Origin of the sequence: Thalassotalea hakodatensis, from assembly GCF_030295995.1 — a bacterium.
Classification (GTDB): Bacteria; Pseudomonadota; Gammaproteobacteria; order Enterobacterales; family Alteromonadaceae; genus Thalassotalea_C; species Thalassotalea_C hakodatensis.
Map to the genome: position 1 here is coordinate 3,287,275 of NZ_AP027365.1, position 115,343 is coordinate 3,402,617.

General features: G+C 38.1%; 109 protein-coding genes (2 of these 109 only partly in view). 26 read left to right on the forward strand and 83 right to left on the reverse strand.

The window, feature by feature from the left end; translation table 11 throughout:
* The 7 genes from rnc to rpoE all read right to left on the reverse strand — a co-directional run.
* Positions 1–699: the 5' portion of a ribonuclease III gene (gene rnc / locus QUE72_RS14575; protein ID WP_286269789.1), read on the reverse strand. The gene continues 18 nt to the left of window position 1, outside the view; the window shows 699 of its 717 coding nt (coding positions 1–699); its start codon is at positions 697–699; its stop codon lies beyond the left edge, outside the window.
* Positions 699–1,619, reverse strand: coding sequence for a signal peptidase I (lepB, locus tag QUE72_RS14580; protein WP_286269790.1), 921 nt, complete (start codon positions 1,617–1,619; stop codon positions 699–701). The genes rnc and lepB overlap by 1 nt, the downstream gene beginning before the upstream one ends.
* A gap of 9 nt (positions 1,620–1,628) precedes the next feature.
* Positions 1,629–3,419, reverse strand: a complete 1,791-nt coding sequence (lepA, locus tag QUE72_RS14585) for a translation elongation factor 4 (protein ID WP_074498835.1) — start codon at positions 3,417–3,419, stop codon at positions 1,629–1,631.
* A gap of 118 nt (positions 3,420–3,537) precedes the next feature.
* Positions 3,538–4,020 (reverse strand): SoxR reducing system RseC family protein, encoded by a 483-nt coding sequence (locus QUE72_RS14590; protein WP_286269791.1) that lies wholly within the window; start codon positions 4,018–4,020, stop codon positions 3,538–3,540.
* Positions 4,017–4,988, reverse strand: a complete 972-nt coding sequence (locus QUE72_RS14595; RefSeq protein WP_074498837.1) for a MucB/RseB C-terminal domain-containing protein — start codon at positions 4,986–4,988, stop codon at positions 4,017–4,019. The genes QUE72_RS14590 and QUE72_RS14595 overlap by 4 nt, the downstream gene beginning before the upstream one ends.
* The gene (locus QUE72_RS14600) at positions 4,985–5,584 is read right to left on the reverse strand and encodes a sigma-E factor negative regulatory protein (RefSeq protein ID WP_286269792.1); all 600 of its coding nucleotides are present in this window, start codon (positions 5,582–5,584) and stop codon (positions 4,985–4,987) included. Before QUE72_RS14600 ends, QUE72_RS14595 begins: the two co-directional genes overlap by 4 nt.
* Positions 5,585–5,609: 25 nt before the next feature.
* Positions 5,610–6,188, reverse strand: a complete 579-nt coding sequence (gene rpoE, locus QUE72_RS14605; protein WP_286269794.1) for an RNA polymerase sigma factor RpoE — start codon at positions 6,186–6,188, stop codon at positions 5,610–5,612.
* A 208-nt stretch (positions 6,189–6,396) separates the two neighbouring features.
* Between rpoE and nadB the strand changes: the two genes are divergently transcribed.
* Entirely contained in the window at positions 6,397–8,004 is a 1,608-nt protein-coding gene (gene nadB, locus QUE72_RS14610; RefSeq protein WP_286269795.1) for an L-aspartate oxidase, read from the forward strand.
* Positions 8,005–8,390: 386 nt separating this feature from the next.
* On the opposite strand, the gene QUE72_RS14615 is transcribed toward nadB, so the two are convergent.
* The gene (locus tag QUE72_RS14615; RefSeq protein WP_074498841.1) at positions 8,391–8,642 is read right to left on the reverse strand and encodes an FAD assembly factor SdhE; all 252 of its coding nucleotides are present in this window, start codon (positions 8,640–8,642) and stop codon (positions 8,391–8,393) included.
* Positions 8,643–8,856: 214 nt separating this feature from the next.
* Here QUE72_RS14615 and ygfZ point away from each other — a divergent pair, with 214 nt between their 5' ends.
* On the forward strand, positions 8,857–9,858 hold the full coding sequence (gene ygfZ / locus QUE72_RS14620) for a tRNA-modifying protein YgfZ (RefSeq protein ID WP_286269798.1): 1,002 nt from the start codon (positions 8,857–8,859) through the stop codon (positions 9,856–9,858).
* A gap of 20 nt (positions 9,859–9,878) precedes the next feature.
* On the forward strand, positions 9,879–10,367 hold the full coding sequence (locus QUE72_RS14625; protein WP_074498842.1) for an FKBP-type peptidyl-prolyl cis-trans isomerase: 489 nt from the start codon (positions 9,879–9,881) through the stop codon (positions 10,365–10,367).
* 91 nt (positions 10,368–10,458) lie between these two features.
* Here the strand turns inward: QUE72_RS14625 and QUE72_RS14630 are convergent, their stop codons facing one another.
* The 17 genes from QUE72_RS14630 to guaB form a co-directional block, all read right to left on the reverse strand.
* Complete coding sequence (locus tag QUE72_RS14630) at positions 10,459–10,659, reverse strand: DUF4177 domain-containing protein (RefSeq protein ID WP_074498843.1); 201 nt, start codon at positions 10,657–10,659, stop codon at positions 10,459–10,461.
* A 10-nt stretch (positions 10,660–10,669) separates the two neighbouring features.
* Positions 10,670–11,020 (reverse strand): RidA family protein, encoded by a 351-nt coding sequence (locus QUE72_RS14635; RefSeq protein ID WP_074498913.1) that lies wholly within the window; start codon positions 11,018–11,020, stop codon positions 10,670–10,672.
* A gap of 288 nt (positions 11,021–11,308) precedes the next feature.
* Positions 11,309–11,482 carry a hypothetical protein gene (locus QUE72_RS14640; protein WP_175573113.1) on the reverse strand — a complete coding sequence of 58 codons (174 nt, stop codon included), beginning with the start codon at positions 11,480–11,482 and terminating at the stop codon, positions 11,309–11,311.
* A gap of 130 nt (positions 11,483–11,612) precedes the next feature.
* Positions 11,613–12,116, reverse strand: a complete 504-nt coding sequence (locus QUE72_RS14645; protein ID WP_286269803.1) for a GNAT family N-acetyltransferase — start codon at positions 12,114–12,116, stop codon at positions 11,613–11,615.
* Between the two features lie 14 nt (positions 12,117–12,130).
* Positions 12,131–12,850, reverse strand: coding sequence for an SIMPL domain-containing protein (locus QUE72_RS14650; protein WP_286272990.1), 720 nt, complete (start codon positions 12,848–12,850; stop codon positions 12,131–12,133).
* A gap of 19 nt (positions 12,851–12,869) precedes the next feature.
* Positions 12,870–13,160 carry a hypothetical protein gene (locus QUE72_RS14655; RefSeq protein ID WP_074498845.1) on the reverse strand — a complete coding sequence of 97 codons (291 nt, stop codon included), beginning with the start codon at positions 13,158–13,160 and terminating at the stop codon, positions 12,870–12,872.
* A 13-nt stretch (positions 13,161–13,173) separates the two neighbouring features.
* Positions 13,174–13,638: an OsmC family protein gene (locus tag QUE72_RS14660; protein WP_286269805.1), complete on the reverse strand. Its 465-nt coding sequence runs from the start codon at positions 13,636–13,638 to the stop codon at positions 13,174–13,176.
* A 57-nt stretch (positions 13,639–13,695) separates the two neighbouring features.
* Complete coding sequence (locus QUE72_RS14665; protein WP_074498847.1) at positions 13,696–14,562, reverse strand: tetratricopeptide repeat protein; 867 nt, start codon at positions 14,560–14,562, stop codon at positions 13,696–13,698.
* Positions 14,563–14,713: 151 nt separating this feature from the next.
* Positions 14,714–15,307 (reverse strand): glutathione S-transferase family protein, encoded by a 594-nt coding sequence (locus tag QUE72_RS14670; protein WP_074498848.1) that lies wholly within the window; start codon positions 15,305–15,307, stop codon positions 14,714–14,716.
* Between the two features lie 29 nt (positions 15,308–15,336).
* Positions 15,337–16,845, reverse strand: a complete 1,509-nt coding sequence (locus QUE72_RS14675; RefSeq protein ID WP_286269806.1) for a serine hydrolase — start codon at positions 16,843–16,845, stop codon at positions 15,337–15,339.
* A 242-nt stretch (positions 16,846–17,087) separates the two neighbouring features.
* Complete coding sequence (locus tag QUE72_RS14680; protein ID WP_074498849.1) at positions 17,088–17,522, reverse strand: hypothetical protein; 435 nt, start codon at positions 17,520–17,522, stop codon at positions 17,088–17,090.
* Between the two features lie 248 nt (positions 17,523–17,770).
* Positions 17,771–18,277, reverse strand: coding sequence for a prepilin-type N-terminal cleavage/methylation domain-containing protein (locus QUE72_RS14685; RefSeq protein WP_286269807.1), 507 nt, complete (start codon positions 18,275–18,277; stop codon positions 17,771–17,773).
* A gap of 388 nt (positions 18,278–18,665) precedes the next feature.
* Positions 18,666–20,717, reverse strand: coding sequence for a TonB-dependent receptor (locus tag QUE72_RS14690; RefSeq protein WP_286269808.1), 2,052 nt, complete (start codon positions 20,715–20,717; stop codon positions 18,666–18,668).
* A gap of 127 nt (positions 20,718–20,844) precedes the next feature.
* Complete coding sequence (locus QUE72_RS14695) at positions 20,845–21,351, reverse strand: arsinothricin resistance N-acetyltransferase ArsN1 family B (protein ID WP_286269809.1); 507 nt, start codon at positions 21,349–21,351, stop codon at positions 20,845–20,847.
* Between the two features lie 342 nt (positions 21,352–21,693).
* Positions 21,694–22,080, reverse strand: a complete 387-nt coding sequence (locus tag QUE72_RS14700) for an energy transducer TonB (protein ID WP_286269811.1) — start codon at positions 22,078–22,080, stop codon at positions 21,694–21,696.
* 111 nt (positions 22,081–22,191) lie between these two features.
* Positions 22,192–23,769, reverse strand: a complete 1,578-nt coding sequence (guaA, locus tag QUE72_RS14705; RefSeq protein WP_286269812.1) for a glutamine-hydrolyzing GMP synthase — start codon at positions 23,767–23,769, stop codon at positions 22,192–22,194.
* A gap of 123 nt (positions 23,770–23,892) precedes the next feature.
* Positions 23,893–25,365, reverse strand: coding sequence for an IMP dehydrogenase (guaB, locus tag QUE72_RS14710; RefSeq protein WP_074498853.1), 1,473 nt, complete (start codon positions 25,363–25,365; stop codon positions 23,893–23,895).
* 152 nt (positions 25,366–25,517) lie between these two features.
* On the opposite strand from guaB, the gene xseA reads away from it, so the two are divergent.
* Positions 25,518–26,852 carry an exodeoxyribonuclease VII large subunit gene (gene xseA / locus QUE72_RS14715; protein ID WP_286269813.1) on the forward strand — a complete coding sequence of 445 codons (1,335 nt, stop codon included), beginning with the start codon at positions 25,518–25,520 and terminating at the stop codon, positions 26,850–26,852.
* Here xseA and QUE72_RS14720 read toward each other — a convergent pair.
* From QUE72_RS14720 to iscX, 12 genes are all read right to left on the reverse strand, one after another.
* Positions 26,849–27,532 carry a PilZ domain-containing protein gene (locus QUE72_RS14720; RefSeq protein WP_286269814.1) on the reverse strand — a complete coding sequence of 228 codons (684 nt, stop codon included), beginning with the start codon at positions 27,530–27,532 and terminating at the stop codon, positions 26,849–26,851. The two genes, xseA and QUE72_RS14720, sit on opposite strands and share 4 nt — an antisense overlap.
* A 104-nt stretch (positions 27,533–27,636) precedes the next feature.
* Entirely contained in the window at positions 27,637–29,079 is a 1,443-nt protein-coding gene (gene der, locus QUE72_RS14725) for a ribosome biogenesis GTPase Der (RefSeq protein ID WP_074498856.1), read from the reverse strand.
* Between the two features lie 86 nt (positions 29,080–29,165).
* A complete protein-coding gene (gene bamB, locus QUE72_RS14730; protein WP_286269815.1) occupies positions 29,166–30,368 on the reverse strand; it encodes an outer membrane protein assembly factor BamB in 1,203 nt (400 codons plus the stop codon).
* 41 nt (positions 30,369–30,409) lie between these two features.
* Positions 30,410–31,048, reverse strand: a complete 639-nt coding sequence (locus QUE72_RS14735; protein ID WP_286269816.1) for a YfgM family protein — start codon at positions 31,046–31,048, stop codon at positions 30,410–30,412.
* Positions 31,049–31,058: 10 nt separating this feature from the next.
* The gene (gene hisS / locus QUE72_RS14740) at positions 31,059–32,333 is read right to left on the reverse strand and encodes a histidine--tRNA ligase (protein ID WP_286269817.1); all 1,275 of its coding nucleotides are present in this window, start codon (positions 32,331–32,333) and stop codon (positions 31,059–31,061) included.
* A gap of 84 nt (positions 32,334–32,417) precedes the next feature.
* Complete coding sequence (ispG, locus tag QUE72_RS14745; RefSeq protein WP_074498860.1) at positions 32,418–33,539, reverse strand: flavodoxin-dependent (E)-4-hydroxy-3-methylbut-2-enyl-diphosphate synthase; 1,122 nt, start codon at positions 33,537–33,539, stop codon at positions 32,418–32,420.
* A gap of 11 nt (positions 33,540–33,550) precedes the next feature.
* Positions 33,551–34,591: a cytoskeleton protein RodZ gene (gene rodZ / locus QUE72_RS14750; RefSeq protein ID WP_286269819.1), complete on the reverse strand. Its 1,041-nt coding sequence runs from the start codon at positions 34,589–34,591 to the stop codon at positions 33,551–33,553.
* A gap of 19 nt (positions 34,592–34,610) precedes the next feature.
* The gene (gene pilW / locus QUE72_RS14755; RefSeq protein ID WP_286269820.1) at positions 34,611–35,837 is read right to left on the reverse strand and encodes a type IV pilus biogenesis/stability protein PilW; all 1,227 of its coding nucleotides are present in this window, start codon (positions 35,835–35,837) and stop codon (positions 34,611–34,613) included.
* Between the two features lie 26 nt (positions 35,838–35,863).
* Positions 35,864–37,033 carry a bifunctional tRNA (adenosine(37)-C2)-methyltransferase TrmG/ribosomal RNA large subunit methyltransferase RlmN gene (locus QUE72_RS14760; RefSeq protein WP_286269822.1) on the reverse strand — a complete coding sequence of 390 codons (1,170 nt, stop codon included), beginning with the start codon at positions 37,031–37,033 and terminating at the stop codon, positions 35,864–35,866.
* A 290-nt stretch (positions 37,034–37,323) separates the two neighbouring features.
* Positions 37,324–37,755: a nucleoside-diphosphate kinase gene (gene ndk, locus QUE72_RS14765; RefSeq protein WP_074498863.1), complete on the reverse strand. Its 432-nt coding sequence runs from the start codon at positions 37,753–37,755 to the stop codon at positions 37,324–37,326.
* Between the two features lie 269 nt (positions 37,756–38,024).
* Positions 38,025–39,716 (reverse strand): NAD-dependent malic enzyme, encoded by a 1,692-nt coding sequence (locus QUE72_RS14770; protein ID WP_074498864.1) that lies wholly within the window; start codon positions 39,714–39,716, stop codon positions 38,025–38,027.
* 233 nt (positions 39,717–39,949) lie between these two features.
* Positions 39,950–40,147 carry a Fe-S cluster assembly protein IscX gene (gene iscX, locus QUE72_RS14775; RefSeq protein ID WP_074498865.1) on the reverse strand — a complete coding sequence of 66 codons (198 nt, stop codon included), beginning with the start codon at positions 40,145–40,147 and terminating at the stop codon, positions 39,950–39,952.
* A gap of 304 nt (positions 40,148–40,451) precedes the next feature.
* On the opposite strand from iscX, the gene QUE72_RS14780 reads away from it, so the two are divergent.
* The 3 genes from QUE72_RS14780 to QUE72_RS14790 all read left to right on the forward strand — a co-directional run bounded on the left by QUE72_RS14780 (position 40,452) and on the right by QUE72_RS14790 (position 42,951).
* Positions 40,452–40,697: a DUF2164 domain-containing protein gene (locus QUE72_RS14780; RefSeq protein WP_074498866.1), complete on the forward strand. Its 246-nt coding sequence runs from the start codon at positions 40,452–40,454 to the stop codon at positions 40,695–40,697.
* Positions 40,698–40,783: 86 nt separating this feature from the next.
* Positions 40,784–41,989: an NnrS family protein gene (locus tag QUE72_RS14785; RefSeq protein WP_286269827.1), complete on the forward strand. Its 1,206-nt coding sequence runs from the start codon at positions 40,784–40,786 to the stop codon at positions 41,987–41,989.
* 5 nt (positions 41,990–41,994) lie between these two features.
* Positions 41,995–42,951, forward strand: coding sequence for a D-2-hydroxyacid dehydrogenase (locus QUE72_RS14790; RefSeq protein WP_286269828.1), 957 nt, complete (start codon positions 41,995–41,997; stop codon positions 42,949–42,951).
* A 20-nt stretch (positions 42,952–42,971) separates the two neighbouring features.
* Here QUE72_RS14790 and QUE72_RS14795 read toward each other — a convergent pair whose 3' ends face one another.
* Positions 42,972–44,309 carry an NAD(P)/FAD-dependent oxidoreductase gene (locus tag QUE72_RS14795; RefSeq protein WP_286269830.1) on the reverse strand — a complete coding sequence of 446 codons (1,338 nt, stop codon included), beginning with the start codon at positions 44,307–44,309 and terminating at the stop codon, positions 42,972–42,974.
* 81 nt (positions 44,310–44,390) lie between these two features.
* On the opposite strand from QUE72_RS14795, the gene QUE72_RS14800 reads away from it, so the two are divergent.
* Entirely contained in the window at positions 44,391–44,969 is a 579-nt protein-coding gene (locus QUE72_RS14800; protein ID WP_286269831.1) for a GNAT family N-acetyltransferase, read from the forward strand.
* On the opposite strand, the gene QUE72_RS14805 is transcribed toward QUE72_RS14800, so the two are convergent.
* The 9 genes from QUE72_RS14805 to QUE72_RS14845 form a co-directional block, all read right to left on the reverse strand.
* The gene (locus QUE72_RS14805; protein ID WP_286269833.1) at positions 44,957–46,480 is read right to left on the reverse strand and encodes an aminotransferase class V-fold PLP-dependent enzyme; all 1,524 of its coding nucleotides are present in this window, start codon (positions 46,478–46,480) and stop codon (positions 44,957–44,959) included. The genes QUE72_RS14800 and QUE72_RS14805 overlap by 13 nt on opposite strands.
* A 259-nt stretch (positions 46,481–46,739) precedes the next feature.
* Entirely contained in the window at positions 46,740–48,032 is a 1,293-nt protein-coding gene (gene thrC / locus QUE72_RS14810) for a threonine synthase (RefSeq protein WP_074498871.1), read from the reverse strand.
* A gap of 38 nt (positions 48,033–48,070) precedes the next feature.
* Entirely contained in the window at positions 48,071–49,045 is a 975-nt protein-coding gene (gene thrB, locus QUE72_RS14815; protein ID WP_286269836.1) for a homoserine kinase, read from the reverse strand.
* Positions 49,045–51,501: a bifunctional aspartate kinase/homoserine dehydrogenase I gene (thrA, locus tag QUE72_RS14820; protein ID WP_286269838.1), complete on the reverse strand. Its 2,457-nt coding sequence runs from the start codon at positions 51,499–51,501 to the stop codon at positions 49,045–49,047. The genes thrB and thrA overlap by 1 nt, the downstream gene beginning before the upstream one ends.
* A gap of 263 nt (positions 51,502–51,764) precedes the next feature.
* Positions 51,765–52,721 carry a sensor domain-containing diguanylate cyclase gene (locus QUE72_RS14825; RefSeq protein ID WP_074498874.1) on the reverse strand — a complete coding sequence of 319 codons (957 nt, stop codon included), beginning with the start codon at positions 52,719–52,721 and terminating at the stop codon, positions 51,765–51,767.
* On the reverse strand, positions 52,721–53,329 hold the full coding sequence (locus tag QUE72_RS14830) for a chemotaxis protein (RefSeq protein WP_074498875.1): 609 nt from the start codon (positions 53,327–53,329) through the stop codon (positions 52,721–52,723). Before QUE72_RS14830 ends, QUE72_RS14825 begins: the two co-directional genes overlap by 1 nt.
* Positions 53,326–53,691: a response regulator gene (locus QUE72_RS14835; RefSeq protein WP_286269841.1), complete on the reverse strand. Its 366-nt coding sequence runs from the start codon at positions 53,689–53,691 to the stop codon at positions 53,326–53,328. Before QUE72_RS14835 ends, QUE72_RS14830 begins: the two co-directional genes overlap by 4 nt.
* 687 nt (positions 53,692–54,378) lie before the next feature.
* A complete protein-coding gene (locus tag QUE72_RS14840) occupies positions 54,379–55,110 on the reverse strand; it encodes a M48 family metallopeptidase (RefSeq protein WP_286269843.1) in 732 nt (243 codons plus the stop codon).
* A 26-nt stretch (positions 55,111–55,136) separates the two neighbouring features.
* Positions 55,137–55,463 (reverse strand): YebG family protein, encoded by a 327-nt coding sequence (locus tag QUE72_RS14845; protein WP_286269844.1) that lies wholly within the window; start codon positions 55,461–55,463, stop codon positions 55,137–55,139.
* Between the two features lie 492 nt (positions 55,464–55,955).
* Here QUE72_RS14845 and QUE72_RS14850 point away from each other — a divergent pair, with 492 nt between their 5' ends.
* Entirely contained in the window at positions 55,956–56,228 is a 273-nt protein-coding gene (locus QUE72_RS14850) for a DUF3718 domain-containing protein (RefSeq protein WP_074498879.1), read from the forward strand.
* Between the two features lie 82 nt (positions 56,229–56,310).
* On the opposite strand, the gene QUE72_RS14855 is transcribed toward QUE72_RS14850, so the two are convergent.
* Complete coding sequence (locus tag QUE72_RS14855; protein WP_286269846.1) at positions 56,311–57,912, reverse strand: isocitrate lyase; 1,602 nt, start codon at positions 57,910–57,912, stop codon at positions 56,311–56,313.
* 321 nt (positions 57,913–58,233) lie between these two features.
* Here QUE72_RS14855 and QUE72_RS14860 point away from each other — a divergent pair, with 321 nt between their 5' ends.
* The 6 genes from QUE72_RS14860 (at position 58,234) to QUE72_RS14885 (ending at position 64,806) form a co-directional block, all read left to right on the forward strand.
* A complete protein-coding gene (locus tag QUE72_RS14860) occupies positions 58,234–59,181 on the forward strand; it encodes a LysR family transcriptional regulator (protein WP_074498881.1) in 948 nt (315 codons plus the stop codon).
* A gap of 5 nt (positions 59,182–59,186) precedes the next feature.
* On the forward strand, positions 59,187–59,537 hold the full coding sequence (locus tag QUE72_RS14865) for a CidA/LrgA family protein (protein ID WP_074498882.1): 351 nt from the start codon (positions 59,187–59,189) through the stop codon (positions 59,535–59,537).
* Between the two features lies 1 nt (position 59,538).
* Positions 59,539–60,240: an LrgB family protein gene (locus QUE72_RS14870; protein WP_074498883.1), complete on the forward strand. Its 702-nt coding sequence runs from the start codon at positions 59,539–59,541 to the stop codon at positions 60,238–60,240.
* 352 nt (positions 60,241–60,592) lie between these two features.
* Positions 60,593–62,794, forward strand: a complete 2,202-nt coding sequence (locus QUE72_RS14875; RefSeq protein ID WP_286269850.1) for a malate synthase G — start codon at positions 60,593–60,595, stop codon at positions 62,792–62,794.
* Between the two features lie 169 nt (positions 62,795–62,963).
* Positions 62,964–63,359: a hypothetical protein gene (locus QUE72_RS14880; protein WP_074498885.1), complete on the forward strand. Its 396-nt coding sequence runs from the start codon at positions 62,964–62,966 to the stop codon at positions 63,357–63,359.
* 352 nt (positions 63,360–63,711) lie between these two features.
* A complete protein-coding gene (locus QUE72_RS14885) occupies positions 63,712–64,806 on the forward strand; it encodes a serine hydrolase domain-containing protein (RefSeq protein ID WP_286269852.1) in 1,095 nt (364 codons plus the stop codon).
* A 46-nt stretch (positions 64,807–64,852) separates the two neighbouring features.
* Here the strand turns inward: QUE72_RS14885 and QUE72_RS14890 are convergent, their stop codons facing one another.
* The 3 genes from QUE72_RS14890 to QUE72_RS14900 are packed head-to-tail and all read right to left on the reverse strand — an operon-like array spanning position 64,853 to position 67,055.
* Positions 64,853–65,800, reverse strand: a complete 948-nt coding sequence (locus QUE72_RS14890) for a hypothetical protein (protein ID WP_286269853.1) — start codon at positions 65,798–65,800, stop codon at positions 64,853–64,855.
* A 3-nt stretch (positions 65,801–65,803) separates the two neighbouring features.
* Complete coding sequence (locus QUE72_RS14895) at positions 65,804–66,514, reverse strand: hypothetical protein (RefSeq protein WP_286269854.1); 711 nt, start codon at positions 66,512–66,514, stop codon at positions 65,804–65,806.
* Positions 66,507–67,055: an RNA polymerase sigma factor gene (locus QUE72_RS14900; protein ID WP_286269855.1), complete on the reverse strand. Its 549-nt coding sequence runs from the start codon at positions 67,053–67,055 to the stop codon at positions 66,507–66,509. Before QUE72_RS14900 ends, QUE72_RS14895 begins: the two co-directional genes overlap by 8 nt.
* Before the next feature lie 265 nt (positions 67,056–67,320).
* Between QUE72_RS14900 and QUE72_RS14905 the strand changes: the two genes are divergently transcribed.
* The gene (locus tag QUE72_RS14905; RefSeq protein WP_286269856.1) at positions 67,321–67,605 is read left to right on the forward strand and encodes a peptidylprolyl isomerase; all 285 of its coding nucleotides are present in this window, start codon (positions 67,321–67,323) and stop codon (positions 67,603–67,605) included.
* A 63-nt stretch (positions 67,606–67,668) separates the two neighbouring features.
* Here the strand turns inward: QUE72_RS14905 and QUE72_RS14910 are convergent, their stop codons facing one another.
* The 6 genes from QUE72_RS14910 to QUE72_RS14935 form a co-directional block, all read right to left on the reverse strand.
* A complete protein-coding gene (locus tag QUE72_RS14910) occupies positions 67,669–68,964 on the reverse strand; it encodes an inorganic phosphate transporter (protein ID WP_286269857.1) in 1,296 nt (431 codons plus the stop codon).
* Between the two features lie 8 nt (positions 68,965–68,972).
* The gene (locus tag QUE72_RS14915; RefSeq protein ID WP_074498892.1) at positions 68,973–69,653 is read right to left on the reverse strand and encodes a TIGR00153 family protein; all 681 of its coding nucleotides are present in this window, start codon (positions 69,651–69,653) and stop codon (positions 68,973–68,975) included.
* 220 nt (positions 69,654–69,873) lie between these two features.
* Positions 69,874–70,575 (reverse strand): phosphate signaling complex protein PhoU, encoded by a 702-nt coding sequence (phoU, locus tag QUE72_RS14920; protein ID WP_074498893.1) that lies wholly within the window; start codon positions 70,573–70,575, stop codon positions 69,874–69,876.
* A gap of 26 nt (positions 70,576–70,601) precedes the next feature.
* A complete protein-coding gene (gene pstB, locus QUE72_RS14925) occupies positions 70,602–71,426 on the reverse strand; it encodes a phosphate ABC transporter ATP-binding protein PstB (protein WP_074498894.1) in 825 nt (274 codons plus the stop codon).
* Between the two features lie 73 nt (positions 71,427–71,499).
* Positions 71,500–73,134, reverse strand: coding sequence for a phosphate ABC transporter permease PstA (gene pstA, locus QUE72_RS14930; RefSeq protein ID WP_074498895.1), 1,635 nt, complete (start codon positions 73,132–73,134; stop codon positions 71,500–71,502).
* Between the two features lie 14 nt (positions 73,135–73,148).
* A complete protein-coding gene (locus QUE72_RS14935; RefSeq protein ID WP_286269859.1) occupies positions 73,149–75,383 on the reverse strand; it encodes an ABC transporter permease subunit in 2,235 nt (744 codons plus the stop codon).
* A 192-nt stretch (positions 75,384–75,575) separates the two neighbouring features.
* Here QUE72_RS14935 and QUE72_RS14940 point away from each other — a divergent pair, with 192 nt between their 5' ends.
* On the forward strand, positions 75,576–76,016 hold the full coding sequence (locus tag QUE72_RS14940; protein WP_074498921.1) for a CBS domain-containing protein: 441 nt from the start codon (positions 75,576–75,578) through the stop codon (positions 76,014–76,016).
* A gap of 9 nt (positions 76,017–76,025) precedes the next feature.
* Here QUE72_RS14940 and QUE72_RS14945 read toward each other — a convergent pair whose 3' ends face one another.
* Positions 76,026–77,588, reverse strand: coding sequence for a protein adenylyltransferase SelO (locus QUE72_RS14945; protein WP_286269862.1), 1,563 nt, complete (start codon positions 77,586–77,588; stop codon positions 76,026–76,028).
* An 83-nt stretch (positions 77,589–77,671) separates the two neighbouring features.
* A complete protein-coding gene (locus tag QUE72_RS14950; protein ID WP_286269863.1) occupies positions 77,672–78,763 on the reverse strand; it encodes a GGDEF domain-containing protein in 1,092 nt (363 codons plus the stop codon).
* A gap of 184 nt (positions 78,764–78,947) precedes the next feature.
* On the opposite strand from QUE72_RS14950, the gene ettA reads away from it, so the two are divergent.
* The 5 genes from ettA (at position 78,948) to QUE72_RS14975 (ending at position 85,414) form a co-directional block, all read left to right on the forward strand.
* Positions 78,948–80,630, forward strand: a complete 1,683-nt coding sequence (ettA, locus tag QUE72_RS14955; RefSeq protein WP_286269864.1) for an energy-dependent translational throttle protein EttA — start codon at positions 78,948–78,950, stop codon at positions 80,628–80,630.
* A 77-nt stretch (positions 80,631–80,707) separates the two neighbouring features.
* Positions 80,708–81,100, forward strand: coding sequence for a PilZ domain-containing protein (locus QUE72_RS14960; RefSeq protein WP_286269866.1), 393 nt, complete (start codon positions 80,708–80,710; stop codon positions 81,098–81,100).
* Positions 81,101–81,125: 25 nt separating this feature from the next.
* Positions 81,126–81,623: a glycine cleavage system protein R gene (locus QUE72_RS14965; RefSeq protein ID WP_254849570.1), complete on the forward strand. Its 498-nt coding sequence runs from the start codon at positions 81,126–81,128 to the stop codon at positions 81,621–81,623.
* Between the two features lie 133 nt (positions 81,624–81,756).
* Entirely contained in the window at positions 81,757–83,889 is a 2,133-nt protein-coding gene (gene ppk1, locus QUE72_RS14970) for a polyphosphate kinase 1 (protein WP_286269869.1), read from the forward strand.
* Between the two features lie 7 nt (positions 83,890–83,896).
* Positions 83,897–85,414: a Ppx/GppA phosphatase family protein gene (locus QUE72_RS14975; protein ID WP_286269870.1), complete on the forward strand. Its 1,518-nt coding sequence runs from the start codon at positions 83,897–83,899 to the stop codon at positions 85,412–85,414.
* Between the two features lie 177 nt (positions 85,415–85,591).
* Here the strand turns inward: QUE72_RS14975 and QUE72_RS14980 are convergent, their stop codons facing one another.
* From QUE72_RS14980 to QUE72_RS14995, 4 genes are all read right to left on the reverse strand, one after another.
* The gene (locus QUE72_RS14980) at positions 85,592–86,554 is read right to left on the reverse strand and encodes a PstS family phosphate ABC transporter substrate-binding protein (RefSeq protein WP_074498901.1); all 963 of its coding nucleotides are present in this window, start codon (positions 86,552–86,554) and stop codon (positions 85,592–85,594) included.
* A gap of 203 nt (positions 86,555–86,757) precedes the next feature.
* Positions 86,758–88,062, reverse strand: coding sequence for a phosphate regulon sensor histidine kinase PhoR (gene phoR / locus QUE72_RS14985; protein WP_286269873.1), 1,305 nt, complete (start codon positions 88,060–88,062; stop codon positions 86,758–86,760).
* A 9-nt stretch (positions 88,063–88,071) separates the two neighbouring features.
* Positions 88,072–88,773, reverse strand: a complete 702-nt coding sequence (gene phoB, locus QUE72_RS14990) for a phosphate regulon transcriptional regulator PhoB (protein ID WP_074498903.1) — start codon at positions 88,771–88,773, stop codon at positions 88,072–88,074.
* 273 nt (positions 88,774–89,046) lie between these two features.
* Positions 89,047–89,973, reverse strand: a complete 927-nt coding sequence (locus QUE72_RS14995; protein WP_286269874.1) for a porin — start codon at positions 89,971–89,973, stop codon at positions 89,047–89,049.
* Between the two features lie 300 nt (positions 89,974–90,273).
* On the opposite strand from QUE72_RS14995, the gene QUE72_RS15000 reads away from it, so the two are divergent.
* Both QUE72_RS15000 and rdgC read left to right on the forward strand, forming a co-directional pair.
* A complete protein-coding gene (locus tag QUE72_RS15000; RefSeq protein ID WP_286269876.1) occupies positions 90,274–92,004 on the forward strand; it encodes a sensor histidine kinase in 1,731 nt (576 codons plus the stop codon).
* A 130-nt stretch (positions 92,005–92,134) separates the two neighbouring features.
* Complete coding sequence (gene rdgC, locus QUE72_RS15005; RefSeq protein WP_074498906.1) at positions 92,135–93,055, forward strand: recombination-associated protein RdgC; 921 nt, start codon at positions 92,135–92,137, stop codon at positions 93,053–93,055.
* A 42-nt stretch (positions 93,056–93,097) separates the two neighbouring features.
* Here rdgC and QUE72_RS15010 read toward each other — a convergent pair whose 3' ends face one another.
* The 10 genes from QUE72_RS15010 to rppH form a co-directional block, all read right to left on the reverse strand.
* Positions 93,098–93,940, reverse strand: coding sequence for an HDOD domain-containing protein (locus tag QUE72_RS15010; RefSeq protein ID WP_074498907.1), 843 nt, complete (start codon positions 93,938–93,940; stop codon positions 93,098–93,100).
* Between the two features lie 1,722 nt (positions 93,941–95,662).
* Positions 95,663–95,839, reverse strand: a complete 177-nt coding sequence (locus QUE72_RS15015) for a hypothetical protein (protein WP_286269880.1) — start codon at positions 95,837–95,839, stop codon at positions 95,663–95,665.
* A gap of 497 nt (positions 95,840–96,336) precedes the next feature.
* Positions 96,337–96,705 carry a hypothetical protein gene (locus QUE72_RS15020; protein ID WP_286269881.1) on the reverse strand — a complete coding sequence of 123 codons (369 nt, stop codon included), beginning with the start codon at positions 96,703–96,705 and terminating at the stop codon, positions 96,337–96,339.
* A 78-nt stretch (positions 96,706–96,783) separates the two neighbouring features.
* A protein-coding gene (locus tag QUE72_RS15025) for an IS3 family transposase (protein WP_286272943.1) occupies positions 96,784–97,892 on the reverse strand; the annotation gives its coding sequence in 2 pieces (ribosomal slippage) (positions 96,784–97,643 and positions 97,643–97,892; 1,110 coding nt in all).
* 373 nt (positions 97,893–98,265) lie between these two features.
* Positions 98,266–99,000, reverse strand: a complete 735-nt coding sequence (locus tag QUE72_RS15030) for a CPBP family intramembrane glutamic endopeptidase (protein WP_286269883.1) — start codon at positions 98,998–99,000, stop codon at positions 98,266–98,268.
* A gap of 413 nt (positions 99,001–99,413) precedes the next feature.
* Positions 99,414–99,662, reverse strand: a complete 249-nt coding sequence (locus QUE72_RS15035; protein WP_286269885.1) for a hypothetical protein — start codon at positions 99,660–99,662, stop codon at positions 99,414–99,416.
* Between the two features lie 348 nt (positions 99,663–100,010).
* Complete coding sequence (locus QUE72_RS15040) at positions 100,011–100,862, reverse strand: thymidylate synthase (RefSeq protein ID WP_074498517.1); 852 nt, start codon at positions 100,860–100,862, stop codon at positions 100,011–100,013.
* Positions 100,863–100,918: 56 nt separating this feature from the next.
* Entirely contained in the window at positions 100,919–101,713 is a 795-nt protein-coding gene (locus tag QUE72_RS15045; protein ID WP_074498516.1) for a sulfite exporter TauE/SafE family protein, read from the reverse strand.
* A gap of 57 nt (positions 101,714–101,770) precedes the next feature.
* On the reverse strand, positions 101,771–104,047 hold the full coding sequence (gene ptsP, locus QUE72_RS15050; RefSeq protein ID WP_286269886.1) for a phosphoenolpyruvate--protein phosphotransferase: 2,277 nt from the start codon (positions 104,045–104,047) through the stop codon (positions 101,771–101,773).
* A gap of 162 nt (positions 104,048–104,209) precedes the next feature.
* Complete coding sequence (gene rppH, locus QUE72_RS15055) at positions 104,210–104,707, reverse strand: RNA pyrophosphohydrolase (RefSeq protein ID WP_074498522.1); 498 nt, start codon at positions 104,705–104,707, stop codon at positions 104,210–104,212.
* Between the two features lie 156 nt (positions 104,708–104,863).
* On the opposite strand from rppH, the gene mutH reads away from it, so the two are divergent.
* Together mutH and QUE72_RS15065 are read left to right on the forward strand one after the other, a co-directional pair.
* Positions 104,864–105,541 carry a DNA mismatch repair endonuclease MutH gene (gene mutH / locus QUE72_RS15060; protein ID WP_074498521.1) on the forward strand — a complete coding sequence of 226 codons (678 nt, stop codon included), beginning with the start codon at positions 104,864–104,866 and terminating at the stop codon, positions 105,539–105,541.
* 22 nt (positions 105,542–105,563) lie between these two features.
* Positions 105,564–106,985, forward strand: coding sequence for a GGDEF domain-containing protein (locus tag QUE72_RS15065; RefSeq protein ID WP_286269888.1), 1,422 nt, complete (start codon positions 105,564–105,566; stop codon positions 106,983–106,985).
* Here QUE72_RS15065 and QUE72_RS15070 read toward each other — a convergent pair.
* The 10 genes from QUE72_RS15070 to QUE72_RS15115 form a co-directional block, all read right to left on the reverse strand.
* Positions 106,978–107,856 (reverse strand): D-hexose-6-phosphate mutarotase, encoded by an 879-nt coding sequence (locus QUE72_RS15070; protein WP_286269889.1) that lies wholly within the window; start codon positions 107,854–107,856, stop codon positions 106,978–106,980. The genes QUE72_RS15065 and QUE72_RS15070 overlap by 8 nt on opposite strands.
* A 152-nt stretch (positions 107,857–108,008) precedes the next feature.
* Positions 108,009–109,238, reverse strand: a complete 1,230-nt coding sequence (locus QUE72_RS15075; protein WP_286269890.1) for an amidohydrolase family protein — start codon at positions 109,236–109,238, stop codon at positions 108,009–108,011.
* 11 nt (positions 109,239–109,249) lie between these two features.
* A complete protein-coding gene (locus QUE72_RS15080) occupies positions 109,250–110,632 on the reverse strand; it encodes an amidohydrolase (protein WP_286269891.1) in 1,383 nt (460 codons plus the stop codon).
* A gap of 222 nt (positions 110,633–110,854) precedes the next feature.
* Complete coding sequence (gene msrQ, locus QUE72_RS15085) at positions 110,855–111,436, reverse strand: protein-methionine-sulfoxide reductase heme-binding subunit MsrQ (protein ID WP_286269892.1); 582 nt, start codon at positions 111,434–111,436, stop codon at positions 110,855–110,857.
* Between the two features lie 8 nt (positions 111,437–111,444).
* Positions 111,445–112,452, reverse strand: a complete 1,008-nt coding sequence (gene msrP / locus QUE72_RS15090) for a protein-methionine-sulfoxide reductase catalytic subunit MsrP (RefSeq protein WP_286269893.1) — start codon at positions 112,450–112,452, stop codon at positions 111,445–111,447.
* 110 nt (positions 112,453–112,562) lie between these two features.
* Positions 112,563–113,111, reverse strand: coding sequence for a DUF2058 domain-containing protein (locus QUE72_RS15095; RefSeq protein WP_286269894.1), 549 nt, complete (start codon positions 113,109–113,111; stop codon positions 112,563–112,565).
* A gap of 36 nt (positions 113,112–113,147) precedes the next feature.
* On the reverse strand, positions 113,148–113,774 hold the full coding sequence (locus QUE72_RS15100) for a nucleotidyltransferase family protein (RefSeq protein WP_074498507.1): 627 nt from the start codon (positions 113,772–113,774) through the stop codon (positions 113,148–113,150).
* Complete coding sequence (locus QUE72_RS15105; RefSeq protein WP_074498506.1) at positions 113,756–114,757, reverse strand: XdhC family protein; 1,002 nt, start codon at positions 114,755–114,757, stop codon at positions 113,756–113,758. The genes QUE72_RS15100 and QUE72_RS15105 overlap by 19 nt, the downstream gene beginning before the upstream one ends.
* Positions 114,758–114,768: 11 nt before the next feature.
* Positions 114,769–115,251 (reverse strand): iron-sulfur cluster assembly scaffold protein, encoded by a 483-nt coding sequence (locus tag QUE72_RS15110; RefSeq protein ID WP_175573105.1) that lies wholly within the window; start codon positions 115,249–115,251, stop codon positions 114,769–114,771.
* A 16-nt stretch (positions 115,252–115,267) separates the two neighbouring features.
* Positions 115,268–115,343, reverse strand: partial view of an aminotransferase class V-fold PLP-dependent enzyme gene (locus QUE72_RS15115; RefSeq protein ID WP_074498504.1) — the end only. 1,175 nt of this gene lie beyond the right edge of the window; 76 of the gene's 1,251 nt are visible here — the last part of the coding sequence; the start codon falls outside the window, past its right edge — the gene reads right to left on this strand; it ends in the stop codon at positions 115,268–115,270.

Here is a 115,343-nt window from a genome sequence, read left to right on the forward strand (position 1 = left end):
AGAATTTTCTTTGGCAGATAAGATCAAGCCAAGCACTTTTTCAGCGGCTGCTTGCTCCGCTTTGCGTCTACTTGTGCCCTTGGTGATCACAGGTTCAGAAATTTCTCGTGTTGAACAGCGTACTGTAAATTCTTGGTTATGAGATTGACCTGTTGTATTAATAACCTCATATTGTGGCAAGGCAATTTTTCGACCTTGTAAGTACTCTTGTAAGCGCGTTTTAGGATCTTTTTGTGAATGGCCCGGCTGTATATCATTGAGTCTTTGTTCAAACCAAGAAAGCACTAATTGCTTACAAATATCAATATTTGAATCTAAAAAGACCGCTCCTATGATGGCCTCAACTGCATCTTCTAAAATAGATTCACGTCGATGGCCGCCACTTTTCAATTCTCCAGGGCCTAAAATGAGATGTTGGCCAAGTTCAAAGTTTCGGCCAATTTCCGCTAAGGTTACACCACGTACTAAACTTGAACGCATGCGTGTTAAGTCACCTTCATTTTCTTTCGGAAACTTTTCATATAACGCTTGCGCGATAGTAAAACCCAAGATTGAATCACCTAAAAACTCTAAGCGTTCATTATGCTGCCCTTTAGCACTACGATGTGTTAGCGCACGTAATAACAAGGCTGGATCATTAAAATGATAGCCTAAGCGTTTTTCTAACCGCGCCATTGCTTGTGGCGTATTTTTTACCATTAATTAATGCTACCTAAACGAGAAAAGCGAATACCTGTAGGTATCCAAGTGGGTAAAATATCATCTACCGTGCGCTCGAAGTCAAAGCTCATCCATATAAAGACCGCTTCACCCACTAAGTTTTCTTCTGGCACAAACCCCCAAAAACGACCGTCAAGGCTATTATCTCTGTTATCACCCATCACAAAATAATGACCTTCGGGTACCACAAACTCATCGCGCTGCGTACCGTTTTGTTTATGGTAATGCTCTGTTCTAGGTGCAATTAAATTATTGACTAAAATATCGTGTTTTTTCGTGGGTAATTCAGCGGTATATCGCGTCAATTCAATGTCGCCATCACTATAGTCACCATTACTAACAAATGTGTGTGGGATCTGGGTAAACTCTTCACATGCAGAGTTTTCATCGGTACATGCTGTTTTAATATATAACGACTTATTTCGATAAATAATGCGATCACCCGGTAAGCCAATAACTCGCTTAATGTAATCTATACGTGTATCAACAGGATATTTAAACACAACAACATCACCACGTGATGGTTCGCTGATTTCAATAAATTTATTGCGTAATACCGGATCACGTAACCCGTATGTATGCTTGTTAACTAAAATAAAATCGCCGTCGAGTAAGGTTGGCATCATAGAGCCTGACGGAATTTGAAAGGGCTCATATAAAAAAGAGCGCAACACTAAGACAAAAGCAATGACCGGAAATATTTGTACTGGCGTATCAATAAAAAATGGTGCTTCTAGAATTTTTTCTGCTATGTCTGAATCTAGTTCACCATCACATTGCTTTTGAGCTATGGCTAACTGTACACGTCGTTGTGGTGCCCAGTAAAATTTATCGGCTAGCCATACAACACCTGTAATTACTGTCAATATGACCAATAAAATCGAAAAATATACCGCCATAATTTACCTTTAGTTTTCCAGTTTTAGGACTGCTAAGAACGCTTCTTGAGGTACTTCTACATTACCTACTTGTTTCATGCGTTTCTTACCTTCTTTTTGCTTCTGTAATAATTTTTTCTTACGAGAAATATCGCCACCGTAACATTTTGCCGTTACGTTTTTACGCAATTGCTTTACGGTAGTACGCGCAATAATGTTATTGCCGATTGCCGCTTGAATAGCAATATCAAACATTTGACGATGAATGAGTTCACGCAATTTATCAACAAGCATTCGACCTCGAGCTACTGAATTTGAACGGTGAGTAATCATCGCTAATGCGTCAACACGATCACCATTGATCATTACGTCAGCTCTTACCATATCAGACGCTTGAAAATGGATAAAATGATAATCTAGTGATGCATAGCCTCGACTTGTTGATTTTAACTTATCAAAAAAGTCCATGACCACTTCTGCCATCGGTAACTCATAAGTAACCGCAACTTGCTTACCGTGATAAATAATATCTTTTTGTACACCACGTTTTTCAATACATAACGTAATCACATTACCCAAGTGCTCTTGTGGTACTAAAATATTGGCTACAACAATAGGCTCACGAATTTCAGCAATATCGTTTACCGGAGGTAAATCACTCGGGTTATCGATAGACAACACTTCGCCTTTAGTCGTTTCAACTTCATAATTTACTGTAGGTGCGGTCGTTATTAAGTCTAAATCATATTCACGTGCTAAGCGTTCTTGAATAATTTCCATGTGCAGCATACCAAGAAAGCCGACACGAAAACCAAAACCTAATGCAGAAGAATTCTCTGGTTCGAAAAACAATGATGCATCATTTAAGCTCAGTTTATTTAATGCATCTCTGAAGCTTTCATAGTCATCAGAGCTTATTGGAAAAATACCCGCGTATACTTGCGGTTGAGCTTTTTTAAAGCCGGCAAGCGGTGCTTCAGCTTCTTTCTTAGCAATAGTAATAGTATCGCCAACCGGTGCACCGTGAATTTCTTTAATACCGGCAATGATAAAACCTACTTCACCGGTTCTTAATATGCCTGTCTCTGTTTGTTTCGGCGTAAAAATACCCACTTTATCGATAATGTGTGTTTGTCCGGTAGACATCACTAACATTTTATCGCCTTTTTTCACTTCTCCATTCATTACACGAACAAGTGATACAACACCTTGGTAATTATCAAACCATGAATCAATAATAAGTGCTTGCAAATTCGCGTCTGGTTCACCTTTAGGTGCTGGAATATTTGCGACAATACATTCAAGTACATCTTCAATACCAATACCGGTTTTAGCCGAACAAGCTACTGCTCCTGTCGCATCAATACCAATAATGTCTTCTATTTCTTCACTAACCCGATCTGGATCCGCTTGAGGTAAATCAATTTTATTAAGAATTGGCAATACTTCAAGATCCATTTCTATCGCGGTATAACAATTTGCAACAGTTTGTGCTTCAACACCTTGGCCAGCATCTACAACAAGTAATGCGCCTTCACAAGACGCTAACGAGCGTGAAACTTCATAAGAAAAGTCAACATGTCCTGGCGTATCAATAAAGTTTAGCTGATACGTTTCACCATCTTTCGCTTTATAATCTAATGTCACACTCTGTGCTTTGATTGTGATACCACGCTCACGCTCAAGATCCATTGAATCTAGCACTTGTGATTCCATCTCGCGCGCAGTCAAACCTCCACAATGTTGGATTAAACGATCAGACAACGTAGATTTACCGTGGTCAATATGAGCAATAATGGAAAAATTTCGGATATGTTTCATAGAAGAAAATTAATATACAGCTTTCACAAAATAATAGTGGCGAGATTTTATCTAATTTAGCGCGTGGGGGCTATCTTTTGTTGGGATATTGAAGAAAAAATCGTATTTTAATGAATTATTAACTGAGATTAATACGTTGAGAAGAACTTTCGTTGCGTTGAATTACTCTTAATAATTTTGCATGCCAGCGCTCATCTGATGCAGTACGTTGTTGCTTAATTTGCGCACATTTAAAACCAATGTATCCGCCTAAAAAACCGGCAAATAGCGCAAATAGCTCATGCGTTAGATTCATTAAAGCAAAAAAATATTGCCCTATTATACTGCCGATAAACAAGCCAATTAATGGCCACAAATACACCTGCCAAGCGGCCGACAATAATACTTGTTCTGATAGGCCGATGAGTACATTATCACCAATACTTACTGGGGTGGTTGCATTTATTTGATAGCTTACTTGCTTTTGACCAAAAGCCTTCGCTACTTGGCCACTGCCACATGATTCAAGTTGTTGGCAGCCGCTACACGTAGACTTAACCGTTGTTTGCACAATAGCTTTTTCACCATTTACTTCAATAACTTGTGCATGTTCTTCTATCAAGGAGCTACTCCAGATATGAGTCTGACAGAATCAGCAATACGTTTCGCGGTTTGCGTTGGCACTTTACCGACAACGCTCACTTCAAGGCCTTTCACTACTTGACTTAATACAACTGTTGCTCCGTCCATTACGTAATCAGTAGCACGTTGCTGCTCTTTGCTCGGGGTTACATAGATCGACACTTCAGCCAAACCATCACTAAACAATTGAAATTCAACAGGTTCTTTTGTTGAAACAATGCGATGTCTATTAGCATTGATACGCTCAAAACCTTGCGGTAACCAGTCAACTTTCCAAGCAAGTTTTTGTTGCTGGTAGCCTTCTGGAATATCAACCACATCAGGTAGTTCAGTACTATTTAATTGTATTAAGCTCTCTGCAGGCTGTTCAGTAATATCTAGGTGGGTAAACTGCACCTGTTCAAGCTGTTGGCCTTTTCGAGTGATCACAGCCAACTTTAATAATAAACTTGTATGTTGATCTAGCCATAACCAATAAGCGTATTTACTGTTGTCTTTCGGTACAATACGAATAACCTGAGCACCACGCCCAAGCACCCTACTTTTACCTACAGAAACAAAATTATAATGTGCTTGAAGCGCGGCTAAATCATTACTTAACACATTAGGAATTGGCCCAGTAATTTGTCTGGTTTTAACTGAATACGGTGGTAGTTCTGGTTCAATATAACTGACAATATCGCCTTTTCTCAAAACGTCGCGTCTAGGGCCATTAAGTAAAGATAAAATCTCTAGTTCAATACCTTGTTCACTTATGCCATGAAACCAATGGTACGGTTCTGCGTGATTATTTTTTACCACAACAAAAGAGGTACCAAAATTTAATGTTTTTAGTGAATGTGATAATTGTTTAAGCCATGATTCGGCGGAGGTAGGTTCTTGCGTCTCTTGCGCTTTCACTGGTGATATCATCAACACCAGTGAAATAAGGAAAGTCGTTAATTTCATTTAACCGATTTATCAGCCTCTTGCGGTTGCTGCTTATCTTTAGAAGAAGGAATAACTGCGCTAAATTTCATTTGTTGTTTATGGTCTTGTAAAAGCGCATGAAAACGTCGTTGTTGTTCAACAATCGCTTGTTGTTGATCAGCACGAGTATTTTGTTGAAAGTTTAAACTTACTGGCTGTGCCACACCACCAACCGCTAAACCAGTTTGAACTACTTGGTAAGGCGTGGCGGTATCCTTGTCAGCCACATTAGTTTGCACTCCAAACACCATCAAACCTGCGGCTGACGCTGCAATTGCAACTTGTCCGAATGGTTTCACCATGCTCACAACTTTTGCTTTAACGACACTTGGTAAGCTAGGTTTTTTCAACGGAGCTAACACTGTTGGCTCTTCTGCAATGGCATTTGATATAGCATCAGAAAGATCGATATCTATAGATTGTGCTACATCGTCACGCAACACATCACCAATTAAATGATAACGCTGCCAAGTTTCAGACATATCATTGTCTTTTAGCACATCGTCTAAAACCGCATCTTCATGATGAAAATTATCGACTAGCGAAGATACTGTTTCAAATTTGCTTTCACTCATAGAAAAACCTTAAACCTTTTCGTTATTAGCGCTGAAGTAATGGACGAATTTTTTTATCTACAGCCTCTCGAGCTCTAAATATTCTAGAACGTACTGTACCAACAGGACACTCCATAATTGTCGCAATTTCTTCGTAACTTAACCCTTCTAATTCACGTAAATTAATTGCTGTACGCAAATCATCTGGTAATTGTTCAATGGTACTAAACACCATCTTTTTAATTTCGTTGGTTAGCAGTAATTTTTCGGGTGATGCATTTTCACGTAAAGCATCACCTGAATCATATATCTCTGCATCTTCAATTTCAACATCTGTGCCTGGAGGCTTACGACCACTCGACACCATATGGTTTTTTGCACAATTTACAGCAATTCGATATAGCCAAGTATAAAATGCACTGTCACCCCTAAAATTAGGCAATGCACGATACGCTTTAATAAACGCTTCTTGAACAATATCGGGGACGTCACTATGATTTCTTACATAGCGTGACACCAAGTTTGCTACTTTGTTCTGATACTTCGTTACTAGCAGGTTGTAGGCATTTTTGTCGCCACGTTGTACCCGCTCAACCAATTCTTGGTCGACGTTCAGTTCGCTCATTCGAGCCAATTCTCCTACAAACAACTTAATTAAAAAAACATTTGGCTCATAACAAACGCATAAAGTGAGACTAAGGAAACATTAAAAAGTTCTAAAAAGTTTTAATTTATTTAAAAAAAGATAAAGATCTCTATTTAATATGCTGTTATCAACGCCTATTACAAGATAAAATCCCTGCCATTATACAACACCTTAGTTCACCACGTACATGAATCATCAACATAACTGTGACGTTTTAATTATTGGTAGTGGCGCTGCCGGACTTACCCTTGCCTTACATTTAGCTCAAAATGCTGACGTGGTTATTTTAAGTAAAGGTAAAATGTATGAAGGTTCAACCTTTTATGCCCAAGGCGGCATTGCAGCCGTATTCGATGAAAATGACAGCATTGAGTCACATGTCGCAGACACATTAATTGCAGGTGCAGGGTTATGTGATGGACGCACCGTACAGTATACCGCTGAAAATGCTAGAGCATGTTTAGAGTGGTTAATTGAACAAGGCGTCGCGTTTGATCAAGAAGACAATGCAAACGGTGATGTGAAATATCACTTAACGCGAGAAGGCGGACACAGCCATCGCCGTATACTTCATGCAGCTGATGCAACGGGTCAAGCGGTACAAACTACGTTAATTGAACGTGTAAAGCGACATAATCGTATTCGTATTTTTGAACGCTATAACGCAATTGATTTAGTACGAGATCACAAACAATCAAATAAGCCATGCATAGGCGCCTATGTTTGGAATCGTAATGCCGAAAAAGTAGAAGGTATTTATGCAAAAAAAGTCATTTTAGCGACCGGTGGTGCATCAAAAGTATACCAATATACTTCTAACCCTGATATTGCCAGTGGCGATGGTATCGCTATGGCATGGCGAGCAGGATGCCGAGTGGCTAATATGGAATTTAATCAATTTCATCCTACCTGTTTATTCCACCCTGAAGCAGGTAATTTTTTGATCACTGAAGCGTTACGCGGTGAAGGGGCAATATTAAGACGCCCTGATGGTAGCAGATTTATGCCTAGTTTTGACGAACGTGCAGAATTAGCGCCGCGTGACATTGTGGCGCGTGCTATCGATTTTGAAATGAAACGCTTAGGTGCTGATTGTATGTATCTAGATATCAGCCATAAATCACCTGAATTTATTAAGCAGCATTTTCCAACCATATACGAAAAAACCATGTCATTGGGTATCGACATGACAAATAGCCCAATCCCAATAGTACCTGCGGCACATTACACCTGTGGTGGTGTGATGATAAATCAACAAGGGCAAACTGATGTTAACAACCTTTATGCGATTGGCGAAGTAGCCTATACCGGTTTACATGGTGCTAATAGAATGGCGAGTAACTCGTTACTTGAATGTTTAGTGTTTGCGCGAGCGGCTGCAAAAGATATAGAGCAAACATTAGATCACAAACAGGGTTATCATGCTTTACCCCCTTGGGATGAAAGTCGCGTTATCGACTCAGATGAAGAAGTCGTTATACAGCATAACTGGCATGAATTAAGGTTATTTATGTGGGATTACGTAGGTATAGTGCGCACCACAAAACGCCTCGAACGCGCATTACATCGTGTTGAGTTATTACAAAAAGAAATTGACGAATATTATCGTCACTTTCGCGTGAGTAATAATTTACTTGAATTACGAAATTTAGTTCAAGTTGCGGAACTCATCATTAAATGTGCAATGACGAGAAAAGAAAGTAGAGGGTTACATTACACCCTTGATTATCCAGAAATGTTACCAAAAGCACAGGTTACCGAGTTACGTCCTGTAAATTATTCTTTTGAAACCTAAGGATGTGTCGGCAAAGGCGCGCATAATCTTGCTTGCTGACACTGTCTTTGAAAATAAATAATTTCGTTGGTTGTTTTCGAACATCATCTACGGGTGCTAAATACAACCAACAGCCTAACCAGCCAATTCGACTTCCTTGTACGATTGGCTGTGCCCTTTGCTGGTTAACAGCAGCAAGCCCTAAACTATCCAAGTTAACGACATAATTTGTCGAGATGTTTTTACGTACACTCAAACTGCCGAAATACAATAAACCACTCATTAGTAAAGCATATTGACAGCTTATTGAATAAGGTATCAATATTACAATGACCAACAATAGAAAAAATAAGCTAATAGCTACATTGCTCAGACGGCTGAGTATTAAAGAGTGTTTAATTCGTATTCTATACTTTGACTCTATTAAGTATAAATTGCACCATTTCGTTGAATTGTGGGTCTTCACATTCCTCGTGTCCCATAAACCACGCAAACAACTCTGGATCTTGGCAAGTTAATAAGCGTTCAAAAATCCGTTTTTTATCTTCTGTAAGTGCATCATAGGCTTCATCTACAAAAGGCATAAACAATACATCTAACTCTAGCATACCTCTACGACATGCCCATTTAAGTCTAGCTTTATTTACAGGTTCTGACATTTTTTTTACCTTAATACGACATTAGCCACATTATAGCAAATTCACTTTACCAACTTCTACTTATGTTAAGCGAATTATATCGTTAGTTTTCTTTCATTTGATGAGTTGGGCTTACTCTTAAACAACACCTAATGTTCAGATAAAATACCTAACGTAAAAAAGATAGATTTACCGTGAATTTATTGGCTTGTCTCTTATACAAATGCCCTTATTTATGTCATCATTAGACTATCAAATTCATTACATCATGACAGATCACATAACGCATATGAAACCAAGTTTATCTGCTTTACCTGACGTTTTTACTTTACCGTTACGTAGCGTTGCCGCTATCAGCATATCAGGCGAAGAACAAATTAAATATTTACAAGGCCAAGTTACCTGCGATGTAGAATCATTAGTGGAAAATAAGTTGTTACATGGCGCTCACTGTACCGCGAAAGGTAAAGTACTCTCATGTTTTCGCTTATTTTCACACCAACAAGCGTTATTATTGCTACAACCAATCAGTACGTTAACGCAATCGTTAACCGAGCTACAAAAATTTAGTGTATTCGCTAAAGTCGATATTGAACAAGCGCATGTCAGTTTTGCGGCAGTTTGTGGCACACAAGCAGCTAATCACTTAAATAAATCATTCTCTCAGGTGCCTGACATTAATTGTCCTGCAATAACGGAGCACAATATTACCCTGCTTTATATTGATGGGGATATTCCACGTTACGTGCTTGTTGGTGAAAAAGAAACCGTTAACAACAGCATTGACTCTCTTTCGATACCAACGCTTTCACAAGATGTATGGTCTTTATTAGAAATCAGCCAAGGCGTACCTAACTTGGTTGAATCTGAACAAGAATATGTGCCACAAATGCTGAACATGCAAGCCATTCATGGTATTAGTTTTACCAAAGGTTGTTATTTAGGCCAAGAAACTGTTGCTCGAATGCAATATCTAGGTAGGAATAAAAAAGCAATGTTCGCGTTAACCGGTAATTGTGATGAACTTTCAACGCCATTAGTTGTTGAAAAGCAATTAGGCGAAAACTGGCGTAAAGCTGGAGACGTTATCAGTTATTATCTTGCTGATAACGGTGAACTATACGTCCAAGCAGTTCTAGCAAGTGATACTGAAGACTCTACTAATCACAGACTTAAATCTCCTCAATCGTGCCAACTCTCAATAATGGCTCTGCCATACACGCTTGAAAATCAATAACCTCAAATCTAGGAATTATTATGAAAATAGCCCCTAACAAAGTCGTCATGTTACATTACGCCGTTTCTGACAGCGAAGATACGCTTATTGACAGCTCTTACGATCACCAACCTTTAGCGGTTATCCACGGCACAGGTTATTTGATCCCAGGCCTGGAAGAAGCACTGACAGATCATCAAGCCGGTGATAAATTTGAAGTAGAGGTTACAGCAGAAAATGCCTACGGCGAACGTCACGATGGCTTTGTACAAACGGTGCCTAAATCGCTTTTCCAAGGAATTGAAGATTTAGATGTTGGTAGCCAATTGCGTGCCACTACAGACGAAGGCGAACAAACAGTTATTGTTGTTGATGTACAAGATGAAGAAATTACTGTGGATGGTAATCACCCACTTGCAGGTATTGATTTAAAATTTGATGTTGAAATTATCGAAGTACGAGATGCTACAGCTGAAGAACTTGAACATGGTCATGTTCATGCAGAAGGCAGTTGTGATCATGAGCATTAAGCCATGCACTATCGCATAATTAACATTTAAATTATGCGTGATTAAAATAACAAGCCCAATTAATTATTGGGCTTAGTCAATTACTTATCACTTATGTAGTTAATCGTTTAAAAACAGCAACTGCGGCGATATCAGTGCCAAATACTGATGAATTCGTATCAAGGCTAACCAGTTCCCAACCCATTTCACCGTAAGCATTTAACTTATCGTCAAGCAATGACAAATCTAATCTGCCAGAAATAAATTGTTTCTTATCGAATCTCAACGTTTTATATTGCCATGTTGCTGCCATTTATCACTCCTTAATTACATTCCGCTGCAATCACCGATATTTCAACTAATAAAACATCTCGTGCCATTGGTGCTTGCACACATGCTCTAGCGGGCGCATGACCTGCTGGTACCCAAGCATCCCAAACCTCATTCATTGCAGCAAAATCGTCCATCGTTTTTAAATATATTGTTGCCGAAAGCATATGCTCTTTTGAGCTGCCAGCTTGTGCTAATAACGCTTCTACTTTTTCCAGCATCGTCGTTGTTTGACCGGCAATATTATCACTTGCATCTTTACATACTTGGCCGCACAGATAAATAGTACCGTTATGCTTAACTATCCGGCTCATACGGGCGCCCGTTTCCATTCTTTCAATCATATTTATGTAGTTTGTTAACGAAAAGTGCATGCATCATAATCGTTGTTAGGTTTTGAGCAAATAAAAAAATGCGATGACATATAATTGATCTTCCCTTAGTAATGGGATGGACGTTGTTTACATTTTCGATAAAATGACTCAATGGTAGCGGAAGATGACACGAGGATTACTAATCATGCCAAGTACCAAAGTTTAAAGCCACTCACATCAAAGTAATGCTGGTGTAAAACTTAGCGAGCGCCTGAACATTTACTCGATTGAACGTAAAATCACTTCCAATTGAAAAGGTTATTCTTGTTGAGAATCAACGGATGGCTTATTTTTAGCGATAGTCACAGCCCCTAAAATAGCAAACATTATGGCAACACCATAGAAAGACAACTGATCGCCTAATAACCCTGCAAATAAAAATAAAACGCCACTTAAGATAAATAAATAACCACTTTTACTTTTTTTAGACATACCCTATCCCTCTGTAGTTTTGATGTGCTTTTGTTATTATTTATTTCTATAACTACAACATAGCACTATAACCAGCCAACACTCAATAAAATGTAGATTATTTGCACACAAATGTAGTCTTATAAGCAGCTTAACGTTCTTTGCCACTTTTTAATAATGACCATAACTCTTCATCAAAGAACTGACCCTTTTTGTAAGAAACATGTTTACGCATTCCTTCACAAGTAAAGTTATTCTTAGCTAACACTCGACTAGATGCTTTGTTCAATGACACCACAGAAACCTGTAGTCGTTGAATATCGGTTGTCGTAAATAGCCATTGGTTAAAATCTTGAACGGTAGTTGTTGCAATGCCCTTTCCCCAGAATTTTTGAGCAACCCAGTAACCTAACTCTGCACTGCGGTAATATTCAAAGTCTCCCCGTTGTGCTGAAATACAACCGACAAACTCACCTTGATATTCAATAGCTTTAATAAGATTTGACTGTTGACTGTGGGAAATCCACCACTGTGCATCTTGCTCAGTATAGGGTTGTGGAATTGCACTGGTAATATATTGTGTAACATGTGAATTATTTAAATAGTTAACCAATAAGTCACTATCATTTTGTCTAAAAGATCGTAAGGTGATCATTAATTATTAAACCATTAGTCCGATAAGTAATATTCAAGAGTAGATACAACGCGTATTCTTTTAATATGAGGGTTGTTTGTATCTCTACTGCTAATACTAAACTGCCCTTGTGAAGCGCGTTTAATTTTTCCTAATTGACTGTTAGAGTCTAACGCGAACTTTTCTGCCACTTCCCGTGCATTTCTAGTTGCTTCTTCAATCATGTCTGGCTTTATGTCATTTAAACGCGTAAATAAGTATTCTGTACGAGATTGGTAATTCCCCCCCGTGAACACAATTCCTTGTTTACCGAGCTCTGACAAGGCGCTTTGTAATTGCCGTACTGATTCTATATTAGTTGAGTAAACCGTCACCGTTTGTATCGCAGTATAGCGAAAAGTCGCCACAGAATTATTTCCATATTGTTGTGCTGATTTATCTGTAATAGCAGGTGCTGATAAACTCATTTCATTGGCATTGATACCACGTTTAGTTATGAACGTTTTTATTTTTTCGGCATTTTGCTCTATGTCACGATATAAATGTTCAAGGTTATTATTAGCAACGGCAAATTGAATTGGCCAAATAACAACATCTGCACTCAACTCACGTTCTGCTAAACCTTTTACCTTTACGCTGCGTTCATATTGTTTATACGTAATTGCAGCAGATGAAAGAAAGTAACCTAAAGTAATTAATCCTATACAAATAAAAACGCCAAGTATAAATGCACCGTTACTATTTTTTTGCAAAATAAATTCCTTATTAACTATCTTAATCACTGAGCTTTACATCACCAGCAATAAACTGCAAACCTTGAATATCAGGTGCTTTACATCGTTGGGCATTCGGTAACTTAGCTATTTTTTGAAAACTGGCCGTTAAATAAAGCATGGTATGACAGTGTAGGTCTGTCGATTCATATCGATAAAATGCGGCCATTGGTATGATACTATTAGCTAATTGATATGTTTTTTCTAATTGATTTTTAAAACGTTCAAGTAGCAAGTCTGCAATATTTGCATCACCTAAATCAACAACATACCAGCTATCAATACTTGTCATTATATTTCCGATATTAACGAGGAATTTCAACAACTATTTCAGTTTTCACGGAGTTTGCGATAAAACACTGTTCATGAGCCAGGTGATGTAACTTTTCGATAACCTCAGATGAAGGCATGCGTGCACCAGTAAAAACAACATCAGGTACTAACGTAACTCGAGTCATCATCATTTTACCGGCACTTTCTGCCATTTCACCATATGCATTATCTTGATAACTAGCAACCACATAGCGTTTTTTCGCTGCCATCGCGAGAAAAAATAGCATATGGCAGCTCGATAATGACGCAACGAAAGCTTCCTCTGGATCAACATTCTCAGCGACAGAATACGGAAGCGGCACAATATGTGGCGAGGAAGAAGCAGGTACACTCACCCCTCCTTCAAATGACCAAGTATGGCCACGACTATATTTATTATCGATATAAGCTTCATCTGCCTGTTTTTGCCAACTCACCACAGCGCGATATTTCGCCATTTACTTCTCCTAAACATCACGGCTCTTCGCTATTTATAGCGAACTAGCACATAACTACTATAGCTCTGCTAAAGCGATAAACGCTTCGTCATCTTTTAAACTTTCAAAGTACATTTCCCCCATTAATTCTTCTCTTAAAGGTGGAGATAAATCAATGGCTTGTTTAATGTCTTCTATTGCTTCATTTTTTTGTTCTAGTTTCGCTTTTGCACAGGCTCGCTGCCAATAGGCAAAGGCATATTCACTGTCAATCTCTAACGCTTGATTCACCAACGATATAGCCCAAGAATCATCGTTCATATCAAGTAATATGTCAGCTTTGTAGGTTAATGCTTCTACGTCGTGGGGGCTTAGCTCAAGTATTTGATCATAAATATTCATCTTCTCTTGATCACTTTTCTCTAAACCCGCTCGCATCCAAAGTGAATGCACTAAGTTACTATCTGATAACTCTTTTTGTGCAGTAACAATTTGATTAGAACGTTCTTTAATCGTATCTTCCAAAGCGTTGAGACGTTTCTCATATTCTAAAGTCAACTTTTCTATTCTTTTCGTTGTACTTGATTCCATGTGTACTTTGATATCGTTAATCGACTTCCACCCTAATAACACTAAGATAGATGCGGCCGCAGTAATGATATAAAAAATGTTGTTTGTAGTATCAGCGGTATAACGCAGTGCTCGATCAGATGACTCTAGCTTTGCATTGGCAACTTTATCGATCATTTCAGCTTTTAATGCTTGTTGTTCTTGGCGCAATGATTTGAGTTCATCAAGCATGTACCGCTCAATAAACGGGCTATAAAGGGGTTGTTCTAGCTCATTGACTTTTTTATCAATGGTCTCAGCTTGTTGAGCGAACACTGTGCTAGTCAGTAGAAAGCTCAAGATGAATAACTGAACTAAAATAGGGTGTAAGCGCATTGGTATTTATTAGCTCCGTTCAGGTAAATATCAAGATAACAAGGTTTAAACAGTCATATCTTTCAGTTTAACAACGCTTATTCGCGACTAAACATGGTTTGATAGCCAACATATCAAGGTAATAAATACGTTATTTAACCGTTGGCTTTTATTACATCGCAATATAATTAGGTAAAGACTGAATTCGTTTAAGCCACTGTATGATAGCGGGATATCTGTAGAGATCAAATCCTCCTTCATCAGCAACGTGCGTATAGCCATATAGTGCGATGTCAGCAGTGGTGATTTTATCCCCCGTTATAAATGAGCTTTGCAATAATTGTTGTTCCATTACGGCAAGCGCTTTATGTCCACCTTCTTGTTTAGCAAGATACTCTGCTTTACGGTCTGCTGGTAAACCTAGGTATTTTGCAATAAACCTTGCCACTGCAATATAAGGCTCATGACTGTATTGTTCAAAGAACTGCCATTGTTGGATTTTCGCATATTGATAAGGATCTGATGAAAGTAGTTCACTTCCCGCCGCTAGAAAATTGATGATTGCATTTGATTCAGCAATAAAGCGCCCATCGTCGAGCGCTAATAGTGGTATTTTACCCGTAGGGTTTTTATTGAGAAAAGCGGTGGTGTGAGATTCGCCGCTAAGAATATCAACATGAACCCATTGATGCTCAATCGCAAGCAGTGATAACAGCAACTTCACTTTATAGCAATTACCTGATTGACTGTCTCCGTATACTTTCACTGCTGGCTCCTTTGTGCTTTTAATATTTATTACAAAACTGATATTTTTTCGATCATCTGTTTAGCATTGTCATTACTTGCATCAAATGACAGTGAGGTTTGATAAAATTCAATAGCTTTGTCGTGTTGTTCATTAAGGTAGTACGCCTCAGCAAGGCTGTCATAGGCGTTTGCAGATGTTGGGTGTATACGGGTATTAAAGGTAAATATGTTAATAGCGTCACCTAATCGTTTCGAGCTAATTAATAAGTAACCTAATGAATTCAGATGACGTTCACTGATGCTTTCACCCTGCTGCTTACGTAACTCTTGCTGCTGTTCTAGCGCCTTAATACCACCTTTTTTATATTGTTGAAAAAGTGCATACATTGGGTGTTGCTGTGCAGGTGCAACCGGTTTATTGTAGAGAATATTTAGGATACCTTCCGTCATTGCTGTCATCGGGGCGCCACCGGCATTATTTAATATGATCACTAAATATTTATCTTCAATCACCCGCGTAATAAAAGCATTAAACCCATTAATACCACCGCCGTGTTTTACAATAGACTTTGCTTTGCCGAATTTTTCTGCTGGCAGGTGCTCAATCATCCAACCATAGCCATAATTCCGATCACTTGTATCTTCATACATCTTCTTTTGTAACGGTGTACTTACTACCGTCCCCTCATGAAGGGCATTATCCCACTTTAATAAATCACGCGTTGTTGAATACATTGAACCGGCAGCATAAGGGATCGACATATCAAGATAATCGGCATGCTGATAACCTTCTAATAGCTTTTCATAACCTTGCGCTTTATTGGTTAAAATTTCTTGTCCATTATCGTAGCCAGTATCATGCATTTTTAATGGCAGTAAAATGTGCTTATCTAACGACTCTGCAAAAGTCTCTCCTGTTACGACTTCTATGATGGCGCCTAAAATAAAGTAGCCTGAATTACTATATTGAAACTTACTGCCTGGTTCGAATGCTAAATCATCACTGCAATGCTGCTGAATAAAACTTTCAACCTGATAAGAGTTTCTACTGACTTTATTTCTAAAGTTCTCTTTACTGGTATAGCTTGGAATACCAGAAGTATGATTAAGTAATTGATGTATCGTAACTTTGTCAGCAATATCTTTTCGGTAATACGTTAAGTATTGGCTGATAGGCGCGTGTAAATCAACGGAACCTTTTTCAACTAACTGCATAATCAGTGTTGCAGTAAACTGCTTTGTTAAAGAGCCAATACGAAATTTTGTGTTGGGATCGTTTTTTATCCCCCATTCAAAATTTGCTTTACCAAAACCTTTTTCAAAAATAATCTTGCCATTTTTGGCGACTAGCACACTGCCATTTAGTTCACGCAATGCATGATAATCACTCATTAAAGCGTTTATTCTCACCGCTTTTTTCTTTAAAGAATCAACGGCTGTTGGCTGAGAAGAGCTTTCATTTAACAACGCAGATGTTTTAACCGGTTGAGCGTTGATAATACTTAATGGTAGAAAAGAAAACAGTACGACTAAGCGCACAAACGTTAATTTTTTCATCGTTCACATGATCCTTGTTCAATTATTGTTATCGTTATTTATCACAGTATATTCCGTGGCTATTAATCGTTACAGAAACGAGAAATACGAACAATATCGTAATATTAAACCATATCTTTTGAGCAAGTAACTGTCAAACATTAACCCATTTAACATTAAGCTTAAAAGCAATGTATACATCTCATGAACATTCGCAAAAAACTGTGCGACGAACTGAAAATGACTTTCGCCATCAACTCACCCTAGGCGGTACAAAATGCACTATCAACAACGTTTATCGTTGCAATATCTGCAACTCTCACTTTGACACATCTCGCATCGATAAGATGTTCTTTTTGAATAAGGGTAAAACTTCCGCGTTCGGCGTTAAATAGAGAGTACTCAAAGGCTTCATCACTTCCTTCAGTAATAGCGGTAAACAAACCACCAATTAATGCGCCAGCAATTCCGGCAGCAATCATGTCTTCGCTATTACCATCTGATTCATCCAGTATCCCTACACCAGCACCAACTAATACACCTGTTCCAACATTAGAAGATAATGTTACCGGTGTAACATCAACCACTGAGGCATAAAATTCTTGAATGAGTTTTTGTTGCTCCGCTCGATCAACACCTGGTGTTGCACAACCAGACATCATCACAAAAAGCATGCTTAAAAATATATATTTATACATAAATAATCTTCATCATAGTTAAAAGAAATTCAATTATAAGCACGGCTTTATGATGAGTCTGTGTTAAGAAAGTACACGTTTAGTAAAAAAGTGTAAGTAACATTGCCTTTGTTGTAAAATAGCAAAGGATTAGATCTGTTGATCTTTCGTGATTAAACATTTTGTACAATACGTGAGCAATGTCGCATGGTTATTTTATGTAAATTGCGAACAACAATTATAAAACAAACGCTAAAGTTCAACAGATCCTAATTATTAATCACAATATCACCGGTATTTGAATTGTAATTTACGGTAAAATTGGGCATTTTAGTGTAAATATACGTACAGGAATTACCACCATTATACGTTGCTTCAAAATCACTAGAGTCGTTTCCTGCAACTAGTGCATCTTGAGAATCTAATACTGCTCTCCACACATCCAAACAATCATTTTCACTGTTTAATGTTAAACTTACGCCCCGCGTATCAGCGGGGTAACCGGCACTGTTGACACTTAAGTCGCCACCAGCTAATGGATCAGAAATAGTGATAAAATCTTGCACTGCTTGGTTATTACCACGGATCAACCAAGCTATATGTACTTGGTTCACACCACTTTTGAAAGAAGCAGCCATACTGGTAAAAACTGCTTCATCAGCATCTTTTGACAAATCAACAAATTTTGGTGCAGCAGTCGCTGCTAACACACCTAAAATAACGATTACCACCACTAACTCTATTAAAGTAAAGCCTTTATTATTTTTATTAATCACTGCTATTCACTATTTATTATTATTGTTAACGCCATTACATTAAGTGATAACTAAAAAGTCCGCAATATTAAGCGCTCTTATTTCTCTATTTATTTGTAAAGACATCTATAAAGAACTGTAAATAGGGGGTGATAACCATTAATTCTTATCTTCCTGTTAAATTCAAGATTATCAATTAATCGATGTATTTAATTTACTAATAGCATTACTGTAATTCATAGCACTTCATGTTTATAAGAGAACCAATCTATTATGGTGCATCGAATGACATGCTTTCACATCTGTATTATCCTGAAAAGTCATTTTGTATCTTTCAGGATAATCCTATTAATTTTAATAATGAGCCTGTATAGATATAATTCAACTTACCAAACACTACCTCTTGTCGCTAGAACGTCATTTTCAGACCTATAGAAGGAAACATCCCCATACCTTCTTCACCTTCAATGTTGTAATCCGTTAGTGTTTCGTTGCCATCGGGCGCATAATAGTAACCAGAGAAGTTATCACTATTTGTCGCATTAAGCAGTGCAAATGTCCATTGTGCTTCGTGTCCCCAATAACGTGTTTTATAATTCGCTTGTAAATCTAAGCGATGATAAGTCGGTAGTGTTTCACTGTTTAAATCACCGTAAGTAGGTAAAAAATGTGTGGGATAGTCTGGGTTTTCTCTAAGCCCAATAATTGGCGTATATTTTTGGCCACTACGAACCGTTAACCTGACACCAAAATCCCAACGCTCATTGTATTGATAGTTGGCGACAACGTTAGCTAGCAAAGGGGTGTCTAAATAATATTCGGTTGTGCGATTGGTAAAGTCATCCGTTCTATCACTTTTAGACCAACTGATTGAAGCCCAACCATACCAATCATCGGCTAACTCTCTTTTTAGTACCCATTCAATCCCCTTAGCACTACCCGACATGTCATTGCTATAGTGTAGCTCAACATTGGCATCATCTTCATCGAGAGATCTGGGTAAGTCTTTAAGATCCTTATAATAGAGTTCGATCGAGCTTTGCCAAAGATCATTCACTTGATATTCAACGCTGAGGGCATAATGTTGAGCTTTAGGTGAGTCTAAAGCAGGATTACCTATCTTTTTTAATACTGTTTCAATATCAGGAAAACGACTATACGAACCTTGCTTTAACCCAATCGTTATTGCATCGGACGCAAACCAGTTAAGCGCTAAGCGATGATGTAAAAATGATTGCTCTGTGTAATCATTCCGTTCAGCTCTGAGCCCTACCTCCAATTGCCAAGCATGATTGATATACCACTTATCATTAACGTAAAACGCGGTAGTATTATTAGTTAGTTTATCTTCATCTTGAATTCTCTCACCTTTTTTACTCTCACAGTCTTGATCATGATCAGTGCAGTAATAGGGGATCGCATCAAAACGATAATTAAACACCTTGTGTTGTAGATCACTGCCAAGTATTAACGTATGATTTTTAAACCATTCAAGTTGATACTGAAACCTTAAATCATACTGTTCTTTATCAATATCAATAAACTGGCCTTCGCCATAAAATTCTTCAATTTTTTCCTGATTATGACCAAAAACTAATTGCATAATTTTACCGCCATCACCAAAGTACTGCCAAGAGATGCCTTGGCTATCAAAACGCGTTTTCAGCTTTAAATCACCAATAGAATCTGGATCAACCCGACCTTGTTCAGATGCAGCAGAAATATTAATACCACCAACGTCACTGGCACCATTGACAGTAAAAGTCACCTTGTGGTCACTGCCAACTAACCATTGATATTTACCTTGATAATCGTCACTGACTGGTGCTTTAAAGATAGTATAGCCATCTTCTTCGTCACCCTCGGGTAAGAATAAATGCATTAAACTGCGGCGATAAGAAAAATAAAAGGCTTGATCTTCCGTTACGCCACCTTCAACCATGACCCCTGTTTTTAAAAAACTTAGATCAACAATCGTTTCAATATCTTGCTGTTTAGGATCACGTAATTGCACATCAAAAACACCACCCGTCGCATTACCGTATTGGCTATTAAATGCTGCGGGGTGCAGTTTAAAGTCGCGAACGACATTTTCATTAAAAATGCTATCGCCAAATAAATGAAAAATATACCCCGCAGGTAAGTCATCAATATAAAATGCATTATCATCGGGCGAAGACCCTCTTACGGCAGGCTCACCACCGTCGTCACCGCCCGCATAGACAACCCCTGGTAAGCTATACACTGAATTAAGCGGGTCATGCGCTATTCCTGCTATCGCTAATAGTTTTTCAGTCTCCGCACTGAGTTGTGTATTAGGTTGATTTCTCCTGCCTTTAACTTCTATTTTTTCGATAGCGTCATTAGTGACTTGCTGACTTAGTTCCTCAGCAATGGATAACAAGGGTAATTGCAAGCAAATACCTACGGTGAAAAGGTTAATAGGTAATTTTTTGTCCATGGTAGTTTGGTCATAAAGTGAAATATGCCAAGAAGTTTACGCAGTGTGAGTGTTTTATTCTTGCGGTGAACTGTTGTTGCTTTGTCAATAAATGTGAGTTTTTGTTATGCCCTATTTTTAACCTGACTTAATGCATCTCATCTTCATGATTTAGTAGTCGTTGCCAATAACCTACGTCTATCCATTGATCAAACTTACGGCCAACCTGTTTAAAATGCGCTACTTTTTCCATCCCTAATTTTTCATGCAAAGCAACACTCGCTTTATTAGGTAATGCAATACCGCAGATAACTGCATGCAAATTTTTACCCGCTAATTGCGACAATAAACTTTGATATAATTTTGTTCCCCATCCTTTACTAACAACAGAAGGAGATAGATAGACAGTTGCTTCCACTGAGTACTGGTATGCACAACGCCCCTTCCATTTGCTCGCGTACGCATACCCAATCACTTGCTCATTCTCAATAGCAACGAACCAAGGAAGCTCCGCTTTAGCGCAATCTCGCATGCGGCAAATCATATCCTCAGCACTTACCGGCTCAGTTTCAAAGGTAACCATAGTATGTTTTATATAATGATTATAAATAGATGCTATTGCATCTGCATGCTTAGGAAGCGCTTGAATAATCATAAATAATACCAATTCGCATAAAGATTAAGTCAGTTCAGAGCGACGTCAGAGGTGGGAGAATAAGCGAAACGTGTGCAGGTATAGTTCTTCTACACCAAACACGTTTTGCGCAATTATCGCGCCTCTAACACGCTCCCAAATGGCGAGTTTAAACGCTTCATAGCCTGTGTTGTTGATTTTAACAAGGACGCTACAAGGATGTAGCTTATTAGAGAACGCAGGAGCACGTTCTCCTGAATAACCATTCTCTGCAATCAACGCCGTGCCTCTAAAGCGTTTAATTCTCGCTGAATGACCGAATATTTATGCGAATTGGTATAAATAGCATACTCAGCTTAACATTTACTCGGATTTATGAACAACGCCATCACGAAATGAGAACTGATATTGTACATTTTCTTGTACTTGCGGTTCGCCATTTTTAACTAAAGGCTTATATTTGGTACGTGACATTGCTTTTTTAGCCTGTTCGGCAAAACCTTTTCCTTTAGGGAATTCATGAACAACTGATACATCCTTTACACTGCCATAAGTAGTAACAGCAAATGTTAATAATACACAACCTTCAACACCTGATTTCAATGCCTTTTCTGGGTATTTGGGCATTTGAGGTATCCACATTGGTTCCACTTCTAACGTGAAATTTTCGCACCCCTCTGGATAATCAGAAAACGCAAAAACAGATAAGCTAAATAGTGTTAATGATAAGCAAAGTATTAGATTTTTCATTATTTAATTTCCCTTTCACAAAATGACGCTAAACATACCGCTGAACACTATTTAAACAAAAAACCAGTGAACTATCACTGGTTTTTTCTACAACTTAAACGTTACTAAGTGTTATTCCCACTCAATCGTGGCTGGTGGTTTTCCTGAAATATCGTAAACGACACGTGATATACCATCAATTTCATTAATAATGCGGTTAGACACTAATCCTAAGAAGTCGTATGGTAAATGTGCCCAGTGTGCAGTCATAAAATCAATTGTTTCAACGGCGCGCAAACTTACCACCCAATCATATTTACGACCATCGCCCATAACACCAACTGAACGAACCGGTAAGAATACCGTAAATGCTTGGCTTACCTTGTTGTATAAATCATGTTTATGTAATTCTTCGATGAAAATGGCATCCGCACGACGAAGTAAATCAGCGTATTCTTTTTTCACTTCACCAAGTATACGTACACCTAAACCTGGGCCTGGGAACGGGTGACGATAAAGCATGTCGTAAGGTAGCCCTAATTCTAAACCAATTTTACGCACTTCATCTTTAAAAAGTTCTCGTAATGGCTCAACTAACCCTAATTCCATGTCTTCTGGTAAGCCCCCCACATTGTGGTGAGACTTGATCACATGCGCTTTACCGGTTTTTGACGCTGCAGATTCAATGACATCAGGATAAATAGTGCCTTGTGCTAACCACTTAGCATTCGCAAGTTTACTTGCTTCTTCATCGAAAACATCAATAAATACATTGCCAATAATTTTACGTTTAGCTTCAGGGTCTGCTTCACCTTTTAATCGGTTTAAAAATCGATCTTCAGCATTAATATGTAAAATGTTTAGCCCAAAGTGATCACCAAACATATCCATCACTTGTTGCCCTTCGTTCAGGCGAAGCAAGCCATTATCAACAAAAACACACGTTAGTTTATCACCAATAGCGCGGTGAATTAGCATCGCAACCACTGATGAATCAACGCCACCAGAAAGGCCGAGAATTACCTCGTCATCACCCACTTGTTCTTTAATTTTGTCTATTGCATCTTCAATAATTGAACTTGGCGTCCAAAGTTTTTCACAGCCACAAATATCAACAATGAAATGTTCTAAAATACGCATACCTTGCTTGGTATGGGTAACTTCAGGGTGAAATTGTACACCATAGAATTGCTTTTCTTCATTGGCCATCGCTGCAAATTTACAACTTGGTGTTTGCGCAAGCGTTTTAAAACCTGGTGGAATCGCCGAAACTTTATCTCCGTGACTCATCCACACATCTAATAATGCTTTGCCGTTATCTGCAATACGATCTTCAATATTGGTAAACAAGCGAGACTCTGCAATAACTTCCACTGCTGCATAGCCAAATTCTTTATGCTCTGAACCATGAACGCCACCACCTAACTGTTCAGCCATGGTTTGCATGCCATAACAGATACCAAATAGTGGCACTCCTGCGTTAAATACATATTCAGGTGCTCTTGGTGAGTCTAGTTCAGTAACAGATTCAGGGCCACCAGCTAAAATGATACCACTTGGATTAAACTCTTTGATTTGTTCTTCAGTTACATCCCACGCCCATAACTCACAATACACACCGATTTCACGTACACGTCGTGCGATTAATTGAGTATATTGCGAGCCAAAATCTAGAATAAGTATTCGTGAATCATGGATATCTTTGGTCATATCAAAACCTTTTATAAGTTTAAAAGTAACAGGCTGATTTAAAAAATCAGCCTGTAAAATAACTAACAACATTTAATGCATTAATGTTTTACTAAAACACTAAAGCGATTAAACGTATGCACATTAGCCCATTCTATAATTAGGCGCTTCTTTAGTGATGGCAACATCATGCACATGAGATTCACCCATGCCTGCAGCTGTTATTTTCATAAATTGAGGTTTAGTACGCATTTCTTCTATTGTAGCTGAACCTGTAAGCCCCATTGAAGAGCGTAAGCCCCCCATTTGCTGATGAATAATCGCTGAAACTGGGCCTTTATAAGCAACCCGACCTTCAATACCTTCTGGTACTAATTTATCAGCTTCTCCATCAGATTTTTGAAAATAACGGTCACTTGATCCTTCTTTTTGCGACATAGCGCCTAAAGATCCCATACCGCGATAAGATTTGTAATAACGCCCTTGGTAAAGTTCTACCTCGCCTGGTGACTCTTCAGTACCAGCAAACATACTACCAACCATGACACAATGCGCACCTGCAACTAATGCTTTTGCAATATCACCCGAAAAGCGAATTCCGCCATCAGCAATCACAGGTACACCAGTTCCTTTAATAGCATCTACAGCATTGGATATTGCTGTTAATTGCGGTACACCTACACCGGTAACAATGCGTGTTGTACAAATTGAACCTGGGCCAATCCCTACTTTGACGGCATCAACTCCAGCATCAACTAACGCTTTTGCACCTTCGCCTGTTGCCACGTTACCAGCAACAATTTGTAAATCAGGGTATTTATCACGGGTTTCTTTTACGCGATCAAGTACGCCTTGAGAATGTCCATGTGAAGTATCAATCAATAACACATCAACACCCGCAGCAACTAATGCATCAATACGTTCATCAGTACCTGCACCAACGCCTACTGCAGCGCCAACACGCAAACGACCTAATGCGTCTTTACATGCATTCGGCTTACTTTCAGCTTTTTGATAATCTTTAACAGTAATAAGACCTGTTAATTTAAATGCATCATCAACCATTAAGGTTTTTTCAATGCGATGCTCATGCATTAAGCCTAAAATCTCTTCTCGCTTAGCACCTTCTTTTACCGTTACTAGCCGTTCTTTTTCAGTCATTAACGCCGATACTGGCTTTGATAGGTCCGTTTCAAAACGTAAGTCACGACCGGTTACAATACCAACAAGGTTATTAGCGTCATCCACAACAGGAAAACCAGAAAAGCCAAGTTCATCAGCTAACATCATCACAGATTCAATAGAAGCAGTTGGGCTAACTGTAACAGGATCAGTTACTATCCCGCTTTCAAACTTTTTCACAGTAGAAACGTTTTTAGCTTGCTCAGCGATGGTCATATTTTTATGAATAAAACCTAGCCCCCCTTCTTGCGCTAACGTAATCGCTAGACGCGCTTCGGTCACTGTATCCATCGATGCAGAAACCATAGGTACATTTAATTCAATTTTTCGGGTTAATTTGGTTTTCAATTCGGCCGTATGAGGCAGTACCGTTGAGTGGGCAGGTACAAGTAGAACATCATCAAAAGTTAGTGCTTCTTGAGCAATTCGTAGCATCGCAACATCTCTCTAATTAAAGTGGCTAGGGAGGAAATATTGCGGCAGAATTTTAACCGTTTTCGCCTGTCAGGTAAACTTAATTTTTACTATTTTACAGAAAAACTTATAATGGCTGGCATAAATGATCCTTATCCTAATTTTGTTTCCTTATGAGCCAACAGTATATTTTAAAAATTAGCGAACTGACGAAGAAAGTAAAGTACCTTTTAGAAAGTGAAATGAGTACCGTATGGCTGACAGGCGAAATATCAAATTTTGTTGCTGCTGCCTCTGGCCACTGGTATTTATCGTTAAAAGATAGTAAAGCACAAGTAAGATGTGCCATGTTTAAAGGTAACAATAATAAAGTACGTAATAAGCCGATAAATGGCCAACAAGTTCTTGTACGTGCTCGTGTTTCACTATATGAACCTCGCGGTGACTTTCAATTAATCATCGATCAAATGGATGATGCTGGTGACGGTTTACTCCAACAGCAATTTGAAAAATTAAAAGTGACATTAAATGCTCAAGGCTATTTTTCAACGCACAACAAACAAGCATTACCAGATCATATTAATACGATTGGTGTAGTAACATCACCAACAGGTGCAGCGATTAAAGATATTCTATCGGTATTACAACGCAGAAGCCCGCAAACCCACGTTATTATTTACCCTGCATTGGTACAAGGTAAAGACGCAAAGCATGATATTGCAGCTGCCATTGAGCAAGCGAATCTTCGAAGAGAATGCGATGCACTCATTGTTGGTCGCGGTGGCGGCTCTCTGGAAGATTTATGGTCGTTTAACGAAGAAATCGTCGTAGAAGCCATTTACCAAAGCAAAATACCAATCATTAGTGCTGTAGGCCATGAAATTGACACTACATTAGCTGACTATGTCGCCGATGTTAGAGCGGCTACTCCTTCTGCAGCTGCAGAAATAGCGTCAAAGAATACCGCTGATACGCTCGATAAAGCCCTACAATTGAAGCAACGATTAATTCGACAATTATCAATCACCACTGAAAAATGGCATCAGCAACTTACAAACATAACTCATCGTCTTGATCGTGTTCATCCTGAACAACACATTGTCACGCAACAACAACGAGCAGATGAACTCGCAAACAGATTAACTACCGCACAACTTAACCAGTTAGCACGGCTTTCTTTACCGAGTAAATTGGTTAATCAGCGATTTGCACAGTTGCCTATTCAACAAAATATCATCAGACAACAGCAGCATTCAGAATCATTGCAAACACGTTTAATTAAGGCGATAAACTTTAGTCATCAACGTAAACAGCAAAAATTTGTTAAATGCATTGAACAATTACAATTAGTAAGCCCATTAGCAACCATAGCAAGAGGCTACAGCGTGACACGAACGACAATGGGTATTGTTAAGTCTGTAAAGCAAGTTGATATTGGTAAGAGTGTTGAAGTACAACTGTCTGACGGTACCTTTGCTGCGACAGTCACTTCCGTTGAAGACAACTAAACTTCTAGCGTGATGACATGATGAAGTAACTTTATCACTAACTCACGCGCATTTTCATTAAATTTTACGCCAATGGAAACGCCATTAAGTACAGGTTTAATGGCGCACATAGTACCTGGTAGTTTTAAATTATTAAGATCTTGAAAGTTTTCTATGATCACACTGATAGATTTATCTTTGGTCATATTAAGCTTTTCGCCATTTTTAATCAGTATTTGGCAACCTGATAGCGAAAGATCAGTGATCAACCCTTGCCAATATTGACCTTCGACGAACACTTTAGAAACAATATCGGTGTCAATTCGAATAGATTTACGTAAACTTTGAACACTTAATGAACGCGGAAAATCTAACACCATAATTTTAGAGGGTATTTGTAACGTTTGTTTCACCGTACTCACAAATGCAGCAACTGAGCCTTCGTGCCCTTCAATCAACCCTCGCACAGTAACTGCAACACCTTGCGTTAAAAACTGACTAAAACTGCCGAGTTTATTTTTATCAGGAAATTGAACGAGCACGTATTTTTTAGGTAAATAGCCGATGAACGTTGTTCTAAATTTACCTTTTTGACCGGCCGGCGTGGCAATATCAATCGTAACTAAAGAGCCGGCAAGTAGTAAGCCTAAATTGCGATTAAGCCGATCTACCGTTTCTATTTTGGTTGGCGACGAAGGCATGTTTTTATAGTCGTGATAAATAATAGTTATAAAATTAGCTAAAAATACGTTGTAATGCAACGTATTAGCACACAGAAATAATATTAATTTATCACGCTATATTGTTACTCTGAAGTTTTGTAGCCTTGTGTTTTACGCGCTAACTTCTTTTGTTCACTGTAAGAAAGCTTTTTCTTACCAGCAAACGGGTTCGATGTTTCTCTAAACTCAATTTTTATCGGCGTTCCCATAATTTTTAATGATTTACGATAATAATTCATTAAATAACGTTTATAAGATTGCGGTAAAAATTTCGCCTGATTACCATGTATCACGATGATGGGTGGATTGTAACCACCGGCATGCGCATATTTTAATCGGATACGGCGACCATTATGCATAGGTGGTTGATGATCAAACACTGCCATATCTAATACTTTTGTCACCATTGACGTCGAAATACGTTTCGTTGCAGACACAAATGCTTCTTCAACTGATTCATATAAATGCCCAACACCGGTTCCATGCAGCGCAGAAATAAAATGAATACGTGCAAAATCAATGAAGCCTAAGCGACGATCTAATTCTTTATGGATACGATCTTTAACGCTCTCATCGAGTCCATCCCATTTGTTTACCGCCACCACTAATGAACGCCCAGCCTCAAGAATAAAACCAAGCAAACTTAAATCTTGATCAGAAATACCTTCTTGGGCATCAATCACGAGCAAACATACGTTAGCATCTTCAATGGCTCGAAGTGTTTTGATCACGGAGTATTTTTCAACAACATCTGTCACATTTTTACGACGACGAATACCCGCTGTATCAATTAGGGTGTACTCTCTGCCGTTGCGTTCCATTGGAATATAAACGCTATCTCGGGTTGTGCCGGGCATATCATAAACCACCACCCGTTCTTCGCCTAAAATACGGTTCGTTAATGTTGATTTACCAACATTCGGTTTGCCAATAATCGCTAACTTTATCGTGTCGTTTTCATCGGGTGCTTGATCAATTAATGCTTCCTCAGATAACGGTTCATTGTCATCGTCATTTTGAGTTTCACCTAGCGCTTCAATATGAGGTGTTAATGCCAGCGTTAATAACTGTGTCACTCCACGACCATGAGCAGCGGCAATCTGATGCACCTCTCCTAGTGCTAATTGATAAAATTCAGCAACCGCTGAATCAGCGTCAATACCATCTATTTTATTGGCAACAAGAAAGACTTTTTTATTCTGTTTTCGCAGGTAATCAGCAATACCTTGATCAGCTGATGTTAAACCAGCACGGGCATCTACCATAAATAACACCGCATCTGCTTCTTCAATAGCCATTAAAGATTGCTCAGCCATTAAAGCATCAATGCCTTCTTCATTGCCGTGAATACCACCCGTATCAATAACAATGAAAGGGTGCTCTTCAACCTCTGCTTGACCGTACTGTCTATCTCGCGTTAAGCCTGGATAGTCAGCAACTAATGCATCACGACTACGCGTTAAGCGGTTAAACAAAGTTGATTTTCCAACATTAGGACGCCCTACAAGCGCAACAACAGGAAGCATGATTACCTCAAAATTTTCTATTTAATAAACAACAGCGGCCCTGCAAACATTGCAGAGCCGCTTTAATCTTAGCACTTTAAATGGGACTAAGGCTTTTTAATCGCCTGTAGATCACCATCTTTTGACAGGACAAAAAGTAAATTTCCATCTGTCGTCGGTGTTGCATATACACCACTGCCATCAACATGATGACGAGCAACAATATCGCCTGACTCTTTATCTAACCAATGTAAATAGCCTTCAAAGTCACCCACAACAATGTAGTTATCGAATTCTTTTGGCCCTGTAACATTACGGTTAGTGAGCGCAAGTTGACTCCATTTCTCTGTGCCGTTTACGCGATCAATCGCATAAACATGGCCTTTAACATCAGTTAAGTAAATCGTATTACCACTAATTTCAAGGTCACGGTAAGAAGAATATTGACGCTTCCATAGCACTCTTCCACTTCGTAAATCTACTGACGCTAAGTTACCGCGAGCAGAAATACTATAGGCTTTATCACCATAAATTATAGGGCTTGAATCAATATCAACAACACGGTCTAACTCTGTTGAACCCGTTGCTTCGCCTATTTCTGATGTCCATCCTTGTTGACCATTTTCTAATAAGTATACGGTTAAACTACCATTTGGCGCACCAACAACTGCACCACCAGCAGCTAATGCTGGTGAGCTGGTACCCCTAAGTGTTAATGGTGGCACATCTTGCTCTATTTGCCATAGTGTTTCACCATCAGTGGCGTTAAACGCCTTAACAACGCCTGATGCCGTATTTACAACAAGTACGCCAGCATCGAAACCTGGTGCGGCTAACACTTCACCTTTCACTTTACTGTGCCAGCTTAACTCACCTGTTTCTGCATCTAATGCATAGATATCGCCATTTTCACTACCAATGAAGACTTTATTCATTGCTGCAGTTGGACCACCATTAAGATACGCTGTTGGCTTACTAGAGAAAAATCCGCCTTCACCTTCTTTCCGCAAATCTGTACGCCATAGCTCTTTACCGGTAGCTGGATCCATTGCATAAACTTCACCTTCTCGGCTTGCGCTATAAAGCTTGTCATAGGCGACAAGAGGAGTAATACGTGAAAAATACTTACCTACACCACCAATGCTCTCTTCCCAAACCACATCAACTTCAAATCGTTCGGTAATTTCTGTTAGCTCCACTGGTTCATTTGGATCTATTTCATCATCAGTGGAAGAACATGCCATTAAGCCTGTTAATAAACAGCCAATAAGCAATGTTTTATGTCGTAATACGTTTGTTATTTTTAGCACTAATGGCTCCGTTTAATCACGCGTTATGTAAAAAAGCAAGGTTATTTAGGTAGAACAATTTGCTCTGCTAGGTTATCAAACTTCATTTGTAATACAGGGTTAGTACCTGCTGAGCTTGCGTCTAATGCTGCCTGATAAGCCGTGCGAGCTTTTGCCTTATCACCATTTAAAACATAGGCATCACCTTTAATTTCTTCACGCTCGGCGTTAAACGCTTCAGGAAATTCACCATTTAACGTTTTCAACGCTAATTCAATTTGTTTAGTTTCAAGTTGAACACGCGCTAAGCGTAATTTAGCTAATGCTTGCATTGCTTTGTTGGTAGTATTTTCAATCGCTTGATTTAAATACGTTTCAACTTGTGCCCAGTCTTTGTGTTCAGCAGAATCTTTTGCTAAAGCAAGTGCGGTTAAGCTAGCGTAACTTGTTCCACTGTTATTTTTGATAAAGTCCTGACCACGTGTTTGAAACGCCTCATCATCTTGTTCTAATAAAGTGATCACTTGCTGGTAATTTTCAGAAACTTCTATCTCTTGGCTTAACTTATTATCTTTGTAATAGCCATAACCTATGAAGCCAGAAAAACCCAACACTAAGCCAGCAATGATGGCATTACCATATTCATTCCAAATTCTTTTAAGTTGTTCAACTTGTTGTTCTTCTGTTTGATGTATATCCACAACGATTCCTTTAAAGTAAACTTTTTAATAACGCTGGCACTTGATCAAATGCCATTTGTTGTTGTTCTTGTTGACCACGTAAATATTTTACCGTGACTTGCTGATTAACCAGCTCATCTTCACCTAAAATAAGCGCAACCTGAGCGCCTGACTTATCAGCACGCTTAATTTGTTTTTTCATATTACCGCCACCACAATGTGTTTGTATACGCGTTTGTGGGACTTCATCTCGCCATTGTTCGGCAAGTGCTGTAGCTTTAATGTCTATACCTTCGCCTAAGCTGATCACATAGGCATCAACTTGTGGCCTTACATTTTGCACTTTATCTAAACTCGTTAACATTAACACTAATCGTTCAATACCTAACGCGAATCCAAAACCAGGTGTTGCCTTGCCGCCTAATTGTTCAACTAAGCCATCGTAACGACCACCGGCACAGATTGTTCCTTGTGCGCCCAAGCTATCTGTTGTCCATTCAAATACAGTACGATTGTAATAATCTAAACCACGTACCAGTTTATCATTAAGTACATAGTTAATGCCTGCGGCGTCTAAACGTTGGCATACACCCTCAAAGTGTTTAGTTGACTCTTCACCGAAATAGTCAGCTAATTTAGGTGCTCCTTCTAACGCTTTTTGTACGTCAGGATTTTTACTGTCTAATACTCGCAACGGGTTAGTATGCATACGCCTTTTTGAGTCATCATCCAATAAATCTTCTTTTTCAGATAAAAAGGTCACTAATGCATCGCGATACGCAGCGCGCTCTTCGTTAGATCCTAACGAATTCAATTCTAGTGTGACAAACTCATCGATGCCAAGTTCCTTCCAAAGTCGATAAGTTAATGAAATAACTTCAGCATCAATATCAGGTGTTGCTATACCAAAGGCTTCTAAGCCAAATTGATGGAATTGACGATAGCGACCTTTTTGCGGACGCTCATGACGAAACATCGGCCCCATATACCATAAGCGTTGCTCTTGATTATAAAGCAGACCATGTTGATTACCCGCTCGTACACAACAAGCAGTCCCCTCAGGACGCAGCGTTAAACTGTCACCATTACGATCATCAAAAGTGTACATTTCTTTTTCAACGATATCGGTGACTTCGCCGATTGAGCGTTTGAAAAGTGCGGTAGATTCGACAATTGGCATACGAATTTCGGCGAAACCATAGTTACTGGCAACACGGCGTAAGACTGATTCAACCATCTGCCAAATATTCGTTTCTGAAGGAAGGCAGTCGTTCATACCACGAACAGCCTGAATTGTTTTACTCACCTAGAAGGCTCTCTTTTTGCTATTGGAAATGTAAAATGCAGCGCGCATTATAGGCAGTTTAGCGATAAACGTAAACTACCGAACTTAATTGTCGATCTCTTTGACCGCAATTTTATTGGCTTGATCCATTAACTTTGCTTTTGCGCGTATGCGTTGTTCAAGTTGATCAACCAATTGGTTGTTATCAAAGCGCTCTTTTTGCCTGATACCATCTAAATAAAAGCCACTCTTTTTACTGCTACCGGTTAAGCCTAAATCTGAAACCGTTGCTTCGCCAGGGCCATTAACGATACAACCAATAATCGAAACATCCATCGGTGTCATAATATCTTCAACACGTTGCTCTAACTCATTAACAGTACTGATCACATCAAATTCTTGACGAGAGCAACTTGGACAAGCAATAAAATTGATACCACGGCTACGTAGTTTTAATGATTTTAAAATATCAAAACCTACTTTCACTTCTTCTACAGGATCTGCAGCCAAAGACACGCGTAAAGTATCGCCAATACCTTCAGATAATAACAACCCTAGCCCAACTGATGACTTAACCGCACCCGCTCGCAAACCGCCAGCTTCAGTAATACCAAGATGTAATGGGTTATCGATTTGTTTTGCTAATAACCGATACGAGCCAACAGCTAAAAAAACATCGGAAGCTTTAACGCTGACCTTAAAATCATGGAAGTTTAAACGGTCGAGAATATCAACATGACGCATCGCTGATTCAAGTAATGCTTCAGCGGTAGGTTCTGTATATTTTTCTTGAATATCTTTTTCTAACGAGCCCCCGTTAACTCCAATACGAATTGAAATACCTTTATCGCGTGCAGATTCTACTACTGCTCTAACACGATCTTCACGGCCGATATTTCCAGGGTTAATACGTAAACAATCTGCGCCATATTCCGCCACTTTGAGTGCAATACGATAGTCAAAATGAATATCAGTCACTAACGGCACAGATACTTGTTGTTTAATTTCTCTAAAAGCTTCTGCTGCATCCATAGTAGGTACACTTACCCTTACGATGTCAGCGCCAACAGCTTCTAACGCTTTTATTTGTTTTACCGTAGCAGCAACATCAGTGGTTAATGTATTAGTCATAGACTGAACGGCTATAGGTGCATCACCACCAACAGGTACATTACCAACCATAATCTGGCGTGATTTTCGACGAATAATAGGGGATTCTTTAAACATAATAAATTCGTTTACTCTGCTTGATTTTCTGCATCGAGTGGCAAGGTAAATTTCGCAATGTTGCCACGGGAAAATTGCGACATATCAATATTGTCACCTTGAAAAGCAATCGTCACCAATTCTGGCTTTCCTAAAGTAACTTTAAACGGTGCCTGCCCTGATATATTCATAACATAGCCCGTTTTTTTAATACCCCATGCCACACGTTCGCCTGTTGCGTCATAGATATTGACCCAGCAATCGCCTGAAAAAGTAAATTGGGCAGACGTTAGTGGTTCATTTGAAGATGTTAGAGATAACTGTTCGTTAGGTTCTGCAACACCGGTACTGGCTATACTCTTTTCCGTTACGGAATCGTTAGTTAATGGTACATCATTAGAGATAGCATTATCAGCTTGTTGAAGTACTTCAGTTGATGATTGTTCTGAACTTGCCTGAGTTGTTATCTTGTTTTCAGTCGTCGCTTTTAAGGTTTCCGATAGAGGCGCTATGTTCGTTTCATCAATAATTTTATTTTCGGTTTGTTCGTCAACATCTACTGTTGTTAATATTGGTTGCTCAATGGAACTGGATTGCTCTTCTGTACTAGATGTTGTGTCAACAACTGCTGTTTTCTGGCTTTGTTTCGCATCTTGTATCCACCAAATCACACTTGAACCAACAAGTGCCGCAAGGATCAAATACGTTAGCCACATCAGTCTGCTATTTTCTGCTTGTTTTTCAGTTTCCTTCGAAAAACTTTGCATGAATGTGCCTTGCTTATCTTGCGTAGAACCAATATTAAGTGTTTCATAGCTTGCTAACACTTCTTTTTCAGGAAGATTAACCAGCTTAGCATAGCTTTTTAAATAGCCACGGTTGAAGGTGGCAGGCAATGACGCGTCAAAAATATCTTGTTCTATTTCACCAACTAAAGCTTTCCTGAAGTTCAATCGTTCCGCAACATCCAATTCACTTAACCCCATTTTTTTGCGTGCTTGAGCAAGCATTTCTCCTGGGCCTAAAGTTTTTGGTTCTTCAGTTTGTATTTCTAAATGTTCGTTTGTCGTCATGTTGGTCATTTAATGGTTGTTACTTCTTAGGATCAGCAAGTAAAATAACATCACCTATCTTAATTGATTGATTTCGAGAAAAGTTATTCCAGCGTTCTAACGCTTTCATGTGAATATTATATTTCACCGTAATGGAGAATAACGTGTCACCCTTTTTCACAATGTGTTGAGGGATTGACGATTTTTTTTCATTTGTCGTGATACTCTCATTCGACAGTGTCACCTTGTTTTCTGCTTTTTTACTATCTACATGGCTTACTGACTGAACAGTTTTTTCATCCGTTTTACTTCTATCACGCGCAAATTTTTTAGTATTATTACGTTTTTTCGCGTTTACATTTTTTGACTCAGCACTATACCCTTTAGGTGATAGCTTAACCACACGCTTTTTCTTTTTATTCAGAAGTAATGGCTTTGTTAATAATTGGTATTTTTCAGCTAACTCGTCAGCTTCTGTATGATCAAGCCCATTGAGTAAAAATTGCTTTGCTTGGAATGATTGCGGAAACATTTTCACTAACATACTCGCGTAATTTTTGGCAACACCCGCTTTATTTTGTTTCTGATAGGTTTTAAACGCTAATGCTAACGCTTCTGGCATAAAACGTCGGGTGGCTTTCTCATACCTTTTTAAGTACTGCTCAGCTAATTGATAATCGCCCTTTGCATATTGTAAGCGCATCATGTGTAAAATCGTAGAGGCATTACTTGGACTGTGCTGAATTGATTTATGTAAATAATGTTCGGCCTTGTCAAACGCATCCGCGTCAAGTTGACATAATGCCAAATTTTCATAACTTTTTGCCACTAATAAATACGTAGGAACGGCAATAGCCTTTAACATTTTCTGTTCAGCAAGTGCATATTTCTCTTGTTTACAAAGAAAGACACCGTAATTATTCAATGTATCTGGGTCATCACTATTAATTGATAACGCTTTCTCGTAAGCTTGAGTTGCTAGTTTTGGCTCACCAACAGTATCATAATAATGAGCAAAGGCAGTATGTACTTGAACAAGTTTAGGCGCTGAACGTTTTGCTTTTTCTAAATTAAGTTTAGCCTGCGTGGTATTACCCATTTTTAAATAGCCAAGCCCTAATGATATTCTGGTCATCGCAATTTCATTGTTCGATGATTCATTTTGTATCACGGGCGTGTTTTTATCATTTTCATAAGTTTGGGTGACACAGCCCGTTAAACCTAAAAAGATGATCAAACAAGTCATTGTTCTCAGAAAATTATCCATATATACCGACACAAGCATTATTGTTATCAGACTATTTTCACTGAAATTTGTTCAGCTTTCACCTGTTTTTTTTCATTTGCGTGTTCTGCGATGGCTGCAGTACGTTTTGTACGGTCTAAAACCTCGCCGGCAAGCTGTCCACACGCGGCATCAATATCATCACCTCGCGTGCGCCTTGTGATCACGGTATAACCATAACTTTGTAACACTTTGTCAAATCTATCAATACGTGAATTACTTGAACGTTGATACGGCGAACCTGGGTAAGGATTAAAAGGAATTAAGTTGACCTTACTTGGAGTGTCTTTCAATGCATGAGCGAGTTCATGTGCATGTTCTGTAGAGTCATTCACTTCTTGTATCATCACATACTCAACGGTCACTGCTTTTTGTGCTTTTGAGCCATCGATATATTGACGAGATGCTGCTAGAAAGTCTTGTAGTGGATATTTTTTATTGATTGGCACTAGTTCGTTTCGTAATTCATCATTTGGTGCGTGTATTGAAATAGCCAAGGCACAGTCAATTTTTTCTTTTAACATAGCAAGTGCAGGAACAACGCCTGATGTACTCACAGTTACACGACGTTTAGATAAACCATAACCTAGATCGTTTAACATGTTATCAAGCGCTGGCAGTAAGTTTTTCATGTTTAATAATGGTTCACCCATCCCCATCATCACTATGTTAGTGATTGGTCGCTTACCAGCAATACGAGTTGCACCAATATCATTCGCAACGCGCCAGACTTGGCCAATAATTTCAGCGACGGATAAATTACGATTAAAACCCTGCTGAGCTGTTGAACAAAAAGTACACTCTAAGGCACAACCTACTTGTGAAGAAACGCATAAGGTTGCACGATTATTTTCAGGGATCCAAACCGTTTCAACTTCTTGACCACCCTCTAACTTTAACGCGTACTTTATGGTGCCATCAGTTGATACTTGTTTTTGCGAGATTTCTGGCGCTTGAATTTCACAGTTACGCGATAATTTTTCACGCAATTTTTTATTCAAATTTGTCATTTGTTCAAAATCGTCGTACCCAAAATGGTACATCCATTTCATGACTTGATCAGCACGGAACGGTTTTTCGCCGATTGAAGCGAAATACTCACGCAACCCTTGATGGTCAAAGTTTAATAAATTAACTTTCGTCATAGTTGGTTGAACAATGGTTGCGGCTTCACTCATATTAAAAAACTCTCAATACTACAAAATTCAAGGGGCAAAATTGTACACTTTTTCAACAAAAGAGACAATTAAGATAACTAGCATAAATTAGCTATTCGTCTATGCGCAGCAAGAACTTATGCTAATCATCTAACAAAACAAAAGGATTTTACCGAATACCGATAAAACCCTTTTATTGTCTTTTATCAATTAAACTAAGCGCTTAACAATTTTTTAATAACGATATCACTGCTCGAATAGAACAAGGTTATCAACAATTAACTACCGTTAAAGCCTGTGTTTAATGAAAATTAACGAGTGCGTGCGCAAATCTCGTCATCAGAGAAGAAATACGCGATTTCGCGAGCCGCTGATTCTACAGCGTCTGAGCCGTGAACAGCATTTTCGTCGATAGAGTTTGCATAATCTGCACGTAAAGTACCTGCTAATGCTTCAGCAGGATTAGTAGCACCCATGATTTCACGATTTTTTAATACTGCACCTTCACCTTCAAGTACTTGAACCATCACTGGGCCAGAAGTCATGAATTCAACTAAAGCACCAAAGAAAGGACGTTCGCTGTGCTCAGCATAGAAGCCTTCAGCTTGTTCTTTAGAAAGATGAACCATTTTTGAAGCAATAATAGTTAAGCCAGCAGTTTCAAAGCGGTTGTAGATTTGACCAATAACATTTTTTGCTACTGCATCAGGTTTTACGATAGAAAAAGTACGTTCGATAGCCATGATAAGCCCTCAATTTTTGAACTAGAATATAAATTTTGGCGCGATTATAGACCAATTGTTAGCAAATGCCTACCTAGGAATAAAGATTGTTTTAAATAGGGGGAGTTTAGCTTTGTGGTATCAATTTTGGCCATATTCTAGTCTCAATTTAGACATATAGCCAAGACGAGAACCGAAGGAAGTTAAAACGTTTCGAACATAAAAACCCATTATCAATTTAAAGAAACAGCCCATTGTCATCAAAGAGCTGCTTCAAGTATGCTCAAGACTTACAGGCTACAACGACGATATTGTCGATAAGCCGGCTGCCAAAAATTACGTTCTATTTTGGCTGTTAACGCGTCATCATCAATACGCAATGCTAAATCTTGGTCAAATGCTACCTGCGCAACAGCAAAAGCTATTTCTTTACTCAAATTGGCGATCTCAGTTAATGGTGGCAACAATTCACCTTTACCAGTATTTGCCAAAGGTGAAGCTTTTGCTAGTGTCTTACTAGCAACCATTAACATTTCGTCTGTGATCCGATTAATATTTGCGGCTACAACAGCAAGACCTAATCCCGGAAAAATATAACTGTTATTGCATTGTGCAACAGGGAAAATATCCCCCTTATGCTCGACAGGCTCAAACGGGCTACCAGTAGCCACAATTGCTTTCCCTTCTGTCCAATTAATGACCTGTTCAGGTGTTGCTTCTACTTGTCGAACGGGGTTACTTAGTGGAAAAATTATCGGTTTGTCATTATATACTGTCATGGCTTTTATCACGTGTTCAGTAAATAAGCCAGCAACACCAGATACACCAATTAAAATGTCAGGTTGTGCTTGTTCAACCGTTTCTTGTAGCGTTGCATATTCACCAGCGATTTTCCACGAAGCAATAGCTGACCTCTGCTGACCAAGCTTTTCTTGAAAGTCTCTAAGGCCCCCCATACCTTGGGTTACCAGACCGTGGCGATCAATCATATACACTTGACTGCGTGCTTGTGCAGGCGCTGCTCCTTCACTGATCATTTGTGCAATTATCTGTTCTGCAATACCACACCCGGCGGAACCCGCGCCAACGAATACCACTTTTTGCTTTGATAACTGCCCGCCTTTTATCCGGCAAGCCGCGAGTAAAGTACCAACGGTTACTGATGCTGTGCCTTGGATATCATCATTAAAACAACATATTTGATCTTTATAACGATTTAGCAGCGGCATAGCATTAGGCTGTGCAAAATCTTCAAACTGCAACATGACGTGTGGCCAGCGACGTTTTACTGCCTGAACAAACAGATCGACAAATTCATCATATGCTTGTTGATCAATGCGTGGCTTACGTGTCCCCATATACATTGGATCATTAAGTAATTTTTCATTGTTTGTGCCCACATCGAGCATCACAGGTAAACAATACGCAGGACTAATACCACCACAAGCGGTATATAAAGAAAGTTTACCAATAGGAATCCCCATACCTCCGATACCTTGATCACCAAGGCCAAGAATACGCTCACCGTCAGTGACTACAATTATTTTAACTTTATTTTTAGTCGCGTTGCGTAATATATCGTCAATGTCATGACGATCTTCATATGAAATAAACAAGCCACGATTGCTGCGATAAATGTCAGAGAACTTTTCACAGGCATCACCTACTGTCGGTGTATAGATTATCGGCATCATTTCCGCTAAATGTGCTTGCACTAGCTTAAAGAACAAGGTTTCATTTTTGTCATGTATTGCACGCAGGTATATATGCTTATTTAAATTAGTGCGGAAACTACTATATTGCATATAGCAACGTTCAACTTGTTCATCAATCGTTTCGTACGACGGAGGTAATAAACCAGTTAAATTGAATTGTTTACGTTCTTCACGAGAAAAAGCAGACCCCTTATTAAGTAAAGGGGTTTCTAATAAATTAGGGCCTGAATAGGGAATATATAGAGGGCGTTGTTTGTTTGTTGTCATAAGTGTGTATTATTTGCGCCAGTTGGTTGCGATAAGACTTAATTTAAGCATAAGCTATAGCGCCTGATTATAGTCGAACTAACGCGTTCAACAAACCCGAGCACTGGATAAATTGTTAAAAATAGAGAAAAAAAAGACCTTATATAGTTTCGTCGGTAAAGATCTTTTCACACTAAACAATCGCGACAATATAATTAGCATACATTGAGTACGCTAACCGCTTGAGCGTTTAATTACATTTCGTCCATCCATGCTAATTGAATCGCTTCTAATACCCTTTCACCGCAATGGTTTGGGTTATCATCAAAGTTTTCAAGCGCTAAAACCCATTCACGTAAGTCAGTAAAGTGTATTTTGTAAGGATCCACTTCTGGATGCTGCTCCATCAAATCAAGCGCAATATCGAGTGAATCTGTCCAGCGAAGTCCCATAATGCCCTCTCGTTGTTTGTACTAAAAAATCAAATGGAACCAATAAAAGTCGACCAATAACATGACAATTAACCAAATAAAGATCAATCGCGCACGACGACAAAATTGACAATCTGTGTGCCATAAATTGGTTAGTTTTCCAAAAAAGTGTTTTGACATACTTTTTCCGTTAAAGTTAAGTATAGATTAATACCATGATTTGCAATTAATGCCTTACCTATTAACGATAAAACGTTGCTAATAGAGCACTTATTAGTTGGGCTTGGTATCATATACAACAAACAACATAATCGCGAATGTAAAGATGGCTAACATTACCTTGTCTGAGGACGTAAAACACCAACTTATTAACAAGTTACAACATTATTTTGAACAAGAACTCTCTATTGAATTAGGCCAATTCGATGCTGATTTTTTACTTGATTTTATCGGCGACAATTTCGGTAGTTATTTTTATAATCAGGGTTTATATGACGCACAGCACATTATTAACGAGAAAATAGATCATATCAGCGAAACGTTATACGAATTAGAAAAGCCCACAACGTAAAGTAATTACCGCCGTATTGATTTAAAACAAAGTCTAACAAATAGCATGCGATATACTCACCTTCATCGCCCTCTAAGGTACCGAATATGATGCAAATTACCGATTTAGCACAAGAAGAAAAGTTACCGCCCATTTTAAGGTTAGGTTTTCGTCCTTTTTTTCTACTTGGCCCTGCTTTTGCCATTATAGCTCTGACACTATGGTTATTGATTTTTTACGGAAAAATTAACCTCCAACCTTTTGCAAGTGGTTATTGGTGGCATATTCATGAAATGATCTTTGGCTTCGCTGCTGCTATTATTGCTGGATTTTTGTTAACAGCAGTGCAAACCTGGACAGGCATTAGAAGCGTACATGGGAACGCGTTATTTTGGCTTATCATTTTATGGTTAGCTGGCCGCATTGCATTATTATTACCGACATACCTGCCGCATATAATGATCACCATTATTGATTTGAGTTTTTTACCTGTAGCGGCCTACATGTTGGCTAAACCAATTATTGCCGTAAAACAAAAACGAAATCTCTTCTTCGTTCCTTTGCTGTTAATGTTCACCTTGGTGAATGGACAAATGCATCTCGCTTTTTATCAAGGTGATAACACTAGTGTACAATTATCTGGCTACGCCGGTATTATGTTGATCACAATGCTAATTTCTATCATTGGCGGCAGAGTAACTCCGATGTTTACCGCAAATGGTAGTAAAACAGAAAAAGTAGCGAACTTACCTTGGCTTGAAATTAGCGCAAATATCACGTTATTCACTATTTTCATTTTGTATTTTATCAGCCCAATTTTAAACCTGAGTCAGCAAAAATTTGGGATGCTTTTTGTTATTGCAGGCACACTTCAAGCTTATAGAATAACGAGATGGCGCCCTTGGGTTACTTTTAAAATTCCACTGTTGTGGTCACTACATTTAGCTTTATTCTGTATATGGATGGCCCTGCTATTACTAGGTTTATCTTACTTATTTAACCTATTCCCTACCAACCACCTTTGGCATTTATTAACAATTGGTGGAATAAACGGTGTAATACTTGCGATGATTGCGCGTGTTTCACTTGGCCATACTGGTAGACCACTTGTAGTAGGAAAACTTATAAAATTCAGTTTTTTACTCATTTTTATCGCCGCTTTCACTCGTGCAATTTTACCCATTTTAGCGCCTGCGATGACCCCTACATTTTATTGGTTAGCAACAGGGTTTGCTTGCGCAAGTTTTTTACTTTTCTTATATCGCTACATACCTTACCTTATTCAACAACGCATAGATGGCAGACCAGGGTAACTGAAATGAATTGTGTATTTTTAGACAGAAAAACTTTTGTTAATCAAGTATCAACAATCAATATTGAACACCAAGTAGCAGATTTTAAAGCTTACGATTTAACACGAGAAGATCAAATTATTGAGCGTTGCAAAAATGCTAACGTAATCATTACTAATAAAGTATTACTGTCAGAAATGACGCTCGCTAAACTCCCCAAGTTACGCTTAATTTGTATCGCAGCAACAGGTGTTAATAATGTAGACCTTAACGCCGCTAAGCGGTTAGGCATTGCTGTCACAAATGTTAGCGGTTACTCAACACCTTCTGTTAGCCAATATGTATTTGCTCAATTATTAACGTACTTTAGTTGTCCAACGTTACACCAACAGATTGTTGAACAAGGAGAATGGCCCAAAAGCCCTAGCTTTTGTGTACATGGTCCTGGCAGTGAAGAATTGGCAAACAAATATATTGCGATTATTGGTTACGGTAACTTAGGTCAAGCGGTAGCTACTATTGCCAAAGCGTTTGGTATGAAAGTACTGATTGCTGAACGCCCTAACGCTTCAAAAATAAGAGATGGTCGTGTTGCATTTGAAGTAGCTTTACAACAAGCGGATATTGTTAGCCTTCACTGTCCGTTAACCAAAGACACTGATCAATTATTTGATCGTCACACTTTTTCGTTAATGAAAACAACAGCAGTGTTAGTGAATACAGCAAGAGGCGGTGTTATCAATGAGGTAGATCTTTTACAAGCGTTAACACAAAAAGAGATCGCCTACGCTATTTTAGATGTTTTACAACAAGAACCCCCAGCACCGGATCACCCATTATTACTACAGCAACCGACTAATTTAAAAATAACGGCACACATCGCTTGGGCAAGCAAAGAGTCTCAGCAACGACTATTAGATCTGATTGCATTAAATATTACTGATTTCACTCAAGGTAAAAACACTAACCGAGTTGAAGGTTAGCCACTGTAATATTCGTTTATTTATAACCATCTATCTTTGACCTTTCCATACTGAAAATAGCCCCACTGCCCCACCCTTCGTAATGGGGCAAATGGAAATTTCGGTAACGGCGAAGTGTAAAGTGGAATATTTGGCACTTGCGCTCCGGCCACTTTATCAGCTAGTCGTTTTCCAGCTTGTGAGGAAAACGAAACACCTGCTCCACAATAGCCCATGCTGTAGAACAAGTTTTGTTCATTGTTTTGATAAATATGTGGAATGTCATCTAACGACATGCAAATCCATCCTGACCACGCGTAAGCAGTACGCAAAGTTTCCAGCGCTGGAAAGCTACTTTTTAACACCGTTAGCAATCGATTTGCATAATACGGATCATTGGCAGATTTTCCAGAAATAGCACCACGGCCACCAAATAAAATACGGTTATCTGGTAATTTGCGGTAATAGTATTTTAATGCTCTAGTATCCATGACTACTTGATTTGTTTTAATGCCACTATCTAAAAGCTGCTGCTCTGTCAGTGGTTCAGTAACGATAATTTGAGAAAGCACAGGCAAGTAGCGGTTATTCACCGTAGGCATAAAGCCTTGAGGAGTATAACCATTGGTGGCAAGCACCACTTTTTTAGCTTTTACCACCGCTGACGGTGTAGTCAATTCAAAACCCTTTGCTGATTGCCTACTTTCTGTAACAGGCGTGTTGCAATACATATCAGTGCCAGCATCAACAGCAAGTTTTTGATAACCCCACGCTAATTTTAACGGGTTCAAACCAAATCCATCACGGTAACGAATAGCTCCAAATGCGTTATGATCATTCATATATTGTTGACGTACTTCTTGTTTCGACAATATTTCCACTTGATAACCAAACATCTTTTTTTGCAATGCAGCTGCTGCTATTAAGTCTGCTAATTTATTGGCTTTATGGGCGACTTTTAAATAGCCTGCAGGTTGTACATCACAGTCAATACCCCGGGAAATCAGGTGTTGTACACGCTCAGCACCTTCGGCCATTTCTTGATAAATAGCTCGCATTACCTCTTCGCCCCATTGCTGTTGCATTTGAGCAAAAGGTTTTCTACCTGAAGTTTTTAAGATAAAACCGGCATTTCTACCGCTGCATCCCCAAGCACTTTGGTTTGCTTCTAATATAGTTGCTTTAATGCCATATTCTTCTGCCAAATGAAGCGCACAAGACATACCAGTATAGCCAGCACCAATAATGGCAACATCAACGTCAATATTGGCTTCTAAAGGACCTAAATTTTTTGGCGCTTGCCCTGAAATATTCGCCCAGTAGCTATCAGGATAGCGTTCGCCGCAACCAGGAGATTGGTGAAACAAAGGATCATACATAATATTAACTAATGTGAAGGTAGCTGATTGTGATAATTCTTTGGTAAACTTACCTTAACTCTGATGAATAATGAATATTTAATGCAAAAAAAGACCATAATTTACCGTGAAATGACACCTGATGACTTCACACAGGTGATCCGTTTGGCTACCCACGTACATGGTGAAGGTTACATGGATCAAACCAGTGCACTGAAATGGTTCAATCAGGGCATCAAAAATAACATCAATAGTCATTTTGTTGCCTATGATGAAGACATACTCGTGGGTTTTCGTATTACCTTTTCACCTCTACAATGGCAACTTGATCAATGGTGTACACCTGAAGATTGGCCAAGTGAACAAGCTAGCGTTTGTTATTTTAAATGTAATACGGTTGATGAGCACTATCGAGGTTACGGCATCGGTAGTAAGTTACTAACACTTTCTATTGATGCTGTTAAACAGCAAGGCGCTAAAGCGGGTGTCAGCCATCTATGGATGCAAAGCCCCGGAAATAGCGCGGTAAAATACTTTACTAAGTGCGGTGGCGTCTTAATAAAAAAACACCCAGACAGATGGAACGAATTAAGCAAACAGGGTTATATGTGCCCTGTTTGTAATAACGATTGTCATTGTTCCGCCGCCGAAATGCTGATCTCTTTTGATCAAGACGCTTGAAAAATCCGTCTAAAAAATGAGGTTTTCTTTTCTGAACTTTCAGCGACTTGTTGAGCATTAAAGCTTGCTAGGGTTGGCATACTCACAGCTTGCTTTGTATGCTCAAAATCACCGGAAGCGGGATTAAATCGATAATTTTTACGCCAACTTTCAATATTTTCACTTACTTGTTTAATGGCATCAACGACAAAAGCAACTTCTTTATCTGTCATCGTTGGATGAAACGATGCTCTGATCCAACCTGGCTTTTCAGCATAATCACCAAGATCAATTTGTTCAGTAATTTTCGATGAAGTGTCGTGATCAACATTTAATAAAATATGCCCGTATGTACCAGCACAAGAACAACCACCTCGTGTTTGTACTCCAAACTTATCGTTTAGTAGTCTCACGACTAAATTATAATGGGCACCTTTAACATAGAATGACACAATCGATAGTCGGTCTCGAATGCTCGGTTCAAGCATAACCACTTGTTCAAGTTTTGCTAAATTATCCATCACATAATTGGTGATCCATTGTTCACGCGCAGTGATGTTATCAACGCCCATTTCGTCTTTCACTTTGATCGCTAACGCTGTTCTTATACACTGAAGAAAACCCGGTGTACCACCATCTTCGCGCATTTCAATATCCGTGAAAAAACTGTGCTCTCCCCACGGATTAGTCCACGTTACCGTACCGCCACCAGGATGATCTGGCACTTTATTTTTGTATAGCGCTTTATTAAACAGTAAAACACCTGAGCTACCAGGTCCCCCTAGAAATTTATGTGGAGAGAAATAAATAGCATCTAAGGTTTGTTTCGGGTTTGCAGGGTGCATATCAATATCAACATACGGCGCAGAGCAAGCAAAATCGACAAAACATACACCACCATGCTCATGCATAATTTCCGCCATTTGATGATAAGGGGTTTTAATACCAGTAACGTTGGAACACGCAGTAAATGAACCAATCTTATGTTTACGATCAGCATATTGTTCAAGCAACTCTTCAAGATGCTCTAACGAAGGTAAGCCCTTTTCGTTAGGTTGAACTATTTCCAAGGTTACATCGCATTCATACCAGGAAGTTTGGTTAGAGTGATGTTCCATATGCGTGATAAAAACAACAGGTCTGTCTTGTTCATTGAACGATATTTGATCTTTCATTCGTTCAGGTATACGTAAATTTAAGATCCGTTGAAATTTATTAATAACACCAGTCATACCTGCTTCAGCTGTGATCAAAATATCATTTTTACATGCATTTACATGTTTTTTGATCACCGATTGTGCCTCATGGTAGGCATGTGTCATCACACCACCGGTTAAATTAGTTTCGGTATGAGTATTGGCGACATAAGGCCCAAGTATTTGCGTTATATAGGTTTCTATCGGCTGATATAACCTACCACTTGCCGTCCAATCTGCATAAATAATTGGCAATGATTGACCGTTGATTGAGTGGGTTAATTTGTGCCCAATAACGTGTTTACGAAAAGGGGAGAAATAGTGTTCTGTTGACATAAATGTTCCAAAGCTCTTTCACTAAAAACATTCTACAAAACGACTAAAATTTAGCAATTAAAAACCAACAAAGACCATTAACTTGCAATACAAAACTAACATAGCCCGACATTTTTGATTATTAATTCATTTTTCCTATCAAACCTTGCTCTTAAAGAAAAAATGTTTATTTTATCAATGAATATCAAGAAAATTTTTCTAAAAAGCCAACAGAATGTTGGCTTTTTGTTTATAAAAGGCAAAAGAGGTATTCGCTATCTTATGCCTTATCGAGTAAATACTTACGTAATGCTGAAAATTCAGTACTTTGTTCGCTAGATAAAATGGTTTCGGTTGCGCAATCCGCTAACTCTTTCGGTAACCCAATGGGTTGACCTAACATGCTTTCAACCACATCCTTAAACTTAGCAGGATGCGCTGTACCTAAAAACACACCAAATTCTTCATCACTTGCACTATATTGCAACGCTTTATAAGCAACCGCTGCGTGTGGTTCACTAATGTAGCCAAGCTTAGAAAGTGATAACATCGTCATTTGTGTTTGCTCTTCATCTATTGCAAACGAACTCACACTATCTTCTGGCACTATACCTGACTTGAGCATGTGCTCAACCCGTGGCCAGTTATTTGGGTTACTCACATCCATCGCATTAGACATAGTGGCAACTGTTTGATTTGGCGACCACTCACCGGTTTTTAAATAACGCGGTACTGTATCATTAGCATTGGTTGCAGCAATAAAACGTTTAATGGGTAACCCCATTGCTTTAGCAAATAACCCCGCGGTTAAATTACCAAAATTACCACTAGGTACAGAAAATACTAAATCTTGAAGCGCTGTTTTACCTTGTTGGCGATATAGTTGTGCAACCGCTTCAAAGTAATAACACACTTGTGCTAATAAACGACTGATGTTAATTGAATTTGCAGAGTTTAAGCCGATAGTCTCTTTCAACTCTTGATCATCAAAAGACTGTTTCACTAATGCCTGACAATCATCGAAATCACCTTCGATAGCAATCGTTTCTATATTACCACCTAACGTAGTAAACATTTTTTCTTGCAACAAGCTTATTTTGCCTTTCGGGTATAAAATAACCACGCGAATATTTTCAATGCCATGAAAGGCATGTGCTACCGCAGCACCTGTATCACCTGATGTTGCGGTTAGAATAGTGAGTTTTTTATCGCCACTAAAGGTTTGAAGACAGCGCGCCATAAAACGGGCACCAAAATCTTTAAAGGCTAAAGTTGGGCCATGAAATAACTCTAAAATTGCGCGGTTTTCACTGATAGGCTGTATTTGTGCAGGAAAATTAAAGGCATCAGTCACTATTTCTGTTAATTGTGCTTTCGTTAAATCATCTTGTACAAAGGGATAGAGCACTTGCACGCTTCGCTCTACCATAGGTAATGCTAATAACTGTTCAATGTTATCTAATGCTGGAATATTTTCAGGGAAAAATAAGCCTTGGTTCTTCCCTAGGCCTTGTTTAACTGCACCGGCAAAACTTACCTGTTCATCATTTTCTTTAAGGTTATAAAAATTCAAAATTGTTATCCTACTAAAAACGTAATATTGCTGCTCGCCTACTTATTTATTGGGCAAGCACCTTGATTATCGACACGGCAAACATGAACGAATCCCTCACTTTGCCCTGTACTTAATGTTTGTAAATAATGTTCTGTTAGCCAATTAGCAAAGTCATTGGCTTTTTGTTCGTTGTCGGTCACACAAAATAATGTTGGGCCAGAACCTGAAATACCAACCGCTAGACAACCTTGCTCACGTAAGTGAGTGCACGCTTGTTCAAACCCCGGTAATAAATGCTGACGATATGGCTGTGCGATAACATCATTAACAACTGAAAATGCCATTGCTTTATTACCTCGGTGGCAAGCATCAACAAAGGTAGCTAAATTTTGTCCAAAAGTAATCACATCTTTACGTGAATATGATGTTGGTAATACTTCACGGGCCGCTTTCGTTGAAACCTCAATCCCGGGGTATGCCATAACATAATAGCAATCATCAAATTGTGGGAGTGTTTGGCAAATCACATCGTCATCTGGCACCATCAGTTGTATACCACCATAATAACATGGCGCTACATTATCATAATGCAAACTACCACTAATTTGTGCCTCCATACGCCCCATTAGTTTCAACATCACAGCTTTACTAAATTGAAACTCACTTGTTACCTTATAAAAGTAATTCAATGCTTCCAATGCTGCAACTACCGAGCAAGCACTTGAACCAAGCCCACTACCTACTGGCATTTTCTTTTCCAATATCATGTTGACGGTTACAGGTTTTTGTCCAGACTGTAGCAAGGTTTCATTGAAAAGCTGCAAGCAATCCCAAACAATATTCTCTTTTGGATCTTGTGGTAACTTGTTCGCAAACGCCCCTTCTACTGTTAAACTGTTCTCTGGGCTCGCCTCAACAGTCACTACGTCGCCAAGTAAAGTGCCATCAACAGGTTTTACAGCTACACCTAATACATCAAAACCAACACTCATATTCCCAATTGAAGCTGGCGCAAAAACTGAAACGCTCATTAGTGCTGTTGCTCCCATGCTAATGTTCTTAATAAGTCACCAAATACACCCGCTGCAGTAACTGCCGCACCAGCACCATAACCACGAAGTACGAACGGTAATGGCTGATAATAACGGCTATGAATAGCTAAGGCATTTTCACCATCTTTAATGCTATATAAAGGATGTTCTGCACCAACCGCTTCAATGGATACTTGGCACTTCCCGTCAATAATATTACCGATATAACGCAACACTTTTCCTTCCTGTTTAGCGTTATTTACACGTTCAGCAATCACACCGTCAAGTTGTGATAAATTCGTCATAAAGGTTGCAACATCGCCACTTGCATCAAATGTTTCACCGAGTACCGAATCCACTTTAATGTCTGATAGCTCTAATTGCATGCCAGCCTCTCGCGCCATAATAAGTAGCTTTCTTGCCACATCCATGCCACTTAAATCATCACGAGGATCAGGTTCTGTAAAGCCATTCTCTTTAGCAATAGCTGTTGCTTGCGACAACGTCATTCCTTCATCTAATTTACCAAAAATATAGGACAGAGAACCTGATAGAACACCTTCAAACTGCAATAATTCGTCACCTGCCTTGATTAGGCTTTGCAAAGTATCAATTACTGGTAAGCCCGCACCAACTGTTGTTTCATAAAGAAAACGACGATTAGTCTCTTGGGTTGCTTGTCTTATGGCTTGATAATATTCCCATGTATCAGTATTCGCTTTTTTATTAGGTGTTACCACATGAAAGCCTTCTTTAATAAAGTCAACGTAACTCATAGCAAGCGCTTCATTAGACGTTGAATCAACCAGTACAGGATTTATTAAATGATTATCGCGAACAAAGCGCTTCACATTTTCTGCCGTAACTGCCACAGCATCTTTCCCTAAACAAGCCTGCCAGCTTTCAAGATTAATGCCTTCTTGATCAAACACCATGCCTTTACTATTTGCGATACCATAAACACGTAATGAAATATTTTGTGCTTTTAATTTAGGTTGTTGACGCGCGATTTGTGCAATTAATTCGCTACCAACCACACCACAGCCAACTAAAAATACATCAATAGTCGGTTTGTGTGAGAAAAAGTTCTGGTGACACACTTTTAATGCATCGGTGCATTTACGATTTTCAATGACCACAGAAATACTACGTTCAGAAGAATCTTGTGCAATGGCCACTACATTAACGCGTGCTTGAGCTAATGAAGAGAAAAACTTGGCTGCTACGCCTTGTTGGTGATGCATGCCATCACCCACTAAAGAAACAATGGACAGTTCATGCTGTAATGCAACGGGCTCTAATAAACCGTTAAGTAATTCTAATTCAAACTCTTGTTTCAAGCTTTGTTCCGCTTGCTTTGCATCTGCTGTATAAATACAAAAACTAATACAATATTCGCTCGATGATTGGCTGATCAATACGATAGATATCTTTTCACGACTCATGGTAGCAAAAACTCGACTAGCCATACCAACCATACCTTTCATGCCAGGGCCTGACACATTCACCATGGTTAAATCGTCTAAATTAGAAATTGCTTTAACTTGTTTTTTCTGATCATTTTCATTCGCAATCAATGTTCCTGGCGCTTTTGGATTTCCGGTATTTTTGATCAAGCAAGGAATGTGAAATTGTGCAATTGGTCCAATCGTTTTAGGATGAAGTACACTTGCACCAAAATACGATAACTCCATCGCTTCCTGATAAGATAAATAATCAAGTAATCGCGCATCTTTAATCAGACGAGGGTCTGCATTATAAACACCATTAACGTCGGTCCATATTTCACAACATTCAGCCTGTGCACATACAGCAAGCACAGCTGCCGAATAATCAGAACCATTGCGACCTAAAGTGGTGACTTGATTTTGGCTATTTACGCCAATAAACCCTGGCATTAAAGCAACACGATTGAGCGATGGATAGTATTGTTGAAATCTGTCTTTACACAAAACTAAATCTGCTAACGCATTCAGGTAAGCATCATTAGTATGTAGGAATTTTTCAGGCTCGATTAAACTAACATCAAAATCTAACGTTGCTAATACAGAATCTAGAATAGCAACACTCATTCGTTCACCCACACTGATAATAATTGCGCGTATATGATCTGGACAATAAGACAACATTGTTGCCCCTTGCAAATAACGACTAAGCTGATGCTCCCAATTCGCTAACGCTTGTTCTGCATGTGTTTTATTAAATTGTGGTAACGTTGCACTTAGTCCTTCAACTATGGTTTCAATCGCTGCAGAAAAATGTTTTAAATCACTTTGTAATGTATTTTCATCGCTAATATTTTCAGCCATCGCCACTAAATGATTAGTAACACCTTGTGGTGCAGAAACAACAACTGCTACCGAAGATTCCTTGCTCTGGTTCTTGATAATATCAGCCACTTGAACAAAACGTTCTGCTGTTGCTAATGATGAACCGCCAAATTTTAACACGCGCATGTTTACTTCCCCTAAAAACGAAAAAAGCCCGGAACCTTTGTGGTCACGGGCTTTGATAAAATACTTTCTTTTACACGTTAGCCGTCGACCACCATCCCTAACAGGGTGGTAGTGGTAATAATGGTAATAGTGCGTGTAATAGATTTCATGCTAGGTAAAATGCCAAAAATGTCATTTTCTGTCAACTACTAAATTGAATAGAACTAGACGATTTATGAATAAACTAAAACTAAAAATGTATATTTATTACATTTTTAGGTAGGTCAAACAGCGTTACTTAAATGGTTAACTTTATATTGATATGTTTGATTACGGCCCAATGCTTTAGCTTTATATAATGCAGCATCAGTATTTGCAATGAGATTTTCATAGCGTGTATCGCTTGGCTGAATACTCGCAACACCAACACTTGTGGTTACTGTTAACTCTTTATCTTGAAAAACAAACACTTGTTTTTCTAATTCAGCACGTATTCGCTCCGCAACATCTAACGCTCCACTTACTTCAGTTTCGGGCAAAATAACCGCAAATTCTTCACCGCCATAACGACCAAAAAGATCACATGAGCGCAATAATGCTTTCACACGCTGTGCCGTTTCTATTAAAACTTTATCACCGCATTGATGACCAAAATTGTCATTCAAACGTTTAAAATGATCTAAATCAAACATGATTAACGCTAAATCATGATCATACCTGCGAGCACGTGAAAATTCTTTCTCAAGGCACTCTTCCCAATGCTTGCGATTAAATATTTGCGTCAAGCCATCAATACGATTAGCTTTTGCTAATTCTTCCAGTGCTTTGTTTAATTTTCCTTGATAATGCGCGACATCAGTAGCATCTTCAATAAGAATACAAACATACTCAACGCTATTATTGTCTTCGATAGGAATAAAGGTACAGTTTTGTGCCATAAAGTGGCTATCTGTTGTAATGGGACGATGATGAGGTAATTCAAATAAATGATGCCGTTGCTCCCAAGAGCAAAATCCCGGTGAATTTAATGAGCTAACACTACTAAGTTTTCGATTAAACCAGCGCGTTGGCAATTCAGGAAAAACATCAAAAATACTACAACCAATCACTTGCTCAAGTGATTTATTCGCATGTACTTGCATAAAGCGATTAAACTCAACAATATTACATTCAAGATCAACAACAATGACCCCAGTATTAATTTGCTCAGCGATTGTTCTTCCTATGTCAGGAATACGCATTAGTACTCTTCCAAAATACGGTCTATCACTTGTGCAATATTAATGATCGCCGATTCAGGGATCAGTAAAATCATGTCACAATTGAAAGAATAATCGGTTACTTGATACGATATTTTAACTTTAAGTGCAAGATCCCAGTTAAAAGATTGTTGCTCGATATGTTCAGAAAACGCTGATTTACTTGACGGTAAGAAACGCGGAGCACTGTATGACATTTGATTATTAATCTGACTCGCAAAAACATTGAGAAACGTTGTTGTGAGTATTGAACTTAGATCAATAATTTGCTCTTCAAGCGTTAATTCGTCAGGATCATAACCAAGCAGATCTGCTAAACGATCCGAATCTTTTGGTTGATAAACCAGTAAAGCCTCACCGCGTATACCTTCGTAACCAAAAAATCCTTGGCTAACTACCGCTGCGGCTTGATCTTCAACGTTAAGCGCATCAGAGATATGTTTAGAACTGACTTGTTCTATACTAGGCACTTTCAGGTATACAAAAGTATCCAAATAACGCGCAAGTTGATCACTTGCTTGCCCCATTGCAACATTTATAATTTCTTGTAGACAATCTTGTTGATCTTCAGTTAAATCGAAATGGGTCATACTAAACCATTTTCCTTGAGGTGCTGTAATAACACTTCAGATTTTACCGGTTTGCGGATAAATGCTTTCGCACCTAACTCTAACACTTTGCTTTGCATTTCAGGCTGAATATCAGCGGAAATCACAAAAACGATTGGTGTGACTCCCATTTTTTGAATACCCTGCAATACGCCTACGCCGTCAATTTCAGGCATTGTCAGGTCAAGAAACAAAACGTCAATATTATTTGAGCGTAGAATTTTTAACGCTTCAACACCATTAGTAGCAATTTGAGCATTCGCAGCAAGTGTTTCAGGTAAGCTTCGTAACACTTGCTTTCGCGCTAGGTTAGAGTCGTCACAGATAAGTACAGACAGGCTCATGAAAAGAGAAACCTTATAACATTATTATTTTTGTACCTTTAATTTACCTTAATTTTAACGTGCTGTTAATGAATAAACGGTTAAATTTTAATTTTTTTTTGCACAAATATAGTATTAATTGTTGTATTTAACGGCATATATGAGCTAACCAGTTAAAAATACTTAGTATTTTATCCCATGATCATGTGAGCTTTTATTTTTTTAATCGTGTGTATTATCAAAAAAAGTAAATGAGTAGATTTCCTACATATCAAAGATATTGTGCCCTGCTGCATTAATGTTGCAATTCAGTTAAAAAATACGCGAGTAAAGGTTTACCACAGAGCGCCAATTTCTAATAATTATTTATTTTACTAGACTCATACTTTATATTTATTTTATCAGCGTTTACTAGCCTGTGATTAACATGATCACCCATAATGAAATACTCGCTGACACTAAATAGATTATCGCTGTTTTCCAAAGTTCATTAAATGCTTTCATCATCAACCTCCTTTAAGTTGTCAAAAAAATGTCACGTCAAATATGTATAAATTATCAACATTAATTAAACAATATTTATGCCAATCAGTAAGTTGACTTTTTTAAACGAAAATAATGAGGTGACTGTAATTCGAAAAAAGCAGTGAAAGCAGCATGTTTTGGGGATAAATTTTCTATAAATTAGATAGAATAAATGTATGCTATTTAGTATGTCGTCCATGTTAAATAATGCTGATGTTCTTTAAGCCATCGCTTTTCTGCTCTGTAATCAGGCAAAAAGGATTCAACTAAATTCCAAAAATCAACACTATGGTTTAAGAATTTCAAATGGCATAGCTCATGAGTGATCACGTAATCAATCACTGACTCAGGTAACATCATCAATAAATAATTAAGTTTGATATGGCCTCGATTATCACAACATCCCCAGCGAGCTTTATATTGCCTAATATGGAGATTTTTTGGTAATAAGTTTGTTTGCCGACTAAAACATCTAACTTTATCAGTTAAAATCAGCTCAGCCTGTTGTTTAAACCAACCTTCTAGTGACTTTTTAATTCGCAAACTCTCAGTGGTATCTGACAATGTTTTTCGGGTAGATAACGTGACAACAATTTGATTATTTTCGACAGCAACAAGTGATCTTTTGTCCTCTTTAATAATGAGTGGCGTTAACTTTCCGAAAAACCACACTTGGCCATGACGTGAAAGTTGATTTTGATATTCTTTTGCCAACTGTTGCTTACTTTGAATATTTTCAATCCATTGTTTTTTGAGCACCACAAGGTTTTCGATATACTTTAAGGGAACATCATAAGGTGCTTTAACAATAATGTCTTTGTTCTTAACCTGTAAAGCAATACGTTTACGCCGATGACAACGTAACAGTTGAAAGTTCAATCCCGTTGAACTTGTCATCGTATTAGTATTGCTCAAAATACAGCCAATTAAAGATATTGTATTTATGCGGCTTCATCAGTACTTTTTGCTTTTTTATCAGCAGTTACTTTAGGCTCAGAGCTCTTTTCTTTTTTGGTCGCCACTTTTTGTGCAGTCTTTGGTTTTTTCGCTTGCAATGCAATCAACACATCTTCACGATGTTTTGCCAAATAAACGCTTAATTCTTCTTTATCGGCATCGGTTAATTTAACTGGTACTTGGTTCAACATTTCGGCAAGATTATCCGCCATGTCTAACATTTTGTCGTATTCATCAGCGGCTTTTTTATCCATGAATGTTTCAACCTCCACACCTTGTCTTATGACAACAAATCGACTTTCAACGGCCATTAGTTTCCCTTATTTAACAGGTAAAATTTAACAATACATTCACTAAATATTAGTGAAATAACAAAACTGTACATTTACACAGTAAAGATACGTTATTTATAAAAAAATGCAATCAGAAATATAAAAATTGAAAAATATATCGCAATTAAACGTGCAATAAAGTGCAGAAAATAATAAAAAAATTTCACCGTTGAAAGAGGATGTAAAAGTCTATGAGTCAAGCTAGAATAAAAACGGTCAAATATAAATTAAAAACGATAAAAAACATAACTCTACTTATAAAACCACGCTGAACTTTATTGCATAAACTTTTACAGTGCTAAATTATTTAATGTATACATTCTGTAATCATTTTTGCCATTATTAAGGAATACTCCTTTGTTTTAAACCTTGTACATAATGGAAAAAATGATGAAAACATAATTAATCACACTTAGCATTACTTCTGTAGGACTTTTTACGCTGCTACTTAGTCAGGTGCAAGCTGCATCAATGGATAGTTATTTAGAAAAGTCATTAATTGCACTTTGCAAATCAACAATGAAAGGTAATTTACTGAATTTTAACCGTACCTTGAAATACTATCATCTGGCTGACAAAACTATCGCGAACGGTTTAGTATGTAATGGCAGTGATGTGACAGAATTCGCTCGCAAACATGGCGCTTATAAAAGAGCTAACAGGCTAGATAAACACTTGCGTAATTCTACTTCCATCACTGATATTGCAGCAGTCAATAAAATGAGTATCACATTCAAAGAATAACTTTTTTAAGCACAAAAAATCCCGTTTTAAACGGGATTGTTAACGTCACATGAATAAAAACTCTATATGATTAAAAATGTGCTTATGCAATATTAGCAAACTGATTCATGGTATTGTCTTTACCGCCAGCTTTTAGCGCAGCATCCCCAGCAAAATATTCTTTATGATCATCACCCATATCTGAGCCTGCCATATTTTGATGTTTAACACAGGCAATGTCTTGACGAATTTCTTGACGCTGAACATTCAACACATAACCAAGCATTCCCTGCTCACCAAAGTATTCTTTCGCTAGGTTATCGGTTGATAAAGCAGCGGTATGATATGTTGGTAACGTAATTAAATGGTGAAATATTCCAGCTTCACGCGCAGCATCTTGTTGGAATGTTCTAATTTTTTCATCTGCAGTGATGGCTAACTCTGTGTTGTCATAATCAACACTCATTAAACGCTCACGATCATAACTCGACACATCTTTACCAGCTTCTTTCATTGCGTCAAACACTTGTTGGCGAAAGTTTAATGTCCAGTTAAATGAAGGTGAATTGTTATAAACAAGTTTTGCATTAGGCACCGCTTTACGAATTTCGTCTACCATACTTCCAATCTGACCAATGTGCGGCTTTTCTGTTTCAATCCAAATTAAATCAGCACCATTTTGTAGTGAGGTGATGCAATCTAAAATACATCGTTGCTCGCCAGTACCTGGTTTAAATTGGAATAAGTTACTCGCAAGACGTTTCGGGCGCATCAGCTTACCCTCTTGTTTTAATAACACATCACCGTTAGAAATATCTTCTTCGCCAATTTGTTCACAATCTAAAAAGCTGTTGTATTGGTCACCTAAATCACCTGGTTTTTCTGTTACGGCAATTTGTTTTGTTAAACCAGCACCTAATGAATCGGTACGAGCAACAATAACACCATCATCAACGCCTAGCTCCATAAAAGCGTATCTAACTGCATTTATTTTTGCTAAAAAATCTGCATGTGGCACAGTTACTTTTCCATCTTGATGTCCACATTGTTTTTCATCAGATACTTGGTTTTCAATTTGAATACAACATGCTCCCGCTTCAATCATTTGCTTTGCCAATAAATATGTTGCTTCAGCATTACCAAAGCCGGCATCTATATCAGCAATAATCGGTACGACATGCGTTTGATGTTGCTCAATTTGTTGTTGTACAGTATTCAATTTAACATCATCACCACTTTCTTTAGCTGCATCTAGTTCTCTAAATAAACCACCTAATTCTCTTGCATCTGCTTGACGAAGAAACGTATAAAGTTCTTCAATAAGCATAGGAACCGACGTTTTTTCATGCATTGATTGATCGGGTAACGGACCAAACTCTGAACGAAGTGCTGCAATCATCCAACCAGAAAGGTATAAATAACGACGCTCCGTCGATTGAAAGTGCTTTTTAATTGAAATCATTTTTTGTTGACCAATAAAGCCATGCCAGCAACCTAACGATTGTGTATATAAACTAGCATCTTTATCGTAGGCATCCATATCTTTACGCATAATTGCTGCTGTGTACTTAGCAATATCGAGCCCAGTTTTGAATCGATTCTGCAAACGCATACGCGCTACTGACTCAGCATCAATTGATTGCCAATTATGCTGCTGTTTAATTGATGACTTAGCGTTTTCAACTTGTTGACGATATGTGGTCATTACTCTCTCCTAGCGATTTAAAATAAGACAATCACAATATGTAACTCATGCTGTAACTTGTCATACTGAACAACAAAAAGAGTAAGCCAACCACCAATCATAGATATAATATATAATTTTTATCATCACTATTCACATAAAAAATATCAAAAAATATTTAGACATTTTTACATTAAATAACAAATAGCTAGTTTATGTAGACTTTCATATTCAAATACAATAAAACCTAAAAAGAAGAAAGTTAGACTAAAATCTAGTTGATTTGCCATTCTATTAATGACATAAAGCTTATTTATTTAAATGATATAAGCTATTAATCAGATGAATATTTCAAAAATTGATCTTAACTTACTTATCTATCTAGACGTTTTGCTTCGAGAGAAAAATGTGACTAGGGCCGCAGGTCAACTAAACATTACTCAGCCTGCTATGAGCAATGGTTTGAAGCGTTTACGCACATTGTTTAATGATCCAATCTTAGTAAGAACATCTGATGGAATGGTACCAACTGAACGTGCTAGAGCACTTTCACCGATGATCAGAAAGATTCTACTTGAATTAGAAGAAGCATTACAAGGTGAGGAAGAGTTTAACGAGAAAACCAGTCAACGCGTGTTTCGATTAATGGCAAGCGATTACGCCGCTTCTACCCTCTTGCCAGTTTTACTTCGAAAAGTAAATCGCATAGCACCTAATGTGACAATCGATATTATGACCCCTAGCGACGTTAACTTTCATGATGTTGAAGCGGGCAAAATTGATATGGCAATCAACCGGTTTGATGAACTACCACAATCATTTCATCAAAAAACTATTTGGCGCGACGAATTTTCATGTTTATTAAGTGCAGATAATGAAGTTGTTACTAAATTCAACTTAAACAGCTACTTAGCTTCAAAGCATGTTTGGGTATCTAAAACCGGTTTTGGTGTAGGTGTTGGTATGGATCCAAAAGATGTGCAAAAACTAGGGTGGGTTGACGAGGCATTAGCGCGTTTAGGTAAAAAGCGAGATATAAAGGTTTTTACGCGTAGTTATCATGTGGCAATGCAACTCGCTTTTGAAGATGGCTTAGTTGCAACATTACCTACTAAGGCAGCCATGCTTCATAAAGATGATGCGAATTACACCATTTTAAAACCCCCTTTTGACATTCCAGATATTGAGCTAAAAATGATATGGAGCCCTTTACTGCATCATGATGCAAGTCATATATGGTTCAGGCAGCTAGTGATTGAAGCAGCAAATGAACACGGTAATGATCGTTAACCATTATGCCTGCGCCATTATATTCACTTATTGCCATCTTAGCCTGTTTATTTACAGGTTACGGAATTCATTTTGCCATTGGTGGCTTACCCCCTAGTCTTTACGGAATGATACTATTTACCATATCGTTACATTACAGGCTAATAGATGATAAAACGGTAGCAAATAGTATCAGTTGGACTTTAAAAAACATGGGCGTCTGTTTTGTACCTGCTGGTGTAGGCATTATTGAACACTATGACATAGTAAAGTCACATGGTATTACTTTGGTTATCATTACCTTTGTTAGCACCTGGTTACTGCTTACCTTTGTCGGATGGACAGTACAACAACAAGAAAATAAAAAAGCACGTTAACATGGTATTTTTTAGTTCTATATTGTTTTTTTGTCTGGTAACCATCTTGATTTATCAAGGCTTTGTGAAACTGCAACATCGGTTAAATCAGGTGTGGTTAAATCCTATGTTGTTTTCAGTAATTACGATTATTACACTGCTGATGTGGCTACAGATTGACTATCAAACCTATCAAACTAATAGTCAAGTAATAACGTGGTTATTGCAGCCTGCAGTAGTCGCTCTTGGTTATCCACTTTATCAGCAGTTGCACAGCATGAGAAGCCAATGGAAAAGTATCACTCTATTACTCACTATTTCCGCTTCACTCGTTGTTATTATTAGCTTTTCATCCACTTATCTTATCACCAAAGAGTACGGCATTTCTGTCTCCATAGCTTTAAAATCAATAACTACCCCGATTGCGCTAGCCATTACTGAACAATTAAATGGCAATCAGGCAATTACTGCATTTGCGATAATACTTGCAGGTTTATTTGGGGCAATAATGGGTGTGCCTTGGTTACAATTAATTGGTGTAAAATCTCATAAAGCACAAGGTATTGCTGTAGGAGCTGCGAGTCATGTTTTAGGCACTGCCACCATTAGTCAACTATCATTTCAACATGCTGCCTATGGTTCTTTAGCCCTGATTATATCGGCTACTATCACAGCCATTATTTCACCCGCGATCATCCATCAATTAATGATAATGCTTAACTAACGTATTGCTAATAACATAATATTTTACATCATACATTCATCAAAGATTGCTATTTAAAAACATACATTCACATCATGAATATCTGTTATCACAAAAGACAATACTTGTGCTTTTTGATTCTGAGCAAATAGCGAATGAAATAAATTTTTATTTAAAATCAATAAATTAAATAGAAAAACAAACCTTAGATCTTATTGTATATTTTTACTAAAAACTTCGCATAGACTTTTATGCTATTGAATAACCCTTGTTAACTGATACATTCATGCTGACACTGAATTGACAACACCCCTGAAAACTTTCTTTTTGATGTTGTTACTTTGATCACAACGAATAATGACGAGGAATCATCATGTCTGAACGCACGCATATAGCAGGATTACAAGTATCAACATGTCTTTACGAATTTGTAGAGCACGAAGTGTTAGTTGATTTGCCGATAAAAACAGCTGACTTTTGGCAGCAATTTGCTGCCATTATTGAAGATTTATCCCCTGTCAATGCTGCGTTACTACAAACTAGAGCCGATTTACAACAAGCGATTACTGCTTGGCACGAACAACCTAGTAATGATGTAAATAACATTGAAAGCTATAAAGCGTTCCTTGAAAACATCGGTTATATAGTGCCTAAGGTAGAAAACTTTCATATTACGACTGAAAATGTAGATGATGAATTAGCACAAATGGCAGGACCACAACTTGTCGTGCCTATTACCAACGCACGATTCGCACTCAATGCGGTAAATGCACGTTGGGGAAGTTTGTATGACGCGTTATATGGCACTGATGCTATCGCTGATCAAGAAGGCTATAGAAGAACCCAGGAATATAACCCCGTGCGGGGACAACAAGTGATTAGTTATGGGAGAGACTTTCTAGATAATGCGTTGCCATTAACCACTGGTTCTCATCAACAGGCCGTGAGTTATCAATATGTTGATAATGAGTTAATTATTACCCTTGCTGATCAAAAAACCGTTCGATTATATAACCCCTCTCAATTGTTAGGATTTCAAGGTGAACTGACTGAACCTAGTTGCTTGTTATTTGAACACAACGGTTTACGCTTTGAAGTTAACTTTAACGCAAACAGTGAAATTGCAGCAAGAGATCTAGCCGGTATTAGCGACATTACTTTAGAGTCAGCATTAACAACAATTATGGACTGTGAAGACTCTGTAGCAACAGTCGATGCTGAAGATAAAGTTTCGGCGTATCGCAACTGGTTAGGACTTAATCAAGGAAAGCTGTCGACAAAAGTGACCAAAAACAACCAGCATTTTGTCCGCAAAATGGCCAGCGACAAATGTTATAAAACCCCAGAAGGCAACAGTTTCAGTTTAAGTGGACGCAGTTTAATGTTTATTCGCAATGTTGGCCACTTAATGACAAACGACGCTATTATTACACAACAAGGAACGCCTGTTTATGAGGGAATTCTTGATGCAATGATCACGGCTACTATTGCCCTTTACGATATTCTAGGTAACAACCAATTAACCAACAGCACTAAAAAATCTATCTATATTGTTAAACCAAAAATGCATGGCCCAGAAGAAGTTGCCTTTTCAGTAGCCTTATTTAGCCGTGTTGAACGTGCATTAGGTTTAGCAAAAAACACCCTAAAAATGGGGATTATGGATGAGGAACGCCGTACTAGCGTTAATTTAAAAGCGTGTATTTTTGCCGCAAAAGAACGCGTAGTGTTTATTAATACTGGCTTTTTAGATCGCACCGGAGATGAAATACATACTTCTATGGCGTGCGGTGCGATGGAAAGAAAAAGTGCCATCAAAGATACCCCTTGGATTAGCGCATATGAAAATAGCAATGTTGATATAGGCTTACAGTGCGGCTTATCTAAAAAAGCACAAATAGGAAAAGGCATGTGGCCGATACCTGATAATATGGCTGATATGTTAAACAGCAAAATAGCCCATGTTAATGCCGGTGCAAACACCGCTTGGGTACCATCACCAACAGCTGCCACGTTACATGCCTTGCATTACCACCAAGTTGATGTCTTTAAAATAAGAGAGCAACTTTCAATACGTGTTCCTGCAAGCTTAGATCACATGCTTTCGGTACCTTTAGCTAAAGGTACCAATTGGAGTAAACAAGAAATCTCCGATGAACTCGATAATAATATTCAAGGTATTCTTGGCTATGTAGTTAGATGGGTGGATCAAGGTATAGGATGTTCAAAAGTACCAGATATTAATAATGTTGGGTTAATGGAAGATCGGGCGACCCTCCGTATTTCAAGCCAACATGTGGCTAACTGGTTAAAGCATGGGATCTGCCATGCTGAAGATGTAGAAAATAGTTTCAAAAAAATGGCAAAAATAGTAGATCAACAAAACAGTAATGATCCTGCTTATCAGCCCATGTGCCAAGATCTTTCATCAAATGTGGCATTCAATGCCGCTAAAGCCCTTGTCTTTGAAGCTGAAGAACAACCAAATGGTTATACTGAACCTTTATTACATGCTTACCGATTAAAAGTTAAGCGTTTGAATAAGACCGACAAAGCAGTCAGCTTAATCGCGTAATGAACCAATAATTCAATGGGAACAACGATTAATCTCAAAATTTCGACCGCTTATCCCAAAGCATTCGCATTTACTCGTTATTACAATTAAAGTAAAAATGTAATAACGAGTAAATGCAAAAGTTAGCAAAGTGTTAATTGCGCGATAAATTTGGTGAGAGGGTGAGACAATGAAATCATTGGCTAAACAAACACTAATCAAAAGTACCATCTGCATACTTTTATTAGGAACAGGAAGTATAAGCGCTGGACCAAGAACAAATATCGATTCTGAAAATTTAACAAAAACTCAAGCAAATTATATATTTTTTGCACCGCAAGTAATGTCACAAGGGACTAATTATTCTTCACTGTTTACATCTACCCAACATTACTCAACATTACTCACTAATAATACCAAACACTCCCAACTTGCACGTTGTGCCAAAAAGAAAAATGAGCTTTATGAGTTAACAACCATTATTAACGATAAGTTACATGTATTCCTTTCTTATTTCGACGATACACCTAAATATCAATTTGCTGATAAGCGCAAAAATAAAGAAGCCTTACCTATTGAAGGTTAATGATAAAGTCACTGTAAAATCCTTTACATTCCTAACTTTTCTATAGTACATTTTATTTCTCATCATATTGAAAATAAAGAACATTGAATTCAACCCCTTTGTTTTAACATATAATCTCCCAAAACTGATAGGGCGGCTACAAAGCACACAATTATGCTATTAAAAAAGCTTATGGCCACTAGATAACCTGAGCTCAGGTTAGACACTAACCCACACAGCAAAAACAACTCATCCATTATCACATTACCTTGTTATTAAAGTTGATTTAGTTAAACAACCAAAACACGATAAAGTCTTGTGCTAACTTATTAAATTTATTATGTTTAATACATAATAATAATAAAGGATATTTATGAATTTATATATCACCCTAACCTGTTTAGCATTAATCTCGACATTTAGTCATGCATACACTTATGCATTACAACCCTTGAATAACTCACTTGATATTAAAAAAGCGACTCCTGTACCAACACAAAATTTAGCAACGTTTACTCCGCAAAAGCTGCAAAAATTGAACGAGTTTCTCAAAACATCAAATACTTCCTCCTTAGTATTAATGAGCAAAGGTAAAGTGGTATTTGAATTTGGCGATATTCACAAAAAACATACCATTCACTCTATCAGGAAACCCATGTTGAATGCTTTATTCGGCATTTATGTCGATCGTGGCATAATCAAACTTGATACTACACTCGATTCGCTTGAAATAGACGATATTATTCCACTTACAGACTTAGAAAAAAGCGCAACAATCCAACAACTTTTAAAAAGTCGCTCAGGCATTTACCTTCCTTCCGCCGCAACATCAAACTCTATGCTAACGAATATGCCTAAACGAGGTGCTTTTTCACCTGGAGAAAAATTTATTTACAATAATTGGGATTTTAATGTTGCGGGTGCTATTTTTGAAAAATTAACTGGCGATAATATCTATTCTGCCTTTTATCGAGAAATTGCTAAACCCTTAAATATGCATGACTATAGGGGACAATATATCACTATTAATGAAAATACGAATATTGCCGAGTTAACTGTCGATGGCTTTTATCAATATGAACACGAAAAATCAAAATTTCCTGCATATCATTTTCGAATGTCAGCATATGATATGGCACTTTTTGGGCAATTGTATGAAAGAAACGGTATTTGGAATAATGAACAAATTATTTCTAAAGAGTGGATTACGAAAAGCACAACATCTTATTCAGTGACAAACCCTTTTATGGACTTTGGCTACGGCCTGCTTTGGTATGTGATTAACGCAAATGATAAAAGACCAAACAAAGCGTTTTACCATACAGGTGTTGGCGTTCATATGTTAGCGGTTTACCCTGGTTCAGATTTTGTTTTAGTACATCGGGTAGATACCGAGTCGACTATTCAATTTGAACAAAAAAACCTATATAAAATTATTTCATTGGTATTTGATGCATTAGAGCAATAAGAAAGGGTCCATTGTCACTATCAATGGACCCTTTCTTTAACGAGCTTTAAAATTGATAGCGTTTAGACTTCGCCAATAATTGCTTAGAATTAATATCGTCGCCAGCGCAGGCACGAATGTCTTTTTTACTGAACACAATAACGCTGTCTTTATAGCGATTCCCTTGTTTTTCACCGCCTGATTTAATCAGCAAATTGACATTTTCATTGTTTGGTACTGCTTTTAAGCCGTTACCATATAAACAAAACGTTTCTGCCAGTGAATAAGACAAAGACTGATAGTAGGCAATACGCTCTTTTTCACGTTCTGCTTGTTTAACAAGCTGTGCTTTTCTTACTTCCTTGTCTTGCTTTTCTAATGACTTCATTAAACTTTTTAGTTTGTCTTTTTGAGCCTGTAATGATTTTACGGCTGATTGCAATTCAGCTTTTGATTCCTTATCTGCTCTGCGTAATTGGAACTCATGATCTCTTAACTCTCGCTCTATCTCTCGAAGCTCATACGTAGTATCACGACGTCTTTCCCTTAAATCGCGGTAACTTTCGTGATTTTCATGCATTGCTTCCATAGCTTGTTCATAGTCACTGGCGGCGCTTTCCATCGCTTCTGCAACTTTTTGTTCTATCTCAACATCAATAAGTCCATTAAATTCAATATCTTCTACTGCTGGTAAAGGTGGTATTGGTGCTCGAGGAGGCATTGGTACGCCGTCAGGCAAATTAAAACTAAATCCTACATTCCCCCAATGGCTTCGAAATGTGCTTGAGCTAATGGAAAACAAAACGCCTTGTCCTTTAAGATAGGTAGTTTCAACCCCGTTAATTGCGATTGTTTTTCCGTTGTGTTCTTGTGTTGAGGCTGATTTAATAATCTTGCTCATTATCGCCAATTGCTTATGCATAGCAACAAACTCATCTGTAGATGACGCCAATACAGTCATTGACATAAAAGCTGGTAGTGCGGCACATAAAGCCGTAGTTGCGTACTTTTTCATGAATTACTCCTCTGTGATCCAGTTAGCTGTAGTTACATTATCTTTTGCAGATGGAGCACTCGCGCCCTGATAAAGCATCGTTTCAGCAAATCGTTTAAATGTTAATTGTTGGTGTAATTGATCATCTTGTCGTTGATCATTGATATATTTGATAAAATCATTCATGTCCTCTTTACGCTCTTTACGTGAAACCCCCATGATATAACTTGCAAGTTGAATATTACTTTCTTGCTGTTTACCGTTAATATCAGCCGCATAATTCGCTAATACCACTTGCTGTTCATTTGCAAAGTTTTGTAATTTTTGTTCGAGTAATGCTTCAACATTTTTTGTCATTGCTGCTTGGTTACTACCTGCAAAACTAACTGTAATGCCCTGATCTTTCACGACCACTTCTGCATTCAAAAAAACCAACGATACTGCAAATAATGAGAATACAAATGACATTGCTGGTAACCCTTGCCATTGCCACCAAGGCTTTCTGTCTGTTTCAAAGCTTGTTGAACGATCCCAGTTTGGTACAGGTTCATCTGAGGTTATATCGGCATAATGTTCGATTTTCTCAGCGACCTGTACACGCTGTTCCCATACATCATCTTGTTTTAAATCGCTTCTATTACGCCTTGCTGTGCCTGAGCTTTTATCCATTAACCATTCGCTAAATTGAGTATCTAATGGCGCCTCATCAGGTTCGATGTCAGTATTTTTAGACATAATCTAACTCCACATAATCTTTCAATTTATCTAAACCACTATAAAGTCTAGATTTTGCTGTATTGATTGAAATCCCCAATTGATAGGCTATATCATCAAAAGTTGCATGTTGAAAAAACTTTAATTCAATCACTACTTTTTGATTAACAGGTAGTTTTTCCAATGCCTGCTTTATATCTAACTGTTGTTGATTCAATGTCATCTGTTTTTCAGGGCAAGCTTGTTCGTCAATATCTTCTTGTTCAGGCGCATCATCTAAAGATTGCGTTGGTTTTTTACGGCGATAAAACTCCATACAACGATAATGTGCAATTTTAAACATCCACCCTTTAAAAGGACTCTCTCCTCTAAAAGAAGATAAGTTCCGGAACACCGCGACAAAGACATCCTGCATCAAATCAAGCGCATCCTCACGATTGTTAACCATGCGTAGGGCATAGTTAAACAAGGCTTTTTCATAGCGCTTTACCAAGGTTATCCAGGCAGCTTTCTTCCCCTTTAGCGCTTGCTTTACTAGCGTTTCATCGCTTCGTTCGAACACGCAAATTCCTATTATTATTTGAATTTTTTCTTTTGTTATTTAGTAAGTCGTGATCAGAGATCAAATAGTTTTAAATATCTACAATTTTTTTATAACTTCTCATAACTACTATCAAAAAATTAAAATAAAAATCTTTTTATTCAAAACCTTAACATGCTTTATAACACTATTAGATTAATACATTGTCTTAAATAAAAGTTATTTTACTCAACATAAAAATACGGTAGTGTTATTGCTAGTATGTTTCAAATATTAAGGGAATAACATGATCACAGCTTCAGCACGCCATATCTTGGTTAATGATGAGCAACATTGTCAGCAGTTAAAAACTGAATTAGCCTCAGGTGCTGATTTTGGCTTACTCGCAGAGCAACATTCCAACTGTCCGTCTAAGCTACAGGGTGGAGCGCTAGGTTCATTTAGCCGAGGGCAAATGGTGAAAGAGTTTGACGATGTGGTATTTACTGCCGAGTTACATACGGTTCAAGGACCCATAAAAACCCAATTTGGTTATCACTTAATAGAAGTGACCAACCGAACAGATAAATAAAAAAAACAGCCAAAAAAATGCCAGCAATGCTGGCATTTTTTATTTTTAACGTTATACGCTGAATTAGGTAAAAACGCTTTGTAACGTCCAGAAAATGATTATCGATAGACCCGCGCCTACTGGTAAAGTGATAACCCATGAGACCACAATATTACGTACTACATTTAAATTGATTGCAGCAATACCTCGAGCCATACCCACACCTAATACCGCACCTACAAGCGTTTGTGTCGTCGAAATAGGTAAACCAGCACCTGAAGCGATTACAACGGTACAAGCTGCCGCAAGTTCCGCAGCAAAACCACGACTTGGTGTTAAATGAGTGATCCCTTTACCAATGGTAGCGATAACACGATGACCAAATATTGCTAAACCTGCAACAATCCCTAAACCACCTAGAGGTAAAATCCACCATACCAATGGCGATTTTTTCACAATTTCACCGCCATTATCAATAATACTAACAACTGCGGCAAGTGGGCCAATAGCATTTGCAACATCATTTGATCCATGAGCGAAAGCCATACAACATGCAGTCACGACCATTAAGGTTGCAAAAACTTTTTCTACATTGGCGTAATGGGCAGACTTATCTGCGTCTTGTTCAAATCGTAATCGAGTAATAAAATATTTACCGATAACAGCAACAATAGCAGCAACTATTATTGCTAAATAATAACCACCTGCGCCATCTAATTCAAAATTAACAACGCCAAGATCAATATTATCTAAACCAATATGTTTTAAACCTTTCTTAATCGTGACTAATGACAATACAAAGCCGGCTAAGAACATATAAAAAGGTACATATCGTTTAGCGTTATCTAAGGGTTTGTCGGTATCAAAAATGAGTTTTTGTGCACTATTAAAAATAAGAAATGCAATAACACCGGAGATTAATGGTGTGATCACCCAGCTACCAACAATGCCAAGAACTTTACCCCAAGCAACGGTCTCAGGGCTTACGCCAATTGCTGCGAAACCAATAATAGCCCCTACAATAGAGTGTGTAGTAGAAACTGGCCAACCGAGGATAGAGGCAATTAGCAACCAAGTCGCGGCGGCTAATAAGGCTGAAATCATCCCGAATACGAGTTGTTCTGGTATAGCAGCAAAATAACTTGGATCGATAATACCTTTACGAATCGTTGACGTTACCTCACCACCTGCTAAATATGCACCAGCGAATTCAAAAATCATCGCGATAATAATGGCTTGCTTAATCGTAAGCGCCTTTGAACCAACTGAAGTACCCATTGCATTGGCAACATCGTTAGCACCAATACCCCAGGCCATAAAGAAGCCAACAATGGCTGCGATCATTACAAGGATTGAACCATGTGAAGCTAAAATATCCATGATTAATCCTATTTTCTTGCGAGTAAAATTTCTAAACGAGCGCCAACTCGTTCTGCTAAGTCAGCTAAGTCACCAACCCATTCAATAATTTGATATAAGAACATAACATCTACCGGTTTCAAATTGTCTTCAATTGCTAATAAATTTTTTCGAATAGAAATTTGTAATAAGTCCGTATCATCTTCTATTTCATCAAGTTGGAGGATCATTTTCTCAACTATATCTACTTCACGTCCTTTAAAGCCCGTTTCTAACAAGCTATCTAACTCATTAATTGCTTCGGCCGCTTTATCAATTGCATCAATACAACGTTCAACATACTGAGTAAACTCTTGTTGTAATTCAGCAGGTATTTCGAGTTTTCGGCCTATAATACGGCCTGCAATATCTTTCGCTTTATTAGCAATCTTATCTTGCTGGGTTAACAGCTCTAATAAGTCAGCACGATCAACAGGCATGAACAGCCCACCAGGTAACTCTAAACGCAATTGACGTTTAAGCTCATCGGCGTCGTGTTCAAGTTTTGAGATTTTTGTGCGGATTTTACCTGCTGTTGACCAATCATTTTCAACAACTGCGGCAAAAAAAGGAATTAAGTGATTTGAACATTTCGAAACTTTTCGAATGTGTTTTTCTAATGGTTTCAAAGGTGATTTTGCAAAAACACCCAAGATTGAATTACTGGCCATAAACTTTTCCAGAAGCAAATCTGCTCTTTATTATTCGACGGCGCGGATATTAACGCATTTGACGCTAAATACAATAGTCTTTAACGTCAAAGTTAATAGGTAATCCGCATATGATAGATGACTACGCTTTTTATTAGCTATAAGATAGTCGACAATTCAAACAGTTGCTATCAAAACACAAAAATTACTTGGTTGCTAGTGTGAATGCTTTCTTACGCTTTTATAACTTCTTCACATCTTCTATAGATGTATGACGCACCACTTTACCTTTAACAAAATAAATGATGTATTCACAAATATTCTGGCATCGATCCCCAATGCGCTCTAGTGCACGAGCAGACCAGATAACGGTCATGATTTGAGGAATTGAACGCGGTTCTTCCATCATGTAGGTCATCAACTGGCGCATTAGCGCCTCATATTCACGATCAATAGTATCATCGCTACCATGCGTCTTAATTGCAGCTTCAACATCCATTCTGGTAAACGCATCTAAAGTTTTTTGCAGCACTTCCAATACCTTACGACCTAAATTATCGAGATTCATCAATAAACCGCGATGTTCACTGCTTAAGCTTTGTAGTGTCACTTCCGCTATTTTTTCAGCCTCGTCACCGATACGTTCAAGATCAGCAATTGTTTTAACAATCGCCATAATTAATCGTAAATCACCAGCTGCTGGCTGCCTTTTTGCTATAATGCGTGTACATTCATCGTCAATACTGACTTCAAGATTATTAATTTTATAATCACTTTGATGTACAACTTTCGCAAGATCTTCATCTGACTCGTGTACCGAGGTCAACGCATCGCTAAGCTGTTTTTCAACTAAGCCACCCATTTGCATCACGTGATTAATCACACGCTCTAAATCTTCATTAAACTGGCCCGATATATGACGACCAATATTTAAATTATCCACAAGTATTCTCCTATCAATCCGTCAAATTATCCGTATCGTCCAGTAATATAGTCTTCAGTTTTCTTTTTCACAGGCGTTGTAAATAGCGTATTTGTATCGCTATATTCAATTAAGTCGCCCATATACATAAACGCGGTTTGGTCTGAAACACGTGCAGCTTGTTGCATATTGTGAGTCACTATTACCACGGTAAATTGCTGTTTTAAGTCGTTTATAAGTTCTTCAATCGTTAACGTTGAAATCGGATCAAGCGCTGATGTAGGTTCATCCAATAATAATACTTCAGGCTGAATTGCAATGGCTCTTGCAATGACCAAACGTTGTTGTTGACCACCAGAAAGGCCAAGAGCACTGTCATGTAGGCGATCTTTAACTTCGTTCCAAAGTGCAGCGGCTTTTAATGACGTTTCAACCGCCTCATCTAATACTCTTCGGTTGTTTTCACCTGTGATGCGCAGGCCATATACAACATTTTCATAAATACTTTTTGGAAATGGATTAGGTCGTTGAAATACCATGCCTACTTTACGACGCAATGCAGCAACATCTACATGTTTATCATAAATATTTTGGCCATGAAGATTTATTTCGCCTTCAATATGACAGCTATCGACCAAATCATTCATTCTATTAATGCAACGCAATAATGTAGATTTACCACAACCACTTGGTCCAATAAACGCAGTAACTTGCCCTTTTGGAATTGCCATGGTGATATTTTGCAAAGCCTGCTTCTCACCATAAAACAAATTTAAGTTATGAATATCGAGCGCTTTTTGCTCTGGAGACAAATTAGTTAAGTCTAACTTATTGTGACTATCTAAAATGTTCTGCGGGCTAACTGTAATCATAATATTCTCTTTAAATTCAATAATTTTGCAACTGGAAGCGTACTTCCTCTTAAAGCTATTTAGGAAGCTTTCCTTAATGCTCTAACATGCGATATTTTTCACGTAACCTATTACGAATTGAAACAGCGGTCATGTTCAACGCAACAATAATGGTGACCAACAATAACGCAGTGGCATAAACCAACGGTCTTGCTGCTTCAACATTAGGGCTTTGAAAACCAACATCATAAATGTGGAAGCCTAAATGCATAAACTTACGATCTAAGTGTAAGAATGGGAAGTTCCCATCAAGCGGCAGATTAGGCGCCATTTTAACTACCCCAACTAACATTAAAGGCGCAACTTCACCTGCAGCACGTGCTATAGCTAAAATAATACCGGTCATAATGGCAGGGCTGGCAATCGGTAAAATAATCCGCCAAAGGGTTTCTGCTTTTGTCGCGCCAAGGGCCAAACTACCATGACGCATGGCAGATGGAATACGTGCTAAACCTTCTTCAGTTGAAACAATCACCACAGGTAATGTTAAGATTGCTAAGGTAAGTGCTGACCATAATACGCCAGGGGTTCCAAACGTTGGGCTAGGCAATGTTTCCGGATAAAATAATTGATCAAGTGAGCCACCAACCATATAAACAAAGAAGCCTAAACCAAATACCCCATACACGATTGAAGGCACCCCTGCTAAGTTGATCACCGCTATTCGTAATAACTTAGTCAACGCATTCTTTCCGGCATATTCATGCAAATAAATCGCTGCAACGACACCTAATGGCGAAACAATTACGGTCATTAACAATACCATGAGCACCGTACCAAAGATTGCGGGAAATACGCCACCCTCCGTATTAGCTTCTCGTGGATCGTCAACGATAAAGCTACCAATTTTACTAAAAAACGTCGCTAGCTTTTCTAAGAAACTATACTGGTTATTCGCTTCAACCTTTAGAATGTGTTCAAAATTTATGGTGACAACTTGACCATCCATTGCACGTACTTTGATATGATCACGAGCAACCTTTGCACGTAACGCCATTAACTCTTTCTCAAGCACGAGGTAATCATTTCGTAGCGAAGCAACTTTCGCTTTTATTTCTTGCTCTTTCTCTGGTGTTAATTTCTCTTGCAGTCGGTATTTACGTTCTTGTAAACGTAAACGTTCAATTTGATAATTGATGGCACCAATATCGCTTTTTTGTAAATGTTCAATTTCAGATTGAAACACTGTAACACGCGCTAACAATTCATCCATTTTGTCAAGTGATACTTCTTCACCGTCTAAATGTAGACTTTCGATAAAACCATAAAAATTACCGTTTGTTCTACGCTCAATTACCACTAGGTCTTTCGGTGTCGACGTTTTTTTAATTTCAGGCACTAAAATCCAGCGAAAATCCAAACTTACTAATTCACGGTTACCGGTTTTCACTAGATAGCGCTCAAGATATTCTTGATCACCTAACGCCAAATCCATGTGTGCTAATTGCTTAACTGGAATTTTTTCTCGATCATAAATTTCACCAATAACCGTATGTGCTTTCCCTTGCTGATTAACCATATCAAACTGATACAACGTTGATGGCCAGAAATATGACAGACCATGCGAAGCAATTAAGTACAACAACCCAACAACGGAAATTAAACTAATACTAACACCACCCGCAGAAAGCCAAATCCAAGGAGAGCCTGATTTAAACCAATTATTCATCTCGATACCCTACCTTACAACGAGCTATATTTTTCACGCAATCGCTGACGAACGAACTCAGCTAACGTGTTAAAAATAAATGTAAATATAAACAAAACGAAAGCAGCTAAGAACAGAATACGATAATGAGAGCTGCCAACTTCAGATTCTGGCATTTCAACGGCAATATTTGCCGATAGTGTACGCATCCCCTGAAAAATACTCCAATCAACAATCGGCGTATTGCCGGTGGCCATTAATACAATCATTGTTTCCCCTACGGCTCGTCCTAAGCCCATCATAACCGCTGAAAAAATGCCTGGGCTTGCAGTAAGTAGCACCACTTTTATTAAAGTTTGCCAAGGAGTTGCACCTAATGCTAGGGAACCACTTGTTAAATGTTTTGGCACACTGAAAATAGCGTCTTCAGCCATCGAAAAGATGGTAGGAATAACTGCAAAGCCCATTGCGATGCCAACAACCAATGCATTTCGTTGATCAAATGAGATGCCTAAATCATTGGTGATAAACTGTCTAACATCGCCACCAAAAAATACGTCTTCCATCCAAGGCGATAATGAAAAGGCAAAATAAGCCGCCAAACAAAGTACAGGTATAAGAATTAGGGGCGCTAGGGTATCCGGCAGCACATTTTTAATTTTCCGTGGTAACTTAAACCAAGAAAATGCTGTAAGAAAAACCGTGATAGGCAGCAGTAATAACATTAAACCAATCGCTGGCAAGTTATTTTCTACAATTGGTGCTAACCAGAGCCCTGCCAAAAAACCCAAAATTACTGTTGGTAATGCCTCCATAATTTCAATGGTAGGTTTTACTTTTTTACGCATTTCCGACGTCATAAAATAAGCAGTATAAATTGCTGCGGCTAACGCTACAGGTACTGCAAATAACATCGCATACATTGCAGCTTTAATGGTACCAAACGAGATAGGTACTAATGAGAACTTTGCTTCGAAATCATCTGAACCAGAGGTTGACTGCCAAATATATTCTGGTTCGGGATATCCCTCGTACCATACTTGTTGCCATAAGGCATGCCAGGTTACTTCAGGATGTTCGTTTTCAACTGAAAAAAGTGAAAATGTATTATCTTTTAACAATAATAAACCATCAGCACGAGGTGAAATGATGAATTCATCTGGCATGGTTTTACTTAATTGCCCGCGCCATAAATCGTTATCACTCGTCGTGTAAAAAGCGCCCACGTCGCCTGATGAGGTGAGTGAATAAAAACTTTTTCGATATTGCTCTGTGATTATTTGACTAACTGGCTCGTCAACACTCGCTGAAAATGTACGAATTTGTTTAAATTCACGACCGTCTTCACCAGCAACTTCAAACCATTGACTAACAGTACCTGCGCTATCACCCAGTAATACCGAGCTACCGCCAGATAGCAACGCCATTGAAGATAAATGTAATGGTTTACTTCTTGATTGTTCAAGTTGCGGAATAATGGTGGCTTTTAATGGTACGTCATCATCATAAGTAAGATCAAACACTAACACTTGGTCGCCACTACGCACAAACGCCATTGCTAAATCAGGCGTCACGAGTACTTGATCTACTTTTCGAGTATCAAGAGTAACGGTTTGATATTCAATCTCATGTGCTGGATCGTAGTTAAAATCATCTTCGGCAATGAGTGATGTTTTTATCAGACGATTATCTTCTGTAAAACCAACAAAGACAGCACGTTCGTCATTCATCGCAAACGACAAATGAGTAAACGACGCTTGTTGTTCATCAACAGCAATAAAATCTTCACCCAGCGGGTAAGTTAGATTTGGAATAATGTCACGAGAGCCGTCACCAAACGTTGCTTGAAAGCCAGGTGAAACCAATTGCACGTTACCTTGTACATCAAGTATTAATTTATTTTCAGCGCCTACATCAATAACGTTCTTTATCGGATGTTCTGATACAGACAATGAATATACAGGTGAACGTGTTTTTTTCTCATTATCAGTTAACGCATAGTATTCAACCTGCCCTTGCTGATTAATGGTATAAGCAAGTTCTTGCAATTCATCAATACCAATGGCTAACGCTTTATCGCCTGATGCTATCGTAAACGTCTGAACTTGTTCTATTTTCGCTGATTCAAAAACAGGTTTAATTACGTATAATAAATACAGAAAAATGAGCACTAGGGTAAAAAGCACACTGATACCACCTAGGGTGATCAACCATCGCGCTAACGAGTTTTTCAGTTGTCGAGTGCCAACTGATTTCAATGCTATTGTCACTAAAGGTACCTTTTGGTCAATAGAAAATCTTAATTGCAGCGATTATAAGACACTTTTGTGACAAATTTGTGACAAGCAACAATATCGTTTAATGATTGGATAAATTTATGACAAAAACATCATGGCTATTGTTAAAATAATTTGCTTTGATATGTTACTAACAACAAGTATTTTATGATTTTAGGGGAAGTGATGAGTAGCATTGAAAAATTAATGTCAAAAAATATTATCAGCTTAGACATCGACGATGACTTAGCAAAAGCGAAGATCGCTTTTGATCAACACCCTATTCATCATATCTTAATCTTAAACGGTAAAGAGCTTGTTGGTGTATTCACCGATCGAGATTTATACAAACAATTAAGCCCACACATAAATACGCGAAAAGAAACACCACGCGATACTTCTTTATTACATCAAAAAGTGCATCTTTTTATGAGTAGAGAGTTGGTGACAGCGACAACAAACACGACACTTAACGAAGCCGTGTTACTTTTTTATGACAACAGAATTTCATGTTTACCTATTGTGGATGAGCATTTCCGACCTGTGGGCATCTTGTCATGGCGAGATATTGTAAAAATTATCGCTTTGCAATACCGCAATAAATTACAACAAGCACATCAATCATAATTTTGATACTTAAGAACTACATGACAACATAGAACAGCCTGCTTTATGCTTTGCCCAATCTGGGCGCTTTCCTGCAAAGTGAGCAGCTTCAGGTTGTTCTTGGTAAGGCCGTTTTAATACCTCATACAACTGATGAAGTGCGGTATAATCACCTTTTTCAGCTTGTTCAATCACTTGTTGTGCTAAATAGTTACGCAAAACATACTTCGGGTTAACTTGATTCATTCTAGACGCTTTCTCTTCACTAGATATCGTGTTGTGAGTGAGGCGTTGAACGTAAACTGTCAGCCACTGCTGCCACTGTTCTTGTTGTGTTTTCGATAACAAATCATAAAAGCAATCATCCAAATGTTCTAACCAAAGAGCAGGTTTATCTGGCAATATTGCCAATAAGCGATAGAAAATCGTCATATCTGCATTTGTATCAGTCATTAGTTTTTCTAACGCAATAAATAATGCGGGATCAGCGTCGTTATCCAGTTGTTCAAAACCTAGTTTATCCGCCATCATTTGCCGCCAACGCTGTTCATATTGCTTGGCAAACTTCGACAATACTGTATTAAGTGGCTCTGCATCGTCAATCAAAGGGTAAATTGCATTCGCTAGTTGAAACAAGTTCCATTGCGCTATTTCAGGTTGAGCACCAAAGCAATAACGCTTACCTTGTGCGTCTGTTGTGTTTGGAGTCCAGTTTAAATCAAAGTTATCAATCCAACCGTAAGGACCATAATCTATAGTTTCACTTAGCATTGACATATTATCAGTATTCATCACGCCATGAACAAAGCCAACACGCATCCAGTGCACCATTAGCTGACAAGTTTCATCAGCCACTTGCTCAAACCAAGCTAAATAGCTGGTTTTATTAGGTTCACCAAGATGAGGAAAATGTGTCGTAATTGTATAATCAAGCAGTTGTTTTAATAACGAAATATCACCACGCGAAGCTGGTAATTGAAAGCTGCCAAAGCGAAGAAAACTTGATGATACGCGGCAGACAATTGCACCAAGCTCTTCTTTCGGGTGACCATCATAGAACATATCACGAGTTACTAAGTCACCTGTTAGGCATAAACTCAACGCTCTTGTTGTGGGAACACCTAAATGATACATCGCTTCAGAGCACAAATATTCTCTTATTGACGATCGTAATACAGCCAAGCCATCGGCTCGACGAGAGTATGGCGTGCTACCGGCCCCTTTTAACTGGAGCGTTTTAAGACCAATTTCAGGTACGTTAAGTTGGCCCAGGTTAATCGCTCTTCCATCACCTAACTGCCCAGCCCAATGCCCAAACTGATGGCCGCCATAATTCATCGCATAAGGTGTTGTGCCTGCCAATAAAGAATTACCGGTTAATACCTCCGCAAGTTTTATTTCATCACTAACATTAAGCGTTAATTCGTCAGCTAATACCGAATTTAACGCAATCAATGAAGGATTAGCGGTGGTTGTTGGTGCAACAAAAGAATATGCCGCTTGTGTTACAGTACGGCAAAAATTTTCTGATTCAGGATCTGCCGGTAATTGCTGAACAAAACTATCATTAAAATCACACTGAAATAAACGCACAGATCACTACCATTGGTTACATAATTAGTTAATTAAGGCTAAGTGTACGCGATCAACCCATTTAGCTAAAGCACATCACAAAATTACTCGGGCTCTTGTGAAACAACTTGATTTCGCCCCCACTGCTTAGCCAAATACATACGTTTATCTGCAATTTTCAATGCATGATCTAGTGCTTCAAATCGATGGCACTCTGCTACGCCAAAGCTTGCTGTCACCGTAAATTCTTGTCCACCCATATGTATTGAATTTCCGGCGATAAGTTCTCTTAATTTCTCCGCTAATGCAGCGCCTTGATCTTTTGTGGTACTCACAAAAAAAAGCAAAAATTCTTCGCCACCAGTACGAACAATCACATCATCTTTTCTAATATTTTCAGTGCATAAAGCAGCAAAGCTTTTTAACACGTCATCGCCAACCTGATGACCATACGTATCATTAATTGCTTTAAAATGATCGATGTCTATATTCACTAAAGACAAAGGGAAATACTCACTATTTTTCATAAAACGATCGGTCAACACAGAAGACAAAAATCGTCTATTAGGCAACTTTGTCAAACTGTCGGTATAGGCTTGTCTTAATTTAGCATGACTAATTTTAGCTAGCTTACTATGGCTTTGGTGACGAAAATAATCCGCAATAAAGCTGATAAAATTCATCAAAGCAAAAGAAATAAAAAAACGAGAAGTTTCAGCAGGTTCGTAAGACGCAGGTATTGAAACTGACGGGTGCAATAATATAAGTAAAGCGATATAAAATAAAAAATTTATTACGCCCCCTATTTTCACCCCTAGTAAGACAAAAAAGATAAGCGGCATAGGATAAAGCCAATACAGCGCGGTATTTTTGTAGCCTCCTGTGTACACCACACCTAATAACATAATTAGCACACAAGCAACGGCAAAATAGTAATGAATATCATCCTTTTTCAGCAAAATAGCCAACACTGCATTTACTGAGATAAGCACTGCACCAAACAACAGAATGACAGATAAAGTAACATCGTAAGATTGATAACTTTTTGCAGAAAAATACAAAATAACTGCGGCACCAAAGAAACTAATAAAGTAAAAAATCGATTTTTTACGATAACGATCTATATCATCTATTGTTGCTCGCTCTGAGAACTTCTCCCACCAATCCATACGGTCGCCATCACTGTTATTTAGCATTTAGCCTTTAATAAGCAATAGCATAAATTAAAATCTTTGCGAGCTGCAACCTAAATAACAACCAAAAGTAACAAAGGTGTAATGAAAAAATTATTCAAGAATATATTTATAACAACCATTGATTGTTGATGATATTCACCTAAAATATCGACATCATTCTGTTTTCAAAACTAAAGGTTTTTTAATGGCACAACCATTACCCGACAAATTTATTATGTCGATGCACCGCGTAAGCAAAGTGGTGCCACCTAAACGTACAATTTTAAAAGATATTTCGCTTTCTTTCTTTCCTGGAGCAAAAATTGGCGTACTTGGCTTAAATGGCGCTGGTAAATCTACTTTACTACGCATTATGGCTGGTGTTGATACTGAGTTTGAAGGTGAAGCAACGGCTTTAGCAGGTACTAACATTGGTTATTTGCCGCAAGAACCCGCGTTAGACGAAGCAAAAACTGTTCGAGAGATTGTTGAGGAATCTGTTGCTGAAGTAAAAAACGCGATTGCCCGTCTTGACCAAGTATATGCTGAATACGCCGAACCAGATGCCGATTTTGACGCATTAGCCAAAGAACAAGGTGAATTAGAAAACATCATTAATGCACAAGATGGTCATAACATTGATAACGTTTTAGAACGTGCAGCAGATGCGCTTCGTTTACCCGATTGGGATCAAAAAATCAAGGTTCTTTCTGGTGGTGAGCGTCGTCGTGTTGCACTTTGTCGCTTATTACTTTCTAAGCCAGATATGTTATTACTTGATGAACCCACTAACCATTTAGATGCTGAATCGGTCGCATGGTTGGAGCGCTTCTTACATGATTATGCCGGCACTGTGGTTGCCATTACCCATGACCGTTATTTCTTAGATAATGTGGCCGGTTGGATCTTAGAACTTGATCGTGGTCATGGTATTCCATGGGAAGGTAATTACTCTTCGTGGCTTGAACAAAAAGACGCTCGTTTAGAGCAAGAAAAACGAACAGAAAATGCTTTACAAAAAACCATTAAACATGAGCTTGAGTGGGTGCGTTCAAACCCTAAAGGCCGTCAAGCAAAAAGTAAAGCCCGGATGGCACGTTTTGAAGAGCTAAATAATCAAGAACATCAAAAACGCAATGAAACTAACGAACTATATATTCCACCAGGGCCTCGATTAGGTGATAAAGTATTAGACGTTAATAACTTAACTAAATCGTTTGGTGACCGCGTACTTATTGATAATTTAAGCTTTAGTATTCCAAAAGGAGCTATTGTTGGTATTATCGGAGCTAACGGTGCTGGTAAGTCAACGCTTTTCAAAATGTTATCAGAAACTGAGCAACCAGATTCTGGTACGGTTGAATTAGGTGATACAGTAAAACTAGCTAGTGTTGATCAATTTCGTGATGACATGAACCCTAAAGCTACCGTGTACGAAGAAATATCAGAAGGTCATGATACTCTTACTGTTGGCAATTATGAAATCCCTAGCCGTGCTTATTGTTCACGCTTTAACTTTAAAGGTAACGATCAGCAAAAATTTGTTGGTGATTTATCAGGTGGTGAACGAAACCGCGTACACTTAGCTAAACTAGTGAAAACTGGTGGTAATTTATTATTACTTGATGAGCCTACCAACGACCTTGATGTTGAAACATTACGAGCACTTGAAGAAGCATTGCTTGAGTTTCCAGGTTGTGCAATGGTTATTTCTCATGACCGCTGGTTCCTTGATCGTATCGCAACGCATATTATCGACTACCGTGATGAAGGTCAGGTGAACTTTTATGAAGGTAACTATACAGATTACGAAGAATGGTTGAAGAAAACCTTAGGAAAAGAAGCTGCTGAGCCACATCGTATTAAGTACAAACGAATCAGTAAGTAACTGGTGACTAGTCTTTAACTTAAAAAGCATCTTAATGAATATTTAAGGTGCTTTTTTTATAAATGACGCTATGCTAAATGTATCAGTTCATTCATTTTACTTGCTCAATGGAAAACAGACGTCAATTTACACGCATATTGTTCTCGATAGATGCTCAACTTGAAGTAGACGAAAAAACATACGCCGTTAACATTCATGATATCTCGTTAAACGGTGCCTTAGTCAGCGCACCAAAAACACAAGATGATATTTTGAATAAATTAGGTGTACTCCATTTTAACCTGAATGAAACCCCTGTGAGCATGCATGTTGCTATTGTTCACGTTGAGTCAGAGGAAGTCGGTTTGCGTTGTAATGCTATTGATATTGATAGTGTTACTCACCTTCGACGTTTAGTCGAACTCAACTTAGGAGATGATAGCCAACTACATAAAGAACTTTCACAATTAACTCGTACATTTATCGATTAACGCTTTATTTCACTCAGAAGGACGCATGATGAATCAACTTATTCTTTCCTTTATTTGCCCTGATCGCCCAGGATTAGTCGACACTTTATCTGACGTAGTAAAGCAACATGATGGCAACTGGCAAACGAGTAGCTTACATCACTTATCAGGCTTCTTTTCAGGTGTTGTTGAAATTGCAGTAACAGAAGCACAGACCACCGCACTTATAGATAAAATTCATAGCATTCCAAATATAAAATGTATTATCGAACAAACACACCTACACTCTGCATCGCAAGCAAGTATTGTCTTAGAGTTAACGGCTAATGATCGCTCGGGTATCGTGCAAGATATAGCCTCTGTTGTTCATCAACAAGGTGGAAATTTATTAAAATTAGTGAGTGCACATGAAGCCGCGGCCCACACTGGTGTAGCTTTATTTAAAGCAAAAGTAAGCATTGATGTTGCCCCTCATAAGGTTGATGAACTTATTACCGCATTAGAAAGTACCGCTGATGATTTAATGGTGGATGTTTCTCGCTAAGACGATAATAAATTAACTTCGTTTTCATTATTATGATGACGCTTAATATTCTATGACAGAAATATGTCAACTTTCTCATTTCTGTCATAATTCCTAGCTATACTCTTAATAATATTCAATAAAATTTTAGTAAATGATTGATAAAGAGTTATTTTTCGACAAAGAACTAAGTTGGCTATCGTTTAACGAGCGTGTTTTACAAGAAGCAGGCGATGAACAAGTGCCCTTAATTGAGCGTATACGGTTTTTAGCCATTTACTCGGCTAATCTTGACGAGTTTTTCCGAGTTCGTGTAGCAAAATTAAGACGAAAACTTTTATTAGAGCGCGCAACAAATGAAGGTGATAAAGATTCCGCTCAATACCTGTATTTAAAACAGTTATTAAGTGAAATAAATCATTCTGTCAGTCAATTAACAGAAAAGTTTCGCCTTTATGCGCAACATGCATTTGCGCAATTAAAAGAACATAATATCGAGTTACTGTTCAACGAAGAAAACTCAACCGCCTTTAATATTCATTTAACTCCTGAAGAAAAACGTTTTATCACGACGTTTTATCATAATCATATAGTGCGCTTTATTACGCCTATCTTTATTAATTCAAACACTCAGTTAGTAAGTTGTCTTGACGATGACGGGATATATTTTCTTGTTGCTCTCAAGCAAACTGACGATGTGCAATATGCTTTAATCGAAATTCCTCGTTCAGAAGTTGATCGCTTCATTATTTTACCCAAAGAAAATCACAAAAATTTACAGCGTGTTGTGATGCTTGATGATGTCGTACATTTTTTTTTAGATGATGTATTTGATGGGATCATCAACTACACATCAATCGAAGCATATTCACTTAAGCTTACCCGTGATGCCGAATATGATTTAAATGATGAACTTGACCAAAGCTTACTTGATAAAATGTCAAAAGGGTTAAAACAACGGTTAACCGCTGAACCTGTTCGCTTAGGCTACGACAAGAATATGCCTGATTACATGCTAAAATACCTGAGAAAGGCGTTAAAAATAAAAGACATTAACGATTTAATTCCAGGCGTTAGGTATCGTCATTATAAAGATTTTATTGCCTTTCCTAACCTTGGTGGCCCAGAATTAGAAAATCAAGAGCTACCTGCATTAGATGCCACAGGTTTAGTACATAAAAATTTATCTTTTGATGCTATTCGTGCTCAAGATATCTTAGTGTATTACCCTTATTACAAATTCAGACATTTCACCGAATTTGTCAGAAAAGCATCTTATGATCCACTGGTGAAAACCATTAAAATTAACATTTACCGAGTAGCAAAAAAGTCTGAAATTATTCACTCATTAATGGAGGCAGTAAAAAACGGAAAACAAGTGACGGTAGTTGTAGAGTTAAGAGCAAGGTTTGATGAACAAACTAATATTACCTGGGCTCACAGAATGAAAGACGCCGGCATTAATGTAGAGTTTGGCATTGATACGCTTAAAATTCATTCAAAACTATGCCTTATTACGCGTATTGAAAATGATAAAATAGTACGGTATGCACATATCGGTACAGGTAATTTTCATGAAAAAAATGCGCGCATTTACACTGACTTTTCCTTATTTACTCACCATAAGGAAATCACACAAGAAGTTGATAACGTATTTTCATTTATCGCCCACAGCTATAAGCGTTTTCGTTTCAATCATTTAATTGTTTCCCCTTTAACGTCACGACGTCGTATTTATCAACTAATTGATAATGAAATTGAACACGCAAAACATAATAAAAAAGCAACTATCACTTTAAAGGTTAATAACTTAGTAGATATTGGTTTGATTAATAAACTCTATAATGCCAGCAATGCTGGCGTAATTATTAAGATTATTGTGCGTGGAATGTGCTCATTAATCCCTGGTAAAAAAGGCATGAGTAAGAATATTCATGTTATATCCATTGTCGATAGGTTTTTAGAACACCCTCGCATCATGTTATTTCATAATAACGGTGTTAAAAGCCTTTATATCAGTTCTGCTGATTGGATGGAACGTAATATCGATCAACGGGTAGAAGTTGCTTGTCCGATATATGACCCTGTTCTGAAAAAACGTATCATTGAAATTCTCGACATTCAGTTAAAAGATAATCAGAAAGCGAGACTGATTAACGAACATCAAGACAACACTTACGTACCGCAAGGCAACAAACAGCCGATTAGATCACAGATTCTTATCTATAATTACTTAGCAGAACAGGAAAGTAATGAACGAATAGCATTGCAGAACACTGATAAATAAGGCTCTAATGACTCACAATGTGCACACACAACACGAACAATACTTAGCGGCATTAGACATAGGCTCTAATAGTTTTCACTTTGTCTTAGCTCGACATGTAAACCAACAGATTCAAATTTTGCATGCTGAAAAGTACCGAGTACAACTCGCTCAAGGGCTTGATAATACTTTCACGTTATCTAGCAAAGCTATTGCTAGAGGCATAAACGCTTTAGAGAAACTAGCCACCAGTTCACAACATATCACTCCAGATAACTTTCGAGCGGTTGCCACCTATACCTTGCGGCAAGCAACCAATGCAGAACAGTTCTTAACCGCTGCAAAGCGCATTTTCCCATTTACCATTGAAATTATTTCAGGCCATGAAGAAGCACGGTTAATTTATCAGGGTGTAGCACATCACAGACAAACTAACGAACAGCAATTAGTGATTGATATTGGTGGTGGTAGTACAGAGTGTATAATCGGTCAAGCGTACCAGATAAAAACACTAGACAGTTTACAACTCGGTTGCGTGAGTTACCAACAAGCTTTTTTTTCCGATCATGTTATTTCACAACAGGCATTTGAGCGAGCAATAAGAAGCGCCTCTCATCAAGTTGATAGTATCATAAAACGCTTCGCGAATACGGGTTGGCAACACGCTATTGGTACATCAGGCACCATAAAAGCCATCGCTAAAATCATTAATGCTGAACAAGAGATTTCCCGTGAAATCACACTGGAAGATGTTGAAAACCTTAAGGCGACTTTACTCACCTTTCAGCACTTTGACGAAATAGACCTACCTACACTAAAAGAAACTCGACGCAATGTGCTCTGCTCCGGTGTAGCTATTTTACTCGCAATCATGCGTTGCTTTGACATAAAAACATTAGGCTATTGCCAATATGCCCTTCGCGAAGGTGTATTATTCGAACAACTAGAAAATTTAAAGCATAACAATGTTAGACAGCGCACTGTTGAAAGCTTTATTTCACGTTTTAATATTGATTTTCATCAGGCAGAAAACGTTAAGTCACAAGCTGTTGATATTTATCAACAGGTGGCCGAATCATGGCAATTAACCGCACCGATTTATTTAGAGTTACTCACTTTTGCAGCACAACTTCATGAATTAGGGGTAGACATTAACGCTTCAAGTTATCAGAAACACGGTAAGTATATTATCGAACAAGCGGATATGGCCGGCTTCAATCAAGAGCAACAATACGCATTAGCTTGGTTAGTGGGTAACCAACGAAAAAAAATTTCACCTTATAACGTTACAACCGAATACACTTTAACACATCAAACGCTTCATAAACTGTGTGTTATTTTACGCTTTAGCGTGTTACTTAACCAACAACGCTATACTCAAGCAGACCTTAACCTTAAGGTCAACGGAATCAATAATCGGTTTGAGGTATATTTAGATAAGCAATGGTTAATAGATCGTCCAATTATTAGCACTGAACTATTTTATGAACAACAAATTTTAGAGGCGATTAATGTTACGTTAATTGTCCAATCAAATAAATATTGAGTTTATTTTCACTTTAATGCGAGAAACACCAACACTTTTTTACCTGTGAACTGATATTATACCAATTCGCATAAATATTTTATTATACGATGTAGGGTTTCTGAAAGTTACAAAGTAAAAAGGCTCTATCAAGAGCCTTTTCATATCATAATCAAACCTGAACAAATGAAACAATATTTACATTAAGCCAAGCTTTTTAAATTCTTTTTCAACAACCGATGCTGGCAATGGAATGTAACCATCTTTTTCCACAATTTTTTGTCCTGATTTTGATAATATCATTTTCAAAAATTCTGCATCCATTGGCGATAAAGGCTTATTAGGATGTTTGTTAACATAAACATATAAAAAGCGAGAAAGTGGGTATTTTTTGTTAATGGCATTTTCCATTGTTGCTTCAACAAAGTTATTCCCTTTTTTCGCTAATGGCAACGCACGAACACCAGATGTTTTATAACCGATACCTGAATAGCCAATACCATTTAATGAAGCAGAAACCGATTGAACAACAGATGCAGATCCAGGCTGTTCATTTACACTGTTCTTAAAATCACCTTTACATAATGCTTTTTTCTTAAAGTATCCGTATGTACCTGATACTGAGTTACGACCATAAAGCTGAATATCTTTACCAGACCATTCACCTGTTAAACCTAAATCACCCCAGCGATCAGCGTTTTCTTGCGCACCACATTTACGGTTATTGGAAAACACAGCATCAACTTGATCAATGCGTAAACCTTTTATCGGATTGTCTTTATGCACAAACACTGCTAAAGCATCAATAGCCACTCTCACCGCTACAGGTTTATAACTATATCGCTTTTCAAAGGCTTCAATTTCACGAGACTTCATTTTACGACTCATTGGGCCTAAATTTGAGGTACCTTCAGTTAATGCCGGTGGCGCAGTTGACGAACCAGCCGCTTGAATTTGTATATTTACATTTGGGTAAGTACGCTTAAATTCTTCCGCCCAAAAAGTCATCATGTTCGCTAATGTGTCTGAACCTACAGAAGATAAGTTACCTGAAATACCACTAACTTTTTTGTACTCTGGTAGGTCTTTGTCAATTGCTAATGCAGAAAAGCTCATAACACTTGCTAGACTAATCGCACTAAACGCTCGTTTAAAATTCATAATTTTCTCCAATGAGAGTATTTATATATCGAATAATTGTGAACACTATATAAAGCTAATATGACAATTATATTTAAAGTTTGTGACACTTATATGACACCTTTAATATTTTCGTCATATAAAGAATTTCCATGATAATTTCTCAGCGTTCATAAAAAACGATCGTTAAGAGTGACTTGCGGATAGTTTACTTGATCAGTTCATCAAGGTATTTTCCGAATAGCTTTTGGTTCGAAATATATGATAAATTCACTGCCCTTACCCCATTGGCTATTTATCGCCAACTCTGCATGGTGATGGTTAAGTACATGCTTAACAATTGCTAAACCTAGCCCTGAACCACCAGTATTTCTCGAACGAGATTTATCAACACGGAAAAAGCGTTCGGTAATTCGATTAACGTGTTCAGGTCGAATACCAGGGCCATTATCTTTGACAGCGAATTTAGCTTTATGACCGTCTTTAGCCCAGGTAATATGAATTTCACCACCAGTTGGCGTATATGCGATGGCATTAGAAATTAAATTAGAGCAAGCACTTTTAATTTCATTATCGATACCTTCAATTGCTAAGTTAGTATCAATATCACTGGTGATTTTGTGCGCTTTTTCTTGATTTAACCATTTAGCATCTTCGATCAATGCAAAAATTAGTTTTGGCATATCAACAAAATACTTCTCTTCTTCTTCGGTACTTACCTCAACGCGAGACAGAATCAATAATTGCTCTACTAACCTATCCATTCGAGATACTTGCGTTTCCATCGTGGTAAATACTTTCTGCCAGTATGGATCTAATGCGTTATCTGTAACTTGTACCATTTCAACATAACCGCGCATGACGGTTAATGGGGTTTTTAATTCGTGGGAGACATTAGCAACAAAATCACGACGCATTTCTTCTAAGCGATGAATTTTACTAATATCTCTAGCCAAAAAAAGTACCTGATCTGTACCATAAGCCATCAGACGTAATTCAATCATGAGTTCGGCATTCGCCGGAGATGGGATATGACACGGTACGTCGAAGTTTTCTTCATCAAGGTAGCGAGAAAATTCTGGAAAGCGTATGAGGTTATCAATGCGCTGCCCAACATCTCCTGGCCAGCGAACACCTAAAATACGTTGCGCTTTTTTATTGCCCCATAAAATAGTTAAGTCAGCTGACAGTACCAATGCTGCGTCAGGTAATGCTTCTGCGCCATCCCTAAACTGTCGGATTTTTTCATTTAGGCGCTTTTGCTTAGTTCTGTGTTTGCGAATAACACGGTATAAACCATCGTACACTTGCCCCCAAAGCCCTTGAGAAATAGGTGGAGATAAACTTTTACTAACCCAAAGCCAGCGCATAAGTTTAAATAAGTGATGATATTGCCACGTTAACAATGCAATAGCTAAAAACGCGACAAGTATAAAGGCGTAACCAAAAAGGTAGCCAATGAAAAAACTCAAAGCTAAAGCAAAGAAAAGGCGAGCGAAAATTGCTTTAGCTGAAAAACTAGAATACATAAGGCTTAATTAAACACTCGCTTTAATTTTACCTGAGAACCGATAACCTGAGCCGCGTACTGTTTGAATAAAATCTTCATGACCCGCACCAGTAATTGCTTTTCGTAAACGTCTAATATGAACATCAACAGTGCGATCTTCAACATAAACATTTGTACCCCATACATTATCCAATAATTGTTCACGACTATATACACGCTCTGGATGAGTCATGAAAAAGTGTAACAACCTAAACTCTGTAGGGCCTAAATCAATATTACTGTCATTTATCGATACTCGATGAGCAACGGGGTCAAGCTTCATGCCATGAAATTCAATGGCTTCTTCAAGTGCCGTTGGCGCCACTCGGCGTATCACAGCCTTAATGCGAGCAATCAACTCTTTGGGTGAAAAAGGTTTTGTTACGTAATCATCCACGCCAACATCAAACCCTCTGACTTTGTCTTCCTCGTCGGCGCGTGCCGTTAACATAATAATGGGAATTGAACGCGTATATTCATTCTGTTTCAACATTTTTGCTAATTTAACGCCTGAGCCGCCAGGTAACATCCAATCTAATAAAATTAAATCCGGGTATGGCTCTACCACTTTTTCTTTTGCTTGGTCAAAATCTTCAGCTTCAATAGCATTAAAACCATTTTGTTCTAACACGAAAGTGATCATTTCCCTGATTGGTGCTTCGTCTTCGACGACCAAAATTTGTCTGTTCATGTATTAAACTTCCCATTAGGCATGTGACAATATCTAATGAACATTGTGATAAGATTTTATGACAATTTTATGACATAAGTGAAATTTTATTTCATCATTGCCGATGTTACACGACAACACAAGAAAAAAGCGACTATTCAGCCGCTTATTTACAGAGAAACTCAATACATTTATTGCACAAAAAATTGTAAGGGCGTTGATCGAATACAAGTTTTGTATGAATAAAACGTTCCTTAAGAACAGCTTACTGCGGAAACAAACACGCCCTAATTTTTAAAAATTATATTCAAGCCCAATTCCCAAGTAGTCTTCATCTGCACCACTATCCATATCAAATGTTGTATAAAAACCAAATGCTTTAATATTTTTAGCAAATTTATAATCTGCACCTACTGTAATACCAGACTTGTCATCACCACCATCAAATTTTGCGGTTTGAAACTGTCCTTTTAACACCCAATTATCAATATTGTATTTCCCTGATAAAAGGAAGCCGTCCATCTCTTGTCCTGAACTAACGTTTTCTTGTGTTTGAGCAATTGCACCAAGGATAAAACCACCTAACTTCCCTGAAATGACAGCACGGGTAACATCGTAACCAGCCATCTCTGAATCAAAGGCTAACGCAGCATAAAATGTAGATTTTTTTAAAGCTTTATCACCATACATTAACGCAATTGAACTGGCATCTTCACCATCAACACTGTCTTCAACCACATACGTCATCCCCAATTGAAAACCACTAAATTTTTTCGTTTTATAAGTGATACTGTCAGAAACGCGATTCTCACCTTTCCATAACGCCTTAATATCAGCGTTTAAATCACTAAAAACATCAACTTTTCCCTGAGATTGCTTTAATAGCGTATCATTTTTGCCAATTAACACCTCACCAAAGTTGCCTTTTAAGCCTATATACTGATTTCGATCGGTAATACTGTCTCCTTTTGCACTATCACCATCTAAGTCAACACCGAATTCTGCTTTGTAAACAACAGTCAACCCATCTGAAAGTGCTTGTTCCCCCTTAAAGCCAATGCGTGAATTGTTACTTTTTACCTCAGTAAAAGATCCTTCACCTTCATCGGAAGATTGCACAGTTACATTGGCTTTACCATATATATCTATGCCATCTGCAACACTCGGTGCTGATATTGCGGAAAACACAGCAATGGCAAGAGAATTATAATAACGTTTCATGAGATCACCCTTTCAAATGTATATTGAGTATATTTGCCGCACATTGTGCCTAAATTAAATGACACTTTTGTGACAATATGACTTTTTTTTTACATTAAAATGAATTTATTGCGTCACTTTTGTGTACAATTTATTTCAACTTGATGACAAACCGTTCAAGCTGCATTATAAAAACTATAGTCTATCTCCAAGAAAAATAAGAAAAATAATAGAATAAATTTACTATTTTTTTAAAAAACACTTTAATCAAACGATAAAATAGCTACAATCAAATTAGGTATTGTTCAAATAGAAGATAAAATGAAAATAACAAGTATCTCTCGCAAATTGCTTACTAGAGTTTTGTCTTTTTATTTTGTCTTAACCTTTCTAGTCACATGTGTGCAAATTGGCGCCGAATATATCAATACCAAAAAGCATATTAATGATGAATTACAAACCTTAGAAAAAACGTTCTCAAGTAGTTTAACTAGAGCAGTATGGGAACTTAATACACAACAAGCCATTGATATTGCAGAAGGCCTTGTGGCTATTCCAATGATAAAAGGTATAAAAGTTACCGATGAAAACAATCAAGTAATTACGCAACTTGGTGCCAATGCATCACTTTCCGATACACAAATAAGAAAAGCTGACTATTTAAATATTAACGCCTTTTCTGACAGCTTGTTTGGCCACTCATTTCCCTTAATTTTTGAGTTTTCAGGCCGTACCACTAAAGTTGGTTCAGTAACTTTACTCTCAAGTAACCAAGTTATCTTTAATCGGATAGAAGTGGGTATTTACTTTCTTATTGGTAATGCAATGGTGAAAACAGCGGCATTAATGTTATTGTTTTCCTTTGCCTTTTCTCAATTGTTAACGAACCCTCTCAACGAACTTACCGAGCAAATTAACCAGTTTGATATGGACGACCCAGAAGCGTCGAAAATCCACATGGTTAATTATGAACAAAATGAATTAAGTGTCTTACAAAACGCCTACAATAATTTGTTATCTGAACTGGCAAAGTATAAAGAGGAACTTGCCCAGGCACAGAACGAGATAATTGCTTCAAACCGAAAACTCGACGAGCAAAATTTAATGTTAGAGCAAGAAGTAGCTCGCAAGACATCTTCATTAAGTACCACCATGTTAAAAATGGAACGCCAACAGCGTGAATTACTTACTCAACAAAGCCAATTAAAAGAAGAAAATAAACGTCGAAGCATCACTGAAAAAACCCTTATTGATACTAATAAAGAACTCAAAAGCTCTATCAATGAATTAAATAAAGCACAAGGCCGTTTGCTTGAATCAGAGAAAATGGCAGTATTAGGTGCTCTGTCAGCAGAAGTATCTCACGAGATAAACACACCTATTGGCGTAAGTATTACTTCTGTCAGTTACCTTGCTGACCTTCTCACCGAGTTAAACAACGACATTGAAGAACAAAAACTAAGCAAACGTAGCCTTGAAGACTTTACTCAAAATGCCGGGCAAAGCGTTGCCTTATTAATTAACAACCTTAATCGCGCTTCTGAATTAATTTCCAGCTACAAACAAGTCGCAGTAGATCAAACCAGTGATAAGATCAGACAAATAAACGTAGCAAAATATCTTGATGAAATTATTCAATCACTGCACCCTAAACTCAAGAAAACCAACCATAGAATAAAAGTAAATTGCCCTGAAAACTTAGACGTATATTGCCATGCAGGCGCAATATCACAGATTTTCACTAACTTAATCATCAACTCAATTATTCATGGATTTGATGGTATCAATCGAGGAGAAATTAACATAGATGTTCATATGAACAACAAAGATGTAGAAATTATTTACCAAGACAATGGTGTTGGTGTACCCGAAACCCAATTACCCTTGCTATTCGACCCTTTTTTCACCACAAAAGCAGGAAAAGGTGGCACTGGATTAGGTACTCATATTGTGCATAACCTTGTCACAGACACCCTCAACGGTACCATTCACGCTGAATCACAAAAAGGCCATGGATTAACCTTCACCATTAATTTTACTGATATGCAGTGATCCCTTCTTTTGCTATTTGTAGTTCAATAACTTTTCAAACATAAACTAATGATTAATTAATCATGTTAATTGGTATAAGATAACGCCCTTTCAAAAATAAAAGGCGAATTATCGCCCACGAGAGTTTTCAATGTGGTTTAAAAATTTATACTTTTTCGCTTTTACGCGTCCTTTCGAGTGGTCAGAGCAAGACTTGATCAAACATCTAAATGAACATTTATTTACTCCTTGTGCATCAACTGAAATGTCACACTTTGGCTGGGTTAACGCCTTAGGAAAACATGGTGACTCAGTAGTGCATTCGGTCAATGGCAATCACCTATTGTGTGCACGTAAAGAGGAAAAGATTTTACCTGCCCCGGTGATCAAAGAAATGTTAGAAGAGAAAATGGCCTTGCTAGAAAACGAGCACGGTCGCAGTGCAACAAAAAAAGAAAAAGAACAATTTAAAGAAGACATCATTTTTGAATTACTACCAAGAGCCTTTTCCCGTGTTACAGACACTCACGGCTATGTCAATGCAGAGCACAATATCATTGTAATCAATTCAAGTAGTCGCGCTAAAGCGGAAGACTTTTTAGCGTTACTTCGTAAAGTGTTAGGCACTTTACCTGTCACCAGCGTATCTCCTGAAAAAGCGCCGGATGAGTTAATGACAGATTGGTTAACTGAAAACAATCTTGGAGAGTCATTTGAATTAGGGACAGAAGCAGAACTACACGGGTTAGGTGATGATGGAGCGATAGTGCGTGTTAAAAACCAAGATTTAACAAGCGATGAAATGAAAAGCCATTTAGATGCCGAAAAGTTTGCTGTTAAATTAGAGCTTGTTTGGGATGACGCTTTATCTTGTATCCTCTGTGATGATTTCGCTATAAAGCGTTTAAAATTCTTTGATGTATTACATGAACAAAATGAAGATATCGACAAAGATGACGTAGTAGCACGCCTTGATGCAGATTTTGCATTAATGGCCGGAGAAATTAACCGTTTTATTGGCGATTTACTGCATGAATTTAATTGTAAAACAACAGATTACCTAGAGAGTTAATTTGTTAATTAATGTTTAGTTAAAAAGGCGAAAATCGTCTTTTTAACTAAACATATTCTTAACATCCTGATACATGTCTTTAAACTCATCTGACGACATAAAATCAATATCAGGTAATATTCCTTTGGCAACATAACTTTTTAATAATACCTCTTGTGTCGATTCATTTTTGAAAATGCCATTATAAATTGCGCCTGCACGGATAAAATCTAAATAATGTACTTCTGCGGGTAATACCGTTAAATCACTCCAATTGAGTACAATATCGGTAAATTCTTGTGATAACCCCCACGCAATGGTTATTTCAGCACCTATTTTATTTGAAAGCTTAATAATTGCTTGTTGCAAAAATGTTGGATTGGCGAACACATCAGGGTGATTCTCAGCTTCCGTTAATATGGGTAGCACACCAATGCTATGAATAAGCGCAGCTAAGGTAAGAGTGTCTAATGTCAAAGGGCTGTGCTTATGATCGCGTTGATAAAATGTCATCAAAACCATAGCAACTGATGCGACCTCGATCGTTTTAGCCCACGATTTTTTCAAGTATAAAGAAACAATTTCATTTTCAGAAACAAACACCTGCTCTAACGCCATAGCTGTTGCAACACTTTTTATTTGTCTCAAACCAATACGAGTGACAGCTTGATTGACGGTCTCGACTTTTACCCCTCGACCTAATATGGCACTGTTTGCGACTTTCAACATGCCCATTGACAGAGCAGGATCGTGTGCAATTATATCGCTCATATCTCCTAGGTTAATTTGCGGATCATCTGCCGCTTCTCTTACCCTTAATGCAACTTCTGGCAGCGTCGGTAGTACAAGTGATTTTTGTTTAATTTTTTCAACAAGGATGGTGTACAACGCATTCTCTGTTCCCATTTGTTACGCCCTATAAATAATTGTTAATCCATTTAAAAATAGCACACTATTTTAATGCGTGTAGTGCTTTCATCAACGTTTATCGATATTTATTTAATGAGCATTAGTTAAACTTGTCGCTTTGAATACAAATCAGTTAGAAACGCTTGTAGCAGGCAAAAGTTATCGTAATTTATTATATAATATTCATTGCACAGGGGGTTCGCCACCTTTATCATTAAGAATTCAGCTTATTCTCACACGCACGATGAAGACCTGTTCCCAATAATTTTTAATAATCTCCCATTTAAACAATTAGAGTGATAAGCTTGCATTAGTGATGATTAAAAAGATCTTTCCAAGACTTTCTTTATCGCGACAAAGTAGAATAATAGAAACATCACTAAACCAAAAATTTAGTTGCATAGTGCAAAACCTAATCCATCACTTTTCGACCCTTCACTTGTAGCAAATTAAAATTCCTCAGTGATCGCCAACAATAAAGTTTTGGTGAAACCAGCTTGAAATGTTCAAAGCTTTAAGTCTTTGCTTAGTAAAAATGCTAGTTTAAAAGGTTATTTTGACAACTTAAACCACTTTAAAAAGTTTACATTCAGCGCATAAAGTATGAGGTAAATACCTATGGCAATGGCTCCAATGTGACTAAAAGTATAACCTTGCTCCACATTAAAAAAGTTAAGGCCAATGCTCTCTGAATATATAAAAAAGACACCCCAAAAAAAACTTGGTAACCTGAAAATCATGATATTACCCCGTTATAGCTCTACAGTAGGCATTTGCCCCCATTTAAAACCCCATAGAAAAGAAGCCAATAAAACCATTTGTTCGCAAAAAACCTTTAAAGCGCTCGCAGTTTTGATCTGTTTCAAACTGTTTTTGGGCTCCATATAAATTCCGGGAGCCTTTTTGAATCAGCATTTCCTTTATAGTTGGGCCTAATCTTTCTAATGCAAGCGCGGTATATGAAAGAGGGCTTAGATCACTTGCTAATTTATATGCTTTTCCATAATCTTTCTCAATGCAAGCTTGAAATGCCTTTTCTTTTTTTGCTCTATCGGATATTCCACTGGAAGAACTGCCGCCGCTAATTATACTTAACCTGTAGATTGAAAAAGTTTAGATGAAGAATAATCATATGAAATTTTTTATTATTATAGGCACATTGAAACATTAATGATATTGACGGGCTTCTTAGGAAACGCAGTAGCATAATTTCTAGTAAAAGAAACTTGAGAGTAAGAGTAAAGTAATGATTAACACAATAAAGAAAAAACAAACTCCAATTATGTTGTTCCCTTCTTGTTTTTGTTGGTGTTGCTCTTTAAATGCAGCTAACTGATCATCATTAAAAGCTGAGCAGTGGTTGCATTGTTTTAATGACTTTGCATAGTACAGCCCACACCTCTTGCAGCGCTTTTGTTTTAAAACCCTTAGTCTCCATGCAAAACTCATTTCTATTGACATTATAAAGCCTTTGTATTTAATTTACTCATGGCCCCGAAAACTTATTTAGTTTGACGGGGCTATGTTGTAAAGCGACTACTATTTCTTGTTGAGTCGCCTATATAACTCTAGTACAACCGCTGTTATTAAAAAGTAAGAGATAAATTCTAATATCCCACTTTTAAATCCTACGTATTTATCATACAAAGCGTATGATATTACCAATATAAATAATAGTAATAATATTTTTACGATAGTTACTAGAGTAATATTTTTCATTTAAAACCACATAATTTTTAAAGCGTATGCAGCAGCTCCTAGCGCAGCCCCACCAAGACCAAAGCGAGCACCAGAAGAGACTGCACCAACAAACCCTTCCATTGTTGCTTCGCCCCAACAATATTTAGCACAACCACCATCTACTTGTTCAATTTCATTTACGTTTAATTTTCGCATAATATTACGCTCCATGAATCCAGCATTGTCTAATAAATAACACTGGTTTGTTAATTCGCTCAACCTCACTATGAATACGAGCGATTAATAAGGCAGACTTTACTTTCTTACGCGAACGTTCACTAAAGGCAGCCGCTTTTATTTCCTGAAAAACATTTAATATGAAATCTGACAGAAAAATCTTCATACACTTGATTGCAATACTGGTTTCTCATCATCAGAAATCAGTACGGTAATCCATATTCAGAAGATAGAGTCAAAGGTAGAATGGACAACTAAAGGTGGCAATTTAAAAACATTGTAAAAAGCTTGTATAAATGTTGGCTAGGCATTTAGCGCATTAAAATGCCTCATATATTGTCAACATTGTATCTTCAGTCAAATGAATGAGAAATAGAGAACGTTTAACCGCTAAACACTAAAAGGGTAAGCAATGGCTACATGGTGCTGGCAGTATATTTCAAGACCTGTTAATACTTACTGTTAGAGCCGCCCCGTTAACTTCTCAAACGTTTAGGTGTGAACTTCACAAGACCAATAATGGAAAATAATAAAACCAGGTAGCCTTCAATAAAATCACCCTCTCGAAATAACCAAATTGCGAGAAAAACGCCAAACAATTCGGCAATAAAGCCAATGAGCGCCCACTTATTCTTAAACGATAAATCCCAAGATACATTAATACTTCTTAAAAAGTTGAATATACTGATTGTTGATTTTTCCATAGGAATTACATTATTTTCATCATCAGTTATTTTGATTTCTACCTTAAACATTTTTGAAGTTGTATCGATAACTAGTTCACCATCATCTGTCATAATTGAAAATTTTTCTTTTATTTTTATGATGTTATTATCGCGATTCACTCTAAATATTTCTTTACCGCGACATAGTAGAATAATAGAAACATCGCTAAACCAAAAATTTAGTTGTCCACTTCCCCATTAATGACACAGTTCTAAATTAGAATTTTCCAGTTTTTCTCGGTAAGCTGCCGGCGGCAGGTTACCCAGACTCTCATGTGTTCTTTCTTCGTTATAATCCAATCGCCAGAACCAAGCCATATCTCGCACTTGGCTGAGATTCTCAAACAAGTAGGCATCAAGAAACTCTCTGCGGAATGAACCGTTAAAGCGTTCAACAAAGCCATTTTGCTGTGGCTTACCTGGCTGGATATATATCAGTTCAATATTATGGATCTCACACCAATCTGTTAGTGTCGCAGAGATAAGTTCTGGGCCATTGTCTACACGCAACTGTTTGGGCAACCCACGCTCATCTTTTAACTGCTCTAACACGCGAACTACACGGCCAGCGGGCAACGAGGTGTCCACTTCTATAGCGAGGCACTCTCGCGTTCCTTCGTCCACCACATTCAACGTTCTGAATCGTTTACCGCAATACAATGTGTCATGCATAAAATCGAGCGCCCATTGGTGGTTGGCTTGCTCCTGCACTTCTAAAGGCTGAGCAATTCGCTTGGGTAGCACACGTTTAGTTCTTCGTTTTAGATTCAACCCCATCTGGCAATACACGCGATAAACGCGCTTATGGTTGAACGGAAAGCCTTTGAAGCGCATTCGGCCAAAACACTTCCAGAAGCCTGCTCGTGGCGACTTTTCAAGTACGGCATTGATAGCATCAATGACAGCAGCATCTGCTTTACGCCAGTCTCGTTCAGGGCGATAAAAGGTCGAACGGCCAATGCCAACAAACAGACAAGCCCTTACGATACTTAGCCCCGCACCAACCATTACGCTGACGCATTCTCGTTTATCCGCTGTCACCAGCCCTTTTTTGCGAAAAGCTCCTTAATCGCATGATTTTCTAGACTGACATCCGCAAACATCTTTTTAAGCTTGGCGTTTTCTTCTTCCAGCTCCTTCAACCGTTTGACGTCAGAGGCTTCCATCCCACCGTATTTGGACTTCCAGTTGTAATAGGTTGCACTACTGATACCGTGTTGACGGCACACTTCCTCGACTTTTCTACCAGCATCAACTTCTTTTAATACTGCGATGATCTGAGATTCTGTATAGCGTGATTTTTTCATAGTCGTCTCCTGCATTAATCATTACAGAAAACTCTAATTATGTCTGTCTCAGTTTAAGGGAAGTGGACATAGTAAGGTATACTTTTCACCTCTAAAATCAAATGTGTATTTCACAAAGCCTCCTAAGAAATCGCCCTAACTTTTGTTCAAGTGATGTTTTCATGTTTTAAACAAAGTGACTTAGTGCCTGTTGATTTTTCACGTTTATTTTTGCAGCAGTTTAATAGTATTTAGACAAGGCATTGCGATTAACGTGTGGTTATTCCACATGAAAAAGCAATAACGACGTATAAATGACAAAAAACGCTGCCCTTTGGGTTCAACAACATTTAATCTCGAAAGATCAACACCCCCTAGTGAAAGAGTAAGATAATTAAAAGTAAAATAATTCAATGATAACCAAACTATTAAGCAATATATGAATTACAATCGTATAGCTAGTATTTTGGGTTTTATAACGAACAAAGCCTAACAATAAACCTAAAAAGAAAATATAAATTAAAGTGGACACATTGTCATATTGCGTATGAATAGCAGTAAAGATAAACGTTGTAATGACTAATGCTCCAATATCCCCTAGTTTAGTCTGCTTTATTTTGCTATAAAACCAACCACGAAAGATTAACTCTTCAATAATGGGGGAAACAAAAGAAGTAGTGGCGATAATAAGCACAAACATAGCTAAACTATTATTAGCGGCTTGCACATCAAGCATAAAATTTTCAGTTGTTAGATTTAGTACAACACCCAGTAATGTTGATACACACACAAAAATAAAAACAACAGCTAACCATTTCATTAACTCTTGGCGATTAATTGAATGAACAGCCCAGTAATCTAATCGTTTCGTCCAATTGTTTTCATTTGTTGCCTTAACCAAGATGTATATATTTATTAATGATGCCATTAGCGACAATTTTAATAAAACAGGAATACTATTAACCCAATCATAAAAAGCTTCAGGAGAATAGTTATCCCCTTGTTGGATACCAAAATAAACATCAAAAAAAATACTAAGTACAGTTGGCGTTAAAATTAATAAAACTAATAACCAAAGTGATGTATTAAATAAACTCGTCAATGAGTTCTTGGTTTGTGTACTATTCATTATTACTTCTGTTGTCAAAATTGTGAATACATTGTCGATTAGATTTAAAGTTGTTTGAATACCATACCTGCACTGCCGCTGGTAAAACTAATACTCATTTTCTGTATATCATTAACCGTACTAATTTTAAGTCTCTAATTGAATAAAAATAAGCCGATAATAATTCCATATGATCTTTTTAAAGCAATCAACTGCCCTTCTTAAAAAAAAGAATATGCAAAAGGCAAAAATAGAGCGGCAATAAAACTTAGCAAGACTCCCAATATATAAGAAAAAAACACAATATCTGCTTTTCTTAAAACGGTAACTTTCTCATCGAAGTACACGGCTAAAATCAACATACAAAGAGATACTAAATATTCAAACACCTTATTCTATTAATCCCCTCAATTTTAAGTTGAAGGGTTAATCTACTAGAACAACTTACGGTAATAATAACGGGCGCTTGCTGAAGCTGAAGCCCAAGATTTCCTAAGATGATCATTAATTCCTTTTGCTCCGCCTACTGACTCATATAAATATGCACCAACCGCTCCCCAACCTAAACCTCTAACACCGCCATCTACTTTTTCAATTTCATTTACGTTTAATTCACGCATAATATTACGCTCCATGTATCCAGCATTGTCTAATAAATAACACTGGGTTGTTAATTTGCTCAATCTCACCATGAGAATGAGCGGTTAATTAAGCCGACATTAGTAGTTTTGAATACCGTAAACTCAAGTCAGCTGCTCTTATCTCCTGAAAAACATTTAATATGAAATCTGACAGAAAAATCTTCATACACTTGATTGCAATACTGGTTTCTCATCATCAGAAATCAATACGGTAATCCATATTCAGAAGATAGGGTCAAAGGTAGAATGGACAATTAAAGGTGGCAATTTAAAAACATTGTAAAAAGCTTGTATAAATGTTGGCTAGGCATTTAGCGCATTAAAATGCCTTATGTATCGCCAACATTGTATTTTCAGTGAAAGGAATGAGAAATAGAGGGCGTTTAACCGCTAAACACTAAAAGGATAAGCAATGGCTTCATGATGTTGATAGCCTTTAACCGTAAAGTCGTCCGTTGTTACCCATGTTTCCAAATCTTTTAACGATTTAATATCAGGATTAATTTCAAGCTGCGGTGAAGCAAACGGTTCTCTGGTTAATTGTACGTCACGTAGTAACGGCAGTTGATCTTCATAAATATGCGCATTGACTATTTTATGGTAAGCCTTACCAGGTTTATGACCAGTAATTTGTGCCATTAACGCTAAAAAGGTAAATACTTGAACTTGATTGAAATTTAAACCCAGCGGCACATCGCACGAACGTTGGTAACTGGTTAAATAAAGCGTATCACCTAACAAAGAAAAGGTGTGAGTATGCATACAAGGGCGTAAACAACCTAAATCAAATTCTCCAGGATTATAAAAGGTAATAATTTCACCACGATCATCAATACCGTTAGCAAGGTTATCAACCACTTTTTTAAGCTGATCTAACGGGGTACCGTCAGGCTTTTGCCATGCACGTCCTTGCACACCATAAACCCTACCCATATCATCTTCACCTTTGCGATAAGGGTTATTCAACCAGGCGTCATTATCATTTGCATTGGCGTTCCAGGTGTTACAGCCTATTTCACGAAATTGTGCAGCATTACTGTAACCACGTAAATAACCAAGCAATTCAGCGATGGCGGCTTTATAAAAACTTTTTCGTGTTGTAATTAGCGGAAATTTATTACCAGCCACATCGTACTCTAAATCTGCGTTGATCAACGTTAAGCACTTTTTACCTGTGCGCTCATTCGTTACCCACTGCCCTTGTTCGATAATGTTTTTACATAACGCTAAATATTGTTTCATGACTGTTTATGACTCTAGTTAATGTTCCACTATTTATGGAGATTGTACGCTATTTTTTAACGAAAAATCATTCTTATCGCCACGAGAATTAAAAAGCCAGCAAACATTCGTTGTAAATAACGAACGGGTAATTTACCCGCTAGCCTCACCCCATAAGGCGCAAATAATGAAGACGTTAATACAATACCTAACAAAGCAGGTAAATAAATATAACCTAAACTCCAATGCGGTAAATTTGGTTGATCTAACCCCGTGATGATAAAGCCCGCGGCGCCAAATAAAGCTACCACTAAACCACATACCGTTGCTGTGCCAATAGCATGACGGATAGACACCGAATAATAACTTAATAAAGGCACTAATATAGCACCACCGGCTATACCCATCATGCTAGAAATGCATCCAGTACCGAACCCCATAGCACGAATAGTATGATCACCAGGTAAAGGTTTGCTCTTTTGTACTTTTATAGAAAACAACATGTAAGAGGCCAAAATAATAACCGCAGTAGCAAAAATATAGGTTAAAACCTCTGTAGAAAGTGAATCAGCCACATAGGCTCCTGATATGGCGCCTAAAGCTATCATTACCATAAGTTGTCTGGCCAGCGGCCAAGGAATGTTACTATTTTTATGATGAGCAAAGCTTGCTGATGCAGAAGTAAAAACAATTGATGCTAAAGATGTTGCGATAGCGATAGGCATCACTAACTCTGCATTTACACCTAGTAACGGCAATAAATACACCAAGGCAGGTACAATGACTAAGCCACCACCTATGCCAAGTAATCCTGCTAGAAAGCCTGCAATACATCCTAATAAAGCACAAGAAATAACGACATTTATAAACATGTTTGATTTCCAATAATAGGCACGAAGGCAACGAAGAAAACAACAATAAAAGCAAGACTACATACCAGCGCGAACAAAACCACCCAAGTTCAATAGTTCAAGTTGTTCATTAAGGTAATCAATAACCTGTTGGGTATCGGAAAAAGTAAGAGCTTTTGATAATATTGCTTTTGCAGTTTTATACTCTACATGACGAATAACCCATGTTATTCGTGCAACATTATGTGAGTTCATACTTATTTTATCATAGCCCATTGCGAGCAATAATAAAGCGCCGGCTGGTTCACTTGCTAATTCTCCACACAAGCTTAATGGTACCATAAAACGCTGAGATTCTTGAGCTATCATATTTAATGCTTTTAACACCGATGGATGATATGAATTATATAAATTTGCAACACGTGCATTATTTCGATCAACCGCGAGTAAATATTGTGTTAAATCATTGCTGCCGACAGAAAAAAAGTCCACCTTCTGTGCTAGTTCACCTAATTGAAAAATAACACTGGGTACTTCAATCATAATACCTATTTTAGGTTTAGGTAATGATTTACCTTGTTCAAACTCAAGCTCAGCAGAGAGCTCATAATAAGCCTGATTAATCAATCGTATTGCTTCATCAACCTCCACTATGCTCGAAATCATCGGTAACATAATTTCTAAATTACCAATGTTAGCGTTAGCGCGTAACATAGCTCGCACTTGCAATAAAAATATTTCAGGATGATCAAGGGTAATACGAATACCTCGCCAGCCAAGAAATGGGTTATCTTCAATGATAGGAAAATAAGGTAAAGCTTTATCACCACCTACATCTAACGTACGCATGGTGACTACTTGCCCAGAGAAAGCTTGTAAAACTTGCTGATATAATACTGTTTGCTCAACCTCAGAAGGAAAGCAGCTTTTATTCATAAACGGAATTTCAGTGCGATATAAGCCAATACCATCAACACCAGTCGTTTTAGTATGTTCAAATCCTGAAGATAAGCCTGCATTTAATAACACAGCTATCGTTTTACCATCTGGCGTTTCAGCAGGTAAACCTTCAACTTCTTTTACTTTAGCGGTAAGCGCTGTTTCTTCAGCAATTAAATGCTCATATTCTCTTATGAGCGCATCATTGGGCGCAACGAAAAGTTCACCAGTATAGCCATCAATAATGCACATTGATTGGTCAATTTTCTCTAATGGGATACGGTTTACTCCCATTACAGCAGGAATTGCTAATGCTCGTGCTAGAATGGCAGCATGTGAATTATTTGAACCTTGCAGGGAAACAATGCCTTTTAATCCCAAATGCTGATATTCAGCAACTAACGCTGCAGTCACATCTTCTGCCACTAAAATAAAGGATTCAGGCACCGCTTGTACGGTTGTGTTTAATACCTTTAAGTTGTATAAAATACGATTACCTAAGTCTTTAATATCACTCGCACGCTCTCGAAGATAATCATCATCTAAACCCTCAAACTGAACTACGTAACCGTCTATTACTAGCCTTAGAGCACTTTCAGCAGTCCAACCTTGAGCGATTTTTTCACTGACTTCTTTACCAAGATTTGCGTTATCCAATAGCTGTTTATACATATCAAAGATATCTAAGCTATTATCTGCAATGCTACGAGCAAGCTCTTTCGTCATCCGTTCAAAGTCAGCACGCGTTGACTTAACAGCCTTCAAAAAACGTTGCTGCTCGTGAACTACATCATGAGTTTGCTTCAAAGAGACACTACGAAGTTCAATATTAGGTTGCATCGAAAAGATGGGTGCCATCGCAACACCTGAAGAGCCTGCAACCCCTTTAATTGAGGAAACCCATTGGCTATTGCCTTGCTGCTTAGTCAGTATATCTGTTGCTTCTGCACTGGCTATTGCGGTGGCAATTTGTGCAGCAAGAGTAACAATAAAGGCTTCTTCCGTTTCTGTAAAATAGCGTGCTTGTTCTTGTTGAATAGAAATAACGCCTAACACTTTGCGTTGATGAATAATGGGTGTGCCTAAAAAAGCATTGAACTTATCTTCTTTCACGGCTGGAGCATGCACAAAATGCGGGTGTTGACGAGCATTAGCGATATTTAGAGGTTCTTCACGTTGGGCAACCAAACCAATAAGCCCTTCGCTAAAGCCTAATGTTGTTTGTCCTAACGACTCTTGAGCAAGACCATCAGTGGCCATTAAAATAAAGTGTTGTTTTTGATGATCCGCCAAATATATTGAGCAACAGTCAGTGCGCATCACCGTTTTTATTTGCGTGACAATACGCGTTAGCGCACTATCAAGTGCACTATCTTGGCTAAACTCCAGTACTATTTTACGTAAACTGGTTAACATCTGAAACGCTTATACTCCTACGGTTATGAATGGGCATTGCTGGGTATTACTCCAATCAGCCATTAACGCCACCGACAAAATATACGAACAAATAATACCCCTAAAAAGAAAAATAGCCCACTGGATCAAAAGTGAGCTATTTCAATTCATACATAGTTATAACTAATTTCGACGCTTTCGACGAGGAATTGCAAACGTTGTGTTAGAGAATTCTTTCATCACTTTACGATAAACGTCTCGTTTAAATGCAACTACTTGCCTTACAGGGTACCAATAACTTACCCAGCGCCAATCGTCAAACTCAGGGTGATTTGAGTGCTCTAACTCAACCGCAGACTCTTTCGCAGTGAGTTTGAGTAAAAACCACTTCTGTTTTTGACCTATACAAACAGGTTTGCTTTCATGTCGGATCAAGCGCTTGGGTAACTTATAACGCAACCAATGTTTTGTCGTAGCCATCAACTTAACATGTTCTGGCTTTAAACCGACTTCTTCATATAACTCACGATACATGGTTTGCTCTGGTGTTTCGCCTTCATCAACTCCCCCCTGAGGAAATTGCCATGAATGCTGACCAAAACGTCGTGCCCAAAATACTTGTCCCCTGTCATTAATTATAACTATGCCGACATTGGCTCGATAGCCTTCGGCATCTATCACAGGACTTCCTAGAAAAATTTCACTATAAACTGATTCTTCCACAATAAAGTTCGATGAGCAAATAGAAAAATCAACGAATGTTAAATTTCCAGATATGTCTTGCGGCAATTGCTGCTCTTTCAGATAATAATAAGTAAATAAATGACACTTATTATTATGCAAAAACCTAATCCCCCAAAAACAGAAGAAGAATTACTTGCACGTGCCCAACGTATTGCAGGGCTATCATTAGGTGAAATTGCTCAACAATATGGTATTGCAGTACCTTCAAATTTGACTAAAGAAAAAGGTTGGGTGGGTTTGCTATTAGAACATGCATTAGGCGCTAGTGCGGGTTCAAAACCTGAACCCGACTTTACTGAATTAGGCATTGAGCTAAAATCTATTCCAATCAATCAACAAGCAAAACCTTTAGAAACTACCTTTGTTTGCGTTGCCCCACTCACAGGTTTAGTTGGTAATACATGGCAAAATAGTCATTTAAAGCATAAACTAACCAAAGTATTGTGGGTTCCTGTTATTGCTGAGCGAGAAATTCCTGTGGCTGAACGTATTGTATGCACACCTTTTTTATGGTGTCCGAGTGATTACGAAGAACAGTTAATGGCACAAGACTGGCAAGAACTCACCGATATGATAGTGTTAGGGGAAGTCGAAAAAATTAATGGTAAACATGGTCAAGTGTTACAATTAAGGCCAAAAGCTGCCAACAGCAGCGCGAAAACAAAAGCATATGACTATGAAGGAAAACCATTTATGACCTTACCTAGAGGTTTTTATTTGAAAACCGCATTTACTCAATACTTAATTAATCAACATTTACGTGTAATATGAGTTAACAACCGCCATGAAGTTTATGCGCAAATTTGAAAGATACTTGTCTGCACTATTCTTATTTACCATTATCACTTTATTACTCACTTCTTATTTCACTTTTAAAGAGGTGATAAACAGTTATAACAAAAACCAATATCAATCAATTATCCCGTTATTTTCAATCGTTAACACTGAAATTATTCGACCGCTGAATACTGCATTTTTTATTGCTAATGACCCTTTATTAATTGATTTAATTGATCAAGAGCAAGTCAGTAAGAACCGTTTACTGACTTATTTACGCACCATGTCTATAAGGCATAATGTTGTTACTTTTCTTGCACTTGAAAAGCATGATATTGATATTGACTCTAACGGCGAAGTACTTTCTTTATCAAGCGATAAAGCAGAATGGTATCACCGTTTAAAAGCGCAAGAATACACGCAGTTTGCTGACATAGGTAAAGCTGAAGATCCGCACCTATTTTTTGATATTAAGCTGTTTAACGCACAAGATGAGTTTCTCGGTTTTGCCGGTGTTGCGATAGATCTCGACCATTTTGCTGAAGCTTTTTCTGAATATAGAGAGCGCTTCGGCTTTGAATTAATTTTTGTAAACGAACAAAATGAAGTAACACTATCATCTAATCATTTAATGAAAACTGAAAGCCACCACCGTCAAGACGAAATCGTTCATGTTAACGATCTTGACTGGTATCAACAGATGATAAAAAACGGTGGAAAACAACTTGCTAATTCAATTATTGCTTACTCCGATGGTAACAGAGTAATTTCTCAAATGCCTTTACCTGCTTTAAATTGGCGTATGTTTATCATTTCGCCACCCGCTTCTGAACAACAAGAATACTGGACACTATTTTTGACTCGAATCGGTATATTTTTACTGATTATTATCGTGTTATATTCAATCTTCATTGGCGTTGTTGATTATTTCAAAAAAAGATTAGTTGAGAGTTCAGAAACAGACTTTCTCACTAAGCTTCCTAATCGCAGTTACTTAACATGGAAATACGAAGAGTTATCTTGCGAGCACGATAATATTTGTGTGGTGATCGCCGATATTGACCATTTCAAAGAAATAAATGATCAATATGGTCACGTTGTTGGTGATGCTGCTTTGCAAGAAGTTGCCCGCAAACTTGAAGCTTGTTTACGAAATGAAGATATCTGTGGCCGCTGGGGAGGAGAAGAATTTGTTATGATCCTCCCCGATATCTCATCAGAACAAGCGATTGAAATTATTGAACGCATGCGCGAAAGCATTGCAAATAACGCCTTTAGTCATTCAAGTATGAGTCAATCATTTAACATCACAATAAGTTTTGGCCTTTGCCATAAAAACAGTGGTAATCAATCACTCGATAACTTAATACAGCTAGCTGATACCGCGCTTTATCAAGCGAAATCTAAAGGTCGAAATCGTACTGAATACGTTAAATAATTTCTATCTGTTGGCTTACCGCCTGAGATTGGCCAGCCTCAATTGACACCCACTGAGTGTTTGCTGCCTCGAGGCAGACATATTCAGTTTCACCACCTTGATGTACATCTGCCATGGTCGCCGCTATCTCTCTACCTGGATTCCAAACAACCCATTGTTGGCAATCATTACTGGTTACTTTTATGGTACGTTGCCAACCGGTGTCTTTGATCAACTGCTCAGTATTATCATAATAAATACGATCAAGTGGGCCCACACAATTCACTAACTCGTCTATTTGTTGTTTCTTGCCAGTAATTTTATCATCAAAATGTACTCCTTTAAGCTGAGGAAGATGCACATTTTTAGGATTGCTAACAGCAAAATAGCTATGTAAGGCATGGCCAAATTTTAACGGTAACTCTCCGGTATTTTTGATCGATAATTGCTGATATAAACCTTTTGAAAAAATTAGGGTTTGTTCAACCTCAAACGAGTGTTGCCACGCTGAATGTCTATTTTCTCCTTTAATACTTAACACTAGCGTAATAGCTTCTTGAGTAATCGAACAAGAGCTTACTTGCCAATCACTGGTTCGTGCAAAGCCATGATTTCCTAGATTATTGCCTTGTTCATCTATCAAGGGCCCGAACCATGGCCAACAAATAGGAATCCCCCCTCTAATCGCTTTTCCTGCTTGATATTCAGCTTTATCACTTAACCAAAGAACGGGACGTTGATTGGTTGGCTGCCAACTAAGTACATGACCACCATAAACACTGACTTTTGCCTGACACAAAGGATGTTCAATCAGTAATATAGCGTGTTCGTTAGCAAGTTGTTGTTGGCTAATGCTTGCGTAGTCAGTTGATTTTAAAAGCGTAAGGCTCACAAGATATACCTAATTAAGTGTTAAAGTTTAAGTGTATCAAAGCATAGAATGGAAGAAAGTATAAAAGTATTCAGTGCATACAAAAAAAGCCAGACAAATTTGTCTGGCCTTAATAATATATTACGTGGCAGTTAGCACACGTATAACACTAATTACTTCACGTATGCTCTAGGCATATTCGTTTCAGCCGTGTAACGATCACGTAGTGCGTCTTGACGGCTCAATGTAGATGTTTCTACACCATCAATCCACATTTGTTCAACACGTGTGCTTAATTCAAATGGGTCACCGCTCCATAATACTAGGTCTGCTTTTTTCCCAACCGCAATACGACCAGCATCAATATTGAACGCATCTGCAACGTTAGCCGTGACTGCTTTTAAAGCATTTTCTTTTGAAACGCCGTTTGCTACAGAAATTCCCGCATCAAAACGAAGCATGTATAGATTATGTGTATCACCACTTACCGAATAAGCAACATTAACACCAGCATCAAACAAAGTACTTGCACTTGCTAAAGTGCGGTGCAGTGCATCAAAGCTAGGCAAGTTGTTAATTGCCCCCATAATAACCGGCACTTCTGCCTGCGCAATTTCATCAGCAACACTAACGGCATCACCAGCACCCGCAATCACTAAATCGAGCGAAAACTCTTTTTTAAGCGCGAGTAAAGCGAGAATATCTGTTGCACGATCAACATAGGCTATCATCGGTTTTTCACCGGCTAATAACGCATTAATTGCTTGGTCGGCACGCTTTGGCTTTTTCGCGTCTTTTTTATCCTTTTTCGCTTTCGATAATGCCTCTTTCGTATCTTGTAATTTATGACGAAGTTTTTGAATTTCCATGGCACGAGAGCCTTTACGCTTTGCACCTAAGTCAACAATGACGGCAACATCAGTCATACGTATGCTATCAAATTCACCCGATAAGTCAGCGAAGAATGCCTGGCCTTTAAACATATCATCGCCACCACGAGGAACCGATATATTGGTTGTAATTCCACCTTTTCGTGTATAAGGAATAACCGTAGATTTCGGGTTAAATGCCGCACTAGCATCAAAGGTTATGTTTGCTTTTTTCTCGCTAGAATCGCGCGTGCTAGACACCGCCGATACTTCAACTAAACCAAGCTGGTTCATTGAACCGATAAATCCTGGTGTCAGTGTTTTACCGCCAGCATCTATAGAGGTATCAGCATTAACAGTTTCAGGATTAATCGCAGTGATCACTCCTTCATCAAAAACAACAGTAGCGTTCGTTAACACTCCTTGTTCTGTCATGGTATGAATCGTTGCGTTAGTTACAGCAATGCTCTCTGCATATGCTGAGGCAGTGCTAGTAAGTGCTAACGTTAATAACGAAGCTTTAAATAATTTCATGGTCATTCTCCTTACTGCTGGCCTAATGAAAAATCACTAACGGCTTGATATTTATCATCAAAACGGTCATAAACCTTTGCGCCATCAATAAATACTTGTTCCGCTTGGGCATAAACACTAAACGGGTTGCTATTCCAGATCACCACATCAGCACTCTTACCTGATGCTAAACTACCTGTTTTATCTTCAATACCAAGTGATTTTGCTGCATTGGCGGTGATCCAAGTGATCGCATCTTTTGGCTTAATATCAAAGCCATTTTCATTGGCACGATACATCACTTTACCGGCTTCTTGGTTTAAACGTTGAATGGTAGTCGCTGAATCTGAATGTACAACCGCACACGAATTGGCTTTACTATCAACCACGGCAACATTTTCTTGGATCATGTCGTAAGCTTCCATTTTAAAGCCCCACCAATCTGGCCACATTGCTGCACAATTACCATTCTCAGCAAGTGTATCCGCAATCTTGTAAGCTTCTATAGCATGGTGGAATGTACCTGCGTGGTAACCAAACTCTTTTGAGAGATCGATCATCATCGCCATTTCTTCCGCTTTGTAGCAATGGTTATGAATTTTTATCTCGCCATCAAGCACACCTTTTAGCGTATCAAGTTCAATATCTCTAGCGGGTGCTTCTGAGTTTTTACCTTCAGCATAGTCTGCTTCATATTTATCCCATGCGCGTTTATATTCTACGGCCTCGGCCCAAGCCATACGGTAACCAGCCATGTTACCCATTCGTGTGGCAGGGGAAACTTTTTTCGAACCGTAAACACGTTTTGGATTTTCACCACAAGCCATTTTTAAACCATAAGGCGCATCTGGAAATTTCATCCCTTGCATAGTGTGACTAGGTACATTACGTAAGGTAACCCCTCGCCCACCAAATAAATTTGCCGAACCTGGTAAAATTTGTAAGGTCGTAATACCACCTGCACGAGCCCTATTAAAACCAGGATCTTGCGGCCAAACACTGTGTTCAGCCCATACTTCAGAGGTATTTGGTTGTGTTGCTTCGTTGCCGTCAGAATGTGACTCAGCTGAAGGGCTTGGATATACCCCCAAGTGCGAATGTACATCGATAACACCAGGTGTTACCCATTTACCTTTCGCATCGATAATGACAGCACCATCTGCAGAAAGCGAAGCACCTACTTGGCTAATTTTCCCATCAAGCATGAGTACATCTGCATTATCTAAACGCTCTCCAGTGCCCGTTAATACGGTAGCATTGCGAATAATGGTTGTTTGCTGAGGAAGCACTTGATAAGTGCTCGGATATGGATTTTTATTAATCTCTACTTTTTCATCTTGTTTTTCTGACTGAATACACGCCGTCAAAGACACTGAAATAGCAGCAACTAATACCGAAGGTATAAATTTTTGCATGTGAGGTTCCTGAACAAAAAATGTTATTAACTAACATTTGTAAATTTATCGTTATATTTTTATCACCATAACATTATTACGTAGTGAAGCTTTCGACAAGTGCATTTTTTCGCAATTGTATCAAAGTGCGACAAGATGTTTAATTTTAACGATAAGTAACCAACACAAGATGTGTAGACAAGAAGAATTGATTGAAATTACAATATCAAATGTTATTTGCTATTAAGAGTTTAAGAATTTACGCTTCCTTAAAAAGAGTAAAATAGTGATAATCACTCCGTAAATAACCGGTTCAGTTACACTAGCTTTCACCGACCAATAAAAGTGTATCCCCCCAAGTAAGATAGCGAGGTAAACCCAATTATGCAGTTTTTGCCAGCGCCTTCCCATACGCTTTTTAACCACTGACCATGAGGTGATAGCTAACAGCACTAGGATGATAAACGCTACCATACCTAATGTGATGTATGGTCGTTCAATAATCTCTTCAAAAAATAGCGCAAGGTTAAATTGAATTTCAAATGCCCAAAAACTCAACACATGGCATAGTGCATATAGAAAAGCATATAAACCAATTAATCGCCTATTTTGCATCAAAAAAGGCTTCTTGATGTACTTTGTTAATGGCGTAACGGCTAAGCTTAGTATTAGTAAATTTAATGCGCCAATACCGGTAAAATGTAACACGTACTCGACAGGATCTGCACCCAGCTGATCTGTGATGGCCATATAATAGACATTGATTAATAATGTTAAACTTATCGCGTGAATCAACACCTTTAACGTAAGTGTATCTCTTCTCATAACAACCTTTAAAAGTGTTTTGTTAAGTTCATATTTCGATATAGTTCAGCAACTTGCTCACCATAGCCATTAAATGGCAAAGTCTCTATGCGATTTCGAGCAAACAAGCCTCCGGTAGTTAATCGCCGTTCGCTAGCTTGGCTCCAGCGAGGATGATCAACGTTAGGGTTAACATTAGCGTAGAAGCCATATTCATTTGGCGCCAAAATATTCCAGGTTGTTGGCGGCATTTTTTCAACCAAACGAATGCTAACGATTGATTTGATACTTTTAAAGCCATACTTCCAAGGCACTACTAAGCGAATCGGCGCGCCATTTTGCGGCGGTAATGTTTTTCCGTAAAGCCCTACCGATAACAACGTTAAATCGTTAACGGCTTCATCAATTCTCAACCCTTCAACGTAAGGGTAATCAATACCGCCACCCATACGACGACTTGCCTGACCAGGCATTTGCTTAGGATCATATAACGTTTGAAAGGCAACAAACTTCGCTTTTGATGTTGGTTGCACTTTTTTCAACAAATCAGCAAGCGGAAAGCCTATCCAAGGGATCACCATGGACCATGCTTCTACACAACGAAACCGGTATATACGTTCTTGCAACGTAAACATTGATAACAGCTGATCATAATCTAAGGTAATCGGTTTTTCACACTCGCCTTCTATTCGAAGTTGCCAAGGGTTAACCTGTAGCTGTTGAGCATTTTCTACTGGATCTGATTTACTGGTGCCAAATTCATAAAAATTATTATGAGAAGTGACTTTTGCTTCTGGCGTTAACGTTTCATCTAAAGGCGCTCCTTTTTTGAAAGTTAACGGGGTTGTTTTAAATTGTGCTGTATCTTTATTACTTGAAAACCAATCAAGTGCTGATGCGTGAGAAGGCGTTGCTAATAAACCCGTAGCACCTACGAAGCCAAGCTGCTTTAGCATAGTACGACGCGCTAAATAAACATTCTCATCTGTAACACTATGCTCCGGAAGATTAACGGCGCTGCTAATCGATTTTTTCATAACCTGCCTTGCCTCAATAATACCAATGAATATAAATACATTACTACGAATGAACTAGCCAATGAGTTCATTCGCATATTATTAGACCTGACTTTAGTAAAATATATTCGCTACCACATTAAATCATCTGGAATTTGATATTCAGCGTACGGGTCGTCTTCATCAACATCACTGGTAACTTTATCGTTTTGCACCAACAACACATCTGGAGCTAATGCAGCCACTTTGTCAGCAGTTTCAGAGGTCACTAAATACGTTATTTCGTCAACACCACACAAAGCTAAACGCCCATTAACTAAGGCATCATAACTTGTGTTATCTAAATGCATTTTTTTAATTTTATTGTTAAAAGTATAGTTATATACTTTCTCACCATCGACGCCTGTTACTTGATGATGCTGTAAAATTTGTACAATTCTCAGCTTATCTTCTTTTTCTTTTAATGCCTGTTGACGTTGGGCATTTAATGCTGAATCTTTTATTTGTTTTTCTTGTTGTTGCTTAGCTAAATCTTGCTGCACTTTCTCTTGTAAGCTAGCTTCAACTTGCTGCCCACTTTTTTGCTGCTTTTTCTTTTTCCGTCTTTCCGTGTTTGCTTTACGCGCACTTTGTTTGGTGGCAAGGCCGGCTTTTAATAGTTGATCTTGTAATGAAGACATGATGTTCTCAAAAATAATTAAGTTTTCGCTATTTTATCAAGCTAGATCAGAATTCATAGTCTGAAAATAACGTAAACAGTGTTGAAGTTGCTCTGGTGTATCTAAATCTGCAAATGCTGCTTCTAATGATAAAGAAATAACATTATCGCCATGTTGATTTACAATCGCCTTAGCGCCAGAATCTGGTGGTATGTGTTTAAGTTGCTTAAAGTAATCACGGGGAAAAATAATTGGCGGCGAAAATGCACCACTTTTACCGCGCGCACAAATGATACTGTTCGATGCTTGTTGCCACGTTTGTTTGGTTAACGCTAAATCTGCAGCTGTTAACTGCCATTGATCAACCAACAGTAACATTACCCCCTTCACCGTTGAAGGCAACGCATTAATCCCTGCTGCTATTGAACTTCCCATACCTTGTTGCCAATTTGGATTATTCACCACATTAACGGGTAAGTGATTGACCGCATCACTGACTTTTTCTGCATAACAACCCACAACTACCAGCACATTATTAGTGAGTGTTAGCGCAAGCTCACACTGCCTTGCAATGAGCTTATTTCCTTGCACTTCAACTAATTGTTTTGGCTGACCCAGCCTTGATGAACTACCGGCCGCTAATACGATTACAGCCAGCTCACTTTCTATTGTTGAATACGCCATGACTTTATCTGACTCGACTGAAATTGATGACTAATAAACTGCTGAATTTCAGCACAAATTGACAACGCGATGGCTTGTGGACTTCGTCCCCCTATATTTAGCCCAATAGGAGCAAAAACTTGTTGTTGTACATCAGATGCCGTTAACGACAACGCATTAAGTAGCTTATCTCGCCGACCTGCGGGACCTAATAAACCAATATAGCCAATATTAGCCGCTAACGCATGCTTAAGTATCTCACCATCATTATTTAAATTATGAGTCATCACAACAACAGCATCAAACCCCTGATAGTCACCAGCATTTGATTGTTCTGGTCGTAATTTACGCTTGGCAAAACAGTGCGCAAATGCTGGTTGGTCTAAATATGCTTGTCGATGATCTTGTAAAGTTACTCGCCAACCCAATTGCTCAATCATAGTAACTAACGGTGCTACATCAGGACCAGCCCCACACACTAATAAAGAAAATACCGGTGTAACCGGTGTGATCAGCCAATCTCCTTCGGGTAATTCGCGCTGAATATTATCATGATCAAAATCGTTGCTAGCCGTAATAAATTCAGCCATCCCTGCACTTTTATCTTCCACTTGCTGACAATAATATCCTGATTGCCTTTGCTGCACAGCCTTGAGTAATGATACGAAATTAAGATGGTTATTTATTTTCGTTAGTGGTTGTAGATAAATATCAATAGCACCGTCACACCCTAATCCTAGACCCCATAATAAGTCAGCATCAGCTTTTAAATCATACGTAAGTAGTTTTGTATGATTTTCTCTTAACACCTCTTGAGCGTGTAAAGCAATATCAGCCTCTAAACAGCCGCCACTTAATAAACCTGTACATTGTCCTTGCGCAGAAATTAACATCATGGTGCCTGTTTTTCGATACGTTGAACCCTTGGTAGCGACGATGGTCGCTAATACATAGTCTTGCTCAGTTGAAAAATTGCCTACAATTTGTAACCAGTTTTCTTGCATGTGTTAACCCTTTAAGGCTGGTCTTGCAAACATTTTAGTGTTTCCATTAAGGTATTCCAAGGCAGTAATGCACATTGTTTTCTAACGGGAAACTGTTGAATCATCAATAGTGGCGAAAACTGCTCTGCAAGCTCCCCTATCATTGAGATGTTCGTAGATAATGCCCCTGTTAACTGCTGAGCCATTAGCATAGCCTCAACTAAAGTTATCCCTTGTGCTTCTTGACACATAATAGATGCAGATGCTCGACAAATAGCACAGCTATCCCCATGAAAGGCAATGGCCTTAATCACTGATAATTCACCTTGATGCTTGATTTCACAACTCACCGTAATTTCATCACCGCAAGCGGGGTTCACACCTTCATATGAAGCATCTGCATTAATTGCCAACTCAAAGCCAACAGGGTGTTTATGATGAGCAAGTAAAGCAGTTTGATACAACTGGTGCTGAGATTTAGTGTGATCTACATGCTGTTTTTTGGTTAAAGCCAAGTGCATAACTCCAACATTAAAGTGCCATCATTTTATGTGCCGTTGTTAAACTAGCCACTAATTTATCAATATCTGAGACATCATTATACAAC

Excerpts from the sequence above, each read along its gene's own strand:
- lepB (WP_286269790.1), bottom strand. The coding sequence starts at position 1,619 with ATGGCGGTATATTTTTCGATTTTATTGGTCATATTGACAGTAATTACA.
- lepA (WP_074498835.1), bottom strand. The coding sequence starts at position 3,419 with ATGAAACATATCCGAAATTTTTCCATTATTGCTCATATTGACCACGGT.
- QUE72_RS14595 (WP_074498837.1), bottom strand. The coding sequence starts at position 4,988 with ATGAAATTAACGACTTTCCTTATTTCACTGGTGTTGATGATATCACCA.
- QUE72_RS14600 (WP_286269792.1), bottom strand. The coding sequence starts at position 5,584 with ATGAGTGAAAGCAAATTTGAAACAGTATCTTCGCTAGTCGATAATTTT.
- rpoE (WP_286269794.1), bottom strand. The coding sequence starts at position 6,188 with ATGAGCGAACTGAACGTCGACCAAGAATTGGTTGAGCGGGTACAACGT.
- nadB (WP_286269795.1), top strand. The coding sequence starts at position 6,397 with ATGAATCATCAACATAACTGTGACGTTTTAATTATTGGTAGTGGCGCT.
- QUE72_RS14615 (WP_074498841.1), bottom strand. The coding sequence starts at position 8,642 with ATGTCAGAACCTGTAAATAAAGCTAGACTTAAATGGGCATGTCGTAGA.
- ygfZ (WP_286269798.1), top strand. The coding sequence starts at position 8,857 with ATGTCATCATTAGACTATCAAATTCATTACATCATGACAGATCACATA.
- QUE72_RS14625 (WP_074498842.1), top strand. The coding sequence starts at position 9,879 with ATGAAAATAGCCCCTAACAAAGTCGTCATGTTACATTACGCCGTTTCT.
- QUE72_RS14630 (WP_074498843.1), bottom strand. The coding sequence starts at position 10,659 with ATGGCAGCAACATGGCAATATAAAACGTTGAGATTCGATAAGAAACAA.
- QUE72_RS14635 (WP_074498913.1), bottom strand. The coding sequence starts at position 11,020 with ATGATTGAAAGAATGGAAACGGGCGCCCGTATGAGCCGGATAGTTAAG.
- QUE72_RS14640 (WP_175573113.1), bottom strand. The coding sequence starts at position 11,482 with ATGTCTAAAAAAAGTAAAAGTGGTTATTTATTTATCTTAAGTGGCGTT.
- QUE72_RS14645 (WP_286269803.1), bottom strand. The coding sequence starts at position 12,116 with ATGATCACCTTACGATCTTTTAGACAAAATGATAGTGACTTATTGGTT.
- QUE72_RS14655 (WP_074498845.1), bottom strand. The coding sequence starts at position 13,160 with ATGACAAGTATTGATAGCTGGTATGTTGTTGATTTAGGTGATGCAAAT.
- QUE72_RS14660 (WP_286269805.1), bottom strand. The coding sequence starts at position 13,638 with ATGGCGAAATATCGCGCTGTGGTGAGTTGGCAAAAACAGGCAGATGAA.
- QUE72_RS14665 (WP_074498847.1), bottom strand. The coding sequence starts at position 14,562 with ATGCGCTTACACCCTATTTTAGTTCAGTTATTCATCTTGAGCTTTCTA.
- QUE72_RS14675 (WP_286269806.1), bottom strand. The coding sequence starts at position 16,845 with ATGAAAAAATTAACGTTTGTGCGCTTAGTCGTACTGTTTTCTTTTCTA.
- QUE72_RS14680 (WP_074498849.1), bottom strand. The coding sequence starts at position 17,522 with ATGTATAAATATATATTTTTAAGCATGCTTTTTGTGATGATGTCTGGT.
- QUE72_RS14690 (WP_286269808.1), bottom strand. The coding sequence starts at position 20,717 with ATGGACAAAAAATTACCTATTAACCTTTTCACCGTAGGTATTTGCTTG.
- QUE72_RS14695 (WP_286269809.1), bottom strand. The coding sequence starts at position 21,351 with ATGATTATTCAAGCGCTTCCTAAGCATGCAGATGCAATAGCATCTATT.
- QUE72_RS14700 (WP_286269811.1), bottom strand. The coding sequence starts at position 22,080 with ATGAAAAATCTAATACTTTGCTTATCATTAACACTATTTAGCTTATCT.
- guaA (WP_286269812.1), bottom strand. The coding sequence starts at position 23,769 with ATGACCAAAGATATCCATGATTCACGAATACTTATTCTAGATTTTGGC.
- guaB (WP_074498853.1), bottom strand. The coding sequence starts at position 25,365 with ATGCTACGAATTGCTCAAGAAGCACTAACTTTTGATGATGTTCTACTT.
- xseA (WP_286269813.1), top strand. The coding sequence starts at position 25,518 with ATGAGCCAACAGTATATTTTAAAAATTAGCGAACTGACGAAGAAAGTA.
- QUE72_RS14720 (WP_286269814.1), bottom strand. The coding sequence starts at position 27,532 with ATGCCTTCGTCGCCAACCAAAATAGAAACGGTAGATCGGCTTAATCGC.
- der (WP_074498856.1), bottom strand. The coding sequence starts at position 29,079 with ATGCTTCCTGTTGTTGCGCTTGTAGGGCGTCCTAATGTTGGAAAATCA.
- ispG (WP_074498860.1), bottom strand. The coding sequence starts at position 33,539 with ATGTTTAAAGAATCCCCTATTATTCGTCGAAAATCACGCCAGATTATG.
- rodZ (WP_286269819.1), bottom strand. The coding sequence starts at position 34,591 with ATGACGACAAACGAACATTTAGAAATACAAACTGAAGAACCAAAAACT.
- pilW (WP_286269820.1), bottom strand. The coding sequence starts at position 35,837 with ATGGATAATTTTCTGAGAACAATGACTTGTTTGATCATCTTTTTAGGT.
- QUE72_RS14760 (WP_286269822.1), bottom strand. The coding sequence starts at position 37,033 with ATGAGTGAAGCCGCAACCATTGTTCAACCAACTATGACGAAAGTTAAT.
- ndk (WP_074498863.1), bottom strand. The coding sequence starts at position 37,755 with ATGGCTATCGAACGTACTTTTTCTATCGTAAAACCTGATGCAGTAGCA.
- QUE72_RS14770 (WP_074498864.1), bottom strand. The coding sequence starts at position 39,716 with ATGACAACAAACAAACAACGCCCTCTATATATTCCCTATTCAGGCCCT.
- iscX (WP_074498865.1), bottom strand. The coding sequence starts at position 40,147 with ATGGGACTTCGCTGGACAGATTCACTCGATATTGCGCTTGATTTGATG.
- QUE72_RS14780 (WP_074498866.1), top strand. The coding sequence starts at position 40,452 with ATGGCTAACATTACCTTGTCTGAGGACGTAAAACACCAACTTATTAAC.
- QUE72_RS14785 (WP_286269827.1), top strand. The coding sequence starts at position 40,784 with ATGATGCAAATTACCGATTTAGCACAAGAAGAAAAGTTACCGCCCATT.
- QUE72_RS14790 (WP_286269828.1), top strand. The coding sequence starts at position 41,995 with ATGAATTGTGTATTTTTAGACAGAAAAACTTTTGTTAATCAAGTATCA.
- QUE72_RS14795 (WP_286269830.1), bottom strand. The coding sequence starts at position 44,309 with ATGTATGATCCTTTGTTTCACCAATCTCCTGGTTGCGGCGAACGCTAT.
- QUE72_RS14800 (WP_286269831.1), top strand. The coding sequence starts at position 44,391 with ATGCAAAAAAAGACCATAATTTACCGTGAAATGACACCTGATGACTTC.
- QUE72_RS14805 (WP_286269833.1), bottom strand. The coding sequence starts at position 46,480 with ATGTCAACAGAACACTATTTCTCCCCTTTTCGTAAACACGTTATTGGG.
- thrB (WP_286269836.1), bottom strand. The coding sequence starts at position 49,045 with ATGAGCGTTTCAGTTTTTGCGCCAGCTTCAATTGGGAATATGAGTGTT.
- thrA (WP_286269838.1), bottom strand. The coding sequence starts at position 51,501 with ATGCGCGTGTTAAAATTTGGCGGTTCATCATTAGCAACAGCAGAACGT.
- QUE72_RS14825 (WP_074498874.1), bottom strand. The coding sequence starts at position 52,721 with ATGCGTATTCCTGACATAGGAAGAACAATCGCTGAGCAAATTAATACT.
- QUE72_RS14830 (WP_074498875.1), bottom strand. The coding sequence starts at position 53,329 with ATGACCCATTTCGATTTAACTGAAGATCAACAAGATTGTCTACAAGAA.
- QUE72_RS14835 (WP_286269841.1), bottom strand. The coding sequence starts at position 53,691 with ATGAGCCTGTCTGTACTTATCTGTGACGACTCTAACCTAGCGCGAAAG.
- QUE72_RS14845 (WP_286269844.1), bottom strand. The coding sequence starts at position 55,463 with ATGGCCGTTGAAAGTCGATTTGTTGTCATAAGACAAGGTGTGGAGGTT.
- QUE72_RS14850 (WP_074498879.1), top strand. The coding sequence starts at position 55,956 with ATGGATAGTTATTTAGAAAAGTCATTAATTGCACTTTGCAAATCAACA.
- QUE72_RS14855 (WP_286269846.1), bottom strand. The coding sequence starts at position 57,912 with ATGACCACATATCGTCAACAAGTTGAAAACGCTAAGTCATCAATTAAA.
- QUE72_RS14860 (WP_074498881.1), top strand. The coding sequence starts at position 58,234 with ATGAATATTTCAAAAATTGATCTTAACTTACTTATCTATCTAGACGTT.
- QUE72_RS14865 (WP_074498882.1), top strand. The coding sequence starts at position 59,187 with ATGCCTGCGCCATTATATTCACTTATTGCCATCTTAGCCTGTTTATTT.
- QUE72_RS14870 (WP_074498883.1), top strand. The coding sequence starts at position 59,539 with ATGGTATTTTTTAGTTCTATATTGTTTTTTTGTCTGGTAACCATCTTG.
- QUE72_RS14875 (WP_286269850.1), top strand. The coding sequence starts at position 60,593 with ATGTCTGAACGCACGCATATAGCAGGATTACAAGTATCAACATGTCTT.
- QUE72_RS14880 (WP_074498885.1), top strand. The coding sequence starts at position 62,964 with ATGAAATCATTGGCTAAACAAACACTAATCAAAAGTACCATCTGCATA.
- QUE72_RS14885 (WP_286269852.1), top strand. The coding sequence starts at position 63,712 with ATGAATTTATATATCACCCTAACCTGTTTAGCATTAATCTCGACATTT.
- QUE72_RS14890 (WP_286269853.1), bottom strand. The coding sequence starts at position 65,800 with ATGAAAAAGTACGCAACTACGGCTTTATGTGCCGCACTACCAGCTTTT.
- QUE72_RS14895 (WP_286269854.1), bottom strand. The coding sequence starts at position 66,514 with ATGTCTAAAAATACTGACATCGAACCTGATGAGGCGCCATTAGATACT.
- QUE72_RS14905 (WP_286269856.1), top strand. The coding sequence starts at position 67,321 with ATGATCACAGCTTCAGCACGCCATATCTTGGTTAATGATGAGCAACAT.
- QUE72_RS14910 (WP_286269857.1), bottom strand. The coding sequence starts at position 68,964 with ATGGATATTTTAGCTTCACATGGTTCAATCCTTGTAATGATCGCAGCC.
- QUE72_RS14915 (WP_074498892.1), bottom strand. The coding sequence starts at position 69,653 with ATGGCCAGTAATTCAATCTTGGGTGTTTTTGCAAAATCACCTTTGAAA.
- pstB (WP_074498894.1), bottom strand. The coding sequence starts at position 71,426 with ATGATTACAGTTAGCCCGCAGAACATTTTAGATAGTCACAATAAGTTA.
- pstA (WP_074498895.1), bottom strand. The coding sequence starts at position 73,134 with ATGAATAATTGGTTTAAATCAGGCTCTCCTTGGATTTGGCTTTCTGCG.
- QUE72_RS14940 (WP_074498921.1), top strand. The coding sequence starts at position 75,576 with ATGAGTAGCATTGAAAAATTAATGTCAAAAAATATTATCAGCTTAGAC.
- QUE72_RS14950 (WP_286269863.1), bottom strand. The coding sequence starts at position 78,763 with ATGCTAAATAACAGTGATGGCGACCGTATGGATTGGTGGGAGAAGTTC.
- ettA (WP_286269864.1), top strand. The coding sequence starts at position 78,948 with ATGGCACAACCATTACCCGACAAATTTATTATGTCGATGCACCGCGTA.
- QUE72_RS14960 (WP_286269866.1), top strand. The coding sequence starts at position 80,708 with ATGTATCAGTTCATTCATTTTACTTGCTCAATGGAAAACAGACGTCAA.
- QUE72_RS14965 (WP_254849570.1), top strand. The coding sequence starts at position 81,126 with ATGATGAATCAACTTATTCTTTCCTTTATTTGCCCTGATCGCCCAGGA.
- ppk1 (WP_286269869.1), top strand. The coding sequence starts at position 81,757 with ATGATTGATAAAGAGTTATTTTTCGACAAAGAACTAAGTTGGCTATCG.
- QUE72_RS14975 (WP_286269870.1), top strand. The coding sequence starts at position 83,897 with ATGACTCACAATGTGCACACACAACACGAACAATACTTAGCGGCATTA.
- QUE72_RS14980 (WP_074498901.1), bottom strand. The coding sequence starts at position 86,554 with ATGAATTTTAAACGAGCGTTTAGTGCGATTAGTCTAGCAAGTGTTATG.
- phoR (WP_286269873.1), bottom strand. The coding sequence starts at position 88,062 with ATGTATTCTAGTTTTTCAGCTAAAGCAATTTTCGCTCGCCTTTTCTTT.
- phoB (WP_074498903.1), bottom strand. The coding sequence starts at position 88,773 with ATGAACAGACAAATTTTGGTCGTCGAAGACGAAGCACCAATCAGGGAA.
- QUE72_RS14995 (WP_286269874.1), bottom strand. The coding sequence starts at position 89,973 with ATGAAACGTTATTATAATTCTCTTGCCATTGCTGTGTTTTCCGCAATA.
- QUE72_RS15000 (WP_286269876.1), top strand. The coding sequence starts at position 90,274 with ATGAAAATAACAAGTATCTCTCGCAAATTGCTTACTAGAGTTTTGTCT.
- rdgC (WP_074498906.1), top strand. The coding sequence starts at position 92,135 with ATGTGGTTTAAAAATTTATACTTTTTCGCTTTTACGCGTCCTTTCGAG.
- QUE72_RS15010 (WP_074498907.1), bottom strand. The coding sequence starts at position 93,940 with ATGGGAACAGAGAATGCGTTGTACACCATCCTTGTTGAAAAAATTAAA.
- QUE72_RS15015 (WP_286269880.1), bottom strand. The coding sequence starts at position 95,839 with ATGCGAAAATTAAACGTAAATGAAATTGAACAAGTAGATGGTGGTTGT.
- QUE72_RS15030 (WP_286269883.1), bottom strand. The coding sequence starts at position 99,000 with ATGAATAGTACACAAACCAAGAACTCATTGACGAGTTTATTTAATACA.
- QUE72_RS15040 (WP_074498517.1), bottom strand. The coding sequence starts at position 100,862 with ATGAAACAATATTTAGCGTTATGTAAAAACATTATCGAACAAGGGCAG.
- QUE72_RS15045 (WP_074498516.1), bottom strand. The coding sequence starts at position 101,713 with ATGTTTATAAATGTCGTTATTTCTTGTGCTTTATTAGGATGTATTGCA.
- ptsP (WP_286269886.1), bottom strand. The coding sequence starts at position 104,047 with ATGTTAACCAGTTTACGTAAAATAGTACTGGAGTTTAGCCAAGATAGT.
- mutH (WP_074498521.1), top strand. The coding sequence starts at position 104,864 with ATGCAAAAACCTAATCCCCCAAAAACAGAAGAAGAATTACTTGCACGT.
- QUE72_RS15065 (WP_286269888.1), top strand. The coding sequence starts at position 105,564 with ATGCGCAAATTTGAAAGATACTTGTCTGCACTATTCTTATTTACCATT.
- QUE72_RS15075 (WP_286269890.1), bottom strand. The coding sequence starts at position 109,238 with ATGAAATTATTTAAAGCTTCGTTATTAACGTTAGCACTTACTAGCACT.
- QUE72_RS15080 (WP_286269891.1), bottom strand. The coding sequence starts at position 110,632 with ATGCAAAAATTTATACCTTCGGTATTAGTTGCTGCTATTTCAGTGTCT.
- msrQ (WP_286269892.1), bottom strand. The coding sequence starts at position 111,436 with ATGAGAAGAGATACACTTACGTTAAAGGTGTTGATTCACGCGATAAGT.
- msrP (WP_286269893.1), bottom strand. The coding sequence starts at position 112,452 with ATGAAAAAATCGATTAGCAGCGCCGTTAATCTTCCGGAGCATAGTGTT.
- QUE72_RS15095 (WP_286269894.1), bottom strand. The coding sequence starts at position 113,111 with ATGTCTTCATTACAAGATCAACTATTAAAAGCCGGCCTTGCCACCAAA.
- QUE72_RS15100 (WP_074498507.1), bottom strand. The coding sequence starts at position 113,774 with ATGGCGTATTCAACAATAGAAAGTGAGCTGGCTGTAATCGTATTAGCG.
- QUE72_RS15105 (WP_074498506.1), bottom strand. The coding sequence starts at position 114,757 with ATGCAAGAAAACTGGTTACAAATTGTAGGCAATTTTTCAACTGAGCAA.